This is a genomic window from Litchfieldia stipae, from assembly GCF_014837155.1.
In the GTDB taxonomy this organism is placed as follows: Bacteria; Bacillota; Bacilli; order Bacillales; family Bacillaceae_L; genus Litchfieldia.
Genome location: NZ_JACYHA010000008.1, coordinates 1 through 115,343, shown reverse-complemented (window position 1 = coordinate 115,343; position 115,343 = coordinate 1). Strand labels below are relative to the sequence as shown.

At 36.5% G+C, this 115,343-nt stretch carries 106 protein-coding genes and 3 riboswitches (1 of these 109 running past the window's edge); of the genes, 70 read left to right on the top strand and 36 right to left on the bottom strand.

Annotation, left to right across the window (positions count from 1 at the left end):
• Window positions 1-897: the 3' portion of a diacylglycerol kinase gene (locus F7888_RS11590; protein ID WP_191779645.1), read on the top strand. The gene continues 27 nt to the left of window position 1, outside the view; the window shows 897 of its 924 coding nt (coding positions 28-924); its start codon lies off the left edge, out of view; it ends in the stop codon at window positions 895-897.
• Between the two features lie 357 nt (window positions 898-1,254).
• Complete coding sequence (gene rlmD, locus F7888_RS11585) at window positions 1,255-2,631, top strand: 23S rRNA (uracil(1939)-C(5))-methyltransferase RlmD (RefSeq protein ID WP_412095997.1); 1,377 nt, start codon at window positions 1,255-1,257, stop codon at window positions 2,629-2,631.
• A 281-nt stretch (window positions 2,632-2,912) separates the two neighbouring features.
• On the opposite strand, the gene F7888_RS11580 is transcribed toward rlmD, so the two are convergent.
• Window positions 2,913-3,611, bottom strand: coding sequence for a MerR family DNA-binding transcriptional regulator (locus F7888_RS11580; RefSeq protein ID WP_191779643.1), 699 nt, complete (start codon window positions 3,609-3,611; stop codon window positions 2,913-2,915).
• 184 nt (window positions 3,612-3,795) lie between these two features.
• On the opposite strand from F7888_RS11580, the gene F7888_RS11575 reads away from it, so the two are divergent.
• The 5 genes from F7888_RS11575 to F7888_RS11555 all read left to right on the top strand — a co-directional run bounded on the left by F7888_RS11575 (window position 3,796) and on the right by F7888_RS11555 (window position 7,668).
• Window positions 3,796-4,209, top strand: a complete 414-nt coding sequence (locus tag F7888_RS11575; RefSeq protein WP_191779641.1) for a VOC family protein — start codon at window positions 3,796-3,798, stop codon at window positions 4,207-4,209.
• Window positions 4,210-4,453: 244 nt separating this feature from the next.
• Entirely contained in the window at window positions 4,454-5,302 is an 849-nt protein-coding gene (locus tag F7888_RS11570) for an AraC family transcriptional regulator (protein WP_191779639.1), read from the top strand.
• Between the two features lie 198 nt (window positions 5,303-5,500).
• Window positions 5,501-6,040 carry a hypothetical protein gene (locus F7888_RS11565; protein WP_191779637.1) on the top strand — a complete coding sequence of 180 codons (540 nt, stop codon included), beginning with the start codon at window positions 5,501-5,503 and terminating at the stop codon, window positions 6,038-6,040.
• A gap of 187 nt (window positions 6,041-6,227) precedes the next feature.
• A complete protein-coding gene (locus F7888_RS11560; RefSeq protein WP_191779635.1) occupies window positions 6,228-6,734 on the top strand; it encodes an RNA polymerase sigma factor in 507 nt (168 codons plus the stop codon).
• Complete coding sequence (locus tag F7888_RS11555; RefSeq protein ID WP_191779633.1) at window positions 6,727-7,668, top strand: anti sigma factor C-terminal domain-containing protein; 942 nt, start codon at window positions 6,727-6,729, stop codon at window positions 7,666-7,668. The genes F7888_RS11560 and F7888_RS11555 overlap by 8 nt, the downstream gene beginning before the upstream one ends.
• Before the next feature lie 922 nt (window positions 7,669-8,590).
• Here the strand turns inward: F7888_RS11555 and F7888_RS11550 are convergent.
• The 5 genes from F7888_RS11550 to F7888_RS11525 all read right to left on the bottom strand — a co-directional run bounded on the left by F7888_RS11550 (window position 8,591) and on the right by F7888_RS11525 (window position 12,494).
• Window positions 8,591-8,851, bottom strand: a complete 261-nt coding sequence (locus tag F7888_RS11550; RefSeq protein ID WP_191779631.1) for a hypothetical protein — start codon at window positions 8,849-8,851, stop codon at window positions 8,591-8,593.
• Window positions 8,852-9,133: 282 nt separating this feature from the next.
• Window positions 9,134-9,664, bottom strand: a complete 531-nt coding sequence (locus F7888_RS11540) for a VanZ family protein (RefSeq protein ID WP_191779629.1) — start codon at window positions 9,662-9,664, stop codon at window positions 9,134-9,136.
• A gap of 39 nt (window positions 9,665-9,703) precedes the next feature.
• Window positions 9,704-10,582: a VanY-A/VanY-F/VanY-M family D-Ala-D-Ala carboxypeptidase gene (gene vanY, locus F7888_RS11535; protein WP_191779627.1), complete on the bottom strand. Its 879-nt coding sequence runs from the start codon at window positions 10,580-10,582 to the stop codon at window positions 9,704-9,706.
• Between the two features lie 105 nt (window positions 10,583-10,687).
• On the bottom strand, window positions 10,688-11,800 hold the full coding sequence (locus F7888_RS11530) for a sensor histidine kinase (protein ID WP_191779625.1): 1,113 nt from the start codon (window positions 11,798-11,800) through the stop codon (window positions 10,688-10,690).
• A complete protein-coding gene (locus tag F7888_RS11525) occupies window positions 11,793-12,494 on the bottom strand; it encodes a response regulator transcription factor (RefSeq protein WP_191779623.1) in 702 nt (233 codons plus the stop codon). Before F7888_RS11525 ends, F7888_RS11530 begins: the two co-directional genes overlap by 8 nt.
• A 119-nt stretch (window positions 12,495-12,613) precedes the next feature.
• On the opposite strand from F7888_RS11525, the gene F7888_RS11520 reads away from it, so the two are divergent.
• Window positions 12,614-13,105, top strand: a complete 492-nt coding sequence (locus F7888_RS11520) for an MBL fold metallo-hydrolase (protein WP_191779722.1) — start codon at window positions 12,614-12,616, stop codon at window positions 13,103-13,105.
• A 77-nt stretch (window positions 13,106-13,182) separates the two neighbouring features.
• Here F7888_RS11520 and F7888_RS11515 read toward each other — a convergent pair whose 3' ends face one another.
• The 3 genes from F7888_RS11515 to F7888_RS11505 all read right to left on the bottom strand — a co-directional run bounded on the left by F7888_RS11515 (window position 13,183) and on the right by F7888_RS11505 (window position 14,916).
• On the bottom strand, window positions 13,183-13,524 hold the full coding sequence (locus tag F7888_RS11515; RefSeq protein ID WP_191779621.1) for a DUF2178 domain-containing protein: 342 nt from the start codon (window positions 13,522-13,524) through the stop codon (window positions 13,183-13,185).
• A complete protein-coding gene (locus F7888_RS11510; protein ID WP_191779619.1) occupies window positions 13,514-13,753 on the bottom strand; it encodes a helix-turn-helix transcriptional regulator in 240 nt (79 codons plus the stop codon). The genes F7888_RS11515 and F7888_RS11510 overlap by 11 nt, the downstream gene beginning before the upstream one ends.
• Window positions 13,754-13,932: 179 nt before the next feature.
• Window positions 13,933-14,916, bottom strand: a complete 984-nt coding sequence (locus F7888_RS11505) for an alpha/beta fold hydrolase (protein ID WP_225228750.1) — start codon at window positions 14,914-14,916, stop codon at window positions 13,933-13,935.
• A 285-nt stretch (window positions 14,917-15,201) separates the two neighbouring features.
• On the opposite strand from F7888_RS11505, the gene F7888_RS11500 reads away from it, so the two are divergent.
• Window positions 15,202-16,158 (top strand): tRNA dihydrouridine synthase, encoded by a 957-nt coding sequence (locus F7888_RS11500; RefSeq protein WP_191779617.1) that lies wholly within the window; start codon window positions 15,202-15,204, stop codon window positions 16,156-16,158.
• A 93-nt stretch (window positions 16,159-16,251) separates the two neighbouring features.
• Here F7888_RS11500 and F7888_RS11495 read toward each other — a convergent pair whose 3' ends face one another.
• Complete coding sequence (locus F7888_RS11495) at window positions 16,252-17,283, bottom strand: LacI family DNA-binding transcriptional regulator (protein ID WP_191779615.1); 1,032 nt, start codon at window positions 17,281-17,283, stop codon at window positions 16,252-16,254.
• A gap of 369 nt (window positions 17,284-17,652) precedes the next feature.
• Between F7888_RS11495 and F7888_RS11490 the strand changes: the two genes are divergently transcribed.
• From F7888_RS11490 to gtfA, 7 genes are all read left to right on the top strand, one after another.
• The gene (locus F7888_RS11490; RefSeq protein WP_191779613.1) at window positions 17,653-18,948 is read left to right on the top strand and encodes an ABC transporter substrate-binding protein; all 1,296 of its coding nucleotides are present in this window, start codon (window positions 17,653-17,655) and stop codon (window positions 18,946-18,948) included.
• 109 nt (window positions 18,949-19,057) lie between these two features.
• Entirely contained in the window at window positions 19,058-19,918 is an 861-nt protein-coding gene (locus F7888_RS11485) for a carbohydrate ABC transporter permease (RefSeq protein ID WP_191779611.1), read from the top strand.
• The gene (locus F7888_RS11480) at window positions 19,918-20,736 is read left to right on the top strand and encodes a carbohydrate ABC transporter permease (protein ID WP_191779609.1); all 819 of its coding nucleotides are present in this window, start codon (window positions 19,918-19,920) and stop codon (window positions 20,734-20,736) included. The genes F7888_RS11485 and F7888_RS11480 overlap by 1 nt, the downstream gene beginning before the upstream one ends.
• 39 nt (window positions 20,737-20,775) lie before the next feature.
• Window positions 20,776-21,477 (top strand): YesL family protein, encoded by a 702-nt coding sequence (locus F7888_RS11475; RefSeq protein WP_191779607.1) that lies wholly within the window; start codon window positions 20,776-20,778, stop codon window positions 21,475-21,477.
• Window positions 21,478-21,517: 40 nt separating this feature from the next.
• Window positions 21,518-23,191, top strand: coding sequence for a glycoside hydrolase family 13 protein (locus F7888_RS11470; protein WP_191779605.1), 1,674 nt, complete (start codon window positions 21,518-21,520; stop codon window positions 23,189-23,191).
• Window positions 23,192-23,253: 62 nt separating this feature from the next.
• Window positions 23,254-24,219, top strand: coding sequence for a carbohydrate kinase family protein (locus F7888_RS11465; protein WP_191779603.1), 966 nt, complete (start codon window positions 23,254-23,256; stop codon window positions 24,217-24,219).
• Between the two features lie 3 nt (window positions 24,220-24,222).
• A complete protein-coding gene (gene gtfA / locus F7888_RS11460; protein WP_191779601.1) occupies window positions 24,223-25,692 on the top strand; it encodes a sucrose phosphorylase in 1,470 nt (489 codons plus the stop codon).
• Between the two features lie 170 nt (window positions 25,693-25,862).
• Here the strand turns inward: gtfA and F7888_RS11455 are convergent, their stop codons facing one another.
• The 8 genes from F7888_RS11455 to F7888_RS11420 all read right to left on the bottom strand — a co-directional run bounded on the left by F7888_RS11455 (window position 25,863) and on the right by F7888_RS11420 (window position 34,255).
• Window positions 25,863-26,960 carry a Gfo/Idh/MocA family protein gene (locus F7888_RS11455; protein ID WP_191779599.1) on the bottom strand — a complete coding sequence of 366 codons (1,098 nt, stop codon included), beginning with the start codon at window positions 26,958-26,960 and terminating at the stop codon, window positions 25,863-25,865.
• 33 nt (window positions 26,961-26,993) lie between these two features.
• A complete protein-coding gene (locus tag F7888_RS11450) occupies window positions 26,994-28,148 on the bottom strand; it encodes a Gfo/Idh/MocA family protein (RefSeq protein WP_191779597.1) in 1,155 nt (384 codons plus the stop codon).
• Window positions 28,149-28,336: 188 nt separating this feature from the next.
• Window positions 28,337-29,170 carry an AraC family transcriptional regulator gene (locus F7888_RS11445; RefSeq protein ID WP_191779595.1) on the bottom strand — a complete coding sequence of 278 codons (834 nt, stop codon included), beginning with the start codon at window positions 29,168-29,170 and terminating at the stop codon, window positions 28,337-28,339.
• 160 nt (window positions 29,171-29,330) lie between these two features.
• Entirely contained in the window at window positions 29,331-29,996 is a 666-nt protein-coding gene (locus tag F7888_RS11440) for a YesK family protein (protein WP_191779593.1), read from the bottom strand.
• Between the two features lie 18 nt (window positions 29,997-30,014).
• Window positions 30,015-30,503: a hypothetical protein gene (locus F7888_RS11435; protein ID WP_191779591.1), complete on the bottom strand. Its 489-nt coding sequence runs from the start codon at window positions 30,501-30,503 to the stop codon at window positions 30,015-30,017.
• 4 nt (window positions 30,504-30,507) lie between these two features.
• Window positions 30,508-30,999, bottom strand: coding sequence for an RNA polymerase sigma factor (locus tag F7888_RS11430; protein WP_191779589.1), 492 nt, complete (start codon window positions 30,997-30,999; stop codon window positions 30,508-30,510).
• A gap of 250 nt (window positions 31,000-31,249) precedes the next feature.
• Complete coding sequence (locus F7888_RS11425; protein WP_191779587.1) at window positions 31,250-32,713, bottom strand: diguanylate cyclase domain-containing protein; 1,464 nt, start codon at window positions 32,711-32,713, stop codon at window positions 31,250-31,252.
• Window positions 32,714-33,004: 291 nt separating this feature from the next.
• Window positions 33,005-34,255: a cytochrome P450 gene (locus F7888_RS11420; protein WP_191779585.1), complete on the bottom strand. Its 1,251-nt coding sequence runs from the start codon at window positions 34,253-34,255 to the stop codon at window positions 33,005-33,007.
• A 143-nt stretch (window positions 34,256-34,398) separates the two neighbouring features.
• On the opposite strand from F7888_RS11420, the gene F7888_RS11415 reads away from it, so the two are divergent.
• The 18 genes from F7888_RS11415 (at window position 34,399) to F7888_RS11330 (ending at window position 53,946) form a co-directional block, all read left to right on the top strand.
• Window positions 34,399-35,100: a response regulator transcription factor gene (locus F7888_RS11415; RefSeq protein ID WP_191779583.1), complete on the top strand. Its 702-nt coding sequence runs from the start codon at window positions 34,399-34,401 to the stop codon at window positions 35,098-35,100.
• Window positions 35,100-36,101: a sensor histidine kinase gene (locus F7888_RS11410; RefSeq protein ID WP_191779581.1), complete on the top strand. Its 1,002-nt coding sequence runs from the start codon at window positions 35,100-35,102 to the stop codon at window positions 36,099-36,101. Before F7888_RS11415 ends, F7888_RS11410 begins: the two co-directional genes overlap by 1 nt.
• A gap of 85 nt (window positions 36,102-36,186) precedes the next feature.
• On the top strand, window positions 36,187-36,951 hold the full coding sequence (locus tag F7888_RS11405) for an ABC transporter ATP-binding protein (RefSeq protein ID WP_191779579.1): 765 nt from the start codon (window positions 36,187-36,189) through the stop codon (window positions 36,949-36,951).
• The gene (locus tag F7888_RS11400; RefSeq protein ID WP_191779577.1) at window positions 36,926-38,788 is read left to right on the top strand and encodes an ABC transporter permease; all 1,863 of its coding nucleotides are present in this window, start codon (window positions 36,926-36,928) and stop codon (window positions 38,786-38,788) included. Before F7888_RS11405 ends, F7888_RS11400 begins: the two co-directional genes overlap by 26 nt.
• Window positions 38,789-38,925: 137 nt before the next feature.
• Window positions 38,926-39,008, top strand: a riboswitch (cyclic di-GMP riboswitch).
• 318 nt (window positions 39,009-39,326) lie between these two features.
• Window positions 39,327-41,303 carry a methyl-accepting chemotaxis protein gene (locus F7888_RS11395; RefSeq protein ID WP_191779575.1) on the top strand — a complete coding sequence of 659 codons (1,977 nt, stop codon included), beginning with the start codon at window positions 39,327-39,329 and terminating at the stop codon, window positions 41,301-41,303.
• Between the two features lie 202 nt (window positions 41,304-41,505).
• Window positions 41,506-42,462 (top strand): metal ABC transporter solute-binding protein, Zn/Mn family, encoded by a 957-nt coding sequence (locus F7888_RS11390; RefSeq protein WP_191779573.1) that lies wholly within the window; start codon window positions 41,506-41,508, stop codon window positions 42,460-42,462.
• Window position 42,463: 1 nt separating this feature from the next.
• Window positions 42,464-43,228 (top strand): metal ABC transporter ATP-binding protein, encoded by a 765-nt coding sequence (locus F7888_RS11385; RefSeq protein ID WP_191779570.1) that lies wholly within the window; start codon window positions 42,464-42,466, stop codon window positions 43,226-43,228.
• Window positions 43,203-44,129 (top strand): metal ABC transporter permease, encoded by a 927-nt coding sequence (locus tag F7888_RS11380; RefSeq protein WP_191779568.1) that lies wholly within the window; start codon window positions 43,203-43,205, stop codon window positions 44,127-44,129. The genes F7888_RS11385 and F7888_RS11380 overlap by 26 nt, the downstream gene beginning before the upstream one ends.
• Window positions 44,130-45,011 carry a metal ABC transporter permease gene (locus tag F7888_RS11375; RefSeq protein WP_191779566.1) on the top strand — a complete coding sequence of 294 codons (882 nt, stop codon included), beginning with the start codon at window positions 44,130-44,132 and terminating at the stop codon, window positions 45,009-45,011.
• A 193-nt stretch (window positions 45,012-45,204) separates the two neighbouring features.
• A riboswitch (cobalamin riboswitch) is annotated at window positions 45,205-45,405 on the top strand.
• 141 nt (window positions 45,406-45,546) lie between these two features.
• Window positions 45,547-47,835 carry a ribonucleoside-diphosphate reductase subunit alpha gene (locus F7888_RS11370; protein ID WP_191779564.1) on the top strand — a complete coding sequence of 763 codons (2,289 nt, stop codon included), beginning with the start codon at window positions 45,547-45,549 and terminating at the stop codon, window positions 47,833-47,835.
• A gap of 25 nt (window positions 47,836-47,860) precedes the next feature.
• A complete protein-coding gene (locus F7888_RS11365; RefSeq protein ID WP_412096000.1) occupies window positions 47,861-48,901 on the top strand; it encodes a ribonucleotide-diphosphate reductase subunit beta in 1,041 nt (346 codons plus the stop codon).
• A gap of 1 nt (window position 48,902) precedes the next feature.
• Window positions 48,903-49,367, top strand: coding sequence for a flavodoxin domain-containing protein (locus F7888_RS11360; RefSeq protein ID WP_191779560.1), 465 nt, complete (start codon window positions 48,903-48,905; stop codon window positions 49,365-49,367).
• A 39-nt stretch (window positions 49,368-49,406) separates the two neighbouring features.
• Entirely contained in the window at window positions 49,407-49,850 is a 444-nt protein-coding gene (locus F7888_RS11355) for a hypothetical protein (RefSeq protein ID WP_191779558.1), read from the top strand.
• A gap of 531 nt (window positions 49,851-50,381) precedes the next feature.
• Complete coding sequence (locus tag F7888_RS11350) at window positions 50,382-51,299, top strand: ATP-binding cassette domain-containing protein (RefSeq protein ID WP_191779556.1); 918 nt, start codon at window positions 50,382-50,384, stop codon at window positions 51,297-51,299.
• On the top strand, window positions 51,292-52,071 hold the full coding sequence (locus tag F7888_RS11345; protein WP_191779554.1) for an ABC transporter permease: 780 nt from the start codon (window positions 51,292-51,294) through the stop codon (window positions 52,069-52,071). The genes F7888_RS11350 and F7888_RS11345 overlap by 8 nt, the downstream gene beginning before the upstream one ends.
• 11 nt (window positions 52,072-52,082) lie before the next feature.
• Window positions 52,083-52,754 (top strand): response regulator transcription factor, encoded by a 672-nt coding sequence (locus F7888_RS11340; RefSeq protein ID WP_191779552.1) that lies wholly within the window; start codon window positions 52,083-52,085, stop codon window positions 52,752-52,754.
• Window positions 52,755-52,772: 18 nt separating this feature from the next.
• Window positions 52,773-53,675 (top strand): sensor histidine kinase, encoded by a 903-nt coding sequence (locus F7888_RS11335; protein WP_191779550.1) that lies wholly within the window; start codon window positions 52,773-52,775, stop codon window positions 53,673-53,675.
• A 79-nt stretch (window positions 53,676-53,754) separates the two neighbouring features.
• Window positions 53,755-53,946, top strand: a complete 192-nt coding sequence (locus tag F7888_RS11330; protein WP_191779548.1) for a hypothetical protein — start codon at window positions 53,755-53,757, stop codon at window positions 53,944-53,946.
• A 35-nt stretch (window positions 53,947-53,981) separates the two neighbouring features.
• On the opposite strand, the gene F7888_RS11325 is transcribed toward F7888_RS11330, so the two are convergent.
• Window positions 53,982-54,194, bottom strand: a complete 213-nt coding sequence (locus F7888_RS11325) for a hypothetical protein (protein WP_191779546.1) — start codon at window positions 54,192-54,194, stop codon at window positions 53,982-53,984.
• Between the two features lie 206 nt (window positions 54,195-54,400).
• Between F7888_RS11325 and F7888_RS11320 the strand changes: the two genes are divergently transcribed.
• A complete protein-coding gene (locus F7888_RS11320; RefSeq protein WP_191779544.1) occupies window positions 54,401-54,904 on the top strand; it encodes a VanZ family protein in 504 nt (167 codons plus the stop codon).
• 49 nt (window positions 54,905-54,953) lie between these two features.
• Here the strand turns inward: F7888_RS11320 and F7888_RS11315 are convergent, their stop codons facing one another.
• The 5 genes from F7888_RS11315 to F7888_RS11295 form a co-directional block, all read right to left on the bottom strand.
• Entirely contained in the window at window positions 54,954-55,814 is an 861-nt protein-coding gene (locus F7888_RS11315; RefSeq protein ID WP_191779542.1) for a DUF4097 family beta strand repeat-containing protein, read from the bottom strand.
• The gene (locus tag F7888_RS11310; protein WP_191779540.1) at window positions 55,804-56,367 is read right to left on the bottom strand and encodes a DUF1700 domain-containing protein; all 564 of its coding nucleotides are present in this window, start codon (window positions 56,365-56,367) and stop codon (window positions 55,804-55,806) included. Before F7888_RS11310 ends, F7888_RS11315 begins: the two co-directional genes overlap by 11 nt.
• Complete coding sequence (locus F7888_RS11305) at window positions 56,360-56,683, bottom strand: PadR family transcriptional regulator (protein WP_191779538.1); 324 nt, start codon at window positions 56,681-56,683, stop codon at window positions 56,360-56,362. Before F7888_RS11305 ends, F7888_RS11310 begins: the two co-directional genes overlap by 8 nt.
• Window positions 56,684-56,851: 168 nt before the next feature.
• Window positions 56,852-58,048: a DUF4085 family protein gene (locus tag F7888_RS11300; protein WP_191779536.1), complete on the bottom strand. Its 1,197-nt coding sequence runs from the start codon at window positions 58,046-58,048 to the stop codon at window positions 56,852-56,854.
• A gap of 28 nt (window positions 58,049-58,076) precedes the next feature.
• Complete coding sequence (locus F7888_RS11295) at window positions 58,077-58,559, bottom strand: TetR/AcrR family transcriptional regulator (protein ID WP_318246269.1); 483 nt, start codon at window positions 58,557-58,559, stop codon at window positions 58,077-58,079.
• A 244-nt stretch (window positions 58,560-58,803) separates the two neighbouring features.
• Between F7888_RS11295 and F7888_RS11290 the strand changes: the two genes are divergently transcribed.
• From F7888_RS11290 to F7888_RS11280, 3 genes are all read left to right on the top strand, one after another.
• Entirely contained in the window at window positions 58,804-60,861 is a 2,058-nt protein-coding gene (locus F7888_RS11290; protein WP_191779532.1) for an efflux RND transporter permease subunit, read from the top strand.
• 2 nt (window positions 60,862-60,863) lie between these two features.
• Entirely contained in the window at window positions 60,864-62,657 is a 1,794-nt protein-coding gene (locus tag F7888_RS11285) for a YhgE/Pip domain-containing protein (protein WP_318246267.1), read from the top strand.
• Between the two features lie 291 nt (window positions 62,658-62,948).
• Complete coding sequence (locus F7888_RS11280) at window positions 62,949-63,662, top strand: YwaF family protein (protein ID WP_191779527.1); 714 nt, start codon at window positions 62,949-62,951, stop codon at window positions 63,660-63,662.
• A gap of 52 nt (window positions 63,663-63,714) precedes the next feature.
• Here the strand turns inward: F7888_RS11280 and F7888_RS11275 are convergent, their stop codons facing one another.
• Window positions 63,715-65,709 carry a S9 family peptidase gene (locus F7888_RS11275; protein WP_191779525.1) on the bottom strand — a complete coding sequence of 665 codons (1,995 nt, stop codon included), beginning with the start codon at window positions 65,707-65,709 and terminating at the stop codon, window positions 63,715-63,717.
• 99 nt (window positions 65,710-65,808) lie between these two features.
• Window positions 65,809-66,423, bottom strand: coding sequence for a PH domain-containing protein (locus F7888_RS11270; RefSeq protein ID WP_191779522.1), 615 nt, complete (start codon window positions 66,421-66,423; stop codon window positions 65,809-65,811).
• 206 nt (window positions 66,424-66,629) lie between these two features.
• Here F7888_RS11270 and F7888_RS11265 point away from each other — a divergent pair, with 206 nt between their 5' ends.
• From F7888_RS11265 to F7888_RS11250, 4 genes are all read left to right on the top strand, one after another.
• Window positions 66,630-67,808 carry an MFS transporter gene (locus tag F7888_RS11265; RefSeq protein WP_191779520.1) on the top strand — a complete coding sequence of 393 codons (1,179 nt, stop codon included), beginning with the start codon at window positions 66,630-66,632 and terminating at the stop codon, window positions 67,806-67,808.
• 33 nt (window positions 67,809-67,841) lie between these two features.
• A complete protein-coding gene (locus F7888_RS11260) occupies window positions 67,842-68,636 on the top strand; it encodes an AAC(3) family N-acetyltransferase (RefSeq protein WP_191779518.1) in 795 nt (264 codons plus the stop codon).
• 196 nt (window positions 68,637-68,832) lie between these two features.
• Window positions 68,833-69,354, top strand: coding sequence for a YehS family protein (locus F7888_RS11255; protein ID WP_191779516.1), 522 nt, complete (start codon window positions 68,833-68,835; stop codon window positions 69,352-69,354).
• Between the two features lie 27 nt (window positions 69,355-69,381).
• Window positions 69,382-70,089, top strand: a complete 708-nt coding sequence (locus F7888_RS11250; protein WP_191779514.1) for a M48 family metallopeptidase — start codon at window positions 69,382-69,384, stop codon at window positions 70,087-70,089.
• A 220-nt stretch (window positions 70,090-70,309) separates the two neighbouring features.
• On the opposite strand, the gene F7888_RS11245 is transcribed toward F7888_RS11250, so the two are convergent.
• Window positions 70,310-70,744 (bottom strand): hypothetical protein, encoded by a 435-nt coding sequence (locus F7888_RS11245; RefSeq protein ID WP_191779512.1) that lies wholly within the window; start codon window positions 70,742-70,744, stop codon window positions 70,310-70,312.
• 569 nt (window positions 70,745-71,313) lie between these two features.
• On the opposite strand from F7888_RS11245, the gene sstT reads away from it, so the two are divergent.
• Window positions 71,314-72,558: a serine/threonine transporter SstT gene (sstT, locus tag F7888_RS11240; RefSeq protein WP_191779510.1), complete on the top strand. Its 1,245-nt coding sequence runs from the start codon at window positions 71,314-71,316 to the stop codon at window positions 72,556-72,558.
• A 31-nt stretch (window positions 72,559-72,589) separates the two neighbouring features.
• Here the strand turns inward: sstT and F7888_RS11235 are convergent, their stop codons facing one another.
• Window positions 72,590-73,507: a phosphatidate cytidylyltransferase gene (locus F7888_RS11235; protein WP_191779507.1), complete on the bottom strand. Its 918-nt coding sequence runs from the start codon at window positions 73,505-73,507 to the stop codon at window positions 72,590-72,592.
• Between the two features lie 90 nt (window positions 73,508-73,597).
• Between F7888_RS11235 and F7888_RS11230 the strand changes: the two genes are divergently transcribed.
• Window positions 73,598-74,143, top strand: coding sequence for a hypothetical protein (locus F7888_RS11230; protein ID WP_191779505.1), 546 nt, complete (start codon window positions 73,598-73,600; stop codon window positions 74,141-74,143).
• 112 nt (window positions 74,144-74,255) lie between these two features.
• Here the strand turns inward: F7888_RS11230 and F7888_RS11225 are convergent, their stop codons facing one another.
• Window positions 74,256-74,681: a hypothetical protein gene (locus F7888_RS11225; protein WP_191779503.1), complete on the bottom strand. Its 426-nt coding sequence runs from the start codon at window positions 74,679-74,681 to the stop codon at window positions 74,256-74,258.
• Between the two features lie 289 nt (window positions 74,682-74,970).
• Between F7888_RS11225 and F7888_RS11220 the strand changes: the two genes are divergently transcribed.
• The 7 genes from F7888_RS11220 (at window position 74,971) to truA (ending at window position 84,933) form a co-directional block, all read left to right on the top strand.
• Entirely contained in the window at window positions 74,971-76,431 is a 1,461-nt protein-coding gene (locus F7888_RS11220) for a protein adenylyltransferase SelO (RefSeq protein ID WP_191779501.1), read from the top strand.
• Between the two features lie 203 nt (window positions 76,432-76,634).
• A complete protein-coding gene (locus tag F7888_RS11215) occupies window positions 76,635-79,004 on the top strand; it encodes a polyprenyl synthetase family protein (protein ID WP_191779499.1) in 2,370 nt (789 codons plus the stop codon).
• Between the two features lie 51 nt (window positions 79,005-79,055).
• A riboswitch (ZMP/ZTP riboswitch) is annotated at window positions 79,056-79,133 on the top strand.
• Window positions 79,134-79,260: 127 nt separating this feature from the next.
• A complete protein-coding gene (locus F7888_RS11210) occupies window positions 79,261-80,457 on the top strand; it encodes a phosphoglycerate dehydrogenase (protein ID WP_191779497.1) in 1,197 nt (398 codons plus the stop codon).
• A gap of 144 nt (window positions 80,458-80,601) precedes the next feature.
• On the top strand, window positions 80,602-82,269 hold the full coding sequence (locus F7888_RS11205) for an ATP-binding protein (protein ID WP_191779495.1): 1,668 nt from the start codon (window positions 80,602-80,604) through the stop codon (window positions 82,267-82,269).
• Window positions 82,270-82,317: 48 nt separating this feature from the next.
• On the top strand, window positions 82,318-82,851 hold the full coding sequence (locus F7888_RS11200; RefSeq protein ID WP_191779493.1) for a hypothetical protein: 534 nt from the start codon (window positions 82,318-82,320) through the stop codon (window positions 82,849-82,851).
• Between the two features lie 60 nt (window positions 82,852-82,911).
• Entirely contained in the window at window positions 82,912-84,144 is a 1,233-nt protein-coding gene (locus tag F7888_RS11195; protein WP_191779491.1) for an LTA synthase family protein, read from the top strand.
• A gap of 51 nt (window positions 84,145-84,195) precedes the next feature.
• Window positions 84,196-84,933, top strand: a complete 738-nt coding sequence (gene truA, locus F7888_RS11190; RefSeq protein ID WP_191779489.1) for a tRNA pseudouridine(38-40) synthase TruA — start codon at window positions 84,196-84,198, stop codon at window positions 84,931-84,933.
• A gap of 39 nt (window positions 84,934-84,972) precedes the next feature.
• On the opposite strand, the gene F7888_RS11185 is transcribed toward truA, so the two are convergent.
• Entirely contained in the window at window positions 84,973-86,214 is a 1,242-nt protein-coding gene (locus tag F7888_RS11185; protein ID WP_191779487.1) for an ATP-binding protein, read from the bottom strand.
• A 213-nt stretch (window positions 86,215-86,427) separates the two neighbouring features.
• On the opposite strand from F7888_RS11185, the gene F7888_RS11180 reads away from it, so the two are divergent.
• The 12 genes from F7888_RS11180 (at window position 86,428) to F7888_RS11125 (ending at window position 102,821) form a co-directional block, all read left to right on the top strand.
• The gene (locus tag F7888_RS11180) at window positions 86,428-87,822 is read left to right on the top strand and encodes a protoporphyrinogen oxidase (RefSeq protein ID WP_191779485.1); all 1,395 of its coding nucleotides are present in this window, start codon (window positions 86,428-86,430) and stop codon (window positions 87,820-87,822) included.
• Window positions 87,823-87,906: 84 nt separating this feature from the next.
• Window positions 87,907-88,053, top strand: coding sequence for a hypothetical protein (locus tag F7888_RS11175; protein ID WP_191779483.1), 147 nt, complete (start codon window positions 87,907-87,909; stop codon window positions 88,051-88,053).
• 214 nt (window positions 88,054-88,267) lie between these two features.
• A complete protein-coding gene (locus F7888_RS11170; protein WP_191779718.1) occupies window positions 88,268-89,236 on the top strand; it encodes a TAXI family TRAP transporter solute-binding subunit in 969 nt (322 codons plus the stop codon).
• A 25-nt stretch (window positions 89,237-89,261) separates the two neighbouring features.
• Complete coding sequence (locus F7888_RS11165) at window positions 89,262-89,699, top strand: DUF1850 domain-containing protein (protein WP_225228749.1); 438 nt, start codon at window positions 89,262-89,264, stop codon at window positions 89,697-89,699.
• Window positions 89,693-91,693 carry a TRAP transporter permease gene (locus F7888_RS11160; RefSeq protein WP_191779480.1) on the top strand — a complete coding sequence of 667 codons (2,001 nt, stop codon included), beginning with the start codon at window positions 89,693-89,695 and terminating at the stop codon, window positions 91,691-91,693. Before F7888_RS11165 ends, F7888_RS11160 begins: the two co-directional genes overlap by 7 nt.
• A 430-nt stretch (window positions 91,694-92,123) precedes the next feature.
• Window positions 92,124-93,449: a sugar ABC transporter substrate-binding protein gene (locus tag F7888_RS11155; protein ID WP_191779477.1), complete on the top strand. Its 1,326-nt coding sequence runs from the start codon at window positions 92,124-92,126 to the stop codon at window positions 93,447-93,449.
• Between the two features lie 64 nt (window positions 93,450-93,513).
• A complete protein-coding gene (locus F7888_RS11150) occupies window positions 93,514-94,920 on the top strand; it encodes a sugar ABC transporter permease (RefSeq protein ID WP_412095996.1) in 1,407 nt (468 codons plus the stop codon).
• The gene (locus tag F7888_RS11145; protein ID WP_191779475.1) at window positions 94,917-95,756 is read left to right on the top strand and encodes a sugar ABC transporter permease; all 840 of its coding nucleotides are present in this window, start codon (window positions 94,917-94,919) and stop codon (window positions 95,754-95,756) included. The genes F7888_RS11150 and F7888_RS11145 overlap by 4 nt, the downstream gene beginning before the upstream one ends.
• Before the next feature lie 78 nt (window positions 95,757-95,834).
• Entirely contained in the window at window positions 95,835-98,207 is a 2,373-nt protein-coding gene (locus tag F7888_RS11140) for a glycoside hydrolase family 31 protein (RefSeq protein WP_191779473.1), read from the top strand.
• A gap of 79 nt (window positions 98,208-98,286) precedes the next feature.
• Entirely contained in the window at window positions 98,287-99,828 is a 1,542-nt protein-coding gene (locus F7888_RS11135; RefSeq protein ID WP_191779472.1) for an alpha-amylase family glycosyl hydrolase, read from the top strand.
• A 106-nt stretch (window positions 99,829-99,934) separates the two neighbouring features.
• Window positions 99,935-100,990 carry a LacI family DNA-binding transcriptional regulator gene (locus F7888_RS11130; RefSeq protein ID WP_191779470.1) on the top strand — a complete coding sequence of 352 codons (1,056 nt, stop codon included), beginning with the start codon at window positions 99,935-99,937 and terminating at the stop codon, window positions 100,988-100,990.
• A 76-nt stretch (window positions 100,991-101,066) separates the two neighbouring features.
• Entirely contained in the window at window positions 101,067-102,821 is a 1,755-nt protein-coding gene (locus F7888_RS11125) for an alpha-glycosidase (RefSeq protein WP_191779467.1), read from the top strand.
• Window positions 102,822-102,861: 40 nt separating this feature from the next.
• Here the strand turns inward: F7888_RS11125 and F7888_RS11120 are convergent, their stop codons facing one another.
• From F7888_RS11120 to F7888_RS11110, 3 genes are all read right to left on the bottom strand, one after another.
• Window positions 102,862-104,307, bottom strand: coding sequence for a DEAD/DEAH box helicase (locus F7888_RS11120; RefSeq protein ID WP_191779465.1), 1,446 nt, complete (start codon window positions 104,305-104,307; stop codon window positions 102,862-102,864).
• A 231-nt stretch (window positions 104,308-104,538) separates the two neighbouring features.
• Window positions 104,539-104,739 carry a cold-shock protein gene (locus F7888_RS11115; RefSeq protein ID WP_078550080.1) on the bottom strand — a complete coding sequence of 67 codons (201 nt, stop codon included), beginning with the start codon at window positions 104,737-104,739 and terminating at the stop codon, window positions 104,539-104,541.
• Window positions 104,740-104,935: 196 nt separating this feature from the next.
• Window positions 104,936-105,307 (bottom strand): hypothetical protein, encoded by a 372-nt coding sequence (locus F7888_RS11110; RefSeq protein ID WP_191779463.1) that lies wholly within the window; start codon window positions 105,305-105,307, stop codon window positions 104,936-104,938.
• A 295-nt stretch (window positions 105,308-105,602) separates the two neighbouring features.
• Between F7888_RS11110 and F7888_RS11105 the strand changes: the two genes are divergently transcribed.
• From F7888_RS11105 to F7888_RS11090, 4 genes are all read left to right on the top strand, one after another.
• Window positions 105,603-107,165 carry an ATP-binding protein gene (locus F7888_RS11105; RefSeq protein ID WP_191779461.1) on the top strand — a complete coding sequence of 521 codons (1,563 nt, stop codon included), beginning with the start codon at window positions 105,603-105,605 and terminating at the stop codon, window positions 107,163-107,165.
• Between the two features lie 125 nt (window positions 107,166-107,290).
• Entirely contained in the window at window positions 107,291-107,437 is a 147-nt protein-coding gene (locus tag F7888_RS11100) for a hypothetical protein (protein ID WP_191779459.1), read from the top strand.
• A gap of 116 nt (window positions 107,438-107,553) precedes the next feature.
• Complete coding sequence (locus F7888_RS11095; RefSeq protein WP_191779456.1) at window positions 107,554-108,021, top strand: RNA polymerase sigma factor; 468 nt, start codon at window positions 107,554-107,556, stop codon at window positions 108,019-108,021.
• The gene (locus F7888_RS11090; RefSeq protein ID WP_191779454.1) at window positions 108,018-109,217 is read left to right on the top strand and encodes a hypothetical protein; all 1,200 of its coding nucleotides are present in this window, start codon (window positions 108,018-108,020) and stop codon (window positions 109,215-109,217) included. Before F7888_RS11095 ends, F7888_RS11090 begins: the two co-directional genes overlap by 4 nt.
• Before the next feature lie 40 nt (window positions 109,218-109,257).
• On the opposite strand, the gene F7888_RS11085 is transcribed toward F7888_RS11090, so the two are convergent.
• Both F7888_RS11085 and F7888_RS11080 read right to left on the bottom strand, forming a co-directional pair.
• Entirely contained in the window at window positions 109,258-110,043 is a 786-nt protein-coding gene (locus F7888_RS11085; protein WP_191779452.1) for a Cof-type HAD-IIB family hydrolase, read from the bottom strand.
• A 136-nt stretch (window positions 110,044-110,179) separates the two neighbouring features.
• The gene (locus F7888_RS11080) at window positions 110,180-110,704 is read right to left on the bottom strand and encodes a DoxX family protein (protein ID WP_191779450.1); all 525 of its coding nucleotides are present in this window, start codon (window positions 110,702-110,704) and stop codon (window positions 110,180-110,182) included.
• A 245-nt stretch (window positions 110,705-110,949) separates the two neighbouring features.
• Here F7888_RS11080 and F7888_RS11075 point away from each other — a divergent pair, with 245 nt between their 5' ends.
• The 3 genes from F7888_RS11075 (at window position 110,950) to pepF (ending at window position 115,119) form a co-directional block, all read left to right on the top strand.
• Window positions 110,950-111,906 (top strand): TRM11 family SAM-dependent methyltransferase, encoded by a 957-nt coding sequence (locus F7888_RS11075; RefSeq protein ID WP_225228748.1) that lies wholly within the window; start codon window positions 110,950-110,952, stop codon window positions 111,904-111,906.
• Window positions 111,907-111,955: 49 nt separating this feature from the next.
• Window positions 111,956-113,152: a class I SAM-dependent rRNA methyltransferase gene (locus F7888_RS11070; RefSeq protein ID WP_191779448.1), complete on the top strand. Its 1,197-nt coding sequence runs from the start codon at window positions 111,956-111,958 to the stop codon at window positions 113,150-113,152.
• A gap of 158 nt (window positions 113,153-113,310) precedes the next feature.
• A complete protein-coding gene (gene pepF / locus F7888_RS11065; RefSeq protein ID WP_191779446.1) occupies window positions 113,311-115,119 on the top strand; it encodes an oligoendopeptidase F in 1,809 nt (602 codons plus the stop codon).
• Window positions 115,120-115,141: 22 nt separating this feature from the next.
• On the opposite strand, the gene F7888_RS22570 is transcribed toward pepF, so the two are convergent.
• Window positions 115,142-115,343, bottom strand: a 202-nt coding sequence (locus F7888_RS22570) for a hypothetical protein (RefSeq protein ID WP_225228747.1), incomplete at its 5' end; no start/stop codon positions are given.

The window sequence follows — 115,343 nt, the reverse complement described above, 5'->3', positions numbered from 1 at the left end:
CCGACTTCGGGGAGAGAATTATTTAAAAAACATTTACCAGAGGTTCTTGTACGTCTTGAGAATGCAGGATATGAGACTTCTTGCCATGCAACAACGAGAGCTGGAGATGCGATTCATGCGGCGCGAGCGGCGGTGGAGCGTAGATTCGATCTTGTGATTGCAGCTGGTGGCGATGGGACGATTAATGAAGTGGTCAATGGAATTGCAGAGATGCCATATCGACCAAAGCTCGGCATTATTCCAGTGGGGACAACGAATGATTTTGCACGTGCGATAGGTGTGCCAAGGTCTTCGATTGATGCAGCATGTGATGTGATCGTTGATGGAGTGTCTGTTCCGATTGATATTGGACGAGTGAACGATCAATATTTCATCAATATCGCAGGAGGCGGACGTCTAACAGAATTAACATATGAGGTTCCAAGTAAGCTTAAAACCGTGATCGGTCAATTAGCTTACTATTTAAAAGGGATTGAAATGCTACCATCGATTAAACCAACACATGTTGAAATTGAGTATGACGGGAAGCTGTTTGAAGGCGAGATTATGTTATTTCTTGTTTCACTGACGAACTCGGTCGGTGGATTTGAAAAGCTAGCTCCAGATTCTTCATTGAATGATGGGCTGTTTGATCTGATCATTTTGAAGAAGGCAAACCTTGCTGACTTTATCAAAATTGCTTCACTCGCTGTCAGAGGAGAGCATGTCCATGATCCACATATCTTGTATACGAAGGCGAATCGAATCAAAGTGAAAACGGACGAGAAGATGCAGCTGAATTTAGATGGTGAATATGGCGGATTATTGCCAGGCGAGTTTGTGAATTTGTTTGAGCATATTGAAGTATTTGTATCAAGAGAGAAAGCGGAGAAGATGAGCGGGAATGCTGGTCAGTAAACTTCGTGTTATATGAGAGACTTTAAAAACTTGGTCTTTGTGCCAAGTTTTTTGTTTTGGCTGATTACATTCCCTTCGCTTCTAAATAGCGAAGGGAATGTAAGAAGAGTGGTACAGAAGAAGGCGATGAAAGCCCGAACGGTGCTCAAGCTCCCACGTAAAGTCGTTCAAGAAGCGAATGGACACTAAACAAAGTCCTTGTCCCCACGCAAGGTCACTTATAGCTGATTGTCTTCATAGAAAAATTAAACTTCCAACTGTCATGAGTGAATTCAAGTTTTAAGATGACTGTTGGCTTATGATAGAACAACTGTGATACAATCAGTTTTAGCAACTTGAACGTAAAGGAAGTATACTATGGAAAAAATGATGATACCGATAGAGAAAAATGAATATTATGATGTGACTTTTGAGGACCTGACGCATGATGGTGCGGGTGTGGCAAAGGTTGAAGGGTTTCCAATCTTCGTTCCCAACGGTCTCCCTGAGGAAAAAGCAAAAATTAAAATTACGAAGGTGAAAAAGGGCTATGCCTTTGGACGCCTCGTTGAATTATATGAACAAAGTCCATTCAGAGTGGATGCTCCTTGCCCGATTTATAAGCAGTGTGGTGGGTGTCAGCTGCAGCACTTGAGTTATGAAGGTCAGCTAGTAGCGAAACGTAAACAAGTTGAGGAAGTATTAACTAGAATTGGTCATTTAAAGGGTGTACCAGTGAACCCGGTGCTTGGTATGGAGAATCCTTGGCGCTATCGAAACAAAGCCCAGGTTCCTGTTGCTGACCGTGAAGGTGGACTTATTGCAGGATTTTACCAGCAACGTAGCCATGAAATTATTGATATGGAAGCATGTATGATTCAGCAGGAGAAAAATGATGAAGTTGTACAAGCCGTCAAACGAATTTGTGAGAAATATGGATTTCGCGCTTACGATGAGAAGAACCACCGTGGAACCATACGTCATATTATGGCTCGATATGGCGTCGTGACTGGTGAAGTTATGGTTGTACTAATCACTAGGACTGGTGAATTACCTCATAAGAATAAAATCATTGAAGAGATCGTTGCAACGATTCCTGATGTGAAATCAGTTGTACAGAATATTAATCCAAAACGCACGAATGTCATATTTGGTGATGAAACCAATGTGCTTTGGGGAGAAGAATACATTTACGATTCCATTGGTGAGATCAAATTTGCTATTTCGGCTAGATCATTTTATCAAGTAAATCCTGAACAAACAAAGGTTCTTTATGATAAGGCGTTAGAGTATGCAGGATTAACTGGAGAAGAATCTGTCATTGACGCTTATTGTGGGATTGGAACGATTTCCTTGTTCTTAGCTCAAAAAGCGAAAAAGGTATTTGGTGTAGAAATTGTGCCAGAAGCGATTGAAGATGCAAAGCGAAATGCTGAATTGAACAATATCAAGAATGCAGAATTTGCGGTAGGTGAAGCAGAGGTCGTCATTCCTCAATGGAAAAAAGAAGGGAACACTGCCGACGTAATTGTAGTTGACCCACCAAGAAAAGGCTGTGACGATGCACTCCTACAAACCATTATTGAAATGAAGCCAAAACGAGTGGTCTATGTATCATGTAACCCAGCGACATTAGCAAGAGACCTACGCGTACTTGAAGATGGTGGTTTTAAAACGGTGGAAGTGCAGCCGGTGGATATGTTTCCTCATACGACGCATTGTGAGGCTGTAGCGAAGATTGAATTGAAATTGTAAAACAATAAAAGACTCTTCCGAACCATATTAGTCATTTCAGATATACAATTCTGATTCAAGATCATCCCGGTTTTCCTTATTAGGAACCGGGATTTTTTTCTGGCATAATTCAATAGGGAGTCAATAAATTTCAATAGTTTATCCTAGTTCCAACCTGCTTAATCACTTGCCAATTCAGGCAAATCAGTATTTTTTCAGGGAGTGAAAAATCCGGAAAGAATTTATCCCCATCCTATTTCGCCATAAAAAAAGTTGCTTCCTTAGACATATAGCTCTTTCTGCTAATTCTTTTTAGACACAACATCCAATAGATTTTGTAAAGCTGCTATCCCTTTTATTTGCTCTGTTAGTGCAAAATCAATGTATTCTAATGATGTTAAAGCCATTTTCTTAGCCTGAGCAACGTTGTTGTTTTCAAGGTCTGATATTATTTCACGAACAATATCCAAGGAGTAAACGACTCTTTGTACAGTTCGGATAATCAGCACCGTACGTATATCGGATGGACTATATATACGAAACCCACTCTCTTTGTTCCTTTCAGGGGTGATTAGCCCTTCCTTTTCCCAATGTCTAATAGCAGATGCGGATACATTCGCTTCTTTAGCAACTTCTCCAATTGTAAAAAAGGTTTTCTTACTGTAATTAGGAATTTCCGTTAAATCTTTTAAATCAAGTATTTCAATCGTTTTTTGTACGGTTGCCTTTTCAGTATAAAGATTTACTTGTGCTTTATTAATCAGCCATAATCCCTCCATCATTTGTCCGTTTTTGATAAGTGGCATGATTTCTTTAACTAAATCCATACCAAAACCGGGTAATAATGCTCGAATACATTGAAAATAGGCTTCATGAACAGAGGTATAAATTCTATAACCATTTGCTGCTCTATCGACGAAAGGAATCAGTCCCCATGATTCGTAATGTCTTAATGTACTTGTGCTTATATTCAACTTCTTAGCAATTTCAATTCCTTTCATAGAAATATCCTCTCTGTACCTTATAAATTAAAGTTCAAGTTGATGACGGGTTTTTATAATAGAATACAACAATATAAAAGAAAAAAACACTAAACATTAGCATTTGCATTAATGTTGTACTCTAGAAATATAAGGTCAAATAATGAATGCCTTATGGAAATCTATTTAAAGGGAGCGAATACCTATGCAAAATCGAAAAATGAATCAAACAATCGTACCTTATTTTATGGTGCTTAGTGCTTCACAATTTATTGAATTTACTAAGGATGTTTTTCAATCGGAAGTAATTAACGTAAATAAATTAGGGGACACAGAGGGTGTTATTCATGCAGAAATGAAAATCGGAGAAAGCATCATCTATTTCGCTGATACATCACATGATGGAAGTTGTGGGCCAGGAGTATGTGGAGATTTAAAGAATGATGGTTTAGTCCCTATCCAAATGTACATTTATGTTGAAAATGCAACAGATACTTATAAAAAGGCCATTAAAGCAGGAGCAACATCAATTATGGAAGTCATGGAAGATGGAGAAGGTGGTTCTATGGCTGGGTTTGTAGATCCTTTTAGTAATTTATGGTGGGTTCAATCAAAATAAAAATCATTCCGAAGGTTTTTCCGGAATCAGTCCGGGTAGACCTTCTATTTTTATACTGGATATTCTTGTACTACAATGATTGCTTGTCAGTTCATGCCCGATGTGTTGTCATTAGAAAAAATAGTTTTCGACAGTATGTATAAACCCTGTTTAAAAAGATGTAAGTAAACCGATAGATATAAGCATGGAAAGTCGGGTATAAGGTGATTTCTCTTGTTATGTTATAAGTGAAAGGAGTTGTTTAATGGATATGTTAAAAGGGATGAACGAAGCATTAACCTATATTGAGGATCATTTAGATGGTTGTATTGATTTAAAAGAAGTGGCGAAAAGAGCGTACTGCTCTGAGTTCCATTTCAAACGATTATTTTCTCTTCTATCAGGTATCACGATATCAGAGTATATTCGTAGACGGCGATTAACAGTAGCAGCTTTGGATTTGAAAGATCAGCATGTAAAAGTAATTGATATTGCCATCAAATATGGATACCAATCTCCAGATGCCTTCTCCAGAGCTTTTCAAAGTTTTCATGGGGTCATTCCAACTTTAGCTAGAAATCCAGAGCAGAACTTGAAAGCATATCCAAGAATGTCCTTTCAATTAACCATTCAAGGAGGAACTGTGATGAAATATCGTATTGTTGAAAAAGGACCATTTAAAGTTGTTGGGGTTAAGTATGCAGTTGAGATGGTGGATCAAATACTCACACCTACCTACGAAGATATGATAGAGGGCATTAGTGACAACAAAATGACAGAATTGGAGTCCCTCTCCAATATGGAGCCCAATGGTATTGTTCATGTATCAGTCAATTACTCAGAAACGATGGAAGGAAAGGCAACCTTCGATCAGTATATAGGAGCGGTCACTGCGAAAGAAGTATCGGATGAGTATGCAACGTTAGAAATCTCTCCTTTATTATGGGCTATTTTTGAAGTAGACGGAGAATGGACGGAAGTTGAAGAACAGTGGCAACGTATTTATTCTGAGTGGCTACCATCGTCTTCTTATGAGTTGGCAGAAGGTCCAGAAATACTAGCTAGTAAGGATCAAAAAAGTGAAATTTGGATATCAATTAAGAAAAAAGATTAAATCTTATAGGTATGATCTAAAATAAATTCATTTCAGGGCTGGGTCAAATAGTGACCCGGTTTTTTGTCTTCTTCACTGTATAAATCCGGGACTTCCAACATTACTATTTTTGTAGAATGTCTTGAGAGAAAATTCCGACGTTTTTACATATCACTAGTGATATAATAAATTAAAAGTAAGGACGAACCGGAGGCACTTATGAATAGAAAAATAGGGATTAACTATTTATCATTTCTTTTACTACTTCTTACATTCTCACTAACAGCCTGTACTCAGAGTCCTGTTTTCGAATTGTATGAAGGTAGACCTTTAGAAATAGCGGTGATTGGAGAGCCTCCAGAGGTAAATGAGGAGCAAGTGGTTTTTAGAGAGATCTCATTTGATCAAATCGCAAGTGAAGAACTGGATTCCTACGACGCAGTAATTATCAGGGAAAATAATCTTTCAGAGGCTGCTGAGGGTAAATATGCAGACATTTACCTAAATTCAACTATTCCATTCTTTTTTATATCAGCGAATAATCATATCCCTTTTACAGTGAAAGAAACAGGATATAATGAGTCTTGGCACTGGACTACAGGTAAAGGTGAAAGCTACGCTGTAGGGGTTCTTCTTATAAAAGAATCTGAGTCGTTAAAAAGTTGGGGATTTAGTATAGGTGACGATTACAATGAAGATGAACACATAAAAGATATATATTCTAGTATATTTAAGGAAATTGATGAGCTTGATCATTGAAATGTAAAAGGAGCATAACTAATTTGCTCCTTTTTGTTGTGGAAAATAATATGAATATAGCTTCAAGTTCTTCTATTTCTCCAGAAAAGTAGAAAACAACATCAATTTCAAATTTTTATAGTTGTACTGTAAACTTTTCCAGGGCATATGACTCTTTATTATTGTAGGAGATTGGAAAGGAGGAGTTATGGATTCACAGTTTTTGTTGGAAATATACAATAAACAGGCAAAAATGATTTATTTTTATTTAAAAAAGAACGGTTGTAGCCATGAGGATGCAGAAGATATTGTTCAAGAGAGTTATATGAAATATATCGCTTATAGTAGTGGTGTTCCTTCGGATAAGGCTCTTTCATATATTTTCACTATTTCCATGAATGAATTTAAAAAAATGTTGAAGAAAAAAGGGAAAGAACAAGCAATTTCGATTGATGATCAACGCTTCTGGCATAATTTTGCGAATGACGAAAGTACTGAAAATACAGTATTAACTATCGAAAGAAATCATGAGATTGCCATAACTTTAGAAAGCATTCAAGAAGTCTATAAACAGCTGCTCCTATTAAAATATGAATTTGAGCTAAGTTACAAAGAGATTTCATTATTACTAGGAATGAAGGAAGAAACGATTAGGACATATTTATTTCGGGCAAGAAAGGAATTTCAAAAGAAGTGGAGGGATCTACATGAGTGAATACTCAGAAGATATGTTTGATGAGAAGAAGATAAAAAAAGCGATAAAAAAAGGGAAAATGAAAAATTTGATGACGATTATAGTCGTTTCACTCATTGTATTCGTTATTTTGTACATTGCTAATTTCGCTATCTCAGCTTATTTTAGCCAGAAGGCATTTAAGCAATGGGATGCTTATGTACGACTTAGTACACCGAATGGTTATATTAGTGAAACGGTGGATTCGCGAGGTATTCTAGGCGGAATGAGTCAATATAAAATTTCAAAGGACATGAAAATTAAGTCAATCGTTCTTGAACAAAAACAATATCATTTTGGACTTAATCCATCTGTATTGGTTTCAAGAGGATCAGGTGGTGGCATCGGAGTCACAGGAGAAGACTGGCAATTTTCTTATAAAGAAAATGGTTGGAGAGAAATGTTGTTCTTTCATCCAATGGTTGATTATAAAAAATATAAAAATGATGAAGAACTGATTGAAAATATGGAGGGGAATCGAATATATGAGGTAGCTCTTTCCTTTGATAAGCCGTACAAGCAAAGCGAACTGCCTCTCATGTTGCTCCCTAAAATGACGTGGTTTTGGGTGAATTCTTATAGTGACAGTCAATTAGACACTTTTCAACAAGAGGCGAAGGAATACGATTGGTCTGCAACATTTATTAATGAGAACGAAGCATTAGGTTTTTCTCTTAGAGACTCATATACTTCAATGGCAGATATGAGCTATGAATATGATGAGTTCCTTAAGCTACTGAAAACAAGTATGTTCACTGAACACAAGAAAGCCTACGACACAATGAAAGAAATCAAAGTGGAAGATGTGGAACTGCTAGGGGTAGTCGTTTATGGCACAAAGGATGAAATCATGGATATTATGAAAAATCCGATCATTAAGGCTTCTTCATTAGGAGGCGTTATTGAAAATTATTAATGAAGAAGGAAAATAAGGTGTTTTTGCTGAATTATTGAGCCATAATCCGCCGAAAGAGCGGCATGATTCAACGGAAGGTTCCTTCCTGTCTGAAGCATATCAATTAATTCAACGAAATCGGGATGGAATCCCCCGAACTTGAGCCATAATCCGACGAAAGAACGGCATGATTCAACGGAAGGTTCCTTCCTGGCTGAAATACATCAATAAATTCAACGAAATCGGGGCAGAATCCCCCGAACTTGAGCCATAATCCGACGAAAGAGCGGCATGATTCAACGGAAGGGTCCCTCTTGACTGAAGCATATCAATTAATTCAACGAAATCGGGGTGGAATCCCCCGAACTTGAGCCATAATCCGCCGAAAGAGCGGCATGATTCAACGAAAGGTCCTTTCTGTCTGAAGCATATCAAGTAATTCAACGAAAGCGGGGTGGGATCCCCCGAACTTGAGCCATAATCCGCCGAAAGAGCGGCATGATTCAACGAAAGGTCCTTTCTGTCTGAAGCATATCAATTAATTCAACGAAAGCGGGGCGGAATCCCCTGAACTTGAGCCATAATCCGCCGAAAGAGCGGCATGATTCAACGAAAGGTCCTTTCTGTCTGAAGCATATCAAGTAATTCAACGAAATCGGGGCGGAATCCGTCGAACTAGATTTGAAAGGCGACAAATTTTAAAAAAACAAGGTTGCAACCACGAGTTGCGGTTGTTCAATGTACAGTTGGTAGAGTGCAACCGAATATGTATCTATACTAAAGTTATAGAATTGAAGGAGGTTTTCTGTGGTTGTAGGTAATAAAGTTACTGTGGTACGTATTAGTGAAGTATGGATAGCTATGAAGAACTTCTTGATACGATGATACATATTTCATCCTATTGAAAAAGCAGGGGACATAATTCCCCTGCCCGAATGAAATATTAAACTTCCTTATCATTATTATATTCGTATAATTGGCTGTTTAAGCTTTCCAATTGTGCGTTTTGTGAATGTGGAAATCCATCCTTGTTCGTCTTTTGTGAACACATCCAGCACGAACAATGGATTTTTCCTTTTGCGAAATACCCAGTTAAGACTGGTTGCCATCCTAATTGCTTTACAATCTTGCTTTTGCGCTGAATGACTCTCTTTCGATGATGTCGATAATAGGCGCGACTTCGATTTTTAATATGTGGCTTCATGACCATCACTCCTTGGGATAAGGCTCAGCCTATAAAAGTCCCCCAAAGAACTATTAGACCATTACAGGCTGAGTATGATGGCAATACATGTAGTGTAACTCTCCAAACGAATCACCTCTTGTAGAAATTGTTCCTTGCATTTTACAGTAATGGATTATTTAAATAGACTATCAATCTGTTCTCGGTCATGTTCTAAAATCCAATCATTTAGTTCTTCATAAATTAAATAGGAATCGTCTTTATTTATGCTTTGGTGCGGTTTCCTTGATTGATATTGAATTCCTAGTTTTCAACAATCTCTCTATCTTGGAAAATGCTTGATGTATTTCCTTTTACCTTATCATAAATCTTGAAAGCAAAATAGCCTAGCAATCCCCCAAAGGTATTTAGTATTAGGTCATCTACATCGAAAATTCCAACAGAAAAAACGACCTGTAAGCATTCCAAACATAAACTAAAACTCAAAGTTCCAACTAATACTCTAATGAATGACATTCTTTTGTTTTTTGACAATAATACAAGAAACATGCCAAATGGGACAAACGCTGCGATATTCCCAACAAAATTACTAAAATCATGCCATCCTGATATACTACGAATATTGATGAGTATTGTTTCAAACGGGAGGAAATTGCCACGTTGTAATTGGTACATGAGATGATCAGGGTTTCCAAGACTCTGCTGAAGTTGAAACATGAGAAAGTCAATATCTCTCCAGCGAAACTTAAATAGAATGATTTTAAATACTGCATATATATAAACGACAAATAGTGCTGGTACAATAATATTGTTCTTTACGATCGTTTTTTTCATTCCGCTATCCTTACCTCCTTAATGGTTAGTATGAGCTGATTAGGGAAACACTGTCACGATGATGCCATCCATATTGTTGCCTGATATTTCCCAATGAAGATTGGACGGGACATCAATGGTCGTTTCTTTGGTTATAGGGTAATATGAGATGTCATATTTTTTACCACGTAGTGTTGTTGAAATGCTCTTTTGTTCTTTTAGGAAATCGAGATATTCCTCTAAAGCAAAATTCTTCTCCTGCATAATCGCACTGTGAGGCAAACCTACATAGCGAATATGCCAAGGCTCATATTGAATTCCAGTTATATCTGTTTTATCCTCAGGATAACGTAGAATGAACCCGTATTTCCATGCGTTTTCTTCTATCCATTTTCCTTCTGGTGCATCCGCCATCTTCATTTGCGTAGATCCTACATCAAGAGATAAGCCAAGATTGTGTTCGCTATAGCCTGGTGGTAAGGCAAAGGCAGATCCCATATCTTGATAGAGTATACTTTGCTCTTGAAAGTCTCGAAAGCCACTTGTAATGGCGAAATATTGAAGGCCATCTTTCCTTGCAGCAGCAACCAGCTCTGAGAATTTATGAGCAATATCCTCTGACAAAGAAATATCATTTCCTAACAACACGTAACCTTGTACCAAATCATGGTTATCAGATAAATTAACAATATCCAATTTAATCCCCTCTTTGTGAACTGGATATTCACTATTGACCAATAAGAGATCTCCATGATAGATTTGCTCTTCTGTCATTTTTATTTTTTGGGTATTCCCAGAGATTTTTCCACCCTCTACTATCTTAGTTGTAGATTGATTATTGTTTTGTATTATGTCATTTGGTTCCGAAAAAGGGTCTACCTTTACGAAAGTTAACCCTAGACATATAATTAATGCTAATAAAAAGCCCCATTTCTTCATTTATCAGTTTCCTCCATCATCTTATTTGCTTATAAGTGTAAGGAAAACTATTTAAAAAAAGAGTGGGGTAAATTTTAAATTTTTCTTAAACTCTTATCTAGAATGTTAAACATGATCTTGTATTTGACTATCCAGCGGTAAGCGCACTTCAAAAATGGTGCGAATTATACTACTTTCGGCAGTAATGGCTCCATTATGCTGTTCGACAATATTCTTGGCAATGAACAAGCCAATCCCGGTGCCGCCTCCCTGATGAGTTCGGGCTTTGTCCCCTGTATAAAACATATCAAAGAGATGGGGCAACTCATTCTGAGGAATGGGATCTCCATAATTCACAATCTGAACAACTACTGTATCAGAATCAATAAAGCCATTAATATCAACAAACTGTCCATCGTTACCATAGCGATTCGAGTTGGTCAGAAGATTTTCAAACACACGTGCTAATAGTTCTCCATCACCCCAAATAGGTAGCTGTGGGTTCACATTTATTCTAGCGGTCAAATCATTCTTTTCGAAAACTGGATACAATTCTTCCTTTAATTGATTAAGGAGGTCACTTAAATTGATATGATTTTTTTTAATTGGCAATATGCCATAGTTCATTCGAGTGATTTCGAATAGTTCATCAATCAGTCTTTCTAAACGCTGAGATTTAGTAAAGGCAATTGTTAAAAAATGTCTAACCTGTTCTTGAGTCAAATTCTCATCCTTCAGGATTAAATCTAAATAACCTAAAACAGAGGTGAGAGGTGTACGGAGATCATGCGCTAAATTTACGACTAGCTGATCTTTGCTACTTTCCGAGAAATCTCCTCTTTCGATGGCTTGTTGCAATTGTTCACTTGCTAGATTAATATCTTGAGCAATATGTTCAAATTCATCATTTGATTTCAGTTGAACTCGATAGGAGAAATCCCCTTGGGCAAGATAACGAATACCAGTGGAAATCTCCTTGAAATAGGTCGAATAACGCTTAGTAAGTAAATAAAAAAACAAAAAAGAAAGTGGAATAAATAGTAGTAAAAAGAATCTAGTATCGCCCATATCTTTCAAGATTTGACGATAGAAAAACAGTGTTTCACCGAATTGGACAAATGTATGATAATAAAACTGTAGTCCTTTAAAGATTAAGTAAGTGATCATACCAGCCATAAGCATACTTAAACCAAATAATACAATGATTTTGGAGCGAAAACTGCGGATAAGTTTATTCATTGAACGCGTACCCCACACCCCATACGGTTTTTATAAATTTATGTTTCCTTTTATCTTCTTCAAGTTTTTTTCTTAATGTACGAATATGGACCATTACAGTATTAGCACCTTCAAAATAGGCATCACCCCACACTTGCTGAAAAATTGTTTCCACATTAAAAACTTTTCCAGGGTGACTGGCTAGTAAGTACAAAATATCAAATTCTTTAGGTGTTATTTTGATCTCTTCGCCATAGAGAGTCACTTTACGTTGATCGGGAGAGATAACCAATCCACCAGTTTCCAGAGAGGTTTTATTACCTAAATCTGATTTTGGTTGGTTCAACTTCATATAACGTCGGAGATGAGCATTTACACGAGCAACTAATTCGATTGGGGTGAATGGTTTTGTCATATAATCATCTGCCCCAATGACTAGGCCCTGTACTTTATCGAAATCCGATGTTTTTGCGCTCAAAAATATGATTGGCATATTATACTGTTCACGAATACGGCGGGTGACCTCATAACCATCCATTTTCGGCATCATAATATCCAGTATTAGCAAATCAATGACCTGAGTCTCGACAATACGAAAAGCCTCTTGTCCGTCCGAGGCTTTAATCACATGGTACCCTTCTTTTTCTAAATGGATGCCGATCAGATCAGCAATTTCCTCCTCATCATCAGCTATTAAAATTGATAAGCGTTTCATTTATTTCACTCCTATGTAAGTGATATTCTCTCAATATCCATCTATTGCAAACAAACTTAACCCTTCAAGTGAGATAGATTAAATGAATTTTCTTAAAAAAATGGTGGGAGAATTCTTAAATTTTTCTTAAGATTCTTTTCCTCTACCATATTATAGCCGTATATGGCCCTCATGATAAACAAGTTGATGAAGTACCATACTCAACATTTATAAGCTACACTGAAGACAGTGAGTTTAACCTAGGACCATTTCACATTTCATTTTTAAGAAATGTACACCCAGTCGAAGCTTATAGCATAAAAATAACGTGTGAAGGCAAAGAGGTAGTATATACAGCTGATACTAGTTTTACAGAAGAATTAGTCCAATTTGCCAAAGATTGTGATTTACTTATAACAGAATGTAGTTTATATACAGGTATGGATGGTACGAAAAGTGGTCATATGACGGCAGAAGAAGCTGGAATTCTGGCGAAAAATTCAAATGCGAAACAAGTTCTCTTAACCCATCTACCTCACTATGGTAATTTACAAGATTTGCTCAACAGTGCAAAAGAACAGGGGAACGAAAACATTCGATTAGCAGAAAAAGCGATGCTAATAGACATTTAGAAGAGGGATTCCTGAGAATCGGTAAAGGTTTCTCAGACATCCCTCTTTTTATCTATTATCATACAGGACCTAATTAGTTAAAAAAAATCCTTTTTATATTGTATAGCAAGATATATACCAGAAGCGATGAATGCAAGGGAATATTTAAATAAGAAGAAAATTTGCCACATATATTCTTTTGGGAAAATCACGTCGCACAAAATGACTCCACACAGCATAATGAGCAAACTCTTTAAAGTTATTTGATTTGTTCTTTCATCAGCCTTACCCATTTTTTTATAAAATACGTATATCAGAATTACTCCGACTAAAAGTGATATCATACCGATACCAATAAGCATATTCCAATTACCATTTGATTTTTCTGCCCATGTTTTTAATGGATAAAAGATGGTATTTGATAGTTCCTCAATTCTCATTTTGATCCCTTCCTTTCACATAAGTAAAGATTTCGTTAACATCTACGTTAAAGAAATCAGCTATTCGATAAGCTAAAACGAGAGAAGGAGAGTAATTATTCTTCTCCATTACATAAATAGTTTGTTTCGATACTCCTACAGCGTCAGCCAATTCCTTTTGGGACAATCTTTTTAACACTCGGTGCTCATACACTTTATTGACAACATAGTCCTCAATTTCTTCCTTCAAGGTCAACACCTTCCTTTTTTTACTATACACTCACAATACACTATACTTATACAAAAGTAAAGTAAACTTATACAAAAGATAAAAATTATTATACAAATCAAGAAAATAAAAAAGGTTAGACTCCTATTGTAGAATCTAATCCTTTCTCCATTTTTTTCAATAAAGATAGACGGCAAGGCTTAATCAGTACCCACTGTTTCTATGAATTCAGTTGTTTCTTTACTTATTTCCTTATACCGATTCCAATGAAGATAATGGTGTCCCTCTAATGTAACAATTTTACTAGCAGGGGAATGAGTTAACTGTGTCTTGTAAAAGGTCACATTGTTTTTCCCATCAGCTGTTACCTTCTCATCTTTCGTAGTGAAGAATAATACTGGCATGTTATCAGGGAATGTCATCGTAACTGTTTGGTTAATATTATATTTTAACGCATTAGCTTCAGTAACTATGTTTTTGTTATAGCCCTTCCAAGCAGAAATCGCCTTGGTTATTTTTAAATTTTCTTCGGAATATGTGTCAGATTCAGCAATAGGTAAGAAACTTTCAGAATCCATATATAATGCTAATCTTGCTATTCCAGTTGGTGCCAAATAACTTAAATACTTAGGCATTGTAGGCGGATTTTCACCAAAATACTCTAATGCCTGTGGTAAGGTGGGGTCTATTCCAATGATTGCTTTCACTTCTTCTGGATATGTGTTCGCAAAGTACATACAGTAAATTCCAGATATTGAATGAGGCATCAATATGTAGGGTCCTTGTATGTTAGATTCTTTCAGAGCCATTCTTATTTCGTCTATGATGTTTTCTACTGTTCGTTCCTTGTTGGTGATATCACTCCATCCGTATCCAAATGGCTCTACCACGACAACCTTGTTACTCTTTGACAGTTCATTTATCAATGGTTCAAAATCGAGTGTTGGTGCTGCAGTTCCAAGGCCACTTAGTAAAAGGATTGTGTTATCTCCATCACCTTTTGTATAAATGTGCATATTCTTCCCATCAACCTCAACTAAATTGCCTATTGGCGTGTGTCTTTTTTGTTCAAATGCTGTCATTGCATTACTGAAAATGATCCAAATAACAAATACTGATAATATAGATAATAAAAAATTTCTTAACACGATCCAATGTTTACTTTTCTGTTTCGTTTTTTTCATATCTTGATAGGACCTGCTTTCTTTTTTTTCCATTTTACCCTTTGGATAAAAGTGCAGAAATGAACCGTAGAAGTATTTTAAGCTAGGCCTTGAGGCTTATTGGGATAGACTTCCAATTAATGAGTACATATTTTTTTCTGAAATTATTAATGTTTAAAGTGCACTGATGTTGATAAGAAGTGATTAAGCATGATATAAGTGTAAAGGAAGTTATAACATTATTTATTTGATGAATTACATTGACAGATAGACACGTATTCACAATGAGAGGATTTGAGTTCGATTATGATAGATAATTTCTGGCGTGATTTACCACGACCATTTTTTGTACTTGCACCAATGGAAGATGTAACAGATGTAGTGTTTCGTCATGTAGTAAGTGAAGCAGGAAGACCTGATGTGTTTTTTACAGAGTTTACAAATACGGAGAGTTATTGTCATCCAGAAGGAAACCGTAGTGTGCGTGGGCGTTTGCTTTTTACCGAAGATGAACAACCCATGGTTGCGCATATTTGGGGAGATAAGCCCGAATATTTCAGGCAAATGAGCATTGGTATGGCGGAGCTTGGATTTAAAGGGATTGATCTTAATATGGGTTGTCCTGTGCCTAATGTGGCGTCTAAAGGGAAGGGCAGTGGACTTATCCTACGTCCAGAGGTTGCGGCAGAACTCATTCAAGCAGCAAAAGCGGGAGGATTGCCTGTCAGTGTGAAGACAAGACTTGGCTACACCGAAGTAGATGAGTGGCAGGAGTGGTTAACGCATATATTGAAACAAGATATTGCTAATCTTTCCATTCATCTGCGCACAAGGAAGGAAATGAGTGAAGTAGATGCTCATTGGGAGCTGATTCCAGAAATTAAGAAGCTTCGTGATGAGATCGCACCAGATACACTTTTGACAATCAATGGTGATATTGCTGACCGTCAAGTTGGCTTGGAGCTTGTTGAAAAATATGGTGTTGATGGGGTAATGATTGGACGCGGAATTTTCAAGAATCCATTTGCCTTTGAAACAGAACAGAAAGAACATAGCAGTGAAGAACTTCTTGATCTGTTAAGGCTGCATCTTGATCTCCATGATAAGTATTCAAACGAACTAGAGCCACGTCCATTCAGAGCTCTTCATCGCTTTTTTAAGATTTATGTCAAAGGATTTCGAGGGGCAAGTGAACTTAGAAATCAATTGATGAGCACTAAGACAACAGATGAAGTTCGTGCCATGCTTGATAACTTTGGGTAAGAATGATGTAACCTTCAAAAGGTGAGAATGATAAATAGGCTGGACTGAAGACGGAATAGAACCGAATTCAGTCCAGCCTATATTTGTGAATAATTATATTTGAAGAGAAGTCAAATGTTGCGAATTATTAGTATCTATCGTAGTGTCACCTTTAATTAATTCTACATCAACAACGATATTATTTACCGAATCTTTATCCTTTGTTTCTATCATACTAATAATTGTATTACTTAATATTTTTCCTAATCGACTGATAGGTTGTGAAATGGTAGTGAGTTTCGGTGTTTGTAGCATTCTTGTGAAACTATGATAATCATAACCGATAATTTTTAGTTGTTCAGGAACCTTAATATTATTTTCGATTGCATGTAGATATAAAGCATAGGCTAAAATATCATTACTACAAAATACTCCATCAAAATGAGAAAGGGTATCTGCAATTTCGGTTCTTATGAAATCCCTAAAATATTGAAAAGTTAGGTTATCCTGTGTTGCCTCAACGACTTCAAATTCAATATTATGTTTCATACAAGTCAGCCTAAAGGCATCAGATCTCCTATTTGGTAAAAGGTCTAGTTTGAGTGGACCGGATAAGTGTAATAACTTCTTACAACCAGATGCAATTAAGTGTTCAGTGGCAATTTCTCCACCTTTAAAATTATCAGAAGACACATAAGGGAATTGATTAGCGATAATACGATCAAATGTTACTATAGGAAAGTTAATTTGTGTGTATTCTCCAACGTCTAATGTATGACTACACATAATAATGCCATCAACTCGATTTTCTTTAAGCATTCTGATATATTTTGCTTCTTTTTCTGATTGATCAAGAGAATTACAAACTAGAAGTTTATAGTTGTTAGCGTTTGCATTAATTTCAACATGTTTTACTAATTCTGAGAAGAACGGATTATTAGAATCTGGGACAATGATACCTAAAATATATGATTGACTTTTTTGGAGTGCACGAGCGATTTGGTTTGGGAAGTAATTGATTTCAGCCATCGCTTTTTCTACTTTTTCCCTTGTTTCTTTTCCAATATAGCCACGGTTGTTCAATACCCGTGATACCGTGGTCACGGAAACACCAGCACGAATCGCAACATCCTTTATATTCACCATAGGATCAACTCCTTTTTATAAACACAATATAAGAATCAAATTTACTAGTATATACATCGTATTATAACTGAAATACAATGAATCACTTAACAGAATTAAAGAACGTTCGCCAATGTGTGGTAACCTTACCACATGATTTTTTGAGGGATTTTATTGATATTTTATGGAAAATGGTTAATAACAACCTCTAAACGTCTATTTTACACCCTGTTGTTACACAAAATTTTTAATTATTTTATTAAAAAAAAGAAAAAATGAATAATTTATGAAAACGTTTGACATATATATCATAGCATAGTAACATTCGTAATGTAAGCATTTACTAAAGCGTTTACTTAACATTTTTACTTAAAGGGAGGATTTACAATAATGAAAAAGATCTTTTCAATATTAACGACAGGAATCATTGCATCAAGTGTTCTTTTAGCAGGCTGTGGTTCAAGTTCTGATGGTAGTTCAGATTCGGGCGCTTCAAACGGAGATAAAATTACACTTGAAGTATACCAAGGGAAAGTTGAAATAAAATCTCAATTTGAAGAAATGGTTAAAGAATATGAAAAAGAAAATCCAAACATAGATATTAAATTTACGGCTGTAGGTGGAGGAACAGATTACTTAGGGTCTCTAAAAACAAAATTTGCATCTGGTGACGAGCCAGAAATCTTCAGTATTTCAGGACCGTCTGAAGCTGAGCAATTCAAAGATTATTTAGCAGATCTTTCTGATACAGAATCTGCAAAACTTGCTTTTGATGGTACTCTTGATGCTGTAACTGAAGGAGAGCAAATCCTGGGATTACCGTATAATCAAGAAGGATATGGGCTCATCTATAATAAAGCAATGTTTGAAGAGGCAGGTATTGATCCAACAACAATCAAGTCTTTTGATGATCTTCAGAAAGCTGTAGAAACGTTAGATAGTAAGAAAGCTGATTTAGGAATTGAAGCTGTTTTTGCTCTAGCAGCAAAAGAGAAATGGGTTATTGGTAATCACTTAGCGAATGTATATTTAGCACCAGAATTTAATGATAATGTGTTAGAAGCTTATAATGCTAAAACAGTTGAATTTCAAAGAGGTGATGAACTGAAGAGAATGCTAGATCTTCAAGTTGAATATTCAGTTCAACCGACATTAAATATTGATTATTCACAACAAGTTGAGCAATATTTCTCATTAGAGCAGGTGGCAATGATTCAACAAGGGAACTGGGTATTTCCATCAATTGAGCAAATGGATCCTGAATTAGCGCAAAATATTGGTGTATTAACAATCCCTGTTGAAGGTTTTGAAGGAAGTATTCCTGTTGGAGTTCCAAACTATTGGGCTGTAAATAAGAATAAAGATGAAGAAACAATTCAAGCTGCGAAAGACTTCCTTGATTGGATGAATACATCAGAAGTTGGTAAGGATACTGTTGTGTCAGAATTTAATTTCATTCCTGCATATGAAGGATATGATGTAAGTAAAATCGCTGACCCTCTATCAAAGGATATTTATGAGTATTCATCAAATGGAAATACTGTAGGATGGGTATTTGCAGGTTATCCAAGTAATGCTTGGGGAGACATTTTAGGTGCAAACATGCAGAAGTACATTGCTAATGAAATGTCATGGGAAGAAGTAATAAGCGATTCTATTAAGAAATGGGAAGAGCCAAGGAATTAATTAGTTAAAGACAAGCTAACAAAGATTTAGTGTCTTTGTTAGCTTGATTACTTTAAACGAAAGCTTCCTCAATAATGAGGATGCAAGAATCGATATGGGAGGCGTTATTGTGAAGAATCGAGACCTGACATTTTGGTTATTCCTAACACCAGTGTTCTTGGCTTTAGGTATTGTCATTATCGGCCCTTTATTATTAGGTACTTACTATTCTTTTACAGATTGGAATGGTTTAAGTGTCACGAAATTCGTTGGTTTAGACCATTATATGAAACTATTTAATGATACAGGCTTTTTAAATTCTATCTGGTTTACAGTGAAATTTTCAGTAGTAACTGTTATTTTGTTAAATGCCTTAGGATTGGGTTTAGCTGTTCTTGTCACTCGAAAGTTGAAATCTAGTAACTTCTTAAGAACGATCTTTTTTATGCCGAATTTAATTGGCGGTCTTATCCTAGGTTTTATCTGGCAGTTTATTTTTGTAAATGTGTTTGGAAATATTGGACAAATATTAGGAATACCAGCACTTCAAGGTTGGTTAGCAACAACAACTACAGGTTTTTGGGGAATGGTTATCTTAACATGCTGGCAAATGGCTGGATATATTATGATAATTTATATCGCATATTTACAAAATATCCCTAATGAGCTTATTGAGGCAGCAGATATGGATGGAGCTAATAGTTTCCAACGTTTTAAAAATATTATTTTTCCTCTAGTAGCACCAGCTTTCACTGTAAGTATGTTTTTAACATTGTCATCATCATTTAAAATCTACGATCAAAACCTATCTCTAACAAATGGTGGCCCTTTTGATTCCACTCAAATGGTGGCTATGGAAATCGTAAGAACAGCATATTCACAAAATCAGTTGGCGTATGGTCAGGCGAAAGCAATTATATTCTTTGTTATTATTGCAATCATTGCATTAACTCAAGTTTATTACAATAAAAAGAGAGAGGTGGACATGTAATGAAGAAGCAGAAACGTAATATGTACATTATAGAAATATTAGCGATATTGCTTGGATTAATATGGCTATCTCCTTTTTATCTAATGATTGTTAATGCTTTTAAATCAAAAAAAGAAATTTTTATGGGTGTTTTAGGTTTACCAGAAGCGTTGGATTTCTCAAACTTTGTGGAAGCCTTCCATGAACTGGATTTTTTAAACTCCCTTTTTTACTCCTTACTTATTACAGTAATTAGTATTTCAATTATTATTTTCTTTTCGTCTATGGCTGGTTATGCTCTGGCGCGAAATAAAAGTAAGTTAAGTGGATTCATCTTATTGATCTTTGTTGCTGCAATGTTGATCCCGTTCCAATCAGTTATGATACCGCTTGTTTCAATGTTTGGAAAAGTGGATATGTTAAATCCAGTAGGACTAATGTTTATGTATTTAGGATTTGGATGTAGCTTATCTATCTTCTTATATCATGGTGCGATGACTGGGATATCTAATTCTCTTGATGAAGCGGCAACAATTGATGGTGCGAATAAATTTCAAGTGTTTACACTTATTATCTTCCCGTTATTGAAACCAATTTCTGTAACGGTAGCTATCCTCAATACGATTTGGATTTGGAATGATTATCTATTGCCATCTCTCGTTTTAGGGCAAGATACTGCAACTATTCCTTTGAAGATGTTCTTTTTCTTTGGACAATATACTAAACAATGGCATTTAGCATTAGCAGGTCTAACACTTGCCATCATTCCTGTTATTGTAGGTTACTTCTTTGCTCAAAAGCAAATAATCGAAGGTGTTTCTGAAGGTGCTGTGAAATAGGTGAAAGATTGGTAAAAAAGCAAAGTAAGGAGGGATTATATGGGGAATACAGGAATTATAGGCGGTTTTCACCGGTTAAGTGAATGGATTATGCGTTTTTCGGTTTCAAATATACTGTGGATCCTATGTAACCTTCCGATTGTTCTACTTATTGTTGTGATAAAATACGGTCTACAATCTACTAGCTTGTTACATTTGATCATCCCTATTGGTATTTTAGCACCATTTGTATTTTTCCCTGCTACTACGGCGTTATTTGCTTCTGTAAGAGATTGGATGATTAAAGATAAAGATCGTCCTCTTGTGAAACAATATTTACTCTATTACCGTGAAAATTATCGAAATAGTGTATTGGTTGGTTTGATTCTAACTGTGATATGGTGCGTTTGGTTAAGCAATCTTTTATATTATCAAACGGAAAATACAATATTATTTTTTGCTTTTTGTGTATTTGGTATATTGCTCTATGTAGTGACGATTAACGTTTTTTCGATTATGAGCCATTTTCAACTAAAACTAGTTAGATTATTGCGTATGGCTTTCGTGACTACGATTGGAAAACCGCTGTTAACATTAATGATTTTTGTCATTAATGTGTTGTTTATTTATGGAAGTTTAGTAGCTCCGCTATTTGTTACACTGTTTTTTTCTATCTCCTTACTTGCTTTTCTTTCATTTTCAATCTTTTACAAATTGTATTTGCGTGTCATTTCGGGAGAATTGAATGGGGATGTAGGTTAAGAGTTAACAAAATTTATAGCACAAGATAAGGAGAGTAATTATGAATAAAGTATGGTGGAAAGAAGCTGTAGCATATCAAATCTATCCACGTAGTTTCATGGATTCAAATGGAGATGGAATAGGTGATATTCAAGGGATTATCTCTAAATTGGATTATATTAAAGATTTGGGGATTGATGTAATTTGGATTTGTCCTGTTTATAGCTCTCCCAATGATGATAATGGATATGATATTAGTGACTACCAAGATATTATGGCAGAGTTTGGAACAATGGCTGACTTTGACCAATTATTAAAGGAAGTTCATGACAGAGGAATGAAGTTAATTATCGACCTTGTCATAAATCATACAAGTGATGAGCATCAATGGTTTATTGAATCTCGATCTTCAAAAGACAATCCTAAGCGTGATTGGTATATCTGGCGTGACGGTAAGGATGGAAAAGAGCCTAATAACTGGGAGAGTATTTTTAGTGGATCAGCTTGGCAATATGATGAAAATACTGATCAGTATTATATGCATATCTTTTCGACAAAGCAACCTGATCTTAACTGGAGAAATCAAGAAGTTCGTTCTGCCCTGTATGAAATGATTAATTGGTGGCTGGATAAAGGAATTGATGGATTCCGTGTTGATGCAATAAGTCATATAAACAAAGAAGAAGGCTTAGAGGATATGCCAAATCCTAAAGGATTATCATATGTCCCTTCCTTTGATAAACATATGAATGTAAAGGGAATTCATGAATATCTTCAGGAACTAAAAGAGCAAACCTTTGCAAAATACGACATTATGACTGTCGGTGAAGCAAATGGTGTGAAGGTTGAGAATAAAGAGGATCTTGAAGAGTGGATTGGTGAAGAAAAAGGTAAGTTTAATATGGTGTTCCAATTTGAACATTTAAACTTATGGAACGCTGAAGATGATGAGTCACTTGATATTATTGGCTTAAAGTCAACGTTAACCAAATGGCAAAAGGCATTGGAGAATAACGGTTGGAATGCTCTTTTTATAGAGAATCATGACCAACCCCGTAGAGTTTCAACATGGGGTGATGATAAGACATTTTGGTATGAAAGTTCAACAGCATTAGCAGCGATGTATTTTCTGATGCAGGGTACTCCGTTTATTTATCAAGGGCAAGAAATAGGAATGACGAATGTTAAATTTAATTCGATTGACGATTACAATGATGTAGCAGATAAGAATATGTATCGTTTTAAACGTAATGAAGGTGTTTCACATGAGGAAATCATGAAGGTGATTTGGGCATCAAGCCGTGACAATTCTAGAACGCCAATGCAATGGTCTTCAGAAAAAAATGCTGGCTTTACAAATGGTTCTCCATGGTTAGGGATTAATAACAATTACAAGACAATTAATGTAGAGGCACAACTTAAAGATACAGATTCTATTCTTAATTTCTATAAAAAAATGATAAAAATCAAAAAAGAAAATAATGTATTTACTTATGGAAGTTACGATCTCATCTTGGATGATCACCCACAAGTATATGCTTATACTCGTACATTAGATCATGAAAAAATGGTGATTTTCTCAAATCTAACAGATGAGGACGCTACATGGAATGAGGCTTTACCATTCTTCGTTGAAAGCAAAGGCTTACTCTTATCTAATTATCATGTTTCAAATCATGAACCAACAAATAAGTTAGAATTAAAGCCATTTGAAACAAGAGTCTATCGTATTTAATAGCGAAATCATAATCAAGGGATAGGGGCTTTATTCTATCCCTTTTTTTGGGGGAAAGCACTATGTTTCACTTTGACAACAAATTAGAATTCCAGAATAAAGAGAATGATATCTTAACCATAGGCGAACTTCTCATTGATATGATATCAGACGACTATAATGATGAACATGAAACTAGTTCATATAAAAAGTATTTTGGTGGTTCCCCGTCTAATATTGCAATGAATGTAAAAAAATTAGGAATTAACTCTCTAGTGGCTTCATCTGTTGGAAGAGATACTTTAGGCTCGTTTCTTATAAATGAATTAAAAGTAGCTAGAATAGACACGAAATGTGTACAGACAGTAGAATATGCTACTAGTATGGTGTTAGTAAATAAGAGTAAGGGATCTCCAGTTCCGATTTTTTATCGAGAAGCAGATTACCATTTATCTTATACAACAGAAATTGAACAGGCATTAATCAACTCTAAAGTCGTCCATTTCTCTTGCTGGCCAATTTCAAGAACACCAGTACGAGACACGATAGAAAAAGTATTGGAAAGTGCAGAAAAAAACAACTTACTTGTAGGCTTTGATCCAAACTATCACCCAATGATATGGCAAAAGGGTGAGAATGGTATTGATTATGTGAAAGAAATCATTAGCAGGGTCGATATTGTCAAACCTTCGGAGGATGACGCAGAGAGATTGTTTGGTAAAGACACCGTTGAAAATCAAGTACGTAAATTTCTAGAGCTGGGAGCAAAACTTGTCATTATGACATTAGGTAAAGATGGTGCTATTGTGTCAAATGGTCAAGAGGTACATCGTTTCAAGACGTTTGCAACTAATGTAGTTGATACAACTGGTGCAGGAGATGCGTTTTGGTCTGGATTTTATGCTGCTTTAATTAAAGGACATACCATAAAAGAGGCGTTAAAATTGGGCTTTGCCGTTAGTGCCTTTAAATTACAATACACAGGTGCTGTAGTAGAATTACCGTCACTTGAAGAAATAAAAAATCTATATCAATGGTCGGAGGTATAATCGATGGCTGTAAAAAACCAAGTACAACTTATTACCTATCCAGATTCAATGGGAGGGAATTTAAAAACCCTTCATCAGGTACTAGCAAATCACTTTTCTGATGTATTTAAGGGTGGGATACATATCTTACCTCCTTTTCCTTCGTCTGGGGATAGAGGATTTGCACCGTTAACTTATTTAGACATTGATCCAAGCTTTGGTACGTGGGAAGAAGTCAGACGTATAGGTGAAGACTTTGATGTATTAGTAGATTTAATGGTGAATCATATTTCCAAACAGTCCCCTTATTTTCAAGACTTTCTAAAAAAGGGAAGGAAATCGGAGTATGCAGATTTATTTATAACCTTAGACAAAATCTGGGAAGATGGAAACCCTGTTCAAGAAGATATAGATAAAATGTTTTTACGAAGAGAGGTTCCTTATTCAACGTTTACAATTGAAGAAACGGGAGAAGAAGAAAAGGTTTGGACAACCTTTGGGAAAACGAATCCTTCGGAACAAATCGATTTTGATGTTCACTCAGACAAGGTAAAAGAGCTATTTACTGAGTTCTTTATGAATTTCAAAAGACAAAATATTAAAATTGTGAGATTAGATGCAGTTGGATATGTTATTAAAAAGTTGGGTACTAGCTGTTTCTTTGTAGAACCAGATATCTATAAGTTCTTAGATTGGGTCATGGAGCTTGCTAATTCCTTAGATATAGAATTACTACCAGAAGTTCATTCGCATTATTCAATTCAGTATAAGTTAGCTGAATATGGATGCTGGATTTATGACTTCATTTTACCTTATCGAGTTCTAGATACATTAACAAACAAATCGAGTGAAGCCTTGTTAGCATACTTAAAAGATCGACCAGAAAAGCAGTTTACAATGTTAGATTGTCATGACGGGGTCCCAGTCAAACCTGATTTAGATGGACTTATAAATACTAAAGAAGCTAGAAAATTAGTGGATATATGTGTTGAAAGAGGGTCTAATCTAAGTCTTATTTTATCTGATGAACATAAAGCAGAGGATGGGTTTGATGTACACCAAATTAGGGGGACATACTACTCCATGCTTGATTGTAATGATGATGCTTACCTTGCAGCAAGGGCTATCCAGTTCTTTGCACCTGGAGTTCCACAAGTCTATTATGTTGGACTACTAGCGGGTGAAAATGATGAAGAAAAAATAAGAGAAACTGGTGATGGGCGTGAAATAAATCGCCATAACTTCAGCGTTGAAGAAATTGAAGAGTCGCTAGATAAGGAAATCGTTCAAAGGCTATTAAAGTTGATCAGATTCAGAAATGAATATGCTGCATTTAATGGAGTGTTTAGTGTATTAGATTCAGATAAAGAAGAAGTGAAGCTATCTTGGACGAAAGACGAAAAGAAATGTACATTGTATATTAATCTTAACACGAATAAAACTGTGATTGATTATATTGATGAGAATGGAAATGAGGCTCAATATTTGGTCTAAGCCATAATATTTGGTTAGGATAGCAGTGGAAAGGTTCTACATGATTAAATTTATGTAGAACCTTGTTTTATGTCTAGATAAATCTACTTATAGCTAGAGATGAAAAGGAAACATTTCCAATTGTTCATGATTACAACAATTGGTGTTCCGTAATCGTAATCAGTGAGTTCTCACCGATTTAAAGAACTTGTTGCAGCTTCTATAATAATGGCTTGTTCCTGTGCCTCAATACATAACTCGGCAGCCTTGAACGCATGCTCTTGTGTCATTGCATGCTCGGTTTGATTTAGACAATCTAATATGAATTGCCCGAAGAATGGAAAGCCTACTTGACCTGATACTTCAAAATGCTTCTCACCATCTTTGTTTACTAAGTAAAGGTGGTCGCCAGTGTTACTGCGTGCAATATCAATATACTTTCTTACCTCAATATATCCCTCTGTGCCAAGAATTAATGCGCGACCGTCGCCCCAAGTACCGAGTCCGTCAGGTGTAAACCAGTCGACACGAAAATAGAATGTAGCCCCATTATCAGCAACTAATGTAGCATCACCGTAATCTTCAAATGCTGGAAATTGTTTGTGGTTGTAGTTAGCCACCTTACTATGTAGAACTTTGGCATCCTTCGCTCCAGAGTAGTGTAGAAATTGTTCAATTTGATGACTGCCAATATCACAAAGAATTCCTCCATAGGCTTCTGGATCAAAAAACCAATCAGGTCTACTCTCGATATTCGCTCGGTGTGGTCCCGTACCAATCACTTGAATTACACGTCCAATCGCTCCTTGATCAATTAGCTGTCCTGCGAAAATGGCACTTTCCACATGAAGTCTTTCTCCATAATAAATTCCCCATTTGAGTCCTGTTTCTTTTACTTTTCTTCTAGCAAGCTCAATTTGTTCCTTTTTAGTGAATGCAGGCTTATCGGTAAAATAGTGCTTGCCGTGATCCAGTACTCTTAATCCTAGCTCATGACGATAAACAGGAATATTTGCACTAGCAATTAGACTGATTGAAGGGTCCTCTAGAATTTCTGCTTCTGAGATTGAAGCAGTCACACCTGGATACTTCTCACAGAAGTTTCTCACCTTCTCATGGTCAGGATCATAGACAGTAACTAATTCCGCACCAGCTTCAATCAGACCGTTGCACATTCCATAAATATGACCATGGTCTAATCCAATTGCAGCAAATCGAAACTCACCTTCTCCGACAACTTTGTCTACTTTACCTACAGGTGCGTAGTTCATTCCATCTTGCTTATTCATCTTAAATGCTCCTCTCCAACATTATCTCATCGATTATTCGTATTTTCCGCCTGTCGTGATATCATTTGTTGCAAAGTTCTCGATGATCTTCGTTTTTTCATAAAAGTACTTCACGTTATCCAACATTCCTTCTCTAGTATAGAAGGAGTCAGTCTTCTCTAGAGGGAGAGAGACCTTTTCACCAAGACTTGAAGATTTGTAGATGGCTGTAATTAATTCAAGTGTTTGACGCGCTTGAACGCCGTCTACGAGAACATCTGTCTCCCCCTTAATGGCCTGGATTACATCATGGATTTGTCCAGTATGCCCTTCATAAGGAATGGATTCTTGCAAGTCATACACTCGTTGAATTTCCCGTTCTAGTTCGTGATCGATTTCTGGGAAGCCATTTTCTAACGACTTGGAGGCTTTCACTTTCCAGGGAACGGATACTCGGGCATTTCTCCCTTGGAATATGAGCTGCTGCTCTTCTCCATGATGAACGACAGAGCTTGTAATTTGAGCCAAGGCACCATCATTATACTGACAAATAGCAATGGATAGATCTTCAACTTCTGCATTATCATGTGATGTATTGCTTGTAATGGCTGTTACCTCAGATGGCATTCCGTTCATCCACTTAAAGATGTCTATATGATGAACGGCATGATTCAATGTGCAACCACCACCTTCTTTTTCCCATGTCCCTCTCCACCATAAATCATAATAGCTATGTCCTCTCCACCAGTATGAATCCACCTGTGTGTGAACAATTGGTCCAATAAGTTTGGTATCAAGAACCCTCTTTAATTTCATCATTGGGTTTGTAAAACGATTCTGGGAAATGACTGATAGAATCCTATGATTACGCTCGGCAGCTTCAATCATGGCATCACATTCTTGTAGAGATGCAGCCATCGGTTTTTCTACTAACACATGCTTGCTGTGATTTAGTGAATCTATGGCAATTTCAGCATGGGTATAGGGGGGCGTGCATATCGAAATTAAGTCAATGTCAGGAATATTTAGAATATGTTTGTAATCATCATAAATATCAGCGTTTAAATTGAATTTCTCCACCATAGCCTTTGCTTTTTCATGATAAATGTCACACACTGCAACAATCTTACAATCCATACCGAATTCTAAATAGCCTTTAATATGACTCATTGCAATAGCTCCAGAGCCTATAATTGCAACATTAATCAAAAACAATCACTCCTTGTAAGAACAGTTATTTTAACACGGCCTATTGAAAATGCTTACAATTAGTATTCTATTTTACTTTTTAGGAAAAAACATTGGATAAATTGTTAGAATGATTGCAAATATTGCTTAATACAAGCTTCGGTGATAAAGAAAGCAGGAACCTGTAAAGTTCCTGCGCTCTGCAATGATTAATGCTTGTAATATTGTTTTGGGGAATAACCAGTGATGTTTTTAAATGCCTTAAAGAATGTTGAATAGTCTCCGAATCCAACGGTATGGGCGACATCAAGTGCACTCATCCCAGACGAAAGTAATTCCATTGACCATATGATTCGTTTATATGTCACATATTCTATCACAGTGAATCCTGTGCTTCTTTTGAAGCTATGACATAGGTAGTATTTATTAACAAAAAAAGCATGTTGTAATAGATCAAGAGTAATCTTTTGATCCAAGTTTTTATTAAGGAAATCTAAGATTCTCACAATTTTCTCATCATATTTATGCTGTACTGTAAGAGGATGATTGTATGTCTCAAAAATGTTATTAATTCGAATCATCATCTGGATAAAATAAATCTTCATTAGAATCTGATTTTCAGCAGTAGGGTGAACAGTAGCTTCTTCAATCTTTCCCCATAGTTGATCAATCTCTCTTTCGCGAATGTCTTGAGCGGAAATTCTATTAAAATGACCTAATTTCCTATTCTCTAGATAGTTAACAATATTATAGTCATCAGTTTGAAAAGAAGAGAGATATTCAGGCTTGAAATGAATGTACTTTCTTTCGTATACCACATCTGAATGAAAAACAATCCGATGTAGCTCTCTAGAGTTCGTCATAATTAAGTCATATGGGGAGAGCTTGTATGCTTGACCTTCGATGTAGTAAGTGAGATCCCCTGATATAAAGAGGAAGAGCTCATAGCAATCGTGAATATGAGTAACAATGTCAAAAGGTGAATCTATCATTGTATGGTCCACTGTAAACGCTTGACTTTTATATTGTAAAAGGTGTCGCATTACATCATCGCCTCTTCTACTGGTCTATGTGTATATAATTCTGAATTAATTCCACATGAATTGCAATGGTTTAAAAAGTATCGTAGCTTCATATCGTTTTTCATTATATAGAATCTGTGGAATAAAAAAAGCAACTCCCTACTGAGAAGTTGCATATTTCTTATTTATCTTCTTCGTTAACTGATTTGAATTTAATTCCATCTGATGTCTGAACGATTAAAGGTTCGTGTATTTCATATAAACCTATTTTAATATAAGGTGTTTTATTCTTGTTGTTACCATCAACAATGTTTACCATGATTTCAGTTGGTCCACGTTTGCTAACTTTTTCAACTTCAATTTCTTTTCCTGCATATTCTTCATCTAAAACCAAAGTAACTTGTTTACTCCCCTCAGAAATAGTTGATATTTCATAATAGCTTTCTTTTTGTTGCCATTCCTCATAGTTATGTCCACCTTGATCTATAATCCAATAGACCTGCTCATAATAAATAGACAACCCAATCGTTGCAAAGAAGATAACTGGTAAAATCACAAGAATAGCTTTATCTTTTTTTCTAAATGGCTGTGAATCTTTATTACGAATGAACAAAGGTAAGAGAAGTGTACCAACGATACTTACAATAAGAAAACCTGCACCTAACATTCCATATCCCATCCCTTCAAAACCACGAATGACGAGAAGGCCATATGCAGTAATTGCGATAGAGGTAAGAAATGTAATAGTTGGAGCCATATAATATCTTCCATTTCTTTTCGATGCAACAAAAGTAAATAAGAATACAATAGAACCTAAAAATAAACCGCTCAAAATGATATTATTCATGTTAACGCCTCCGTGAGTTTATAAGAATAATTGCACAATATTATCCAAGAATAGAATAATGATGAGGTCTAAAGCTAAGGAAATCCATAACCACCTTTTATTGAAAAAAGTAAAGGTGAATACAAGTAAAAAGACGGCAGCGGGAAAGTAGAATAGGAAAATCGTTCCTTGGAATGCTGCTAGAAACATCTCGGTAGAATCTAAATCATTGTATCTAAAACTAGAATAAAAGATGTAAAACAAAATAATAGCTCTTGTTGCAATCAATAATAGTCTTAGACCAATATTAACCTGTGCTAACTTTTTTAGAGGTTTTATCTCTACATCTTTTGAGAATTCATGTTCGGGAAAGTTTTTGTCAAAATCCGCTACTTTGGAAAGTAAATCTCTACATTCTTCACAGTACTGTGCATGATCAATTATTATTTGTTTAGGCTCAGGGTCTAACTCATTGATAAATGGTATTAGCTCCTGAGATAATACGTGGATTTTCTTGTCTTTATCCATATGATCACCTTTGTTTAATCATTTGTTTTCTCAACCTAAAAACTCTTGTCTTCAACGTTGACAGGGGTAAATTCAATAGTTCACTAATTTCTTGATAATTATATCCATAGTACTCCTTGGCAAGAATGATTGCCTTATCGGTAGTAGATAACTGGCCTAGAATGGTTTCTAATTGATTATTAATCAACATTTTTACTTCTGGGGTATGGTTATCAATTAATAGTGATTCGATAATTTTTTCATCTTTAAATAACTCAGGCTTCTTTTTTTTGTAATGATCTAGAAGTGTGTTTTTTGCACCTTGGACTAACCAACTTTTCATATATTTAACTTTAAACACACTTGTGGGATTAACCAATATTTTTGAGAACAGCTCCTGAATAATATCATCAGCTATTGCATCATCTTTTGTTAATCCGATTAAAAAATTTCTTAAATACGAATAATGTTCATTGTAGATTTCCTCTATCGCTTCTAATGGATTCAATTTTGACATATTTCAAACTCCCCATATCTTCTCCCGCATAAAAGAGACGATTGACATCGATTAAAGTTACATTTATTTTTTCTTCTTTCATAAATTTTCTAGAAAGTGTTTTTTCAGTGAGTTATTAGAGGTGAAGGATATATATGAGGTATTAAGAAGAATAAATCAATGTATAAGAGAATAGCATATTAAGCCCATTCATATGGAAGGTTTGAGCTTAATATGCTATTGCTTTAATTTAGAATAGAGGAATTTCGGTTCATAAAAATCCAAAGCCATTTTTTCCATTCTTCTTTATGTGATACATTGCTTTGTCAGCTCGATGAATCATGGATAACATAGAATCTGTTTCTTCTAAAGAACTAATTCCAATGCTTGAAGAAATAGTTATGTGCTGAGAGTCAATAGAATAAGATTCAGATAAAGTATCAACAAGAGCTGTGGCTAATTTCTCTACACTCTGTTTATCTTTGTTAGTGGATAAAATAATAAATTCATCACCAGCAAAGCGACATAAAAAATCACTTTCAGATACTTGATCTTGTAATCTATTAGCTACTTGCTTTAATAATAGGTCTCCTACATGGTGTCCAAAAGTATCATTAACGGATTTAAATCCGTCTAAATCAATAAATAATAGATAGAAGTTCATGTTTTGATGAGCGTTGTTATTCATTTTTTCAAATAAGAAATGGCGATTTGGTAATTTAGTTAACTCATCATGATAGGCTAAAAATCTTAATGTATCGTTTGCGTCCTTTAACTGCTTATTTTTTTGATTGATTTCCTTATTTAATGCTTCATTCCTATTAATCGAATTAAATAAGCGAGTCATTAATAGGAGTATCGCAATAAAAACACCAATTAATAAAGGATCTTTTATATCATAAAAATTGACGTAAACGACAAATAAAAAAATGATCATAATGGAGTATGGGATAAATAATTGAAAATACTTTTTGAAATAAGTTCTCTGTTTTGTTTTATTTGCTTCAAATTTATCTAGGCCAGAAAATCCTATAAGTAATATAGATAATACCCATAACGGATCAACTAAATAACCTATAAGATTAGTAGTATCAATGCTTTGATAAAAGTAAATACTGTTTGCAATGATATTAATCAAAAAACCTGAAATTATAAAAAGTATTGCTCTAGATAATGATGTGTATAGTAAGATCATTAAACATGCAAATAATACGGTTAAATCAAGGATTGGATAGCCTAAATAAGTGATTAACACGAGCAAGGAATGGTTATCAAAAGCTGGTATTAAAAACGGACGTATAATAAATACCCAGGATAGAGTTGAGGTAATCACTGTGAAAATTAAAATATCAAAAAGGTAGGTTGTTGTTAAGACTACTTTATGAATCTTAAAAAAGTATATGAGCGCCCAAATAAAGAACGAATATGCTAATAACATGATTACGTCATATAAGCCCAAATCAGGTGGTGATGCATGTTCATACTGATAGTAAGCCCAATAGATACTGCCAAAGAAGTACCATAAAGAACCTAAAAGTAATAATAGATTAAAGTGTTTGTTTTGATTATTTGGGTTAATAAATGCTTTGAAAAGAACAATGACAGAAATGAAGTTACCGATAGTGACCAAAACATTACTAATTGTTGAAAGAAAAGTGGAACCCTCTAAAAAAAATAAACAGCTAAAGTGAAATATCGTATATAGTAACAGGAAAATAAAAGGTTTGAATCCCAATGATCTATCTCCTTTTGTTAGTATGAGATTTTTGAAAGTATGTTGGAGCTATGTATCTAACCATTGGATAAAAATGAACCTAAAAATCTAGATTTAACAGTACTTTTTACCTACTTTTGTTTGATAATAATATTATACTAGATTATAAAAAAGTCTCAATTATTTAAATGGAAAAGTATGTGATTTAGAGTCGTCCATTTTTTGGATATTTTATAAGGGAATCAATCAACTATTAGAAAGAGCCTTGCCAACTAGGAAAGGCTCTTTCTAACATGATCTAAGAAAAATATCTCATTTCTTTCGAATATCTGTAATGATGATTCGACTATGTGGAATACTCGGTATACTGGTCATACTGTAGCTTAGGTCTTGTTCTGGAATTGTATAATCTATCTCATTTATTAAAAAATCAAGACTTGTCTTCATGACTTCGATGGTGAGCCATTCACCTGCGCAACGGTGTCCCATCATATAATCTCCACCACCCTGTGGAATGAAGCTAAAAGGACTTTCTTTCCATTCAGCAAACCGCTGAGGGTAAAATAGCTCAGGATATTCCCAAAGTTCAGGGTCGTGATTGTTTCCGTACAGATCTAGCAGTGTTAACGTATTTTCTTCGAATTCATAGTTATTCCACACGAAATCTTTTTTAACTAACGCGACGACGAATGGAAAGAATGGATAGTAGCGTCGCACTTCTTGGATAAACATATGAGCGTATTTATCATTGTTTGAAGTGAGTTTCTCTCTTTCCTCTGGGTAGTGATGCAATGCTAACACTACAAAATTAAGGAAGACAGAGATGGCAACAATGGGTCTTATGATATTAATAACCTCTACAGAAGCAGTTTCTGGGTCTAGCAATTCACCGTCTATATTTTGATGCCATGTAAATTGATATAAAGCAGTATGTTCAGATGGCTGAAGCTTTTTTTCCCTCACTTGTTCCACAAGCTGTTGAATCCACTTTTCGACACGGTTTCGTGCATGTCTTCCTTTCCAATGTTCTGGGCCGATCGCTGATGGAGACATGTACATGGCCTCTAAATCATTTGTTAGATGTTTAATTTCATCTTCAGGTATGGGGACTCCAGCCCAATGACAAGCGGTTCTGCATAAAATTTCCCGAACTTCTTCATAAAAAATAATTTGATCACTCTGTTCCCAATTCTCCACAGCTGCCTGCCATTGCTCTTTTAAGATGTTCTGTAATTTATGGAGATTTTCAGGCGACATAATCTCCATGAACATTCCTTTGCGATGTCTATGTATTTCGCCATCCAACGTTTGAACGGCTGTTTTGCCGAACAAGGTCTGCTTCAAACGATTGGGTGCTGCTCCTTCTCGTTTGAACTTCTCAGGGTCATAAAAGATTTCTGCTGCTTCTATCCCACCCAAACAAATGGTTTTTTTTCCGAGTAAGCGGGTTTCAAAGATATTCGAATTAAAACTACGACGTCTGTTCAAGATGTATTCATATCCTTCTTTTAAAAGGCTTAGCGTGTGGTCCAACCCTTCTTCGCGTGGAACTGAACTAGACATATCATCATCTCCATTCTCAAATTGATTTACATATAGTTGTTTGTAATTATTTCCAACTATATACCTCGGTTGAGAGGATGAGATTGACCAATCTGTTCATTAGAAGTAATAATGAGGGTATCTAAAACAGGGAGAGGTTGAACTTGAATAAAATAATGATTGTTGAGGATGACCCAAAGATTACTGAGCATTTGAAAGCACATCTTGAAAGATACGGCTATGCTGTCACCTGTGTCACTGATTTTGACCAGGTAATGACAACATTTCATGAAGTAAATCCAGAACTTGTGCTTTTAGATATTAATTTGCCAAGCTTTGATGGATATTATTGGTGTAGACAAATTCGAAAAGACTCGTTATGCCCTGTGATTTTTATCTCGGCTCGGATTGGTGAGATGGATCAAGTGATGGCCATAGAGAATGGTGGAGATGATTATATTACGAAGCCATTTAGTGCAGAAATCGTGATGGCGAAAATTCGCAGCCAGCTACGCCGTGCTTATGGGGAATATGCCTCAAAGCAAGAGGAGCGGGTAATAGAGAAATCAGGTCTTACACTCTTTCCAGAGAGGCTGGAGCTGACTTTTGCTACCCAAACGGTTTCCTTATCAAAGAAAGAAGCAGATATTATTGAAAGCTTAATGGAAAGATATCCACGAGTTGCTGGACGTGAAGACTTATTAGAAAAACTGTGGGATCATCAAAGCTATGTCGATGAAAATACATTGAATGTGAATATCACGAGGGTTCGAAAAAAGTTCCAGGAAATTGGTTTGCAAGATGCAATTGAAACAGTAAGAGGGGCAGGATATCGGTTGAATATTACATGGAAGGAAGATGAGTGATGAGGCTATTTATACGGGAACACACCTTATTGATCGTTGTACAGGCTGTTCAAATGCTCATCATCCTTTCGATCTTCTGGCTTGATGGATATCGCGATATCAAGCTGTTTTTTTATGCCTTCTTTCTTAACACTTTATTCCTTGGCTGTTACTTAACCTATTATTATCTTTCACGTCGAAATCTATATAAACGCTTAAGTCAGCCATTAGAATCTTTAGAGGAAAGTATTCAGAGAACCGATGATTCTCCTGTTTCTATCGCTTTTGACCAAGTGTTACATCATCAATTCGCACTATATCAAAGTCAATTAGAAGCAGGAGAAAAAGAGCAACAGGAGCATCGAAGGTTTATGGACCAATGGGTTCACCAGATGAAAACGCCGTTGTCTGTGATCGAGCTTACTGCACAAACGTTGGATGAACCTGAGTCCTCTAATATCCGAGAAGAGACAGAACGGATGAAAACAGGCTTGAACACAATTCTCTATATGGCTCGCCTGAAGACGATTGAACAGGACTTTCATATTAAGCCTGTGAATCTTTCGAATTTGGTGGATGAAGTAAACGGAGAGAATAAACGATTCTATATACGAAACAAAGTCTATCCTAAGTTAGAGGTGGAAAAAGAAGGGGTAACAGTCGAGACCGATGAAAAGTGGTTGTATTTTATCATTTTCCAGTTGATCAATAATGCTGTTAAATATTCATCAAACATCAGTAATCGGATCGTTATTTCTATTTATGAAAGTGGGAAAGAGGCTGTTCTCGAAATAAAAGATTTTGGAATTGGGATTCCAAAAGCAGATAAGCGGCGGGTATTTGACCCCTTTTTTACTGGAGAAAATGGTAGGAAGTATCGAGAATCTACAGGGATGGGACTGTATTTGGCGAAGGAAACCTTAGATAAGCTAGGACATCAGATTGAAATGCAGTCAGAAGTAGGGAAAGGGACCACCTTCCGCATCTTTTTTTCTGAAACGCAAAACCTTACAAGGTTGTAAGGAAAGTGAAAGAAGAATCGATAGGTAAGGTTGTGTTAAGAAAGGTATACTAATCACAGATCAGAATGAGGAAGGGGATCTTGTGATGCTAGAAGTGAAACAGGCAAGTAAAATCTATGAAGGTAAAATAGTCTATAAAGCATTAAATAATATTAACTTATCAATTGAAGAGGGCGAATTTGTTGGAATTATGGGCCCATCTGGTAGTGGGAAAACAACGCTTTTGAATATGATTGCAACCATCGATGAACCAACAACAGGAGAAATCTTGATTAATGGAAAGAATCCACATCGTCTAAAGAAGGAGGAGTTAGCTAAATTCCGTAGGCGTGAGCTTGGATTTGTTTTTCAGGATTTTAACCTGTTACACACTTTAACAGTGGAGGAGAATATTGTCCTTCCGTTAACGCTTGATGGCAAAAAGGTAAAAGAGATGAAGCAGAAGGCACAGGAAATTGCAGAGAAATTGGGGATCTCCTCTATTATGAATAAACGCACCTACGAAATTTCTGGTGGTCAAGCGCAAAGAGCTGCTGTAGCAAGAGCGATGATTCATGTGCCGAAAATGCTGCTAGCTGATGAACCAACAGGGAATCTAGATTCAAAGTCGTCCAAGGATGTCATGGAAATGTTAGAGACGATCAACAAGAATGAGCGTACAACAATGTTGTTGGTCACCCATGATCCACAAGCGGCAAGTTATTGTAATCGAGTGGTTTTCATCCGAGACGGAGAATTCTATTCGGAAATCCATCGTGGAGAGAATCGCCAGGCTTTTTTCCAAAAAATCATTGATACTCTTTCTCTGCTAGGAGGGGATGGTCATGACCTTTCGCAGATTCGCGTTTAATAATGTCATTCGCAACAAACGCTTGTATGTGGCTTACTTCCTTAGCAGTATGTTCACAGTGATGGTGTTTTTTACGTTTGCGATTTTTGCTTTCCATCCGCTACTTTCTGGAGATGAGTTGAATTCAAATGTTCAACAGGGGATGAATATTGCAGCAGGAATCATCTATGTCTTTTCCTTTTTCTTTGTACTCTATTCGATGAGTTCGTTTTTGAATACACGGAAAAAAGAGTTTGGGTTACTAATGATACAAGGTATGTCAGTCAGACAAATACGTCTCATGGTCTTTATGGAAAACATGTTGATTGGTTTTTTCGCAACAATAGGAGGAATATTGTTGGGATTGATTTTTTCAAAAGTGATTCTATTGATCGCCGAGAATGTGCTTGCTATGAATGAGAGCTTAGATTTCTATCTTCCGATTCAAGCGGTTCTTATAACCTTTGTTTCCTTTGTTTTGTTATTTTTCGTCATTTCGTTATTTGTATCCTATGTGTTACGTAGTCGAAAGCTAATCGACTTAATTAAAGGGAATAAGAAGACAAAAGGTGAACCAAAGGCAAATCTCTTTTTAACGCTCTTAGCGATTCTCCTTATTGGAGGAGGATATGCGGTATCATTGATTGTTGAGGGACTTATCGTAATAGCTGTGATGCTTCCAGTGATTATCGTTGTGATTATCGGCACATATCTATTATTCACTCAGTTAAGTGTTTATTTAATTCGCAGATTTAAAAAGAATGACAGCTTCTTTTGGAGAAAAACAAATATGATTTTGTTATCTGACCTTTCATTCCGAATGAAGGATAATGCACGTACCTTTTTTATGGTTGCCATTATTTCTACGGTAGCATTTAGTGCGATTGGCACGTTATTTGGATTTCAAAGCTTTCTAGCAGCGGGATATAAAAATAACTATCCTTATTCTTTTGAATATAGAATAGATGCTGATGAAGAGGACCAGAGTGTAGCAGTAATTGAAGAAGTTTTAAAGGAAGAAGCTGTGGAAACAAACTATGAACATGTTGTTTTTCATTATTATGAGATTGGTGAGGATTCGTCTCTTATTGCGAAGGAATCAGATTATAATCGATTTGCGCAATTACTTGGAGAAGAGACTATTGATATTGCAAATGGTGAGGTAAAAGTCGTTGAATTTACTGGAACAAACTTCGGGCAAACTGAAGAGCTGTTGGAGCAATCGATTGAGTTAAGTTCTGGTGTTACGTTATTACCAGAAGAAGTGATTTATTCTAGAGCTCTACCAGAAACGGATTCTTATTATGTTGTGTCTGATCAAGAATTTGAGCAGCTGGGAGCACCAGTCAGGGAAACGAATTACCATGCTTGGCAGGTAACTGATGGGGAAGAAAATGTCATAGCTGCTTCAAAAAAAATCGAGAAGTTATTCCCTTCTTATCATTTCATGGCTAGGGAGTACGCGATATATCAATTAAATATGCAGTACGGTTTGGTCCTATTTGTAGGATTATTTATAGGAATTGTCTTTTTTGTATCAGCTGGAAGCTTCTTATATTTCCGACTGTATGCAGACCTAGATGAAGACAAGCAGAAGTTTCATTCGATTGCAAAAATAGGCTTAACAGAGAAAGAATTGAAGAAGGTTCTTACAAGACAAACAGCAATTCTTTTCTTCACACCAATTGTAGTCGCACTGATTCATGGGGCAGTTGCTTTAACTGCATTATCACGCCTTTTCTATCATGACTTAACAAAGGTATCTCTATCAGTATTAGGTGTCTTTTTACTCATCCAGATTGTGTACTTTTATATTGTTCGCTTTTTCTACACGAAGCAGGTTAAAGCGGTTCTGTGATATAGTGAAGATTTTTGGAAGCTCCTTACTTTGTGTAAGGGGCTTTTTTGGTAAATAATTTCATAGGCAATCTCTACTAGAACATAATACCTGCTATGTGCTAGAATAAATGAGTTCAAAAATTAATCATTACTTAACTTACGAAATGGCAAACTTATCGAAAGGTAAGGACGCAAAGCCACAGGCCTACGACAATTGTTATGGCAGCTGGGTTACCGAACAAGCTGGTTTTATTTGATAAATCCACTTATTTCGGGTGGGTTTTTTTCTTTGTCTAAAAGTTAGGCTGTTTTCGTATATATTGTGCTTTTAATACCGCAGCCTGAATACACTCCGCGTCCTGTGGGGTGACTGGTGAGCCTCCTCGTCACTAAGTTCCTGCGGGGTCTCACTTTGGCCACTAATCCCACGGGAGTCTACGTGTATTCAGTCTGCTAGAAATCTTATTCTCAATAATTAATTTCAAAACAACAACAAACTTTGAGAAAACAGCTAAAAGTTAAAAGAAATGGTAAAAACACAAGGAGAGTGTCAGGCAGTGAAGTTAGTAGTTAAGAATACTTTAATAATAAGCTTATTAATTTCAATCTCAATGATCAGTATTTCTGCATTCGGTTATTTGAAAGCTAAATCATTTCTTTATGAGAGATTTGAAAGTCAAGCCTATGATCAACTAGAGTCTGTAAAGGCGAATATTGATATATGGATAAAAGGAAAAGAAGAAACATTGTCGTATATGGCTGAAGCCGATGAGTTAAAAGAAAGTGATGTAGAAAAAGCAGATGCATTGGGTGGGAGAATTGCACAAAGATTGGATAACCCCGATGGATTTGCTTTTATTGACGCAAAAGGGACTTTATACCTAGGGGGAGCTCAAATTCCAGCGATTGATTTTCCCCATTATATAGGAGGTATGAATGAGCTGACCCAAGCCTATAACCCAGTTCCTTCAGAAACACCAAGCTTAAATGGGGCTCCGATTGTCTTAACATCTGCTCCAGTCTATGGCCATAACGGGGAACTTGTAGGGGTAGCTTCAGGAGGATCTCCAATTGAAAGTCTTTTAAATATTATCTCGAATATGAAGTTGGGGAAAAGTGGTTACGTCACGGTCTTTACAAGCGATGGGACAATCGTTGCCGGAAAAAATAAAGAAGATACCATTAACAAAAATATTGCTGACTATGAAAATAGTGATTTAGATAAATTAGTAAGTAATAGCATGAATGGTGAAACGGATGTTATTGAAACAACCTTTAATGGTGAAAATAGTTTAATCTTTTACAGCAAAGCGAGCGAAATGGATTGGGGGATTATGGCTTCAGTTCCTACAAAAGAGGCTTTTGCGGATGCAAATTCGTTGTTGAACTACTTCATCATCATTACCATTGTCTTCATCGTATTAGGTGCAATCATTAGTTATGTCATCAATCGTCGTCTAATTAAACCAATAAATGTAATAAATAACAGAATTGAAGAACTAGCATCAAACAAGGGCGATCTGACCCAGAGATTAACGATTAATAGAAAAGATGAAGTAGGAGATTTAGCAAACAACTTCAATTCCTTACTTGATAGTCTACAGGATTTAATCGGTGGGATACTCCAAAAAGGAGAGGTCGTTTCAGAGAGCACGGCTGCATTATCAGAAGGTGCAGAGGAAATGGCACAGTTATCTGGTATGGTTACTAGAAATGTTCAGAAATCAGCTGAAATATCAGCCGAACAAGAACAGGGGAATACAGAAAATCTGGAATCAATGAACGTTATTACTCAAAGTGTATCAGAAATCAAAGATCATTCGTTATTGGTTTCTGAGATCACAAAAAATGCTTATAAAGAAGTCGATGGTGCGAATACAGAAATTAAATCTCTCATTAAGCAGATGTCTGAGATCCAAGATTCGGTTCGACGTTCATCTGAAATTGTTCGCAGATTAGGTAATCGTTCTTCGGAGATTGGTAATATTGTTGAAATGATTTCTGGTATTACAAAGCAAACGAATTTACTAGCATTAAATGCTTCAATTGAGGCAGCAAGAGCTGGAGAACATGGAAAAGGCTTCGCGGTCGTTGCAAATGAGGTTAGGAAGCTTGCTGAGCAATCTGCGGGTTCAGCGGAACAAATTTCAGAGCTTGTCAATGAAATTCAATCTGAAACAGCAAGTGCAGTGGTGGAAATTGAATCTGGAACATCGCAATTTGGAACTGGCATGGAGAGATTAAAAGAAGTTAATGAAAGTCTACAGAATGTCTACCACTCTACAGAAGAATCTACGAATGAAGTGGATAAAATCTTTGTAGAAATTGAAAACCTATTATCAAAGGTAAAAGAAGTTGAATATGTCATTAACGATAATTTAGGAAAATCAACCGAATCCTCTAAATATATTCATGAAGTTGCTGCATCTTCTGAAGAGCAATTATCATCAATTCAAGAAATTACGGCTTCAATTGAAGAAGCAGCTCATGTAGCTGAAGAACTTAGAGACTTATTGAATCGATTTAAAATATAAGTGAATAATAATTTGTTTCCCTCAGACTATTTAGTTTGGGGGATTTTTTTGCGTCTTTTTGGAAAATGAAATTTAAATTGTCAGAAAAAACAGTTGACATTCTTTCGTTAGTGACATATTCTTTCCTTGAGGAAACTTTTATTCCTTTGGTTAATATAGTTGTCCGAAGGAAAGAGTTAAAATGATACGGAGGGGATATACCATGTTAAGGAAAAGAAAATGGATGTATGGGCTAGTTATTACAATCGGAATGCTGATAGGAGTTGGTTGTACGGATAGTAATAGCCTCACAACAAATCGTGAGAACGGAGAAGTGGATAAGATTAACGTCGTGACAACAATTGCACAGATTGGAGAACCCTTATCTGTAATTGGAGGAGATTTGATTGAGGTTGAGAGTTTAATGGGACCTTCAGTCGATCCCCATCTCTATAATCCAACTCAAAGTGATATTTCAACAATTGATCAGGCAGATCTTATTTTCTATAACGGGCTTGATTTAGAGGTGAATATGGTTAAGATTTTTGAAAGTATTGGCAATGAAAAGCCAGTGCTTGCGATTGGAGATACAGTTCGTTCGGATCAATTATTGGAAGAAGAGCCAGGTGTGATTGATCCGCATATTTGGTTCGATATTGAGCTTTGGAAGCAAGCATTAGATGCGGCGGTTGAGGAGCTGAAAGAATATGCACCCGCACACAGTGAGCAATTGGAAGCAAATAAACAGGACTATTTCTCACAATTAGATGCCTTACAAGATGAGGCAGCTGAGAAGTTAGCTGCAATTCCTGAAAACAATAGAATGCTCGTTACTGCCCATGATGCTTTCGGTTATTTCGGAAACAAGTTCGCGATGGAGGTCATTGGTCTTCAAGGGTTGAGCACGGAGGATGAAATTGGTGTTTCTGATATCAATGACACGATTGCCATCCTAAAGGAACATCAGATTCCAGCGATTTTTGTTGAATCGAGTATTGATTCTCGGAGCATTCAATCTGTCATCGAGGGTGCTGCAAGTGAGGGTGTAAAGGTAGAGCTTGGTGGAGAACTCTTCTCAGATGCAATGGGAGCAGCTGGGACAGAGGAAGGGACGTATATTGGAATGTATCGACATAATGTAGAAACCATCTATAATGCTTTAAAAAAAGGAGAGGAATAATGTGTCAGATACAGTACTTACAGTTCATCATTTAGCAGCGGCATATCGGAAGAATACTGTACTCAATGATGTAAATTTGGAGATTGAGGCCGGCTCCCTTACTGGGATAGTCGGGCCTAATGGAGCGGGAAAATCAACTTTAATAAAAACAATGCTAAATCTTCACCCTGCATTGTCAGGAACAGTCTCCTTTTTTGGATCGCCATTAAATAAGGTGAAGAGTAGAATTGGCTATGTTCCACAACGTGGTTCGGTAGATTGGGATTTTCCAACCGATGCTCTAGATGTTGTGACTATGGGGTTATACAAAGAAATCGGATGGCTGAAATGGCCATCCCGTTCACATAAGAGAAAAGCACATGATGCTCTTGAGAAAATGGGGATGTCTGCTTATGCTAACCGCCAAATTAGTCAATTGTCTGGAGGACAGCAGCAACGTGTTTTTTTGGCCCGAGCGTTAGTTCAAAACGCGGACCTTTACTTCATGGATGAACCTCTTGCAGGAGTTGATGCATCAACTGAACGAGCCATCATGGCCACCTTAAAAGAACTAAAAGATAATGGGAAAACAGTCCTGGTCGTTCATCATGACCTACAGACAGTTGAGTCCTATTATGACCATGTTCTTTTGTTGAATAAGACAGTGATTGATTATGGAATAACAGAAGAAACGTTCACTAAAGAAAACATTTCTAAAACGTATGGTGGTAATATGCGCTTACTGTGGGAGGAGAAAAAATATGTGGTCCATACTCTTGAGCAGTAATACACAATGGGTTCTACTTAGTACAATGATCCTTGGAATTGCTGCTGGAATAATGGGATGCATCTCCTATTGGCGCAAGCAAAGCTTAATGAGTGATGCATTGTCTCACGCTGCTTTACCTGGAGTCGTCATTGCATTTCTACTTACAGGACAGAAAAATTTGTTTATTTTGATCATAGGTGCTGCCATTAGTGCTTTAGTTGGTGCTTTCTTGATCCAATGGATTCAATCCTCTTCAAGAGTAACAGAGGATACAGCAATGGGGATGATCCTGTCAGTTTTCTTCGGACTGGGGATTATGCTAATGACAATTACCAACCGGACAGCTGCTGGAAATCAAAGTGGGCTTGATGGATTTATCTTCGGTCAGGCAGCAGCGATGGTTCGAGCAGATGTAAACACAATGATGTTTCTAGCTATATTTGTCATTTTAGTTGTCTTTCTTGGATTTAAAGAGTGGAAGCTGTTCCTTTTTGATCCGGACTTTGCAAAAGGTATGGGCTTGTCACTTACTTGGATGAACATTCTATACACGACCGTTCTTGTCACCACAATTGTGATTGGTATTCAAGCTGTTGGAGTCATTTTAATTGCTGCGTTACTTATCATTCCTTCGGTAAGTGCTCGTTACTGGACAGAATCCTTTAAAACAATGCTTCTGATCTCGGCTATTTTTGGAGGGGGAGCAGGAGCTGTTGGAACTGCGATTAGTGCATTGGGTAGTGGTTGGCCAACTGGTCCCTTTATTGTCGTAGTTGCAGCAAGCTTTTTTGTTGTCTCCCTTATTTTTGGAAAAGAAAAGGGTGTTCTACTTCAATATTTGAGGTATAGAAAGCAGAAAAAGCAAGTGAAGCAAGATCACCAGCTTAACACTTTGGCTCTTGAAAAGGGGGTGGAATAAGTGACATATACGGGATGGATTATTTTAACGGCTTCCCTAGTAGGGCTATCATGCGGGCTCATAGGAGTGTTTTTAATTCTTCGGAAATTAGCAATGATGTCAGATGCAATTAGTCATACAGTTCTACTAGGTATTGTCATTGCATTCCTCATCACACGAGAGTTAAGTGGGTCTCACATGCTGATTGGAGCCATTATTGCGGGTATCCTAACGTCATTTCTTGTTCAATGGATGAACTCTCTCGATATTGAACTTCATGCCTCAATGGGAATAGTGTTCACGACCTTGTTTGCTATTGGAGTGATATTGATTGCAACGTCTGTAGGGAATGCTCATTTAGATGTGAAGCATGCATTAATGGGTGAAATCACGTTTGTTCCTTTTCATACCATTTCTTTACCCGTTATTGGAGATGTACCTGCCACCACAGCCCTGCTAGCGCTAGTATTACTCATTGTCATTGTTTTCATTGTTGCATTTTATAAAGAGTGGAAGATTACTTCGTTTGACCCAGCATTAGCTGCTAGTTTGGGTCTTCCAGTCGCATTTATGCATTATGCCTTTATGAGTCTCGTATCCATTACAACTGTTGCTTCGTTTGACGCAGTGGGTTCCATCATGGTTGTCGCTATGCTAATTACACCTGCCGCTTCAGCCTATTTATGGACAGATAAGCTGAGCGTAATGCTGATTCTAAGTAGTTTGTTTGGAGTCGTTTCAGCAATTGTTGGCTATTATATAGCCGCTTGGATCGATACGTCTATTTCTGGCTCAATGGCGTTTGCAACAGGAATCGTTTTCTTCATAAGCTTTGTCTTTTCTCCTAAGCATGGGATCATTTCAAAGTATATTAAACCAGGGGGAGATTTAGTGCAGCATTAATAACAATGTTAATTTGTCTATTTCTGGATTTAAATGGATTAAATGATGCCTTTTACTTTTTTGAAAATTCTTCTTAATCATTTTGTTTTTATATGTGGGAGGGATAAGATAAATAATCATTGCAAAATAAAATCTTTCCATTTATGATATAAACAATATATAGTATTAATTAATAGATTTTACAACTAAATATTGATGATGTGGAAGCGAAGGTGTCTAGAGTTAGTAGACTTAAAAGGGAATCTGGTGAAAATCCAGAACTGTCCCCGCAACTGTAAGTGTGGATGAAATGAGATTGACCACTGTGTAAGTTATGATTTGTGACTTATATGGGAAGGGCTCAGAGTAAGACGAAGCACAAGTCAGGAGACCTGCCTATCAATTCCAAAAGTTTCAGTTCTTCGGGGGGTGAGAAGTTGAAACGGTACAGGGGAAATCCGTGTTTTTTTTACATACGTACCGTTTTATTTCAACTCTTCCGTAACTGGGAGAGTTTTTTATTTGTCCAAAAAACATTGTAAAAGGAGTTTTATCCATGAGTATTCATACTGAACCAATACATTCTACCATTCTAGCGGCAATAGAAGAGGCCTCTAAAAGATATGGAATTAATACTACCGAGCTAATTGAGCGAGTACAGAAATTGGATGATTCATCAGCTGATGTACATCAGGAAGCTTTATTTTATGCTTTAAATCGAATCTCAATTGATCAACCGAATTGGACGTTTGTTGCAGCAAAGCTATATTTAGAAGAGCTATACAAGAAGGTAGCGGTGATAAGAGGCTATCACCCGTCAGATAAATATGGTGATTTCTATCATTTAATTCAGACTCTGACTGAAAAAGGCATCTATTCTCCAGATTTATTAAGTCACTACAGTCCTGAAGAAATTAATGAATTAATGCACGTAATCGAGCCAACAAGGGACAATCTCTTTAACTTTATCGGGCTCTTCCTATTAGCCGATCGTTACTTAGCAAGAGACCATGATAAGAATATATATGAACTGCCGCAGGAACGGTTGATGATCATTGCCATGACCATTATGCAACAGGAAAAGAAAGAAAATCGCATATCATTAGTAAAAGAGGCTTATTGGGCATTAAGTCATTTGTATATGACCGTTGCGACCCCAACCCTCGCTAATGCAGGCAAGAGCTTCGGGCAATTATCATCCTGTTTCATTGATACGGTTGATGACTCATTAGATGGTATTTACTTAAATAATTGGGATATTGCGAGATTAAGTAAAGATGGTGGTGGCATAGGTGTCTACTATGGAAAAGTCCGTGCGTTAGGCTCTGATATTAAGAAGTTTAAAGAAAATTCTTCGGGAGTTGTCCCATGGATTCGATTACTTAACGATACCGCGGTTAGTGTTGATCAACTTGGCCAAAGACAAGGCGCAATTGCCATCTATCTTGATCTATTCCACAAGGATATTATGAATGGATTCCTAGATTTGAAAACAAATAACGGAGATGAAAGAAGGAAAGCTCATGATATATTCACGGGAGTTTCGATTCCAGATTTATTTATGGAAAAACTACAAGAAGTAGATGGTCATGGCAAAAGTATAGGTGAATGGCACACATTTTGCCCCCATCAAGTGAAGCAAATCATGGGATGGAAGGATGCAAACGGGAATCCATTAGGGTTAGAGGACTTCTATGATGAATCGGACAAAAGATATTTCACGGAAAAGTATGAGGAAGCAGTAAAGCATCCATTCCTCCCTCGAAAAACGTATCGAGCGATGGACGTGATGAAGCGAATCATGGTTGCGCAATTAGAGACGGGGACACCATTTATGTTTTACAGAGATGAGGTCAATCGCCAAAATCCAAATAAACACTTATTAGAAGAAGGGCGTACAGCCATTTATTGTAGTAATCTATGTACTGAAATTGCTCAGAACATGTCAGCGACACAAATTGTGAATGAATACGTTGATGAGGAAGGAAACATCATTATTGTTAGAAAACCAGGTGATTTTGTTGTTTGTAATCTATCTTCTATTCATTTACCAAATGCAGTAAAAGCGGGTGTGTTAGAACGTTTAATCCGAATTCAAGTCAGAATGCTAGATAATGTGATTGATTTAAACACGATTTCAGTGGGGCAAGCACAAATGACGAATAAAAAATTCCGTGCAATTGGTCTAGGAACTTTTGGATGGCATCACTTATTAGCTGTTAAAGGGATTCACTGGGAATCAGAAGAAGCGGTATCCTATGCAGATGAGCTCTATGAACAGATTGCCTATTATACCATTCAAGCATCGATGGAGTTAGCAAAAGAAAAAGGGGCGTACAGTAAATTTAATGGCTCTGAATGGCAAACAGGGGATTATTTTCATAGAAAAAAATATGAGTCTACTTCATGGAACCAACTAAAAGAGGAAGTACAAACATACGGTGTCCGGAACGGGTGGATGATGGCCGTGGCTCCTAATTCTTCAACAGCAAAAATCGGTGGTTCAACCGATGGAATCGACCCGTTGTATGCGGTTGAGTATGCTGAGGAAAAGAAGAATTTTAAATTTATAGTTACTGCTCCAGAGTTAACCCATGTTACATATCCTTACTATAAAAAGGCAAGACATGAACTAAATCAACTTTGGAGTATCAAGCAGAATGCAGCAAGACAGCGTCATATTGATCAATCAATTAGCTTTAATTTGTATGTAAGTCATGATGTAAAGGCTGTTGAACTATTAAATCTTCATATTGAAGCATGGAAGCATAAATTAAAGTCTACTTATTATGTTCGCAGCACATCACAAGCTGAAATAAAAGAATGTACGGCATGTCATAGTTAAGATATTAGGAGGATGAGCAATAATGATGCAATCGAAATTAACGAAGATAAAATTACTGAACCCTGACTTTCCGAATCGATCAACAGGGATTGTGAACGGACAAGCGTCAGGTATTTTGAACTGGAATGATATCGCCTATCCACAAATGTACGATCTATATCAGGTGTTATTATCGAACTTCTGGAAGGCTCAAGAGATCAATATGCAGGATGATATTAAGCAATGGGATCAGCTGACAGCGATGGAAAAAGAAATTTTCCTAAGAATTAACACTCAACTAGCTTCTCTTGATAGTCTGCAAACTCCAACAATGACACATGTGATGGATTATGTAACAGACCCGAGCTTCAAAGCAATTTTTGCGGTTATTGCTCAGCAGGAAGCGGTTCATAATGAATCTTATTCATATATATTAAGCTCACTCATTCCTTTAGATGAACAAATCAAACGGTTTGACCAGGCGAAGGATGACCCAATTGTAAGGAAAAGAAATGAACTGATTCTAGAAGCTTATGAAGCATTTCGAACCGAACCGACATTACAAAACTTATTTTATTTAAGTGTGAATTCAATTGATTTAGAGGGGATTTATTTTTATGCGGGCTTTGCCTTTTTCTATAATCTCGCTCGTCAGCAAAAAATGTTACGAACAAGCACGATGATTAGCTATATTCAGCGAGATGAGATGCAACATGCTTATTTTATTTCTCAGTTTGTGAGAATTCTATTATCAGAGAATCCAGAAATGAATAATGAAGAAAATATCCAATATATCTATCAAACCGTAGCAAAAGCAGTTGAATTAGAGAAGGAATGGGCTCACATTATTTTAAAGGATATAAAGGGTATTGATTTAGCTGAATACGATGGCTATGTTGAATACTTAGCAAATAAACGATTCAGACAGTTGGGATTAGAGAATTATTATCCAGATCGGGAGAACCCAATGCCATGGATTCACGTATTTAGTGATGAGATGATGAATGATACGAAATCCGACTTTTTTGAACAGAAATCTAGAACCTATACAAAAGTAAGCCAGTCCAATGGCTTTGATGAATTGTAACATGAAGGTCGCAATCGTATATTCATCAATTACGGGTAATACGTTAGAACTGAGTGCTAGGATTTATAATCTATTGCAAGAGAAGCTCATAGACGTCGTTTTGTATGAGGTAAAAGACTTCGAACTTTCGTTTCTAGATCAATTAGATGGTCTTATTATTGCTACGTATACGTGGGGAGATGGAATGATTCCAAAGGAAATGGAACCACTGTATGAGGCGTTTGAGAAGAAGAATTTGAAACATGTTATAACCGGTGTAACTGGAACCGGTGATCGTTTTTATCCGCATTTTTGCGGAGCAGTGGATCAATTTCGTGATATGTTGTTTGTTCATTCCAACCTGGCTGTAACCTTGAAGGTAGAATTGAAACCACAAATTAGCGATGAAGTGCGATGTGGACAATTTGTTGATTTATTGTTGCAACGATATCATTCAAATGTATGTGCACAATTGGCTAAAACGTGAGATATTATAGTTAAAATCGTGCGCTGAGTGGGGAGAAGAATGAAACAATTTCAACTGTTGAATTGGGTAGTAGAAGTTGATGTAGAGAAGACAAGGGAATTCTATAGGAATGAAATGGAGCAATGTGATTGTTTATATTGTGAGAACTATAGAATAGCGTGTAAATCTATAGATTCTTCGATTAATGATGTATTTACTTCACTAGGCATTCAACCAGCTATGCCTAGTCATTTATCTGAATTTGGTGATACGGAGGGGCTGCACTTATATATAGGGCATTATCATATTGTTGGTCACTTAATAGAGGGCAGGTATTGTACTGATTCCGAAACAGATGAAATGAATGTAGCTACCATTGGAAACTTTACAATTTGGCTTGAAAAAGAGTTAACGTTTGTACATGATGAGTTGCCACGGCCCGTGTTGCAACTAGCGTTTGAAGTCGGGCTTCCATGGGTTTTAAGTGAAAAGCCGGAGGATTAATAGTAGCAGGGAAAAAGTACAGTATATAATGAAAGAAAATGATACAATGCGTGTGTTAATAGTATGGATAAGGAAGAAGTAAGATTTCTCCCAAAACCTCCCAATAGAATTCGCCATGAAATAGAGGTAGAATTTTCGGTTAATGTATATTATGGAGGCTGAAGGAGGTGATATAAGGGGAGAATTTCCTGTTAACTGCTAAAATTAAGTCGAAATTTACTCATTTTAGTGATATAGACGGAAAAACTTCCTTTATTTTAAGGGGAATATCGGTATTTCCGGATTTAAGCGGAAATTTTCCTTTTATTTTTCGACCACAGTCCATCTATTTGCAAGTGGTACTGTTCATTTGTAAAAAAATATATGAAAAGGGTGATGAAATCACGGAGATTTCACACCCTATTTGTATTGAGAAATAATGATGTAATGACAAAGGTATAAATCTTTATACTTTCTTTATATTTATCTAGTCAATTTATTTATACCTGTCCCTTATTCTTAGGTACATCAACATCGAAAGGATGATTTGTTATGACGGAAACGATCCTAAAAGCGACGAATGTTTCAAAGATATATGGAAAACACAAAGCACTTGATAAAGTATCAATCGAAATAAAACGAGGGATGATCTACGGTTTAATCGGAGAAAATGGCGCAGGAAAATCGACATTTATGCGTACGGTTATGGGATTAATTTCAATAGATGAGGGTGACATCGAGCTGTTTGGGGAAAGTGGCATGAAAGGATTACAGCATGCAAGAAGAAAAATGGGGCAATCGATTGAAACACCATCCCTTTATCCGGAGTTAACTGCACGAGACAATCTCAAAGTCCAAGCTGCAAACGGCGGGGTGAGTGAGAGAGAAATTAATGATTTACTTCAGTTAATGAAGCTTAGTGAGACGGGGAAGAAGAAGGTGAAGAATTTCTCTTTAGGAATGCGCCAACGGTTAGCAATAGCCTCCACTCTTATTACAAACCCTGAATTCTTAATTTTAGATGAGCCAACAAATGGTCTAGATCCGTCTGGAATCGTAGAGATGCGTGAAATTATCCTACGTTTAGTAACAGAACGTGGAATCACTGTTTTACTTTCAAGTCATTTATTAGATGAACTTTCTCAGATTGCGACTCATTACGGGATTTTACATGATGGACAACTCATCAAAGAGCTGTCAAAGGAAGAGCTAGCACGTGAAACTCGTCAATACATGGAAGTAGAAACAACAGAGGTCGAAAAAGCGGTTGTCGTACTAGACGAATTAGGGATAAAGGATTATGAAGTGATTAATGGAACGGAATTGAACATTTATGAACGCTTAGATGATGTTGCTACAATCAATCGCTCATTAGTTTTAGCGAATGTCAATGTCTCAAGAATTGGTACAACGAGACAAAAGCTAGAAGATTATTTCTTACAATTAACAGGAGGGACGACCCATGCTTAATCTATTAACAGCTGAAAGAATCAAATTAATGCGAAGTAAAAAGTTATGGATCGTGCTAGCAATTTTGGCCATTCTTCCGATCTATCAAGTATTGAATAGTAAATTAACTGTGTATTATGGAGGAGAACTTGAGCAAGTTATAGATACAGTTATCAATGGGGCAAGTGGTGTTCTAATGATAAAGAAAAATGGATTAACGATTTTACTTGTCATCAGTGCTTTTATCAGTTTCTTTATTGGGGAAGAATTTCAACATGGAACGATTCGAAATGCGCTGTCATTAGGTCGTAGTCGCACTCATTATTATTTGTCAAAACTTGTTGTTGCTTCCATCCTTACTCTTGTTGGAGTCCTCATCATGACTGGACTGGGCATAATAGGCTATTCGATCGTATTTGGATTTGGAGAAGTTGCAGAGATAAATAATTATCTTGGCTATGCTATCAAGTCATTTTGTACCCTTTATTTACTCATTTTAGCCAATGTATCGGTCTTTGTGATGATTAGTTTTCTCACTAAAAGTAGCAGCATTTCTTTGATTTGGAGTTTTCTTTATACCATGGTGACAGGGTTTGCTCCTGGTATTTTCCAACAAACAGAGCATTTTAAATTTGTTACCTACTGGTTTACAGAGTCATTCTTGTTCTATTTCGACTTCGCTAGACTAGAGACGGTATCTAGATATCCGGAGATGGCGTTAGTCAGTCTTGTCACAATTGTGTTATCATCAGCAGTAGGAATTCTGTTGTTTAAACGAACAGACATAAAGTAGGTCGATGAGATATGGCAACGGTTTTAATTATTGAAGATGACATGGCGATTCATTCACTTATGAAAGAAGCGTTAGAATTGCAGGGCTTCAACACATTGAGTGGATTTTCCGGCACGGAAGGGAAGTTGCTGTTTGAACTGAATCAAGTAGATTTAATTCTTTTGGATTTAATGCTTCCAGGGATGAATGGTGAAGAATTTCTTCAAGAAATAAGAGCGCACTCCAAGATCCCTGTCATGGTGATTTCTGCGAAAACGGACCAGGAGTCTAAATTAGAGCTTTTAACAAATGGTGCGGATGATTACATCACCAAACCTTTTGATATAAAGGAACTGCTTGCACGAATTCAGATTCAATTACGTCACGTAACAAAGGCCGCAGTCAGTGAGAGGAAAGAAATAAGATACAAGGATATAGTCGTGAACATGGAAACGCGTGAAGTGAAGATCAATGATCAAGCCATTCATCTGACAGGGCGCGAATACGCAATCCTTTTACTATTAGTAGAACATCCTCAAAAGGTATTTAGTCGGGCCAATATCTACGAAAGTGTGTGGAATGAGCCATTTTTCGATAGTGATAAAACGGTAAACATGCATATCAGTAATTTGCGAAATAAACTCAACCGAGAAGACACTAACTATATAAAAACAGTATGGGGCATAGGTTTCAAATTTGATTAATGAAAGGAGCGGGATGTTATGTGGGGATGGGTATTTGTTTTCCTAGCATTTGCGCTTCTTTTTTATATTTACTTTTTAAAAAGAGAGTTACGAAAATTGAAAGAAGAAGTTAAAGAGCTTCCGACTCGTGCTAGTTTTGGTAGTAGGCTTTCTCTAGATTTTCGTGAGAAGACTTTACTGGAGTTAGTCGATGGATTAAACCTAATGGTTGATGCATTTGAAGAGAAGAATCGTCAATCAAAACAAATGGAAGAGAATGTGAAGCTATCAATTGCTGGCCTTTCGCATGATTTGCGAACACCACTTACATCTATCTATGGCTATGTTCAACTCTTACATACGACGACCGATGATGCGAAAAGGGCACACTATCTCTTGATTATCGAACAGTCTGTGAATAGACTAATTGAAATGACTGACCACTTTTATGACTTAGCACGAATCGAAATGAATCAAAAAGAGATCGTATTCACTTCTTTATTTTTACCGAACCTAGTTGAAGAAATCTTCTTGTCCTTTTATGAACAATTCGAGGAAAAGAAGATCGACATTCAATTTTCTGAGCAAGTTATTGGACGAAAAGTGATCGCTGACAAATTAATGATTACACGAGTGGTTCAAAATATCATCCAAAATGTCCTTCGATACACTAGAAGTAAGGCTATAATCAGTTATCAGATTGAAAATAACTTTGAAGTTCTTGTGATCAAAAATGACATTAAGCAAGATAGCAAAGTTGCGATTGAAAAAGTCTTTATGCGTTTCTATACAGAAGTCAGCAGTAGAACAAACACGGAAGCAAGCGGGTTAGGTCTCTATCTATCTAAAAAGTTAGTTGAAAAGATGAACGGGAAGATGGAAGCAGAACTAGAGGATCATTGGTTTGTATTGAAAATTTATCTTCCGGGTAGTAGTGGATAAACTGTAGGTAAATACATATAAATTAAATAGGTAGATGAAATGAGGATTTTATAATACTTCAGAAATCAGGAGGTATAAAATGAGGTTGATAGTGGCACTTTTAGTGATCCTCTTAGTAGTAGTTACTGATTATTTTTGGTTTGATGTAGATAAAAAAAGGTGGGGCTGGATGAAAAAATGGTCTAGATTCAGTAAAGCCCTATTCGCTGGGGGATTTGTGATTGTTTCGGTGTTAATCTATGTCGGGCTAAGTGCTGGTAATGTTTTATAAACTATAAATTTATTAGGGGTAAGACACTAATAAAATTAAATCAATGTCCCTACTACCCCTAGAATGCCCCCTATTACAAACAAGGTGATCCCCTTCTTTAACTTCTTCTGTAATTCATTTGATAATTCATTTGTCAATGAATCTCCTTCCTTAAGTCTTTTAAACTGGCTTAGTAATCGATAAAATATCAAAGCAGCAATCACCATAAAAATGAGAGCTAAAGCTGATAAGGGTTTAGACCATTCCAATAAATTCTCCTTCTTTCTCCTTATTTTGTTAAAAATCAAGGTATAAAATAGGATAAGATGCTGCAAGAGTTCTATATTTATTGTAACATAAAGGAATATAATTCCAACAATGAGAGTGTTGAAAGCTCCTATTGATATTAAACTAGAAGGATATATTTTAATTCTGATAGGCTTTATAAATTATGATAATCAGGGAGATAGCCTTTATGAAAATAATAATTAAAGTCTTTTTATCAATTGCGTTAAGCTTATATTTGATAATTCTTACAAAATTAGTTCTGATAAAATATATCCCATTGTCAGCAGTTATAAATCATCTGACTTTTAGCTTTGACTTTGATGATTATTATTGGAATAGCCATAACTTTATACCATTTAAGACCATTACTTACTATTTGTTTTTGGCAAATGATATTAATTTCAACATACGTGTTGAGAATTTAACTGGTAATGTTATTGGATTTGTTCCTTTTGGGTTTCTGCTTCCATTATTGTTCCGAAATTTTCGTAGTTTAAAAAATGTTACCTTTGCAACGTTTTGTTTAAGTTTGCTTTTTGAGGTGCTCCAACTGATTTTTAGATTTGGTAGCTTTGACATTGACGATTTGATACTTAATACATTAGGAGGAATGTTAGGGTATATTCCAATTTCCTTCTTTTTAAAGTGTAACAGTCGAAGAAAAGTAGAACAAAAGAGTGTTATGTATTAAAAAAAACTCGGATTTGATCGCAAATCCGAGTTTAATCCATATCTATATTTCAATCAACCGTAATACTCCCATTATGAGTAGTCAGTTCAATCAAATGATCCCCATTCCCAATGGTCGTACTTCCTTGATATTTATCTAGAATATTTACTCTCCCATTATGAACACTGACATTAAATTGAACATTTGTGGGTTCTATTTCCGAGGTTATTGATATCTTTCCGTTATTCGATTTAAAACGAATATCGCGATCAAGCTCTTTTGTCACCAGCGTGATACCGCCGTTATTCGTTTCCGCTATCAATTTTCCATCAACGTGATCAAGAGTTACTCTGCCATTATCTGATTTCACGTTCACATTCTGAGCACTTACATTAGTCAATGCTATCCGTCCGTTATTTGATTCTACATTTATTCCTTGTGCGTCAAGATCTTCAAATTCAACACGCCCATTATCTGTATCCAATTCCACCTGTTGTGCATTTAATTCAGTAGCAACAATTGCCCCATTATTACTAGATAATTTGAGCATTTCATATTGCTTTTCAGGTAAATAAACATTTAATGTTAACGGCTGTAGCACGTTAAAAAGATCGAAGTTAAACCAACTGCGTAGTTTCTCATCATACGTAATAAATAGTGTTGATTCTCGTACATCAGTGTTAAAAGATTTCGTTACATTTCTAGATGTCTCGCCTTTAAGAATAACTTTGATTGATTCTTCAGTTGTTGGATAGACATTCACTCCGACATTATCAGTGTCGACATCAATAATCGCTATTTCTTGCGCTTCAAAAATCTTTTCTTCTGATATTGATTTTGGATCAACAATCCGATAGGTAAATAGACTACCAATAACCCCAATTCCGATTAATATACATGCAATAAGAGTGAGCTTCTTTTTATTCATCACGCTTTAATCCACCTTTCACGAGTGACGCATTGAAGTTTAAATAGCGTACAAATCCTTTTACAGCAAGCTTTGTTACATAGAGCATTCCTAGTGAGATAAAATAGCCGAGCCCACAAAATACAAAAGAGATAAACAAATTAAAGAGTACAAATCCGCTTGGATGTAAAATGACTTCAAGAAGGACGAGTAGTGGGGAAGCAAGTAGTGATATTCCCACAACCCAACCGGAAAAAATAAGTGCAGCTAATCCGATTGCTGGCCCCAGTACAATGACTAAGTTGAAAAATCCTAATCCAATGACAGCCCAAAGTGCTCGGAAAATGTTTCCGGTTGTAGCGCTTGTTGTTACTTTTTCGAGATGATAATCTGCCAAAATCTCTTTTGCAATTTGAGAGGGAGAACCTAGTGATGCTGCGATTTCCGCTTCCGATTTGCCTTCTTCTAATCCGAAAGTAAAGTATTCCTCATAATCCTGAACAATATCAGTTAACTCAGCATCAGGTAATCTTTTTAAAGAGGCTCTTAGCTGTTGTAAAAAATGATCTTTATTCATGTTTAACACCTTCTTTTATTAATTGATTTACTCCAGTAGAAAACTCGTTCCATTCATCAATGAGCTGATACAAATAGTCTCTGCCTTTTTGTGTTAGTTTGTAGTATTTCCTTGAAGGTCCTTCAGTCGATTCCTGTAAATAGGTAGTGAAATATTCCTCCTTCGTTAATCTCCTCAGCAGTGGATAGACAGACCCTTCTGAAATTTCGATTTGATCAGAGATTCTCTGTACGAGCTCGTAACCATATCGATCCTTTTTATCCAATAGTACGAGCACACATAGCTCTAACACACCTTTTTTAAATTGAACGTTCAATGATCAATCACCCTATCTTTCTATATTTGCTACTGTTTATTATACAGTACCGGTTTATAATTTATACTTCCTGAATATAATATATCATCCACTACTGTTCATTGCAAGCTACTAAATAATATTTTTTGAAAAAGGGCTCAGAAGAATTATCTTCTAAGCCCAGTACCATTAGTCAATAAATTCACGATACTTTCTAATGACGTCATCCGACAAAATCTCATTCTTATAAAAATGACTTACGTACACACTTAACATCATTTCAATGTCTTCTGTTACTTCAATTTTCATTAATACTCGATTAATAATACCTGCTAGCTCAATTGGATTAGAATACATTGTATTCCAGGCACGGACTTGCCATTCTAAATCTTCATTTAAAGCAGCTTCTTCCAGTTCATTAATTGGAACTGGTTCATTCATATGCTCATATGGATCTTCATAATTATCAGTGTAAATAAATTTGATAGGATTATACTCTTTCAGATTATAGGAATAACATTCAGTCCCGGAAATGACATTTATTTCATTGTTCACAATTTCTATTGAGCCATTTTCTAACACTAGATTTCCTGTTAACGAATGAAAGGCAAACTCTACGTCAGGGGTAATAAACCAGTAGTTTCTTTCTGGATCTAATGTAGAAATGTACTCAGTCAATGATGTCCGATCAAGCTCCTCTGAATCTTGCAAACTTGTATATTTCTTTGGCCGATAAAAATAGCGAGCATCCAAATCCTTCATCATTATGGTCCACTGACTTTCAGGACATTCAAATAGCACTCGAAATGCAAACCCTTCATCGTTTTTTTGTAGCTCATCATAAATAAACCATTGTCCAACCTGGAGTGGTACATCAGTCTCTTCAGAAGATATCCCATTGAATGTTAAATGAATAAGTGATTTCGGTGAAAATCCACCATCTGTATTTATATAAATATGTAGTGTTTCTGCCTCTCTCTCAATTCGTTCAATCGTTGAATCGTGTAGACTATCAGCAAATACTTCCTGTACAGCATTCGATAAAAAAGGAACAGCTTGATTTTTCTGTTCAAGAGCTGCATCTAAGATTTGTTCAAATTCTTGGTCAGCAGCTCTCATCCATTGCAAGTAGTCTTCACGTACTGATTTCGGTAAGGATGGCTGATTTAAGGTGCCATCTTCTACATATGGGATGAAACGATCAGGCAAGCTTACTCGTAATTCAGCTCTAACTTCTTCAAGATCGGTTTTTAAGCGACCAATGAGGTCCTCGCCTTCTTCTTTTGCTTCACGCAAAGTGATTTCCCACTCTTCATCAGATTCTGGGATAGGAAGGAGGTTACATTTTAAAAACTTTTCTTTTGCTTCTTTTGATACATTCCACATAATATCACCTCAAGGTTGGAAATACTTACTAATGTAATTTTATGAACATATTTATGATCTCAGCCATCTCTTTCGGTGTTTTGTTCTGGCCATTTTCTAACCAATTCTTCACGACATAAATACAGCCGCTCACTAGAAACATGTTGATGTATTCATACGTTTCTGGATCATCTTCTGTGTTGGAAATTTTGTTTTTGAAGATGTATTCCTGTGTGATCATCATTCCTTTTTTGTGAAAGTGGATATCACTATTCTCGCTGAGGAGGATTTGGCAAATATCGCTTTTTTCTGCGAGATATTCAAATAGTTTCTCAGTCATCTGGAGAGCTTCATCTTCCTTGGAAAAATTATATTTACTGAGAGTAACAACTAAATCCTTTGTGAACTCCTCTTCGATGGCAACGAGTAGGTCATGCTGATTCGCATAGTGTGCATAAAAGGTGGAGCGGTTGATATCAGCTAAATCACAGATTTCTTTGATGGTAATGTTTGAGATTTGTTTAGTTTGCATTAATTTCAACAAACTTTCCTTCAATACCCTTTGCGTATATTGTTTGCGTCGGTCCATTTTGGCACTCAAAGAGCCACAGTCCCTTCCTTGATTTTCCTTTTAAAATAAATTACTAGTAATCCAACAAATATTGTAAGTTTGTTGTGTAATCAACGTTATGTATACAACTGTTTGTTGAATACCCAACATAGTGTTTATTATAATGATAAGATGAAAATCTGAAAGACACAAGAGAGGATGAACAATGATAAATATTGCATCACGCATTATAAAACATAAGAAAGCTGTTCTGATTGCATTTGCATTGGCAACCGTAATCTCAATAGTTGCGCAGTTTTTTGTGTCGGTCAATTATAATATGGTCGATTATTTACCTGATGATGCTCAATCGACACAAGCGATTGAAATCATGGAACAGGAATTTTCAGGGGCAGTACCTAATACGCGAGTGATGGTCACTGATGTAACTCTACAAGAAGCACTCGTGTTCAAAGAAAAGCTATTAGCCATTGATGGAGTTTCAGATGTGATGTGGCTAGATGATGTGGTGGATTTGAAGACTCCCTTAGAGGTAGCTGATAATGAAACCGTTGAAGGCTATTACAAGGATGGGAATGCACTTTTTCTGATTAGTGTACGCACTGGTGATGAGGTTCCAATTACTGATGCAATTTATGATTTGATTGGTGAAGACGGGGCAATTGCTGGTGAGGCGATCAATACGGCCAGTTCACAGAAAATGGCTGGAACAGAGTCCATGTATGCAGCGATTTTGTTAGTGCCAATAATCATTTTTATTCTAGTCATTTCCACCACTTCGTGGGTAGAACCATTGTTTTTCCTAACAGCAATTGGTGTTTCAGTATTGATTAATTTAGGAACGAATATCTTTATGGGTGAGGTTTCCTTTGTAACACAATCAGTTGCACCAATCCTGCAGCTAGCTGTTTCATTGGATTATGCTGTATTCTTGCTTCATAGTTTTTCTGATTATCGAAAGAAGACGAATAATCCTGAAGAAGCCATGCAGCTTGCGATGAGAAAATCGTTCCCAGCAATTACAGCAAGTGCAGCGACAACGTTTTTTGGATTCATCGCACTTACATTCATGAACTTTGAGATTGGTTCTGACCTTGGTGTGAATTTAGTTAAGGGAATTGTCTTGAGTTTCATTAGTGTCATGGTGTTCTTACCTGCATTAACTCTTTATTTCTATAAATGGATGGATAAAACCCAGCATAAAAGCTTTATTCCAAGCTTCGAGGGGATTGGAAATAAAGTATTAAAATTTAAGATTCCGAGTCTACTACTTATTGCAGCTATTATCGTGCCTGCTTTTTTAGCACAAAACAATACTGAATTTACGTATGGACTTGGGGAACAGCCAGAGAGTACGCGTGCTGGAAGTGATTTTAAGCTGATAGAAGCAGCATTTGGTGAAACGACACCAATTGTTGTTTTAGTTCCTAAAGGAGATGTTGCAAAAGAATCGGGGCTTGTGGCTGAATTAGAGGAGCTCGATTATGTAACAAGTGTTGTTGCGTATGTGAACACCGTGGATGCGGTTATTCCTCCTGAGTATTTAGATGAATCGATTTCAAGTGAATTTTACTCTGAAAATTACAGTCGAATTGTCATCAATACAAATCAAGGGACTGAAGGGGATATTCCTTTTAAGATAGTAGAAAATGTTGAAAATATAACAGCTGATTACTACGGGAATCAGGCACTTAGTTTAGGGGAAAGTGTCACTTTATATGATATTAAAAATACCGTTACTAAGGATAACATCGTCGTAAATGTGTTAACCGTTGTGACAATTGCGATTGTACTGTTAGTCAGCTTTAAATCAATTTCGATTCCGTTGCTCTTACTAGTTACAATTCAATCAGCTGTTTGGATTAATCTATCGATTCCATATTTTACGAATACACCGCTTGTATTTGTAGGGTATTTAATCATTAGTACTGTACAGCTTGCAGCGACCGTCGATTATGCGATTTTATTAACGGAGTCTTATAACCATCATCGCCAGGAAATGTCTGCAAGAAAGGCAATTGCGAAGACATTGGATGAGAAGACATTCTCTATTTCTATATCTGCAGCAATTTTGTCTAGTGTCGGTTTTATTTTGTGGATCACTTCTTCAAATCCAATTGTTGCATCGATTGGTTTGTTACTAGGAAGAGGGGCTTTGCTTGCTTTTGTGATGGTTGTGATTTTGTTACCAGCTATGTTAGTGGTATTTGATAAATTCATTAAAAAGACAACCTATAAATCTAATTTTTATGAGGAGAAATGATGATGAGAATGAAACAATTATTCTATAGTGCGCTCGCGTTGATGCTATTCTTACCTTCATTTCTTAGTTACCCTGCCCATGCAGCAGCAGCGGAAGGGAAGATTACTTCAAAGGATGAAGTGGTATATGCAACATTAAATGCATCAGGAAGCCTTGAGAATGTCTACGTTGTAAATACACTTGAAGTGGCTAGAGCTGGTGAAATCTTTGATTTCGGAGCATATTCTAGTGTCAAAAATTTAACGGATTTAACGGAAATTAGTCAAGAAGACCAGACTGTTCGTATGACTGCTCCAGAAGGAAAGTTCTACTATCAAGGGAATCTTGAGGATAATACGGAATTGCCATGGGCGGTATCGATTTCTTACTCACTCGATGGTCAAGAGGTTGAAGCTGCTGAACTTGCAGGCAAATCAGGACATGTTGAGATTAGCATTGACATTACCGGGAATGACCAAGTTGACACCGTATTTTATGAAAACTACTTGTTACAGGTTTCCTTGCTGCTTTCTAACGTCTATCAAAACATTGAAACCTCAGGTGGAATGGTTGCAAATGCGGGAAAGAATAAGCAAATTACGTTTACAGTCATGCCAGGGAAAGAAGAAGGACTAAGTGTCTCGGCTGATGTAGAAGACTTTGAATTTCAAGGAGTCGATATTGCTGCTATTCCTTCAACTCTACCGATTGATACATCAGAAATGGATAATATGACTGATGATATGTCTGAGCTTACAGATGCGATTGGCAAATTAAATGATGGTGTTGCGGAGTTGAAAGATGGTGTGTCCCAATTAAATAATGGGGCAGCAAGCCTTCAGGATGGATCCGCAAAATATAAGAATGGGATAAATCAGCTAGATACCTCGTCCTCAGAGCTTGTGAATGGCTCGCAATCTATACTTGAGGCATTAAGGACGATTAATCAATCTCTTACAGGTCAATCCAATGAAATGGATTTATCGAGCTTGACTGCATTACCTTCTGGTCTTACTCAATTAGGAAATGGGTTAAAGGAAGTAACCGAGGGATTAACAAGCTTACAGGAAAATTACGCCCTTGCATATGATGCGTTAGATGGGGCCATTCAGGAAATTCCTGCTGAACAATTGTCAGAGGGAGAAATTGCAAGCTTGTATGGGAGTGGGGCAAATGCTGAGGTGCTTGATCGATTGATGGCATCCTATGCTGCCTCTCAAAAAGTGAAAATCACTTATGAACAGGTAAAGGAAGCCTTTGCTGCAATTGAACCAACGCTTACTCAAATCAGTGGATCAGTCCAAGGAATGAGCGGGCAACTCATTTCTATAGCTGATAATCTAACTACGGCACTTGATGAAATGGATATGAGCGGCTTGGACCAATTACAAGCAGGTCTAGCAGCACTTTCTACTAACTATAATGAGTTCCATTCAGGATTAACAAGCTATACTAAGGGAGTTAGTGAGTTATCTTCTTCTTATAGTCAGCTTCATTCAGGGATTAGTGAATTAACTGGTGGAACAAGTGAACTGAATAGTGGAGTTGTCGAGCTGCACGATGGAACTGAACAATTATATGAAGAAACCGAAGACCTACCAGAGAAGATGCAAGAGGAAATTAATCAGATGATTCAGGAATATGATAAATCTGATTTTGAACCTGTATCATTTGTTTCTCCTCAGAATGAAAAAGTAACATCAGTTCAATTTGTGATCACGACTGAAAGTATTAAAAAAGAGGAAAAAGAAACAAAAACAACAGCACCAGAGAAAGAAAAAGGATTCTGGGAATTATTGTTGGATTTGTTTAGATAAGAGATTTTAGGGACGGTTATATAACCGTCCTTTTTTGGCAAGGTAAGAAAGTATAAAATTCTGTACTTAGTTTGGTGTCTAGCTCCAGGCGCCATCGGCTCGAGGTCATAAGTCAATCCGTCCAGAAGGTTAAAGGGCAACCTTCCAGCCGGCCCGCCTTATGCTTGTCGCCGATAGGCGGGCGCCTTGCGCTTTTCTTATGAACGAAAAGATAAAAATAATGTTGAGAATAGTTTTAATCACCGTCCAAGTTGAATAGATTATTTGTAATTATAGGGTGGAGGTGGCATCATGTTTTCGGTTACCGAAATGCGTACATTTGAGATGTTCTCTATGCCTCATATTGTTTTCTTAGTATTGTTTGTTATAATCAGTTCTTTTTTAATTCTTTTTAGAGAAAGGTTAAAGCCATTACAATCTCTTATCAAGTGGTCATTATTCAGTATTCTAGTCTTAAGTGAGATTTCCATGCAAATTTGGTTAGTTGTCACAGACCAATGGGAAATTGGGACTCTACCATTACATCTATGCTCTGTTAGTACCATTATTTTAATTTATTTGTTTTTGAAGCCTAGTAAATACGCCTTTTACTTTGTGTTCTTTACAGGGTTTATTCCTCCGATATTAAGTATGGTTACACCGGATCTATTCTATCAATTTCCTCATTATCGCTTTCTTAAATATTTCCTACATCATGCAGCAATCTCTTGGTCTGTCATCTACTTTATTGTATTTGAGGGGTATCGTGTTCCGAGAAAAGCAATATGGACGACCTTTTTAGCCCTAAATGTGATTGCGCTTCCAATGTTTTTTATTAATCTGCTTCTTGATACCAACTTCTTCTACTTAGCGAATCCAACAGAAACAAAAACAATTTTATCCTTTTTTGGAACAGGGGTGATGTATTATCTCAATCTTGAACTGGCCGCACTTAGTGTCCTGCTGATTACGTATATTCCGATGGGTTTGTTGTTAAGAAAAGAGAGGGGAAGAGTGTATTATTAAACATAAAAAGGACGATTGTTCTTCCAATTTGGAAGAAATCGTCCTTATCTTATTAATTCAAGCGATCATCAAACCATTCAAGGAGATGTTGTAAACGTTCTAAGCGGTGCTTTGGTTTGCCAGAGCGTGATAAGTCATGGTTTTCATCTGGGAAACGAACGAGCTTCGTTTCTACACCTAAACGCTTAAGTGCGATGTACCATTGCTCTGCTTGCTCCATTGGACAGCGTAAATCTTGTTCGCTGTGCAGAATAAGTGTTGGTGTTTTCACGTCTCGAGCGTAAGTTAATGGTGAAACCTTGAGTAGCTTTTCAACATCATCCCACAGGTCTGCATGGCCATGCTGCCATTCTGTGAAGAAGAAACCAATATCACTTGTACCGTAGAAGCTAATCCAGTTACAAATACTACGTTGAGTAACCGCTGCTTTGAAGCGCTCTGTACGAGTCACAATTACATTGGTCATATACCCACCATAGCTTCCTCCAGTAACAAATAATTGATCCTGATCAATATAGTTATAGGTTGCTAGGGCGTAATCAACACCAGCCATAATATCCTCATAATCCATGCCACCGTAATCACCAATAACAGCATTTACAAAGTCATGTCCATATCCTTGGCTTCCTCTTGGGTTCGTATATAGTACCACATAACCTTTAGCCGCCATTAACTGCATTTCATGGTGTAATCCATTTCCATAAGCTGTTGCAGGACCACCATGAATTTCAAGAATCATTGGATACTTCTTACCTTCTTCATATCCATAAGGCTTAAGAATCCAGCCTTCAATATCCCAGCCATCTGTGCTCTTGTAGTGGAAGTTCTCAGGTGTGCTCAAATGAACCTCGCTAAATAGCTCTTGGTTCCAATCAGTAATCTTATCGACATTATTCACATTTGTTAAGTCTTGAAGGACGATATCTCCAGTTGAATGTGGAGTCGCAAGCACAAGAACCGCTTGATCATCATTAATTAGATCATAAGAAGTCACAGTTGCTACTGAAGGAGAAAGGGCAGAAGAAACTTGCCCTTCTAAATCTACCTTGAATAATTGGCAGTCTCCACCAACAGTTGCATTAAAGTAGATGTTAGAACTTGTAGTGTCCCAAATTAATCTTGATTCAGCTGTATCATACTTTGCATCGACACCAACAAGATTTCCAACAGTGAAATCAAAGCTTTCTGTTAGATTTGTTAATGCACCAGTTTCTAACGAAAGAAGGAGAACATTCGTATTTCCTTGACTTCTTTCACCGCGAGTATGACCAGCAACGGCTAGCCATTTACCATCTGGTGAAACAGAAGGTGCCATAATATAGCCGTTTCCTTGGTAGAACAGAACTTCTTCTTTCGAGGTGATATCATATTTCCAAATGGCAGGAAGGTAACCCCACTCTTTATCTTCAGCTTTTGTAGCAATGTAGATAAGGCTTTTTCCATCTGGTGTGAAGCGTGGTTGAGAGAAATCATGCTCTCCATCAGTTATCTTTGTATAAGACTTCGAATCAATATCAAACAAATATACATGTTTACGATCCTCGTTATAAATACCAACTCCGTCACCTTTGTAACGAAGTCTAGTTATTACTTTAACATCGCTTTTTTCTTCTTTTTTCTCTTCTTTATCGGAGTTAAGCTTCAATTCTCCACTAATTGTAAGTACTAGCTGCTTTCCATCTGGAGACCATCCAAATTCACCAATTCCTTGCTTTACATCAGTTAATTGTACAGCTTCCCCACCATTAGTATGTAACAGCCAAACTTGATTTTTTCCAGTGCGGTTTGAACGGAAGGCAAGTGTAGTTCCATCAGGTGACCACTTTGGATCAGCATCCTTCACTAGGCTGTCCTTAGAATAATGAGAAGTGAACTGTCTACCTTCACCTTTTAAATCAGTTACATAGATGTAAGAATAGTAGCCATCTTTTTCTTTATCAACATGAGTTAAAACATATGCCGCTTTGTCTTTAGTAGGAGAGACTTGTGGATCTCCAACAAATTTAAATTTACATAAATCATCGGCTGTGATAGGTCGTTTCGTCATTTGAATTCCCTCCATATTTGGCAAATCTTTAACTCTATCATAACATTTCGGGATTCGAAGTAAAATATAATTTTTTGGATTTTCTAAATTAATAGATTATTAATGGTTGATATATTTCTCAAAGACATCACCAAAATCTTTTTGGTGGTACTTTTTACGAACAGAGGTCAACCAGTCGAAACCAGCCTCTGTTAACAGTTTATATTGGTCTGCCATTTGGTTTTCATGGGTTCTGGAGTTTTGTAACACTGTTACTGCATGATTAAGACTTTGATTTGCTAGCTCTAGCATTACATCGTTTTCTTGCATGAGTTCAGAAATGTAGACAAGTGCTTTGTATAAATCATTGAGCTTGTCAATTTGCTTTTTATCAACATCAATACTAAATGCTTCATTTCCTAGCTTGAATTTAATTTCTATGTCCAGGTCGATTTTTCCAGCAGTTTCTAGCTCTACATTTGATATGATATTTTTTGAGTAGGAATAACGTTTAAGTGTTCGTTTAGAAGAGACAGCTGTTTGCCCATCTACATGAATGAGTCCTAGATTTGTAAAGCAATACTCATCAGCTTTTGTCTTAATTAAAAAATATATCTTTTCTTTGTCTTCGTATCGAACGTAATCATCTGCATCGGTTTTGTCAAAATCCTGTGGTTCAATAATCTTTCCAATGTCTGATAAACCTAATGCATCAGAAGCAAATTTCTTTAACATGATTCGTCTCTCCTTTTTTTCAATAAATTCAAACAACTTTATTTTATCACAGTGATTTGTTTTTTATGCTGAAAAAGTCATTCGCTTTTTTTCTTGAATTTCATGAAGTTTAATTATAACCTTGAAATGGTAGATTATTGTTTTCCCATTTTTGGTGGAAAAAAACACATCTAAGAAGATCATTTGATCATGATAGGAGGACTTTTTTGAATTCAGAAGCTGGTATATCACTACATAAAGAGAAGATTTGGACACGTGATTTTGTACTAATTTGTTTATCGAATTTCTTTATTTTTCTTGGATTTCAAATGACCTTACCAACGATTCCTCTCTTTATTGAGAAATTAGGTGGAAATGATCAGCTGATAGGAGCAGTTGTGGGGATTTTTACATTTTCTGCTTTGTTAGTTCGCTCATATGCCGGTCACGCCCTTGAAACAAAGGGTAGAAAGTTTGTGTATTTAACCGGATTATTTATTTTTGTTATAGCAGTAGGGTCTTATGGTTTTCTCCCTACCATTGCTTTTTTATTTTTCATGAGAGTGATTCAAGGTGTAGGCTGGGGGTTTTCAACAACCGCATCTGGAACGATTGCAAGTGACCTTATTCCTGCTAAGAGACGTGGGGAAGGAATGGGGTATTATGGATTATCAGGGAATATTGCGTTAGCTTTTGGACCATCACTAGGTCTTACATTAGCTGGCATTATTTCATTTGAACAGTTGTTTTTGATTTGTGCCGTTTTAGGTCTAGCTGCTTTGATTCTTTCTTCTAAAATCAAGTACAAGCAGGTTGAACAAATCAAACAACCGGAGGTCAAGAAGAAATGGGATGTGTATGAAAAAAGTGCATTAGTTCCTTCAATGTTATTATTTTTCATCACGGTTACATTTGGTGGAATTGCGACTTTTTTACCGTTATTTACAGCCCAAAAGAATATTACTGGCATCCAGCTGTATTTTCTTGTTTTTGCCTTAGCCTTAATGGCTTCAAGAACATTTGCTGGTAGAATCTATGACAAAAAAGGACATGTTGCTGTCTTTCTTCCAGGAGCAGTTCTAATTATGTCTGCAATGTTTTTGCTTTCGTGGCTACCGAATACAACGGTTTTATTAATTGCTGCCGTTTTATACGGAATCGGATTTGGTTCGGTTCAGCCAGCGCTTCAAGCCTGGGCGATTGAAAAATCACCGAAGCATCGAAGAGGAATGGCGAATGCCACCTTTTTCTCATCATTTGACTTAGGTGTAGGGATTGGTGCCATGCTGTTCGGGCAGATTGGGCACTTATTTGGATACCACACAATTTATCAAACAGCTGCTATTTCTGTTAGTATTTCAATTGTTCTTTATCTTATTTTATTAGTTAAGCAAAGACAAAAGTAAATGAGTGATTCTAAATTAAACGAGGTGGGGAAAATGAGTGAAAGTAAGACAATTGAGCTGTTGAAAGCTCCGAATACATCGTCAAGTCTAGTTCGTGATTTTAAACAGTTAGGATTGGAGGAAGGAATGGTCGTAATTGTCCATTCTTCTTTAAGTTCTTTAGGCTGGGTTTGTGGTGGACCAGTTGCAGTGATTGAAGCATTAATGGAGGTCGTTGGAGAAGACGGTACAATTGTGATGCCTACTCAGACTGGGGATAACTCAGATCCATCAGTGTGGCAAAACCCTCCTGTACCAGAGGAATGGTGGCCGATTATTAGAAATGAGATGCCTGCATTTGATCCGGATGTAACACCAACTAGAGGGATGGGAAAGATTGTTGAGACCTTTCGAACATATCCTCATGTGAAAAGGAGCATTCATCCAGCCTACTCCTTTGCGGCATGGGGGAAATATGCAGACTATATTATCTCGGAGCAACCACTAGAAGCGGGATTTGGTCCAGAATCACCATTAGCAAAAATATATAAACTTGGTGGACATGTTTTATTAATTGGGGTGAGCCATGATAGCAATACGTCCCTTCATTTTGCAGAACACTCCATTGAAAATCGAAAGCTCGTTACAAAAGGGGCAGCATTGATTGAAAACAATGAACGTGTTTGGAAAAGCTTCGAGGAAATTGAGTATGATGCAGATGTGTTTGAGGAGTTGGGAACTGATTTTGAGAAAGAATACCCAATTAAAACGTTGAAAATAGGTAATGCTAATTGTAAGCTTATGAGTCAACGAGAATTAATTGACTTTGCACGGAAATGGTTAAATTAATAGATTGATAGCGTGGTGCTTTTACTTCGATAAAAGCACCTTTTTTGTTGCCTATAAATCAATCTAATACTATAAAATCAGTGGTTTAAATGGTACACTTTAAATCGTTGTACACAGTTGAGTATTTAACGCTATTGTTGGAGATAAAATACTAAGGACATTTTGACTGTGCTGCATGAATTTAGGAGGGCAAAACATGAATATGACAAATAACGATATCTTGATTCGATTAAGATATGCATTAGATATAAAAAACAATGATATGGTAGAGATTTTTCAGCTTGGTGGCATTGAAGTGACAAAGGACGAGGTGCTTAAGATTCTCACTAAACCAAAGGACTACTATGAGGATGACGTAGACTTTGATGAAATTGAGGAAGACGATGACCATATTGAATGTGATAATAGAATGTATGAGTCATTTTTAAATGGCTTTATTACATTTAAAAGAGGGAAACAGGAGCCAAAACCAGGACAACCAGAGTTCCCTGCTATCACAAATGAGCATGCGAATAACTTGCTCTTAAAAAAGGTGAAAATCGCTCTATCATTAACAAGTGAGGACATGCTTGATATATTAGAAGAAGCAGGTGTTACTGTTACCAAGGGTGAAATGAGTGCGATTTTAAGAAAAAAAGGACACAAGAACTATAAAGTGTGTGGTGACCGATACGCGCGAAACTTCTTAAAAGGCTTAGCGCTAAAACATAGAGGATAGTGTTAGAAAGAACATTAGGTGATTGAAATGATGCATACCTATTTAGGTGAAACCATAAATGTTGAGATACAATATAAGAAGCGTGGAACGGTTGGCATGTCCATTGATATGTATGGGAATTTAATCGTTCAGGTGTCAAAGGGAACAACGGATGAGCAGGTGATTCATTTAGTCGAGCGGAATTGGGAGCTTATACTGGATAAGATAAAAGAAATGAAAGCCAGAATGCAGGGTTCTCAGGACAAAGTCTACGAACATGGTGAAAATTTCCTCTATTTAGGGGAATCTTACCCTATTAAAATTCATCTTGATCCACAGATTAGTCAAGATCACGTCGTTTTCGAAAAGAGCGTTTTGCATATTTATGTGAAGCAGCATGAAGATGATAAAATAAAACAGGCTCTCAAGCGATTCTATTATAAGCAGTGTAAGGCTTTGGTTGAAAAAAGTATTCGCTCATATCAAAGTTATTTCAAAATAAAGCCCCGTTCGATAAGAATAACTGATAATAACAGTAATTGGGGAACCTGTGATTCGAAATTACAGCTAACCTTTAACTGGAAACTCGCGATGGCCCCTCAACAGGTGATTGATTACGTTGTTGTACATGAAATGTGTCATATGGTCCATCTAAATCATGATCGCTCCTTCTGGCGTTTAGTGGGAAAAATCATGCCAGATTACAAGGAACAGGAGAATTGGTTGGCCGTTTCTAGTTGGAAAATGACGGTTTAGAAAAAAGAGGATCTTAGTGAAACAAAAAAAGACAGTATATGTAGTGTAAAGGGTTCCGTTTTGAGGTGCATATCGTATAATTGGTAATTAAAATGGCGTGCTAACTGACATCAGTTTTGGCACGCCATTTCATGTTATTTACGTCTAAATTGACGCTTGAACTATCTTCAACTAAAGAATCCGTTAGCTGAATATGAACATTTATAACTGCAAACATAAGCTATTTGCTTGTTAATATTAACTTTCGTGTATTAGCATCATATATTTTATAACTAACTCCAAACTTATGGTCTTTTGTAACTGTCACTTTACAATAATAAGGAATTGACTTTCCATAAGCATCAAGTGCAGGAATATCTCTGAAACTAAACACTTCATCTGTATTAAGCATGTTAAAGTCCGCTTCAGAAGTACGACCTGATGTATCTATTTCGATAACACATTTCCCACTGACGACATCATATTCCTTTAGCACAACATATTTAAGGCTTGGGAGAGTAAGCACTAAACATAAAACACCAAGTGATAAGGCTCCAAGGATTTTACCTACATTTAATATTGTGTAATCTTTACCGCTATACATAGCAATAAATGTAAATACCGCCACTATTACTAACAAAACTCCAATAATTAGTATCGCATAATACATTAACATTTTTTCACTTCCTTTAACAATTAAATGGAATATTAAATTATATCTTCTTCCACTAAACTGTTTCGTTAGTTCAATGAATCCTTATGTATTTTTCTAGTAACATAATCAAAATGGCAGTCGATTGATAACTCAACTGACACTTTAATTGACAACAGATTTCAAGATTACAACAACCATTGTCCTTTAAATTTATTATGTCATTTCTGCTGTCAATTCTCTATAAAAAGTTCCCATAACATTGATGTAAAAAGGAATCGACTGCTGCCAATTGCAGTGTCAATGTCTTTGTCATATAAACAAGATGAATCTCAAAACAGAACCCTTTAAGACGTAGTGACTGCCTTTTTTGTTATTCATTTTAACGGAATGAATATTCGGAATAAATAATAATTTTGAAAGACTTCATTTTGATATTATAATAGTTTTTATACGAAGGACATTTGTTCTTTTAGGGTGGAATTTTGGTAGGTGTTTTACAAGATGTACTTGTGGGAAAATACGTGAGATTAAGAAAAATTATATTGATATAATTTTAAAGGAAGATATTTTAAATAAATGGGGTCTTGTCAATGAATAGAATGCTGAAAAAGTGGAATCGAATAAGCTTAGTAAAACAAATTATGATAGGGCTAATCATTGGTATAATCCTAGCTTTGACAATCCCAGAAACGGCAGGGTTTGTTGTCATATTCGGCTCGTTATTTGTAGGTGCATTAAAGGCAATAGCACCTGTGTTAGTTCTGTTCTTAGTGATGTCTGCGATCGCTCAACACAAAAAAGGTCAGCAAACAAATATGAAATCAGTAATTCTTCTATACCTTCTCGGAACGTTTTTAGCTAGTTTGATTGCCGTGATTGGAAGCTTTTTGTTTCCGGTGAAAATCACACTTGTAAATGGTGCGGAGGGTTTGGCAGCTCCGGGTGGAGTGATCGAGGTCCTTCAAACTTTGCTATTGAATGTTGTGGATAACCCATTTAAAGCACTTTACAATGCAAACTTTATTAGTATTTTAGCTTGGGCCATTCTTTTTGGACTAGCATTGAAAAATGCAAATGATACGACAAAAACAATGATTGCTAATTTCGCGGAGGCTATCTCTCAAATCGTTCGTTGGGTGATCAAGTTTGCTCCACTAGGAATTATGGGGTTGGTGTTTGAATCGATCAGTACGAATGGGCTCGGATCACTTCTTGGATATGGAATGCTCCTTGGGGTATTGATTGGATGTATGTTATTTGTGGCATTCGTTGTAAATCCGCTGATTGTGTTTGGGATGATTAGACAAAATCCATATCCATTAGTATTTAAGTGCATAAAGGAGAGTGGGATAACCGCATTTTTCACGCGGAGCTCGGCTTCGAATATCCCAGTCAATATGAGACTGTGTGAGAATCTGGGATTGAATAGGGATCAATATTCCGTTTCGATTCCATTAGGAGCGACGATCAATATGGCTGGAGCAGCAGTTACGATTACGGTTCTAACTCTTGCGGCCGTTCATACGCTTGAGATTCAAGTAGACCTGCCAACCGCAGTCATCTTAAGTATACTCGCTGCAGTCAGTGCTTGTGGGGCTTCTGGGGTTGCTGGTGGTTCGTTGTTACTCATTCCACTTGCTTGTAATCTATTTGGCATTCCAGCTGACATTGCCATGCAGGTGGTTGGTGTAGGATTTATTATCGGTGTATTACAGGACTCATTTGAAACAGCACTGAACTCATCTACAGATGTATTATTCACAGCTGCTACTGAATTTAAAGAATGGCGTAAAGAAGGGAAGATGTGGAATGAAGGGGCAGGGGAATCGTCTTGATCAAAGGTGATGTCCCTGCCCTTTGTGCTAATTACATAAAATCAAAAAAGTATCTAATGACATGAAAAAAGATGGGGGCAGTATAAGTTAGGCTATCAATGCGACTAAGATAGCTCTCTCTTAAAGTGGTAGTTTTCTCGTCGTCCCCAATGAGCAAGTCTCTTTTTAAAACAGAGATGGTAAGTGCTCCGAAAAATCCTCCACTTGAAATGAGCAATCCAGATATGAGCCCAAAGGTTGTGTCAAAAGGTGTTAAATATGGGAAGACAAAATAGGCAGTCGTTGTCGTAATGATAGCTGCTCCAACAAAGCCTTCCCACGTAATTGTAGGGTTTGCTGTTGGTACGACTTTTCTTTTTCCAAAATATAAGGAAATTAAGAAATGTACAGCATCGTTTAGCTGTGTCAGTAAAACCAAGAATAAGACTAAATTTGCACCATATTCTGGGGTAGCAAATTGGAAGTAGGCTAAATGGCTTAATCCAAAGACCATTAGCATCAACCCCCATTGGGTAGAGCTTACTGAACGTAAGAATCCAACTGTCCCTTTTTTTCCAAGGATTCGAGGTAATGGTAAGAATAAAAAGACATAAATCGGAATAAAGACAATAAACATTCCATACCATTCGATGTAGATCCAGTAAAATTGGATAGGGATTGATAAGTAGGCCCATAAAAACGCTCTACGATCAACTTTTCTAGTTTTTATCATAGAATAATATTCTTTCAGTGCAAAAAAACAAAGAATCATTAACGATAGTAATGATACGATAGGATTAAAAAGAGTTGCAAATACAAAAATCACAAACATGCCCCACCATGTTTTAATGCGTAAAGATAGTGTAGAGAAATCCTTACTAGGTTGAATTTTTTTAATGATACCAAATACTAAACTGACAGCTAGTAAGCTTGAAAAAATGACGAACTGTGTCCAGAGTGCACTATCCAACATTACACCAACTTTTTGTTTATAATTTTGATTATGCTTATGTATAATTAATATAGGATAAAAATGTCATTTTTAAAAGAGGGAATACTTATGGTTCAGAACAAAAGTGTGTATATAATGCTTACAGATACAGGTACTTTATTTACGAAATCAATCAAAAAATATACGAAAGCTCCATATAATCATGCCTCGATCTCTTTTGATCCAGAGTTAAATGAGTTATATAGTTTTGGACGTAAAAACCCGAGTAATCCTATTAATGGGGGGTTTGTTAAGGAAGATATTACTAAGGGGACCTATAGTAAATATCCAGAAACAACCTGTGTGATTTATAGATTAGAAGTAACAGATAGAGATATTATAAAAATGAAACGTGTGTTAAATGTTTTCCAAAGAAGCCAACAAAAATTCTTATATAACTTACTTGGAGTGATTGGTGTTTCGTTAAATGAGCCAATTGAATTCAGTAATTCCTATTTTTGTTCGCAATTTGTCGCTGAAATCCTCAACCGGTCTGGTATCCGGCTGTGGGATAAGCCTCCTGCACTTGTAACCCCAGATGACTTTCGAAATAATGAAAGATTACATCGAGAATATGAAGGTAAATTATTTGAATATGGGCCAATTAAGAAATGAATATGATATGATCGCAATCTAAGGTAAAGGGCTGTTACATTGTTTTAATTAGTGAAAATGTGGCTCCCTTTTGGACGGTCGATTCGTAATTATTTCCATTCGTCTTTTGATATTACTTTGAATTGATTTCTTTTTCAATCGCTACTATCCATTGATAATCCAGTGGAGCATTCACTACATCATACACGTGTGTTGATACAACAACATCTCGTTCTATCGTATATCTTCCTAGTTCACCATCTTTGTATTCAAGGTAAAGTTCAAAGCGTTCATTCTCATAAGTGGATACCCATCCATGTTTATTTGTTAACTTTACTTGATAGTGATTAAAAAAGCGTACAAGCTTATTCATTGTTTCCTCATCAATTTTAGTGAGCTCAAACTCAATGTTGTCTGTATTTTCAGCGATAAGGTGAAATTTATCAACATTACTAATATTTAATACATCACCCAAACTTTGCTCGCGATACTTATAAAAGGTAAATGAAATCACGGTAATTATTAATAAAAACAGAGAAACGATTACATATTTCTTCAAAAAAGAGCCCACCTAACTAAAGTTATAGTAAACACATATTAGATAAAGAAATTTTATCAAGATTAAATAAGAAAACGTTATGATAACTATACTATGGATAGTAAGATTTTTCCTTTATTATTTTATCTCTCATTTTAAGCAACAAGATTTATTGCAAAAGCATTTATCATTAAAGCTGATGTTTACTAGCAGTGGAATTGAAGGGATATAATAAAATGTACAATAATAATGTTTTATTAAGCGGACAAGGGGCTTGAATGTCTCTATGTCCAAAAGAAAAGAGGTTATCATGACAAAAGAAGAAACAGCTATTGGTTGGAATTTAGATAATAGCTATACAAATTTGCCAAAAACTTTTTACAGCACTGATCATCCGACTCCAGTCTCCTCACCTAGATTAATCATTCTTAATGAAAAGCTTGCACAGTCTCTAGGGTTAAATCCGAACGCTTTAAAAAGTGAAGAGAGTGTAGCTGTATTTGCTGGAAATCGTATTCCTGAGGGGGCGAATCCGCTTGCACAAGCATACGCAGGTCATCAGTTTGGTCACTTTACCATGTTAGGTGACGGAAGAGCTGTGTTAATAAGTGAGCATGTCACACCAGCGGGAGAGCGAGTTGATATTCAGCTTAAGGGATCAGGTAGAACCTCCTACTCACGTGGTGGAGATGGTCGAGCAGCATTAGGGCCAATGTTACGTGAATACATAATAAGTGAGGCCATGCATGGGCTGGGCATCCCGACAACTAGGAGTCTAGCAGTTGTAACGACTGGAGAGTTAGTGGCTCGTGAGACGAATCTCCCTGGTGCGATTTTGACTCGTGTTGCATCAAGTCACCTTCGGGTTGGAACTTTTCAATATGCGAGACAATTTGCTACCGTGGATGAACTTCGGGAATTGGCGGACTATGCAATCAGTCGTCATTATCCAGAAATTGAAGCGGGTGATGGGAGATATCTGATGTTCCTACAGGAAGTGATTAAGCTTCAAGCAGAGTTAATTGCTAAGTGGCAGTTAGTTGGGTTTATTCACGGGGTAATGAATACAGATAATATGACGATTAGTGGCGAAACAATTGATTATGGGCCATGTGCTTTTATGGATACATACGATCCAGAGACAGTGTTTAGTTCGATTGATACTCAGGGTAGGTACGCATATGGAAACCAACCTTATATTGGTGGGTGGAATCTAGCGAGGTTGGCAGAATCTCTATTACCTCTATTACATGAAGATCAAGATCAGGCAGTAGAAATCGCACAGAATGAAATTGCTGCATGTATGAAATTGTCTCATACAAACTGGTTAAATGGGATGCGTGCAAAGTTAGGCTTATTTAATGAAGAGGAGCAGGATGAATCTCTTGTTAATGAATTGCTTAGTTTAATGAAAAAGCATCAGGCGGACTTTACGAATACATTCCGCTCACTGAGGTATGACGAGGAAATGGAGTTGAGCGGGACGACTGAATTTGCTGATTGGCATGTGAAGTGGGAGGAACGATTAGCTAAACAGAAGGAATCAAAAGAAGCATCACAGGATTTAATGAGAAAAAGTAATCCAGTAGTCATTCCTCGAAACCACCTGGTAGAAGAAGCGATAGAGGCTGCGGAAAATGGAGACTTTGATGTGATGGAAAAGCTACTTCTGGCACTTTCAGACCCTTATGAGCACACACCAGAAAAGGTGGAGTACTGCAAACTCCCACCACAAACTAATATTCCGTACCGTACCTTTTGCGGAACGTAAGCTCAGGGAGCATCAACTGCTTCCTGAGTATTAATTTTTCGCATTCTGGTTATAAAGATGTTATTTTGAGACTATAGTTAACTATGTTTTGTAAGTACATGTTAACTGGTGGGGAAGTACAATAGAAGCGTGAGACCGTCCCGGCACTGCCAGGAGGAAACGTGAGAACCCCAATCTTCTAGATAAAATGAGGTAATACCAGTATGAATGAGACGTTGATTAATGCCGATGAGTGCTATCGGTTGGCAGAGCAGAGGTCTGCTCATTATTTTAACTTATTATATTCTCAGGTGAAGGAGAAAGCTTATGCTCCATCCCTGACAAAAGATATACAGTCTTGGAAACAAAAACACGTTAGACAGCCATCCATTTTTTCATTCTTTTCGCGTGTGAAAAAGAATTCGAGTCAAAAGGATTACCACAATTATATTCAATGGTTGAATTATACAGGAAAGCTCGATAATTACTTGGACCGAAGCATTTCTTATATTTATTTGCGAGATCTTGGAAAAACATTGGATACAACAGATACACAACAGAAGATAGAGCGTGCGGTTGAAAGCTGGAAAACTCACCTTACAAATTCTAATTCCGCAGAGTTACCGACGTTTAGTATGGCGGGATTATATAGAATCGCCCAGAAGGAAGGCGTTGAATCAACGATGATCTGGGTGCTCGATAAATTAAAGACAGTATCCACCTATATTCCGGCTGGAATGGACGCTGACCAAGCCCAGAGAAAACTAATAAAAATCATTGCTGGTGTCTTAATGCATGAAATTGATTTGATGGATGACAATATCACGCCACAAGAACGGGTCAAGAAACTTGATAAAGCGATTAGAATAGGCTATTCCTATGGATTAACCTATCCTTTCATTGACGATCTTCTCGATGCAAATGTCTTATCCTCTGAAGAGAAACAACGCTATTCCAATTTAATTCGCACGACCTTATTGACAGGGAATGTTCCTAGATTAGGTGTGTGGATAGGGAATAATTCCGAATTAATCACCTATATTCATTCAGAACTGAAAGAGGCTTTTATCTATATAAAAGCTCATCAAGATTCAAAGGTGTTACATGCCTTTTTTGAGCAATCCTATGTATTTTTTCATTCGCAGGAAGTGGACCGGACGAAGGACCTTACTCATTCGAATTATACAAATGAAGAACTGTATCTTCCAGTTATTTTAAAATCAGCTTACTCAAGACTGATTGCTCGCTCCGTCTTAGGTGCTCCAGCAGACGAGGGCTTTGATGATCGGACCTTTTTATATGGAATTTATAATCAATTGGCTGATGATTTTGCAGATATGTTTGATGATATGAATGATGGGGCAGTCACACCCTATACCTACTATTTGAAATACCATAAAAGTAGGAAGGATCTGATTAATCCATTTGAATTATATTGGACGGTTATATCTAACCTAATCCATCAAGTTTACAATTCAGACGAAAAGACCTGTGAGATTATCCTAAATAGGGCGATAAATGGGTTGAAACGATATAAAGAAAGAATGGGATCAAAGAAGTACAAAGAAGTGATGGATCTGTTTGCGACTCGAGATAGTAAATTTAATCAACTCATTCAACAGATGGTTCAAAAAGCAGATGATGTGGATTTCTTTGATAAGCTGCTACGCGATCATATGCTAACGAATTTGCGGCATGAACGACAGGAGAGAGAGGACTTCAGAGAAAAAGTAGAAACGATTCGTCAACAAATTAATGATAGTCTACCACTCTCTAAATTGGAGGATACTCCATTATTAAAAGATTCAATCATTGAAGCCGCAAATTATAGTTTAAAAGGTGATGGCAAACGATTGAGACCCATCATGACATGGGTCATGGCAGTCGATGAATATAGATTAAATCAATCATCGATCGTGCCTCTTCTTAAATCGTTAGAGTATATGCATACGGCTTCTCTAATTTTTGATGATCTACCATCTCAGGATAATGCATCATTCAGAAGAGGGCGTCCAACCTTACATGAAATGTTCAATAGTGCAACAGCAGAGTTAACTGGCCTCTTTTTAACTCAAAAAGCGATCCATGAACAAACTACACTTGATGAGTTTGATTCTACAACCGTGCTCAGATTGATTCAATACTCAGCACGGGTAACGGAGGATATGTGTAAAGGTCAGGCAATGGATTTAGAATCCAAGGGGACACCATTGACCTTGGAGCAATTAAATAGGATGTGCTTTTATAAAACGGGGCTCGCTTTCGAGGCGTCCTTGATTATGCCAGCCATTCTAGCAAAGGCAGAGGAACAGGAAATCAAGTCATTGAAGAAATTTGCCTATCATGCTGGCATTGCTTTTCAGGTGAAGGATGACATACTTGATGCTGAAGGGAATCAGAGTCTACTAGGAAAGCCTACTGAAATGGATTCGGTAAATAACAATTCCACATTTGTGACTATTCTAGGGAAAGAAAATGCAAGAAAGGAAATGTGGGACCATTATTGTCTAGCGATGGAAGTATTACAAGAATTCCCTCGTAAGACACCTTTTCTTAAACACTTGTTGAATTATATTGTAAACCGAGATCATTAATTAATTTTAGTTGAATGTTTGCAGAAAATTTGCTAAAATAAACTAAATTAAAAGACTATGTGTGACTGGCGAATGCGGATAACCGTGAGGGAGCACATAGTATCGTAGCCGTTCGCCTGGGCAGAGGTAAGGGATAATTACTCCCCTTACCTCTTTCTGTTTATTTGGAGGGGATAGATGTCCGACCTGTAACAGTCAAAGGAATCCGTTTGTTTTGTGTAAAAGAATATTACCTACAAAAGAGGAGATTACAAGGATGAATACAAAAACTTTAGAAACTGTAAAAACGATTAAAACGTTAAATAGTATTGCTGAAAGTGGATTAAAGGTATTCAATGAGAACTATATTCTTGACGATAACAGTGAGAACCCAGATGCGATAGTTGTTCGAAGTTTCAATATGCATTCATTAGAATTTGGAACTAAATTAAAAGCAATCGCTCGTGCAGGAGCTGGAGTAAATAATATTCCAATAGAAAAATGTACTGAGCAAGGAATTGTTGTATTCAATACACCTGGTGCAAACGCCAATGCAGTAAAGGAAATTGTCTTAACTACTTTAATGGCGTCTTCTCGTAATCTATTTGCTGGTGTGGAATGGGCAAAGTCGTTAGATGGAAAGGGTGCAGAAATTCCAAAACTCGTAGAAGCAGGAAAGAAGCAATTCGTTGGAAAAGAAATAAAAGGTAAAACATTGGGTGTCATTGGATTAGGAGCAATCGGCGCACTTGTTGCAAATGATGCACTTGATTTAGATATGGACGTTATCGGATTTGATCCATTTATTTCGGTTGATACAGCTTGGAATCTGTCAAGAAATGTACAACGAGCTGCTACACTAGAAGAATTGTTTGCTAACTCTGACTATATTACTGTTCATGTTCCATTTACAGACAGTACAGGTGGCATGTTTAATAAAGAAACCTTCAGTATCATGAAGCCAGGTGTTCATATTTTGAATTTCTCAAGAGGAGAGCTTGTGAATGAACAGGATATAGCTGCTGCGCTTGAAAGTGGTAGAGTGGGAAAATATATCACAGATTTCCCGAATGAAAATGTATTGAAGATGAAAAATGTTGTGCCAATCCCACATCTTGGTGCTTCTACAAATGAGTCTGAGGAGAACTGCGCGATTATGGCTGCTCGTCAGCTAAAGGAATTCTTGGAAACTGGAAACATTAAGAACTCAGTGAATTTCCCAAATACATCTCTTCCTTATACAGGAAAGCGCCGTGTTGCTGTATTCCATAAAAATGTTCCGAATATGGTGGGGCAAATCACATCTGCGATTTCAAGCTTCAACTTGAATATTGCTGATATGGTGAATAGAAGCCGTGGGGAATATGCTTATACGATGATTGATATTGAAAATAAGATTAATGGAGATGTTACTCCTAAATTAGAAGAAAAAATCAAACAGATTAACGATATTGTTATTACTCGAATCATTTAATCTATTAAAAGTAGAGAAACGGGCCTGGGAATCATATCTCAGGCCCGTTACTTATGTTGAGAATAAAAATTATATATAACATATGGAAATAGTTATATCTCTGGTTTATGATAAATGAAAACAACTAAATGGGTGGGGTGCACATTGATTATTTTAGACTATATTATGAATCTATCAATTTTCTCGCTAATGGTCATTATACCTTTAGTCATCCAATCCTTACTCACAGGTAGATTACCTAAGAACCTTCGACTATGGATCAGTCTTTATGCTGGGATTGTGTCGATTATTCTTGTCATATTTTCTATTCATCAACAAGGATATACGTTTGATATTAGGTATGCACCAGTCATTTTAATGTTTTCGTATCTTGGACCAATACCGGGAATTATCACAGGGTTATTTTCCCTCCTTTCAAGACTATATACTGGTGGTAATTGGGTCCCAGCAATTACGACATGGTTGATTATTATGTTTAGTTTTTCAGTGATTCACTATTATATAAGCCGTCTTTCATCAATGAAGAAATCTATTATTTTTTCATTATCATATATCGCAATTTATGTGACATTTGTCCCTAATATCTTTGATGTTTTGAACGATAGTCCATTGTTTCACTTTCAATATCTATTATTTGTCATCCTAGGAGTAATTGTTGGAGGATTACTCATTGAATCATACTTGAAGTTATTTCGAATTATTTCCGAGAATAAAAGAATGGAAAGCACCATTGAAGCAAGTGAGTCGAAATATAGATTAATTGCTGAAAATACATCAGATCTGATTATGATTATGAATAAAGAATATGCAATAAGTTATTTTTCTCCATCACATGAACAGATTCTTGGATATCATGTATCTGAGCTTGAAGGAATTGAATTATGTGAGTTCCTTCATCCCGATGATGTAGAAATGTTTAGATTAAATAGCAAAAAGATGTTTGAAAACCGAACATCCTATTCGATGGAATTTCGTCTAAAACACAAAGAAGGCGGCTGGAGGGAATTTGAGTCAAGGTGTATGCCTGTAAAGGGTGAAGAGGAAGACGTGGAGCAAATCGTTCTCGTTAGTCGTGATATTTCTGAACGAAAGAAAGCAGAAGTATTTTTATTACAATCTGAGAAGCTGTCGATTGTTGGTGAACTAGCAGCTGGTGTGGCACATGAAATCAGGAATCCGCTTACAACAATTAAAGGCTTTATTCAGCTATATAAAAAAGAAAATATGCTCAATGAATACAATGACTTACTCTTAGTTGAACTTGAACGGATTGAAACAATTACAAGTGAATTGCTTACTTTAGGGAAGCCACAAGCGACCCAGCTCAACGCAGAAAATTTACTGTTTATTATTGAAAATACGCTAGAACTACTTACTCCACAGGCACATATGAATAATATTCAGTTCAAGCTAAGGTTTAAAGAATCTGCTTATTTTGTTACATGTGAAAAGAATCAAATAAAGCAAGTCTTTCTTAATGTTTTAAAGAATGCGATGGAAGCGATGGAGAAAGGTGGAGACATTGACATTACTCTTCGCAAAACGCAAGAGGGTGAATGTGTAATTTCTTTCCAAGATCATGGCTATGGGATACCAGAAGAACTACTTCCACGACTAGGAGAGCCCTTTTATAGTCTAAAAGAAAAAGGCACAGGGCTGGGGTTAATGATTTGTAACAAAATCATTAAGCAGCATTATGGCTCAATTCATTATACAAGTAAGGTGAATGAAGGAACACTAGTTGAAATCCACTTACCATTGGCAAGTGCAGATTCTCTTCCAATTAGTTTGAAGGAAGAAGTATTTAGCTGAAAAATATAGGGAATAAAAGAGATAGAATGGAGGTGTGAGTTTTTCATTGTGGAGAACAATCATACTTTTGAGCCAGATAAAAAAGGTTGGGTACATAGAATCCAATCTATCTCTTTTACCTTTTTCATGCTTTGCTTGATGGGAGTTTGTCTTGGTGTTATAAGTATGTACTTTGGTGCAGCTTATTTTATCATGCCGATGTTTCAATCATACTTTAAAGTGGCCTATTTGCCATTTTTGAATATTTTTCCTGTGGTTTTGTGTATATTGTTGTTATATTTCATCTTCAATAGAGTTTGGATTAGTTTTCTTCTCACATCATTTTTGACTCTAACACTTACTTGGATTAATTACTTTAAGCTCATGATCCGAAATGACCCACTATTAGCCATGGATATCAGCTTGTTTTTTGAATCGATGGATATGGCAGGAAAGTATGAGATCGATTTCAATTGGAAAATGATCTTAGTGATTATTTCTTGTATATTAGGAACCTTATTTGCTTTCTTTTTTGTGAAAAGGAAGATTTCTTCAATGAAGATTCGGATGGTTGGTATTATTGTTATCATCTTAATCGGATAGACTTCATTTCAACAATTGTATATGAATAAAGAGTTGTATACAGCGACGGAGAATCTAGGGTTGATTAATCGCTGGTCTGCGACTCAGGTGTATATTTCAAAAGGATTTATTTATCCGTTCATTCATAGCTTTGAATCATCCATTGATCAACCACCTGAGAATTATCTTGAGGTGGAAGCAAAGGATAGATTGTACGCTTATGATTATTCTGAGATCCCAGAGGAAAAGAAGGTTCATGTGATTTCAATCATGCTTGAAGCATATAATGACTTCACTAAGTTTGAGCAGGTTGAGTTTAGTGAAGATGTCTATGGCTATTTTCATCAGTTGAAGAATGAAGGTTATTCAGGTGAATTGGTCACTAATATCTTTGCGGGTGGTACGGTAGATACTGAACGGAGCTTTTTGACAGGCTATACAAAGTTAGATAACTTCAGGTCAAACGTGAATTCCTATGTCCATTATTTTGACGAGCAAGGGTATACAGTGGAAGGAAGTCACCCGAGTTATGAGTGGTTTTATAATAGGAAGAATATTAATGAGTATCTCGGGTTTGATGAGTACTATTTCTTTGAAAATCGATATTCAGAACTGACAGATGGTACAATTGCTAAGGATGAGATATTATTTCCTGAAATGATAAAGTTATTTGAGGACAACAAGAATACAGGAAGGTCTTATTTTAGCTTTAATGTTACTTACCAAAACCATGGGCCATATTCTAGTGAGCGTTTGACTGATGTGGAGTATGTGAAAAATAAGGGGTATACGGAGGAAGAATTCAATATATTAAACAATTATTTTGCAGGTATTTATGATACGAATCAGCAGCTTTACAAGTTTGTAGACCATTTTAGAGAAGAAGAGGAACCCGTTGTTATCATTCTTTTTGGGGACCATAATCCTTGGTTAGGGGATAATAATAGTGTCTATGAAACAGTAGGGATTCAATTGGATTTAAGTACAGAAGAAGGCTTTTATAACTACTATAATACGCCTTATGTGATATGGGGAAATGAACAGGCAAAGGAAATCTTACAGAATGACCTACAAGGTGAGGGTCCTACGATCGGTCCGAATTTTTTAATGAATGAATTTTTTGATTTAGCAGGATATCATGGGAATGAATTTATGAAGGCCTCAAATGATTTAAGAGATTCAATTGATGTTGTGCATTCAAAGAATCGATATAAAGAATCAGATGAGTTAACTTCAGAATTGTCACCAGAAGCGCAACAGAAATTAGCTGATTTTTTGCAGATACAATATTACTGGAAGAAGAACTTCAGGTGACAAGCAGAAATGAAGTAAGTTGGTAAATATGAGATAGCTAAGGGAGTAAATATGAATAATTATAAATTGAACATTCAATATGACGGTGGAAGGTACAAAGGATGGCAGCGGCAAGGAACTGGTGATCAATCGATTCAAGGGAAAATAGAAAATGTCCTAACAGAGCTAGTAGGAGAAAAGGTTGAAATCATTGGCTGTAGTAGAACTGATGCAGGTGTACATGCATTCGATCAAATAGCTAATTTCAAAACGAGTAAGACATTCACTGAAGTTGAGGTTATGAACTATTTAAATCATTATTTACCTAACGATATTTGTATAGTTGATGTTAGGCTTGTGCCAGATCGTTTTCATGCACGTTATAATGCTAAGGATAAAACGTATTTATATAAGATTTGGAATAAAGGATATAGTCATCCTTTTATGAGAAAGTATAGTATGCACATTGTTGAGGAATTAAATCTTGATAAAATGAGATCAGCAAGCAACTATTTTATTGGAAAACATGATTTTACTAGTTACTCCAATGCGAAATCGAAGAAAAAATCAATGGTGCGAGAAATATATTCAATTGAAATCGATCAAGAGGATGGATTTATTAACATACGAGTACGTGGTGATGGGTTCCTCTATAATATGGTAAGAAAGATTGTTGGGACGTTAATTGAAGTTGGACTTGGAGAGATGAATCCTGATCGAATTCCAAGTGTTATCGAGTCAAAAGAGCGCGTTCAAACAGGGAGAATGGCCGATGCAGAAGGACTTTATTTGGAAAAAGTAGAGTTTTAAAAAAGTTCGACAGGTGCAAATCACTTGTCGAACTTTTCTTTATGTGGAAGGAATAGAGATAATAAAGGTTGTCCCTTTGCCTTTTTCGCTTTCTACATCGATTGTACCTCTCACTTTATTGATGCTGCTGTAAACCATCAGCATCCCTAGACCCGTGCCTTCTTCTTTTGTTGAGAAGTACGGTTTTCCTAAACGTGTAATTTCTTCTTTTGTCATACCTACACCAGTGTCGCTGATTTTTATGATGATATGTTGTTTCTGTTCTCCAATATCGATGGATAAAGTTCCGCCGTGATGCTCCTTCATCGCTTCAATTCCATTTTTATAAAGGTTAATTAAGCACTGCTGTATTTGGTTTCTGTCATATGTTGTATTTAATGAATTCTTGAAATTAAAGGTAACATCCACTTGGTACATGGTCGCATAAGGAATAATCAAGTTCTTTGTATATTCAGTTTCTGTTAAGAAATTAGAGTACACCATGTTTTCAGATTGTGGTTTAGCAAAAGAAAGATAATCACTTACAATTTGTTCAGCTCGCTTTAATTCCTGGAGTGATAACTCAACATATCTCTTCTCTTCAGGAGAAATGGTTGTTGACTTATTTAATAATTGTAGGAATCCGCTAGTGACTGTAAGTGGATTCCTTATTTCGTGAGAGACACTTGCAGATAATTCACTGACCACATTTAAACGTTCTGATTGTAAGAATCGTTCCCGGTTTTTATAATTGGCAATGATTTGTTCAATTAATAGCATGATAATAAAAATCATTACTACATGAGTTATTAATGCATGTAATGCTAAATACCAAAATTCACTCGTCAATGTTTTGAAATATGTACTAAGTAAGACTATGTATGTAATCATATTAATAAGTGTGACACTGACTGCACAGATAATCCGTTTTTTAGAGTTATATTTATGAAATTTCTTTGTTAACAATGGAACCAACAGAAAAACAGCTGTGGAAGTAACGAAGGAATTAAATGTTCCTTCACCTCCTATATAAAATCGATACAAGTTTAAGACGATATATAGAGGAAATACTCCTTTATACCCCCCGTATAGAGCTACGATGATAAAGGGGATGTATCGTAGGTCAAACTGAAATCCAAGGTTCATTTTAATTGGTGTTGCAAGGCATAAGACCATGGCCACAGCAGAAAGAATAATGAGCAAAGCTTTATTATACGAATGCGAGCGATTTTCGAAAAATATAAGAAATATTAATACTGGAATCAGTAAAAATAAGAAATTCAATAGTAATGTCTCAAACACAAAGGTAACTTCCTTCCAGGCTGCTATAATCAGTTCAATACTCCTTTATTTTAGCAGATATAAATAACAACGTTAAACAAAGTTTTCATTATTAATAACGATCTTATACCGAAATAAAGTTAAAATGGAAATTAAATTCTATATTAGTTATAGTGAAGGCAGGTGATTGTAATAAACATGCTTGTGTATTGAGAGTTGAAGGAGGTAAAAAGCATGAAGAAAGTAGTTGTTGTAGGTGGAGGGATTACTGGTTTATCCACACTATATTATTTACAACAATTAAAAAAGAAAGAGAATCTAGATATAGAATTAGTGCTTGTCGAAAAAAATGAATATTTGGGTGGAAAAATACATTCTGTGAAACAGCACGATTTCATTATGGAAACAGGGGCTGACTCCATCGTTGTTAGGCATGAAAGTGTCCTACCATTAATAAAGGATTTAGAGATTGAGGATCAAGTTACATATAATGCTACTGGGATTTCTTATATCTATACAGACCATGAGCTTCACCCGATTCCAAAAGATACAGTGTTTGGGATTCCAACAAGTAAAGAGTCTTTGTTTAGCAGCACATTGATCTCTGAAGAAGGCAAATTAGATGCATTAAAGGATTTCAGTACAGAAAACACACATTTTACCAAAGAAAGCTCAGTGGGTGAATTTCTTGAATACTTCTTAGGGAAAGAATTAGTGGAAAAGCAAATTAGCCCTGTATTATCTGGGGTATATTCTGGGAAATTAAGTGAACTAACTCTTGCATCAACGTTACCTTACCTATTAGATTATAAAAATCAATATGGGAGCATTATTGAAGGATTATCTCAGAATAAGGAGAAATTCCAAGCTGTGTCGGAGAAAAAATTTGTCTCTTTCCATGACGGATTATCCACTGTTATTAACGCACTTGAATCTAAGTTATCTGATGCTTCTATCCTAAAAGGGATTGAAACGAAAAACATTATCCAGACGAATAATTCGTACGAATTGTCTTTGTCAAATGGTGTAACGATGCAAGCTGATTACATTGTTTTAGCAACTCCTCATCAAGTAGCACAGGAACTATTAAAGACAGGGAAGTTAGAGCAAGATTTCAAAAAGCTAAGTAACTCGTCATTAATTAGTATTTATCTTGGATTCGATCTTCCTGATGAACAGCTGCCTGCTGATGGGACAGGGTTTATTGTCTCAGGGAACGGTGATGTTCTTTGTAATGCAAGTACATGGACAAGTAGAAAGTGGGCTCATACCTCAAAAAACCGAAACTTACTGGTTCGTCTATTCTATAAAAGTACAAATCCAGTCTATCCTAAACTCATGGAAATGGATGAAGAAGGACTGGTGAATGTTGCTTTAAGTGATATTGAAAAGAGTATTGGAATCCAAGCGAAGCCTTCTGCTGTTGAAGTGACTAACTGGAATCAATTAATGCCCAATTATAGCTTGAATCACAGTCAGGCCATTGAATCACTTAATCAGAAGATATCTGTCGCTTATCCAAATATCATACTTGCTGGCTGCTCCTATTATGGAGTTGGTATTGGGGCTTGTATTCAAAATGGAAAGGAAACCGCAAAAGAAATTGTTGATCGACTGAGTCAACGTTAAATCGTTTTGGAGCGATCTTCTGAATGCATAAGTGCAGCTAGATTTGAAAATACTGAGTTTGTACAATATGAAGGAGGTTCCATTATGTCACGTGGAAAAAGCTTTGAACGTAAGAAAAAAGGTCATCCAGGTGTTCTACCAAAAGGCAGTGAAATGAAAGAGTCAAAACATGTTCCTGAGGAAGAAGAGTACTTAGTGACAAAAGAAGCGTTTAAGAATCGTACGGAATAATGAATGTATAGGAGTTATGTATTTTTTTATTGTCTACTGACAATAAAAAAATACATAACTCCTTTTTGGTTCAGTCACGATTCATAGCATCGAATTCTGCAATCTTTGTAGACTTTTGTCTAATTATCAGAATAAAATAACAATTCGTTGATATTTTAACCATATTTTGCTAAAATGTGAATGAATCAAGGACAAGGGGGAGAGGTATGTGAAGATGAAGAATTATAAAAAGCTGTTTGTAAGCGTTTTATTTAGTGGGTTAGTGCTTGCAGGGTGTGGGGGAAATGAAAGTACTGGTAGTGAAGCTGGGGATGGCTTATCTACAAACATTGTGACAATTGCAACTGGAGGTTCCTCAGGTCCATATAATATTATCGGCACAACTCTTGCGAATGAGTATTCAGAAGTGTACGGAGTAAATTCAAAACCTCAAGCAACTGGAGCATCTGTTGAAAATATTAACTTGATCAAAGAAGGTAAAGCGGAAATGGCTTTCGTGATGAGTGATGTGTTGACTGAAGCTGTGAACGGGGAAGGAAGCTTTAGTGAGTCTGTCACTCAAGTTCAACAAGTGGCAACTCTATATCCGAACTTCGTCCAAATCATTACGACTGCTGATTCAGATATTAATACAATCGAAGATTTAGTAGGAAAGAGAGTAGCGGTAGGTGACCAAAACTCTGGAGTAGAAGTAAATGCACGTAATCTTCTAAATGGACACGGAATTACATATGATGATATACAAGTAGATTACTTAGGCTACGCAGAAGCAGCAGATGGATTAAAATCAGGAACAATTGATGCTGCATTCTTAACAAGTGGTCTCCCAAATGCATCAGTGCTAGAGTTGTCTAAGACATTGGATATAAAAATGGTCACAGTTGATCCAAACAATATTGCTGAAATTGCCAAAGCTCAAGCTTACTTTGTCGCAATCGATATTCCAGCAGGAACATATGGCAACGAAGAGCCGGTTCCAACAGCTGCAATCATGAATGCACTTGTGGTAAAAAGCGATTTAAGTGAAGATGATGTCTATAAATTAACAAAGACATTTTTTGAGAGTTTAGAGAAATTAGGGAATTCTCATCAAGCTGCTACTGAGGTTTCATTAGAAGCTGCTCAGCAAGGAATGGTTGCACCAGTTCATCCAGGAGCAAAGAAATATTACGATGAACAATAAAGGCTTTATCATCATGGGAGGCACTATGTTAATAGTGCTTCTTATACTCCTATTTGTTAATGTCTCCAAATTAAAAGTTTCATATAATGATCGTTATTTTTATTTAGACAATGATACATTCGAAATTGGCTGGATTCATTCAGTTGAAAAGGAGCCATGGTATGAAACATATGAAATGAGGAACGATTCTCTTTTTTTAAATGAAACTCGCTTTAAAACTTTTGGAGCTGGCACCCCCTCTGATGGAACGATTATTCCCTCAAATGATGGATTTGTGCATATGTTGATCAATCAAAAAATGGAGGACATTCATCTATTTGTTTCAAACAACGTCAAAACAACCTTATATACAGAAAAATCAACAATACCGTTGTATGAATTGGTGGATGATTATGAAACAGTAACCATTGAAGTGAAAAAAATTCCGTTATGGGAGTTATTAAGAGGTGATGGGAAATGGTAGGAAAGGATAAAGATATCGTTACAGAAGATCAAAAACAAAAGATTTTAGAAAAATATGATAATGAATCAAAGGTTAGACGAATTAGTAATAAGAGAATTGTCATCATTATCTCTGCATTTGCAATAGTTTACTCACTATTTCATTTATACATCACATTTAACCCAATCCCAACATTACAACAAAGAGCCATTCACGTCGCTGCTGGACTAAGTTTGATTTTTTTACTTTATCCAACAACTAAAAATCAAGATCGTAGCAGGATTGCATGGTTTGACTGGATACTATTCCTTTTATCATTAGGAACCGCAGGATATATTATAGTAGAGTACACCGCCATTATGACTACTCGTGGTGGTATTCCTAACACAGTAGATATCGTCTTAGCGATTGTGACCGTTCTTCTTGTATTAGAAGCAGCTAGACGGGTTACTGGGATTATTTTGCCTATTCTTGCGCTTATTTTCTTGGCGTATCCATTTATAAGCCACATGAGCTGGATTCCTAGGAAGCTTATGACACGACCATATGATCTAGGTGATATTTTTGGGCAATTATATCTTAAAACAGAAGGCTTATATTCAACTGCGATTGGAGCCTCAGTGAACTTTATTTTTCTGTTTATTTTATTTGGCGCCTTTTTAGCAAAATCAGGGATGGGGCAATTTTTTAATAATCTAGCTCTTGCTCTTGCAGGACATAAACAAGGTGGACCAGCAAAAGTAGCGGTCATCTCAAGTGGATTTATGGGAAGTATTAATGGTGCTGCTGTTGCCAATGTAGTAGGAACCGGTGCTTTTACTATTCCGTTAATGAAAAGGATTGGTTACTCAAAGAATTTCGCTGGTGCAGTCGAAGCAAGTGCATCGGTTGGAGGGCAAATTTTGCCTCCGATTATGGGAGCGAGTGCCTTCATCATGGCTGAAGCAACGGGAGTATCTTATGGAACGATTGCCTTAGCTGCACTCATTCCAGCTCTTTTATATTTTTTAGCGGTTATCATGCAGGTGCACTATAGAGCTGGAAAAGAGAATCTAAAAGGCATTCCCAAAGCGGACCTTCCAAGATTAAAGTTCATAATGAAAGAACAAGGGCATTTGTTGCTTCCAATCGTCTTTCTAATCATCTTGTTATATCAGAACATTCCAATTGGTCATGCGGCATTCTACACCATTGTCTCAACAGTGGTTGTTGCAGCATTTAGAAAGAATACAAGGATGTCTATAAAGGATATCCTAGAGGCTTTAGATAGCGGAGCAAGACAGTCCTTATCAGTTATGGTCGCTTGCGCAGTTGTAGGGATTATTATAGGGGTCGTCAGTTTAACAGGTTTTGGGAATGTGATGACTTCATCGATTGCAAGCTTAGGTGCAGGATCTCTGTTCTTTACCTTATTCTTTACCATGATTGCTTCGATGATTCTTGGTATGGGGTTGCCTTCCATTCCAGCATATATCATTACAGCTACAATGGCTGCACCGGCATTAGCAGAGTTTGGAATCCCAATTCTTGTTGCTCATATGTTTGTGTTTTACTTCGGAATTTTTGCGAATGTTACACCACCTGTTGCTCTTGCAGCCTTTGCGGGTGCTGGAATCTCTGGTGGTGATCCAATGAGAACTGGTTTCGCTTCTTTAAGATTGTCAGCAGCCGGAATCCTGATTCCATATTTATTTGTCTATAATCCTGCTATGCTAATGATTGATGTAACGGACGCTGCGATTAATACAAAAGTATTTCCGATGGCACCAATTTTTGATATTCTATTAATCACAGTAACAGCAGTGATTGGAATTGTTGCTTTAAGTGCAGCCATTGAAGGATATTTTAAAACAAAATTAAATGTATGGTTTAGACTGATTCTAGGTGTGGGGGCACTTATGATGATCGTCCCTGAAACAATAACAGATATAGTTGGAGTCTTAGTAGTTGCAAGTATTCTAGCAATGAATATGTTTGGAAATGATAAACCAAGAGATATAAATAGTGGAGCATAGAAGTGAAAACCGATCATTTATTGGAGGATATTTGGTCGGTTTATTTTCTTAATTAAAACGTTTATTTTTTTTTGTTGACAAACAAAGTAAATGAAATTAAAATGAAAAATGTAAGAGAAACCGTTTGCAAAGACCTGAACAGAGAATTTAATTAGTAGAGTCATTTTAACGAAGGATTTTAATTAAATGATATGTAAAGGTTTTCACCAAAGGTTCATTTTTTTGGCTAAATGATTAAACGTTATACCAACAATTTTTATCTTATAGAATTATAGAAGGTATAATATGGTAGCAATTAGTCTTATTTGGTTATACCTGGTGATTAAACGTTTTATCAATTCTTATGGTTTCGGTTTCATATGCTAGATTGGTAGTCTCTTTATCAAAATAGCATTAAATAAAAAATATTAAATAAAAGGTGGGCTATTCAATGAAAAAAGGGTTAAGTTTATTCGTAATTGCAATGTTAATCTTAGTTTTAGCCGCATGTGGTAAACCAGGTGGTTCAACAGATAATACTGCACCAGAGCAAAATACTGGTGAAGAAAAGACAGAAAGTCAAGCAGAAGCTACTGAACTTGAGCCAGAAGAAGGCGCTGAACTAATCGTTTGGGGTAATGCTGATCAAGAAGCAGAGTGGACACAATATGTTGCTGAGAAATTTACAGAAGAGTATGGCATTCCTGTAACGTTTGAAGAAGTTGGACACACAGATGCACCTGGTAAGCTTCAAACTGACGGACCTGCTGGTCTAGGTGGAGATATATTTACAGGAGCACATGACCATGTTGGAAATATGGATGCTGCTGGATTAATCTACGAAAACTATTACGCTGAAGAATTGCAAGAGCGTTTCATGGATGGAGCAGTTACTGGTGTATCTGCTAATTCTGAAGGTGAGTACAAAATGTTTGGATATCCTTTAGCGATTGAAACAGTTGCACTTTATTATAATCAAGATTTATTAGATGAAATGGGCTTTGAGCCAGCTGAAACAATGGAAGAATTAATTCAACAATCAAAAGAATTTATGGAAAAGAATAAAGGTTCATATGGATTTATGATTGAGCCAGGTAACTACTATTTAGTTCACGGATTCCTTGGTGGATACGGTGGTTACATCTTCGGTGATAACAACACAAATCCACAAGATATCGGGTTAAATAATGAAGGCGGACTTAAAGCTGCTGAGTTAATGGTACAACTACGCGAAGAAATTCTACCACTTAAAAAAGAAGACATTACTGGTGATGTAATCAGTTCACATTTCAATGAAGGAAAACTTCTATATTATGTATCAGGTCCTTGGGCTGTAAAAGGACATCAAGAAGCTGGTGTAAACTTTGGTGTGAAATTAATGCCTACATTAGAAAATGGAGAAATTCCACAAACTTTCTCAGGTGTTAAAGCGCTATTTGTAAACGCTTATAGTGAGTATCCAAAAGCTGCTACATTATTTGCTAAGTTCTCTACAAGTGATGAAATGTTATTAAAGCGCTATGAAATGACAGGTCAATTACCACCGTCTAACGCATTACTAGACAATGAAACAATCAAAGCAGATGAACTTAATCTTGCATTCTTAGAGCAAGCACAACATTCAGTTTCTATGCCTAATATCCCTGCAATGCAACATGTATGGGCTGGAATGGAAGTAGCATTTACTGCTATCTGGAATGGTGAATCAGATCCAAAAGAAGCTCTTGATAAAGGGGTTCAACAAATTAAAGACGCAATAGCAACACAAACGAAATAATCAAGATTCGTGGGCTAATACCTTCATAGGTATTAGCTCACCACTTTAAAGAGGAGTGAGAAACATGAGTGCATTACCAAGTGAAAAAAATATTGATTCACAAAATACTAAACAAAAAAAAATGCAGGGATCTCCCAATCAATTATCTTCTAAAAAAACATTCTTCACAAAACCTAAAATCGCTGCCTTATTATCCTTATTATTTATGGGTCTTGGTCAGATTTATAACAAACAAATTGTCAAAGGCTTGTCTTTCCTAGCTTTAGAACTTTATCTTCTAATTTTCTGGACAGTACCTTTCCAATGGGCAATGTGGGGACTTACAACTCTTGGAGAAACAACCCAAACGCGTAATGGATTTGAGATCGTACAAGGTGACCACTCAATATTCTTGATGATTGAAGGGATCTTATTCTTAATTTCATTTATTTTATTCCTATGGTTCTACTATATTAATGTTCGTGATGCATATAAGGTCGCAAAGAATAAAGAAGAAAAAGGAATTAAGCCTAATAACGCAAAAGAAATGTTTAAAAACATTTGGGAAAATGGATTTCCTTATATTCTATTAACACCATCTGTCCTTTTTACATCTTTCTTAACGATTTTGCCATTATTATTTGGTATTTTAATTGCTTTTACAAACTATTCTGCACCAAATCACTTGCCACCTAAGCATTTAGTTGACTGGGTTGGATTTGATACTTTTATCCAATTATTCCAAATGAAAACGTGGAGCACAACGTTCTATGGAGTATTCACATGGACAGTTGTCTGGGCAGTTTTAGCAACAATTACAACATTCTTTTTAGGATTAATCTTTGCTGTACTTATTAATCAAAAAGGAATTAAGCTGAAGAAGTTTTGGAGAAGTATTTTTATTTTACCTTGGGCGATTCCACAGTTTGTATCGATCCTAATCTTCCGTAATATCTTTAACGGTCAATTTGGTCCTATTAATAAGTACTTAATGGACTTAGGGATTATCGAATCTGCAATCCCGTGGTTATCTGATCCAACTTTAGCGAAGCTAACACTTGTTGTAGTAAATATGTGGTTTGGATTTCCTTTCTGGATGGTCCTTATGAGTGGAGTTATGACAAGTATTGATAAAGAAGTGTATGAAGCTGCCGAAGTAGATGGTGCCTCTTCTGTTCAAAAGTTCTGGAAGATTACACTACCATTAATTATGTTCTCAACTGCACCACTTGCAATCATGTCATTAGCTAATAATTTCAATAACTTTAACATTATTTACTTAATGACTGAAGGTGGTCCTGTAAATATGGATTACACATATGCTGGTTCAACAGATATTCTGATCAGTTGGATTTACAAATTAACTCTTGATAATAGTCAATTTGCTGTTGCATCTGTTGTATCGATATTAATATTCATAGTTATTGCAACCTTCTCCATCTATAACTTTAGAAAAACGAGAGCCTTTAAAGAGGAGGATATGATGTCATGATCGGTTTATCCTTGAAAAATAAAATCAATCACATAATTATCTATACGATCCTAATTATTACGACAATTTTTGTACTTTATCCTGTTGTGTGGATCATCACTGGTTCAATGAACCCTGGGGACTCGTTGTTCTCAACAAAATTAATCCCTGATTCATTGTCATTTAAACATTATGTCTATTTGTTCCAAGAAACAAACTATCTTACGTGGTATAAAAATACCTTGAAAATTGCATTTTGGAATATGATTTTCTCAACATTTTTAGTTGTGACAGCCGCTTATGCATTTTCAAGATTCCGCTTCCCAGGTAGAAAACAAGGGTTAATGGCGATGCTTGTCTTACAGATGTTCCCAGGGTTTATGGGGATGATTGCAATCTATATCCTATTACTACAATTGAATTTACTAGATAACCATTGGGGACTTATTCTAGTCTATGCGGGTGGATCGATTCCATTTAATGCATGGTTAGTAAAAGGGTACTTCGATGGAATGCCAAGAAGCCTAGAGGAAGCAGCAAAAATTGATGGTGCGAGTCATTTGACGATTTTCGCAAGAATTATGATGCCACTATCAAAACCAATTCTAGTATTTATTGCAGTAACAAACTTCATCGGACCATGGATGGACTTTATCTTTGCAAGACTTGTCCTTCGTTCAGGTGAGAAGAAAACATTAGCTATCGGATTATTTGAAATGGTAACTGGCCGTGGAAATAGTGAATTTACAACATTCGCAGCAGGAGCCGTATTAGTAGCTGTTCCAATCACAATTCTTTTCTTCATCTTCCAGGATCAACTAGTTGATGGATTAAAGGCTGGAGCCAATAAAGGATAAAAGAATAAGTCATGTGAGAAAGAGAGAGCAAAAACCTCTCTTTTTCTTCAATCGGATTTTTGTTTAGGAGGAAGTCTAATGCAAGATACAAGCTTTGCAATACATCCAGGAAATAAAAAGTCTATAGATGGGGTTCCATATCATGATATCGGAGACTTGAAGCACTTTACACAAATCAACAATACTTATTCGTTTGTTTGTGAACAAGGGTATGTCAATATTGTCTTTTATCGAGATGAAATTGCTCGAATTGTAATGAATCCATTTTCAGCACCGACGATGGAAAGTAGCTTTGCACTCGTAACTGAGCCAGAAGAAATCGATGTCGTGGTGATAGAATCAGAACAAGCAGTAACACTAAATTCTTCAAAGCTATCAATCAAGATTTCGCGTAGCCCTTTCCGTCTTGCGGTTTATGATGAAAACAACCGTCTTCTAGTAGAAGAAACAGCACGTGGGATGGGGTATAACGAGAAAAAAGAAGTGATTTGCTATAAAGATATGAAAAAGGACGATCATTTCTACGGCTTTGGAGAAAAAACAAGCTTTTTAGATAAGCGCGGCGAAAAAATGACAATGTGGAATAGTGATGTGTATGCACCACATAATCCAGAAATTGACGCATTATATGAGTCCATTCCGTTCTTTATCACTGTGAGAGGCGGTAAAGCACATGGTATTTTCTTTGATAATACATTTAAATCTGTATTTGATATGAAGACAGAAACAGATGTATACTCATTTTCAGCCGAAGGTGGAGAACTAGATTACTATGTGATGGCCGGACCTACTCCGAAAGATGTATTAACACAATATACGACATTAACAGGTAGAATGCAGATTCCACCAAAATGGGCATTAGGTTATCATCAATCTAGATATAGCTATGAAACGGAAGCAGAGGTACGTGAACTAGTTCAACATTTCCTAGATAAAGAGATTCCAGTGGATGCAATCTATTTAGATATTCATTATATGGATGGTTACCGAGTATTTACATTTGATCGTGATCGTTTCCCTAATCCAGAGAAATTAATGAAGGATTTAAAGGAAGCTGGTATTCATGTTGTCCCAATTGTCGATCCAGGCGTGAAAGAGGATCCAGAATATCCGATTTATCAAGAAGGAATCAATGAGGATCGATTCTGTAAATATATCGATGGCAAAATCTATCATGGCGATGTTTGGCCAGGGAACAGTGCGTTTCCTGATTTTATGAATAGTGAAGTAAGAGAATGGTGGGGCCAAAAGCATAAGTTTTATACGGATTTAGGGATTGAAGGAATCTGGAATGATATGAATGAGCCAGCCGTCTTTAATGAAACGAAAACAATGGATGTTAAGGTGATGCATAACCAGGATGGAACGTTAAAAACACATCGTGAAATGCACAATGTTTATGGATTCTATATGGGAGAAGCAACCTATAATGGAATGAAAAATCTTTTGAATGGCAATCGCCCATTTTTATTAACAAGGGCTGGTTATGCAGGGATACAGCGCTATGGCGCGGTATGGACTGGTGATAACAGAAGCTTCTGGGAGCACTTGCAGATGGCGATACCAATGTGTATGAACCTTGGAATCTCCGGAGTCCCTTTAACTGGTCCAGATGTAGGCGGATTTGCACATGATACAACTGGTGAATTACTTGCTCGTTGGACACAATTTGGCACATTCACTCCTTACTTCAGAAACCATAGTGCGATTAACACTGTTCGTCAAGAGCCATGGTCCTTTGGTGAAGAGATTGAATCGACTGTGAAAAAGTATATTCAGCTTCGATATGTTTGGTTACCACATCTCTATACTTTGTTTAATGAAGCAAGTAAAACAGGTGTGCCAGTGATGCGTCCATTATTAATGGAGTATCCAGATGATCAGCATACAGTTAATTTATCAGATCAATTCCTGATTGGAAGTAATGTCATTGTTGCTCCAATTACAGCACCTTCAACCTTCCATCGAGTTGTCTATCTTCCAGAAGGCAACTGGATCAATTACTGGACAAGTGAAAGAATAGCAGGAAGTCAGCACATCCTAGTTGAAGCTGATATCAATACACTGCCAATCTTCGTTAAAGAAGGATCAATTCTAGCACATGGTTCAGTAAAACAATCAACTGAAAAGGCGGAAGAGAATCTACAAATACATGTCTACCCTTCTTCATCAGGTCAAGCAAGTTATGTCTTATATGAGGATGATGGAAAAACATTCTCATATGAACAGGGTGAATACTTAGAGAAGAGTATCCGCTGCGAATTTAACGAGGATCGACTTGAATTTGAGGTTAAGAATCAAGGGAACTATCAACCAGAATGGAAAGAGTGGACTCTAGTTATTCATGACGTAGAGAAAGATAAGCAAATCTTCATTAATGGTGAATTAGCAACCTCAGAATACCTAGTGGACACTGAAGAACGTACTTTAATTATTAAGCTAGATTTATAGAAACAAAAAAATTAGCGGAATCTAACGTAAGATTTCGCTCATTTTTATAATCATAGCCCTATAGAGGGAGGGAATTACAATGAAAAAATGGATACAAGGGTTAGTTTTAGCAAGTGTCCTCCTAACAGGTTGTTCAAATTCAACAACAACAGAATATGAACGCCTAAGTTCCGAGCCACATGGTGTCTATTATGAAATATTTGTAAGGGCTTTTGCCGACAGTGATGGTGATGGAATTGGAGATATCAACGGAATTATCGACAAATTAGATTACTTAGAAGATCTCGGGATTGAAGGAATCTGGTTAATGCCAATCAATCCTTCACCAAGCTATCATGGATATGATGTCACTGATTACCTCGGAGTAGATGAAGAGTACGGTACGATTGATGACATGAAGCGTTTAGTAGAAGAGGCAAACAAAAAAGGCATCAAGATTGTCATGGATTTTGTCATAAATCATTCTTCTAAGGACCATCCTTGGTTTCAAAAGGCATTAACTGGGGATGAAGAATATCGAGATTACTATGTTTGGGCAGATGAAGAGACAAATACAAATCAAACAGGTGATTGGGCTCAAACCGTATGGTATGGGAGTGGAAATAACATCTATGAAGGTGTTTTCTGGGATGGGATGCCAGATTTGAATTTTGATTCACCAAAGCTACGTCAGGAAATCATTGATGCAGGAACGTTTTGGTTAAAAGAAATTGGTGTGGATGGTTTCCGCTTAGATGCTGCAAAGTACTTATATAGCAGTTATCAATACAGTGATCATCATGATCGAAATGTCGCTTTTTGGAAAGAGTTCAAAAGCGAAATGGAAGCGATTAATCCAGACGTGATGATGGTCGGTGAGGTTTGGGATAGTGCTTCGGTCGTTGGTCCATATTTAGAAGGACTTCATTCGGGATTCAACTTTGACTTATCAGAAAAAATACTAAGCACTGTCAAACAAGAAAGTGATGCTGGAATTGTATCGAATTTAACTAGAACCATAGGCTTTTTTGAGCAAGTGAATAAGGATTATATTGATTCTACGTTTATAACAAATCATGATATGAACCGAGTGATGACTGAGGTGCAAGGTGATCATAATAAAGCGAAAATGGCTGCTTCTCTTTTACTAACTTTACCTGGTAATCCATATATTTATTATGGAGAAGAGACAGGGCTAGAAGGATCTAAACCTGATGAATATATTAGAGAGCCATTTATTTGGAATTCTGGAGAAGCTGCAAAAGAACAAACGTCATGGATTACATCTAAGCATAATCAAGATAAAGAAGTGAAATCTTTAGAAGCACAACTAGATGATGAGAACTCCATGTATACTCATTATAGAGATTTAATTAACGCTAGACGAGGGAATTTAGCATTAATTGAGGGAGCATTGAAGTCAACATCATATCGTGAAAATGGACTAGTGACCTTTAAGCGTCAAACGGACAAGGAAGAAGTTCTCGTTCTTCACAATGTTTCGAAGAAAGCTATTACGATTGCATTAGATGATGCAGATAAAGAATTTAATCAAGTTTATTTTGCTTCTTTTGATCAATCAAAAGTAACTGAATCAATCGACTTACCACCATATTCAACACTGATTCTATTAAAAAAATAACTGTAAAAAAGAGTAGGTAATCTTATAGCTTCTTCACTTTACATGATAAAATGGAGTAAGAGAATTTTCTATAATAGACAGATTTAAGTGAGAGGATTGGCTGAAGATGGAGAGACCTACGATCAAAGATATAGCGAGGATGGCCAATGTTTCAATTGGAACAGTGTCAAATGTGATTAATGGAAAAGGGCGTTATTCTGAAGAGACACGTAAAAAAATTGAGAAAATCATCAAAGAGTCCAATTATATGCCAAATGTAGCTGCAAGAAGCTTGAAGGATAAAATGAATCCATTAATCGCTTTAGTTGTCCCTTTTGCACCTAGAGGTGAGATTGCGATGAATCCGTTCTTCTCGCAATTAATTGCAGGTGTTGAGAGCGGTGCAAGAGATCGAAGGTTCCATGTTATCGTCACAGGTGTAAAGGATGAGCCAGATCTATCCTTCTTATTAGAAAAACAAATTACCGGATTAATTGTATTTGGTGCTAACGATAACCCGGATTTATTAGAAGATATTAGGAGATTGCATCTACCAACTGTCTACATGGATAGTTATTTATCTGACCCGGATTTGTATCAGGTCGGGTTAAATGATGAAATGGGAGGATATTTGGGGACAAAGTACTTAATTAGCCAGGGGCACCGATCGATTATGGTTATTTCAGGACAGGTTGGTGAATCTGTTAATTATAATTCTATTGGACATTATCGATTAGCAGGTTATCGCAAAGCGTTAGAGGAAGCAGGGATAGAATATAATCCTGATTTCATTATCCCAAATAATTTCTCATTAGAGGAAGGATATCATTCTGCGCAGCAAATTATGCAATATCGAGGTCAAGTCACGGCAGTATTTGCTTTTTCAGATTTGGCAGCCATGGGGTTGATCAAAGGTTTTTATGATTTAAATATTTCAGTCCCTGATGATTTTTCTGTGATGGGCTTTGATGACCTCTACTTTTCAGAATATGTCACACCTGGCTTGACTACTGTGCGTCAAGATATTTATGGTAGAGGACAAGCGGCGGTAAAGCTAGTCATAGATCAAATTGAAAACAATGGGCATCCTCAAAATCGAAATATCATTCTACCAGTGAGCTTAAAAGTGAGACAAAGCACTGCGGTTGTAACTAATCAAAGCACGAGCACTAATTTGAATTGAGAATTAGTTGCTCGTGTTGATTGATAAAACGTTTAATCATACTTACTAATTTCCTAATCTGAAAGGAGTCTTTTCAATGTTAAAAGAAGCTATTTATCACAGACCAAAAAATAATTATGCCTATGCATATGACAAGGAAACACTTCATATTCGTCTTCGTACGAAAAAAGGTGATCTTACGAAGGTGTATCTGATTTCTGGAGATCCCTATCAATGGACGAAGGAAGGCTGGGTTAATTCAACGAAACCAATGACATTAGAAGGATCAGATGAGTTATTTGATTATTGGTTTGTAGAAGTAAAGCCAGAGTTTCGTAGATTACGATATGGGTTTGAATTATATGATGGAAATGAGTCAATCGTTTATGGAGAACGAGGCTTTATAGAGAAAGACCCTAAAAATTCTAGCTTCTACTTTTGCTTCCCATTCTTAAATGAAGCAGATGTTTTTAAATCGCCTGAGTGGGTAAAGGATACAGTGTGGTATCAGATTTTCCCTGAGAGATTTGCTAATGGGAATTCAGAATTAGACCCTGAAGGTACATTGCCATGGGGAAGTGAGGATCCAAAGCCAGATAGCTTCTTTGGTGGAGATTTTGAAGGAATCATCAATCATATTGACTATCTTGTTGAGCTTGGGATTACAGGTATTTATTTCACACCGATCTTTAAAGCGCCTTCAAATCATAAATATGATACGATAAATTATTTGGAAATTGATCCACAATTCGGGGATAAAGAGACATTTAAGAAATTAGTAGACCTTTGTCATGAAAAGGGAATTCGTGTGATGTTGGATGCTGTGTTTAATCATAGTGGTTTCTACTTTGATGCGTTTCAGGATGTTCTGGAAAATCAGGAGGAATCCAAATACAAGGATTGGTTCCATTTAAGAGAGTATCCAGTCGTAGGCTTACCAGAACCAAATTATGATACGTTTGCCTTTACACATATGATGCCGAAATTGAATACTGAGAATCCAGAGGTCAAGGAGTATCTTCTGAATGTTGGACGCTACTGGATTGAAGAGTTCGATATTGATGGTTGGAGACTAGATGTAGCGAACGAAGTGGATCATCAATTTTGGCGAGAATTTAGAACTGCGGTTAAATCTGTGAAGTCTGATGTATATATTCTTGGTGAAATTTGGCATGACTCAATGCCATGGCTTCAAGGTGATCAATTTGATGCGGTCATGAATTATCCATTCACAGAAGCAACTTTAGGTTATATTGCTAAGGATGAGATTCATGCAGAACAATTTTCTCAGGCACTAACGCAAGTATTAACCTCATACCCTAAAGGTGTAAATGAAGCAGCATTTAACCTGCTAGGAAGTCATGACACAGCAAGAGTATTAACAATTAGTAAAGACAGCAAGGAAAAGCTAAGACTCTTATTTTTATTCCAACTTTCCTTTATTGGTTCACCTTGTATTTATTATGGAGATGAAGTGGGGATAAATGGGGAGAATGATCCTGGTTGTCGTAAGTGTATGGTGTGGGATGAAGCGGACCAAGATAAGGACTTGTTACAGTTTGTGAAGAAAGTGATCTCATTACGAAAAGAGTATCCTGCATTTGGTAATCATGGGGAATTTAAAATGCTAGAAACGAATCGTGAGACAAATCATATTATCTATTCTAAGCGGTCTAAGGATGAAGAGATTTTCATTGCAATAAATAACTCAGCTGAAGATATCACTGTGAATATTCCATATGACTTCACTGGGAAAAATCCAGTGGACTTATGGAACGATACACAGCTTAAGGAAAATTCAAATCTTGAATTAGCTCCATATGGTTTTTCCATTATTCAAGTGAAATTGTAAATAGTAGGATAGGCACATGAGTGAATGTGCCTATTTTTTATTATTTAATCGCAGGACTTACTTTAAGCTTCTTTCCTTTGATTGTTGTATTTTCCATTGCTTGTAGGACGAGTGCCCCTTTTCCATTAAGGATATCGACATAGGAAAGACTGTCTTTAATTGTGATGATTCCGATATCATCAGCTGTGACGCCAGGGATTTTTGCGATGGTTCCAACAAAATCAACGGCTCTGATCTTTTTGTTTTTTCCACCATTAAAATGGAGTTTTAAAATATCTTTATTAATTCGTGCTGTTTTATTATTTCTAACGACACGGCGACCGCTGATTTTTTCTTCAAAAGCAGCTTTTCCTCTTTCTACTTCATACTGTTTAGGAGCTTCCATTGTTGGAATCTCAAAACCAATATATCTTTCGATAGCACGGCGGTATTTTTCTTCATTAGGAGTTTCGAACGTAATCGCTTTTCCTTGATTCCCAGCTCGACCTGTTCGTCCAGTACGATGGACATAGCTTTCTTTTTCCATTGGAACATCAAAATTAATAACAAGAGTCACATTATCAACATCAATTCCTCTAGCAGCCACATCTGTAGCAACAAGATAACGGAAATTCCCCATTTTGAATCCTTCCATCACGGCGAATCGATCTACTTGCTCCATCCCACCGTGTAGTCGTTCACAAGAATAATCAGCGTTGTCCAACTCAGTATAAACTTGGTCAACATGCTCCTTTGTTCGGCAAAAAATAATGCAACTATCTGGATTTTCAACAACGGTTACATCCTTAAGTAAAGTAAGCTTATCTTCCTGCTTCACCTTAATTAGCTGGTGTTCAATGGTGTCAGTGGTAATCCCAGTAGCAGCAATTTCAATATGAATAGGGGTGTTCATATATTTATGACAGAGGACCTCTACGTCCTTTGGTAAGGTAGCTGAAAAGACCATAGTCGTTCGATTTGGTGATAGTTCTTGAATAATGGATTCGACCGTGTCAATGAAGCCCATATTTAGCATTTCATCAGCTTCATCAATAATAAGATAGTTAATATTGTCTAAAACTAGTGTGCCTCTTTCAATATGATCCATGACTCGTCCTGGAGTACCAACAACGATATGCGTTTTTTGCTTCAACTCTTCTCGTTGTTTTGAGAATGGTTCCTTTCCATAAACAGCTAATGCTTTGATTCGCTTAAACCTCCCAATATTGGTTAAATCATCTCGTACCTGAGCGGCAAGCTCACGAGTAGGTGTAAGGATTAGTACTTGTGGATGTCGTTCTTCCCAAATCACCATTTCACAAATAGGAATTCCAAATGACGCTGTCTTCCCACTGCCTGTTTGCGATTTTACAACTAGGTCTTGGTTATCCAACACTCTTGGAATCACTTCCTGCTGTACCTCTGTTGGGGTATCATATTTCAATACATTTAATGCTCTTTTGATTTCATCACTTAATTGATAATCTTCAAACGTATGTTTATTCATATAGACCTCTTTTTAAAATTAGACTTTTTAATAGGATTCGACAATTTTTTCAAAAATATTTAGGAATATGACTAATAATGTGTTATGCTTTATCTACCATTTTATTACCTATGACATTTTGCCTAGAGGAGGCTGTCTATTGTTAAGTGCCAAGCACTTATGAGACAGCCCCTTTTTTATTTTTTGCAAAACAAAAAGGACTCTAACCATGATTAGAGTCCTTTTCATTAATTATGCTTTGTTTACGTTTGTAGCTTGAAGTCCACGTTGACCTTGTTCAGTGTCAAACGTTACTTTTTGGCCTTCGTCTAAAGATTTAAATCCTTCGCCTTGGATAGCTGAGAAATGTACGAATACGTCTTCTCCACCTTCAACTTCGATGAAACCGAAACCTTTTTCTGCGTTAAACCATTTTACTGTACCTTGTTGCATGTGTGTTTCCTCCTGTGTGGACCATATCCACGGTTTATTACTAAAATTGCTCAATTAGTTATCAAAGGCGAAAAGTTCAAATACTTATTCAATCCCTACATACCGAACAATAATGCTTCTTAAGAGTAACAGATTATCTTCGGAAAAGCAAATAAGTATCTAAACCAATACATCTTGCCCTCATGTTTATGCTAAGTTAAGCATAGAGCTTAGTAACCTTCGTAATGACTTTTTTATCCTTTGCTGTTACCTTTTTAGGTTTAATCGGTTTGACAACGGCATATTCCTCTTGAAACTCTACAGAGATGATTTGCAGGTAAAAGGCGATTGATTCTCTATCCCCACCTAGGTAGCCCTTCAATATTTTCATTTTTTCAGAGGAACCTGTCATCTTCCATTTGTAATCCCATTCAATTTCGTTTTTGTAAGTGGTATCCATCTTTTCCTTCAGAGCAAGTGCTTCTGAAACAGCTTCTTCAGGAGTATTAAAAAAAGAGTTCGGTCTTTTCAGACGCTTTTTCCTAACCCCATCTCCTGCTTGTGCTTGGTATACTGTACTTATTGTCATAAATTTGGTCATTCCTTCCTTTGGTCCAGCCTTCTACTAATGAGAACTGAGGACTCGAAGACCAGGAAATTTCCTCTATCAATAAGTATACCCTTTAGTGCCAGTTTATACCAATTAATATTCGAACTAGCATTTATATTTTCATAAAAAAATGGTATAGATCATCAGTTTAGCCTGTATTCCTGATAGATTTTGTCGAACGAGATGAATTTTAGTCAATTTTGTTTACGTGATAGTGGAAATAAAATACAATGTGAATGGTTGTACTATTTTCACTAAAGGAGCAGTGCTTTGAATGGAGAACATTGATGGAAAAAAGACAGACAATGGAAGCGAAAGCCATCTTAGCCAACTAGCATCAGTTGGGCAAATTGCTGCAGGTATTGCTCATGAAGTAAGGAACCCATTAACAGCAGTAAAAGGATTTTTGCAGTTGCTTCAACAGGAAGAAAATAACCGTTACATAGATATTGCTCAAACAGAACTAGATAATGCCCTTATTACTTTAAATAATCTTCTTCAAGTATCTAAGCCAGATTTAGAAGATGAAGATTACCAGACTTTTAATTTAACCGTTGAACTAGAATCAATCTTAAATCTTTTTCAAGACAAGATGTATGATATTACCGTTCAAACAGAATTTAAATCGCCTAACGCTTTGATTGTTGGGAAGAAAAATCAGTATAAAAAGGCGTTCTTTAACCTGATAAAAAATGCGTTTGAATCAATTGAAGGAGAAGGGACAATCTCAATTTCTCTTATTTCAAGAAATGAAGAAGTGATTGTCACAATCACAGATTCTGGAATTGGAATCCCAGAGGATAAGTTAAGTTTACTAGGAACCCCATTCTTAAGTACGAAGGATCAGGGGACTGGTATGGGATTAACGCAAGTCTTTTCAGTTATTTACCAGCATGGAGGGAAAATTAATGTTGAGAGTAAGTCAAATGAAGGGACGACGTTTAGAATCCATATTCCCGAACAGAAAATATCTAATAAACGAGGGGTGCGAAAGTTGAATTTGAATTATATAGAGAATTTAACGATTAAAGAGTTCTTTATCGAAAATCGCAACGGATTTGAGGAACGTTTGCTTTCAGAAGCGATAAATGTGAAGGGGAAAATTGAAGAAATACATAAAATTGGGAATATTAATCTTGTAAATAATGCACATAAGTTAGTGTTGTATGTTGTGGAAGAAAGGGAACATGAATTAATATCATTCGCAAAGCGGGAAGGTGTTGCATGGGCAAAGTATTCCTTAACCGTTGCATTTAAGCTTGAATGGGTCCAAGCTATTCGACGAACCCTATGGGATTTCTTATATAACTATGAAGATTTACGTGAAGCACAACCAAACCGAACTGAATTCTTTGCGTTAGAGAAAAAAATCAATGAACTGATTGATCTCTTTCTATCACACTTTTTTATTAGTTATTCAAAGTTCAAGGATGAATTACTAGAAAATCAGCGAAAGCTTGTTGAAAATTTATCAGTACCGATTATTCCAATCAATAAGCATATCTGTATCCTACCAGTTATAGGTATGCTTGATACGATGAGACTCAATACCATTAAAGACAAAGTCTTTGATGAAATAGAAAGTCAACATATACAAACATTAATACTTGATCTGTCAGGTATTACTCCAATGACACATGAGACGACTCAAAATTTACTTGGAATCATTAAAGGAATCTCAATGATGGGTTGTCGAACAATCATAACAGGATTAAGGGCTGAAATTGTAAAAGGAATAATTACATCAGATGTTGGGCTTCTAAATCACGCAGAATTTAAGGGTACCCTACAAGTTGCTTTGAATGATGTGGTTTTTAATCATGAGAACTCATATTAAATAATAGTAGTCATTCAAAATCAAGAGATGGTATTTAGCCATCTCTTATTTTTTTCTCTCCAACAGATTCCCCTTCTGTTTCGTTATCTAATTGAAACCAATTTAATAAGAATGGGGGATGTCAAATGAATCCAGTAAATGAGAGTTGGGCAAGACAACATATTTCCCATCTGCTTGAGGAATCTAAGCAATATCAGGCTGCTCGTCAAAGCTTAAATAAACAAGGGAAACACAAGACACATTGGCTACTGTTCATGCTATTCTTAGGCTAGAAAAATAGATGACTAAAATTCTTTTCAAAAAAATCCAACAGTTTGTCACGTTGAATCGTTATCTAAATGTAATATAAAACAAATGAGTTACTATCAGAAAAAAGTGAGTTGGTCCCATGGAAGTGAGTGAACTATATACGAGGTTAAAAGACGATCTTCATCGATTTGCGGGTTCAATCGCAAGACATGAACAAGAAGCAAATGATCTAGTCCAGGATGCCTTGGTGAAGTCGTTAAAGGAGGAACAGCTTTTAGACTTACCTGTGTATAAGCAGCGTGCGTGGTTTTATCGGGTAATGAAGAACCGACTCATCGATGACAGAAGAAAAGAAAAACGCCTGTTGGAGTGGGAGGACGACTTAGATTTCCCGGTACAGGGATTTGCTACAAATCATCTTGAGATAGCTGAACTATTATCTCATGTATCAGATGAATTAAGTGATCTTATCTTCAAACGTTATTGGTTAGGCCTATCTAGTCAAGAAATCGGGTCTCAGCTTGGGGTACCAGCTTCTACGATTCGATATAAGCTTCATCTAGGGATAAAGAAATTAAGAAAAGTACTTGAGGAGGAGAACGAATGAGTCAACGAATTGGAAATGTAGGATTATTGAATATTGTCAATGCAACACCTGAAAGCATTAAAGGAATCGAAAGTATTGGGAATGTTGGAATGGTTCTATACAGTAAAGATACAGCTCCGTTACTATCCCAATTAAATATCGGTAATATCGGAGGAAGCGCTGAAATCCCAGAAGGTTACTCTCTATTAAACAGTAATATAACGATTGACCACTCATATCTAGAGTCAATTTCTGAACCAACTTTTCTATTTATAAGTGGGGATGTTACCTTTGAGAAAAACCTTCAAGGTACAGCACTAAATAAAGAACTCCAACTTATCATCAGTGGAAATGTTTTTGTTCCTGCACATCTCTCTGGTGCAGTAAATATTGTTATTAAAAACTGCTTAGGAAATATCATTACTTATGAGAATTCTCTTCCACGATATGAGAATGGTGCCTTTACACTAACTAATTCATTTCTTTTCTCTTTAAATGAGCCTCAATGGTTAGTTGTCAATGGCCTTTTAAAAGTTGAAGACAGCTTAGATTTAGAGTTGTTTGAAGTCAAAATAACGAAATTAGAAGTAAACGGTAAGATCTCACTTTATCAACATCAAGAAGCTTCCTTACACAAAAAAATCACATCATTGACAGCTTGTAAGCTGGAAATTATTCCAAATGGGTACGTGGTATTAAATAAATCAATCCGATTAAATGCAAGATCTATTCGTCGTTTCAAAAATAAAAAACTATATACAAAGAAACCAATCATGATTGAAAAAGATGTCACGAGAGAATTGCTAAGTACAACGATTGCTTCAATCCATTCAACATCTGTCATTATATGTCAGGAGCAGCTTGAAGATCTTATCTTTGAAGTTTCTAGTTTATTAGAAACCGAAGTGTTAGCCTATGATCAACAAGTAATTATGATAGAAGGGGATGAAGTCTGGTCGAATGAACAATTTTTGGCGTTAACACAGCCGACCAATTTCATCATCAACGGTCAAATGAGGTTAGATGAAGATGTGGAAGAAACGGTTTTATTAGAAAGTATCGCAACAATCGATATTTTGGGAGAAGTCATTGTTCCTCATAAAAAAATCAAGGGTAGCCTACAAAATTTAATTCGAGTATGTACAGGTAGCATCAATGAAGCAACAAGAACAGACGGCGGGTCATCATTAAAAAATATTGGAGAACTATGCTTATAACAAATAAATAGAGGGGCCATCACTGGCTCCCTCTATTTATTTAGCGCTCTAACAACCCAACCATTTGCAGGCCATGTAAAATCCCATCATCTTCAACAGATTTCGTTACAAACTTAGCTGCAGCCTTCACTATATCTTCAGCATTACCCATCGCAACACTGTTCTTCACACTTGAGAGCATTTCTAAATCATTTAGCCCATCTCCAAATGCAAATTGGCGATCTTCTGGAAATCCAAGCTTTTCTATGATTTTTTCAATCCCTTTGGCTTTTGACCCTCCTCTTGGAAGGATATCGACAGAAACAGGGTGCCATCTTATAAAATCAAAGTCTTGGAATTCTTGCTCATATTGCTTTTCTTCTCCTTCTGGGCAGAAGAGGAGTGTTTGATACAAATCACGTCCATTGTAATAATGTGGGTCATGTGTTGGGAATCGATCAATTTTTAAAGTCTCAATGCTTTCCTTAATATATGAGTGCTCAGGCACATTCGCTTTCATGTCTTCATGATCCATAAAGACAACAGGATGTTCATTAGCTAACGCAGTTGATGTCAACTTTTCAAGTGCATCGATGTTTAGTGGATTTGTGTGTAATACCTCACCATTTAATACGACATACTGACCGTTATAGCTAACATATGTATGGATGTCTAATTCTTCCCTTAAGTCCGCAAACATAAATGGAGCTCTTCCAGTTGCAATTGCCACTTCATGGCCAAGCTCCTTTAATTTGGAAATTGCCTCTTTAGTAGAAGCAGGTAACTTTTTATCATGGTTCAATAACGTTCCGTCTATATCAAAGAAAATAACACTACGTTCAGTCATAAGTATTCCAACTTTCTTTTTTAAATTTAATCAATTGAAGTTTTTATAAATAATAGAATAACATATTTGAAATCAGTGGCTCAAATCTCAAAAGAAAAAGACGACTATGAATTTCATAATCGTCTAAGTTTATCTATTAAGCTACATTCGTATGGGCTTTTTTGTTTGCCCCAAATTTAGCAACTTTGGTTCTTAAATATGGAAGGACATAGTAGTCAGCTCCGAATTTACCTGCATTTGCACCAGCTGCTAATATAATTACCCCTAGTAAAATCATTAATGGGTTTGTGCTGACAGTCCCAGCGAACATGAACATAAAGTTCATTAATAATCCGAAGAACATGGCTGCTGTTGTTAAGCATCCTAATAATAAACCAACACCTACTAAGAATTCGCCCCAAGGAATTAAGAAGTTAATCATTCCTACATTTGGAAGTGCTACACCTTCGATAAATGCATTATAAGTTGGATAAAGGGCTGCGCCTGTTGCTTTGTCTGCGACTGGGTTTGTTACAGCTGCATTTAGGAATCCACTTGCATCAAATCCACCTGCTGTTATCTTGCCCCAACCACCTGTCATCCAGCTCCATCCTAAGTACAATCTAATCACTGTTAAAATACCTGCTGCGATACGATTTTCTCTAATAAATTTGTTGATCATCTTGATCCTCTCCTTGCGTGTTTTTGTTTTTTTTATTTATCTCTATGTCTGTATCTTACTCCCTTGTGAACATATTCACAATGGTTATGTGAGAAACTTCACAATTCGTTCATAAAGATGTGAACTTTTTATTACAGCCATAGTGTTAATAGGCATAACTTATGGGTTTTCGACAAAGTTCGGGTGGTGTCAGGCACCACATGGTATACTAAGTCTTAAATGATGTAGTGATAGAAGGGGATTGAATGAACGAAATGAATAGAGAGCACGTGACTTATATATATTATTATGCATGCACCAAGGATGAAATCGACTTGTGTGCATTAGAGATGCGCTCTCTTTTTGGGAAAGATACTCAAAATAGCATCCTAGAAAGCTCAGTGAAAATTGACCCGAGTCGTAGTCCTTTTATACGAAACCGAATCGATATTATTTTTGAGGCTGAACAACTAAATGATCTCAAAGAACAAGTCAAAGAGCTGCAGTTAGCAACTTTAACTTTCAAAGTCATATATGTGAATAATAATGATCCTCTTGAACCTGAGAAAGTAGGGTTTAAAAATCGTCGTAAAATTGAACGTGAAGTAGGCTTACTCATAAATGGTGAACCGGATTTAATTAATCCTGATCGTCTCTTTGCTGTAATGGAGGTAAATGGTCGCTGGGTGTTTGGAGATTTTCATAAAAGTGAAGCGATATGGCTACAGCATCAAAAGAAACCAAATGATTATTCAACAGCACTTAGCACTCGAGTGGCAAGAGCAGTTGCCAATATTGCAGTTCCTAACCCAGATGGAATAAAAGCGATTGATCCATGCTGTGGAATTGGAACTGTTCTGGTGGAAGCTCTATCAATGGGAATTGACATTGTTGGTAGTGATATTAATCATTTAATTTTACCTGGAGTGCGCGAGAATATTGCACATTTTGGATTAGCAGGAGAAGTCACCTTGAGGGATGTTAGAGAAGCAACTGGGAATTATGATGTCGCTATTATTGATATGCCTTATAACTTGTGCTCGGTCATTACTGAAGAGGAACAGTTAGAAATGCTACAAAGTACAAGAGAGTTTTCAAAAAAGGTAGTCATTGTCACAATTGAACCAATCGATCATCTTATTACAAGCTCAGGCTTTGAAATCGTTGATCGTTGTATCGTAAAAAAAGGGACGTTCGCACGAGAGGTTATTGTTGGTGTATAATCGGAAGACAAGAAAACAGTGAAAATTACTCAAATGATAGGATGAAATTATGAATAAGATCGTTTCCTTAAAAGTGAAGCCAGCCCATATCAAGAGTTTGAAAGCAGGTTCTCCTCTTATTAAGAAAGAGGCCGTCGTTAATATGGGAGATGTGAAAGTAGAAGGAACCATTATAAATTTAGTTGATGAGAAGAATCAATTTATAGCAAAAGGATATTATGGGAAGCAAAACAAAGGAATTGGTTGGGTTTTAAGTAGAGAGCAAAAAGAAGAGATTGACCAACCATTCTTTGAAAAGAAGCTTAAAGCAGCACTTGCGTATCGAGATTCATATTTTACTGACAATGATACGACTGCCTTTAGAGTGTTCAACGGAGAAGGAGATGGTATAGGCGGATTTACCATTGATTACTTTGATGGATACTATTTAATCAGCTGGTATAGTGAGGGCATTTATTATTTCAAAGACCATGTTATCCAGTCTCTATCAAACTTAGTGGACTTCAAAGGGATTTATGAAAAGAAACGCTTTGCTGAAAAAGGGACTTATATTGAAGATGATGATTTTATCGGTGGAGAAAGAGCAGAATTCCCACTGATTGTGAAAGAAAATGGAATCAACTTCGCGGTCTATTTAAATGAAAGTGCGATGGTTGGCGTGTTTTTGGATCAAAAAGATGTAAGAAAAACAATTAGAGATAAATATGCCAAAGGAAAACGAGTGTTAAATACATTTTCTTATACTGGTGCTTTCTCAGTAGCTGCTGCACTCGGAGGAGCGTCAAAGACAACGAGTGTCGATCTAGCAAATCGCAGTAAAAGTAAAACCATTGAGCAATTTAGTGTGAATGGGATTGATTACGAATCACAGGATATCATTGTGGAAGATGTATTTAACTATTTTAAATATGCAGTTCGAAGAAAAGCGATGTTTGACATGGTTATCTTGGACCCACCTAGTTTTGCTCGATCAAAGAAGAACACATTTAGTGCCGGAAAAGACTATCCAGACTTACTGGAAAAGGCTATTGCTATTACTGAGAAGAATGGAATCATCGTTGCTTCCTCCAATTGTAGTACCTTTGATATGGACAGGTTCAAGAGTTTTATTGAAAAAGCCTTTCGTCAAACAGGGCAAAAATATAAACTTTTAGAAGAATTTAGTCTTCCAAGCGATTTTAAGACGATCAAAGAATTTAAAGAAGGCAACTATCTTAAGGTTGTATTTATAAAGAAAATTTCATGAGCATCATTCATGTAGAGGCTGTCCTAAAAGCGGAGTAATAAGTGCATTTTGGAGACAGCCTCTATCTTTTTCTATACAGGAACGACTAAGTAGTTATATAATAGTTTCGAGAGACGAAATATTTCTAATTTATTTTATATTCAGAAAGGAGATTTCTAATGAACGAAGTAAAGCAAAAAACATTCATCCGTTCGGAGGTACCTACTGAACAAACGTGGAATCTATCAGACTTATTTGAAACGGAGGCGGCTTGGGAGAGTGAATTAGAGGCAATCTCAAATGATCTTTCTACAGTCACTCAATATAAAGGGCGAATCGGGGAAAGTGCAAAGACATTGCTAGATTGTCTGATTGCTAGAGATAAATTTAGTGAAAGAGTAACACGTGTCATGACATACGCTTCTTTGCGCCAATCTGCGGATGGAACAGACCCAGCAAACCAAGCGAATTCAGCACGCGTGGCTTCACTATTATCAACGATTGGTGCTAGTACATCCTTCATTTGCTCAGAGATTCTTGAGTTATCAAATGAAACAATGGAAGCCTATATACAAGAAGAACCCGTTCTAGAGGAATTTTCAAAAACACTAAATGACCTACTTGAAACCAAGCCATATCGACTTTCTCCTGAAGCTGAGGAAGTATTAGCTGCATTTGGTGAAGTTCTTAATGCTCCTTATATGACATATCAAAGAAGCATCACATCTGATATGCAGTTTTCTTCTTTTTTGACAGATGATGGTGTGGAGCATCCATTAACGTTCAATTCGTTCCCAACATATGAAGCTTCAGAAAATACAGAGCTCCGTCGTAAAGCTTATGATGCGTTTGTGGATGGCTTGAGTAAATATAAAAATACGTATGCGGCAACTTATGCAACTGAAGTGAAAAAGCAAGTGACTGAATCTCGTTTACGTAAGTTTGAGTCTGTTACAGATATGCTTTTACATGATCAACAAGTTACGAAAGAAATGTATCATAATCAGCTAGACACGATTCAAAAGGAATTAGCACCACATATGCGTCGCTATGCGAATTTAAAGCAACGTGTACTTTGTCTTGAGAAAATGTATTACTGTGATTTAAAAGCACCACTTGATACAGAATTCAATCCGGAAATTACGTATGAAGAATCTGCAAAGCTCATCCTTGAATCATTACAGGTAATGGGACCAGAATACTTAGAAATTATGGAGCAAGGGTTAAGCAATCGTTGGGTTGATTTAGCTGACAATGTTGGAAAGCAATCTGGTGCATTCTGTTCAAGTCCATATGGGGTTCATCCATATATCTTAATGACTTGGAGCGATTCAATGAGAAATACCTTCACATTAGCTCATGAGTTAGGGCATGCGGGTCATTTCAGTTTAGCCGGACGTTACCAACGAATTTCTAACACTCGTCCATCTAGATATTTCATTGAAGCACCTTCAACGATGAATGAAATGCTGTTAAGTCAGCATATTATTGCAAAGTCGGATAATGACCGTATGCGAAGATGGGTGATTCTTCAATCATTAGGCACGTACTATCATAATTTTGTCACTCATGTCCTTGAGGGGGAGCTTCAACGTCGAGTGTATGACTTAGCGGAAAAAGGAACACCTATCACAGCGAAGCTTTTATGTGAACAAAAGATAGAATTGCTCTCTAATTTCTGGGGGGATGCGGTTGAGATTGATGAAGGGGCAGGATTAACGTGGATGCGTCAGCCACATTATTATATGGGATTATATCCATATACGTACTCAGCGGGTCTAACTGCATCAACAGCTGCTGCTCAAACGATTCAAGCTGAGGGTCAACCGGCAGTCGAGCGTTGGTTATCTGCTCTAAAAGCTGGAGGTACATTGAAGCCACTTGAATTAATGAAGTTAGCTAATGTTGATATGACAACTCCTGAACCGATTCAAAAAGCAGTTGCTTATGTTGGTTCATTAGTGGATGAGCTTGAGAAGAGCTTCTAAATTGTAAGAAAAAAGTCCTTCATCAAAAGTATAAGTAGTTCAGTTTTTGTGGAGAAACATTGAAAATAGCATATGGATTAGCATCCATTTTAGCACAGTTAATAGCATCTATATTTCGTTGGTAGTACAATGATTTTAAAGGAAATAAACGCAAAACATTATAGCAAATAGCACCCTTACTGGCATCTTGACAATAGCTATTGTCATCAGTGCAATTAGGGTGC

What these genes read in the sequence shown, in the direction of transcription:
- rlmD (WP_412095997.1), top strand. Translation starts at nt 1,255, where the DNA reads ATGGAAAAAATGATGATACCGATAGAGAAAAATGAATATTATGATGTG.
- F7888_RS11580 (WP_191779643.1), bottom strand. Translation starts at nt 3,611, where the DNA reads ATGAAAGGAATTGAAATTGCTAAGAAGTTGAATATAAGCACAAGTACA.
- F7888_RS11575 (WP_191779641.1), top strand. Translation starts at nt 3,796, where the DNA reads ATGCAAAATCGAAAAATGAATCAAACAATCGTACCTTATTTTATGGTG.
- F7888_RS11570 (WP_191779639.1), top strand. Translation starts at nt 4,454, where the DNA reads ATGGATATGTTAAAAGGGATGAACGAAGCATTAACCTATATTGAGGAT.
- F7888_RS11565 (WP_191779637.1), top strand. Translation starts at nt 5,501, where the DNA reads ATGAATAGAAAAATAGGGATTAACTATTTATCATTTCTTTTACTACTT.
- F7888_RS11560 (WP_191779635.1), top strand. Translation starts at nt 6,228, where the DNA reads ATGGATTCACAGTTTTTGTTGGAAATATACAATAAACAGGCAAAAATG.
- F7888_RS11555 (WP_191779633.1), top strand. Translation starts at nt 6,727, where the DNA reads ATGAGTGAATACTCAGAAGATATGTTTGATGAGAAGAAGATAAAAAAA.
- F7888_RS11550 (WP_191779631.1), bottom strand. Translation starts at nt 8,851, where the DNA reads ATGAAGCCACATATTAAAAATCGAAGTCGCGCCTATTATCGACATCAT.
- F7888_RS11540 (WP_191779629.1), bottom strand. Translation starts at nt 9,664, where the DNA reads ATGAAAAAAACGATCGTAAAGAACAATATTATTGTACCAGCACTATTT.
- vanY (WP_191779627.1), bottom strand. Translation starts at nt 10,582, where the DNA reads ATGAAGAAATGGGGCTTTTTATTAGCATTAATTATATGTCTAGGGTTA.
- F7888_RS11530 (WP_191779625.1), bottom strand. Translation starts at nt 11,800, where the DNA reads ATGAATAAACTTATCCGCAGTTTTCGCTCCAAAATCATTGTATTATTT.
- F7888_RS11525 (WP_191779623.1), bottom strand. Translation starts at nt 12,494, where the DNA reads ATGAAACGCTTATCAATTTTAATAGCTGATGATGAGGAGGAAATTGCT.
- F7888_RS11515 (WP_191779621.1), bottom strand. Translation starts at nt 13,524, where the DNA reads ATGAGAATTGAGGAACTATCAAATACCATCTTTTATCCATTAAAAACA.
- F7888_RS11505 (WP_225228750.1), bottom strand. Translation starts at nt 14,916, where the DNA reads ATGAAAAAAACGAAACAGAAAAGTAAACATTGGATCGTGTTAAGAAAT.
- F7888_RS11500 (WP_191779617.1), top strand. Translation starts at nt 15,202, where the DNA reads ATGATAGATAATTTCTGGCGTGATTTACCACGACCATTTTTTGTACTT.
- F7888_RS11495 (WP_191779615.1), bottom strand. Translation starts at nt 17,283, where the DNA reads ATGGTGAATATAAAGGATGTTGCGATTCGTGCTGGTGTTTCCGTGACC.
- F7888_RS11490 (WP_191779613.1), top strand. Translation starts at nt 17,653, where the DNA reads ATGAAAAAGATCTTTTCAATATTAACGACAGGAATCATTGCATCAAGT.
- F7888_RS11480 (WP_191779609.1), top strand. Translation starts at nt 19,918, where the DNA reads ATGAAGAAGCAGAAACGTAATATGTACATTATAGAAATATTAGCGATA.
- F7888_RS11475 (WP_191779607.1), top strand. Translation starts at nt 20,776, where the DNA reads ATGGGGAATACAGGAATTATAGGCGGTTTTCACCGGTTAAGTGAATGG.
- F7888_RS11470 (WP_191779605.1), top strand. Translation starts at nt 21,518, where the DNA reads ATGAATAAAGTATGGTGGAAAGAAGCTGTAGCATATCAAATCTATCCA.
- F7888_RS11465 (WP_191779603.1), top strand. Translation starts at nt 23,254, where the DNA reads ATGTTTCACTTTGACAACAAATTAGAATTCCAGAATAAAGAGAATGAT.
- gtfA (WP_191779601.1), top strand. Translation starts at nt 24,223, where the DNA reads ATGGCTGTAAAAAACCAAGTACAACTTATTACCTATCCAGATTCAATG.
- F7888_RS11455 (WP_191779599.1), bottom strand. Translation starts at nt 26,960, where the DNA reads ATGAATAAGCAAGATGGAATGAACTACGCACCTGTAGGTAAAGTAGAC.
- F7888_RS11445 (WP_191779595.1), bottom strand. Translation starts at nt 29,170, where the DNA reads ATGCGACACCTTTTACAATATAAAAGTCAAGCGTTTACAGTGGACCAT.
- F7888_RS11440 (WP_191779593.1), bottom strand. Translation starts at nt 29,996, where the DNA reads ATGAATAATATCATTTTGAGCGGTTTATTTTTAGGTTCTATTGTATTC.
- F7888_RS11435 (WP_191779591.1), bottom strand. Translation starts at nt 30,503, where the DNA reads ATGGATAAAGACAAGAAAATCCACGTATTATCTCAGGAGCTAATACCA.
- F7888_RS11430 (WP_191779589.1), bottom strand. Translation starts at nt 30,999, where the DNA reads ATGTCAAAATTGAATCCATTAGAAGCGATAGAGGAAATCTACAATGAA.
- F7888_RS11420 (WP_191779585.1), bottom strand. Translation starts at nt 34,255, where the DNA reads ATGTCTAGTTCAGTTCCACGCGAAGAAGGGTTGGACCACACGCTAAGC.
- F7888_RS11410 (WP_191779581.1), top strand. Translation starts at nt 35,100, where the DNA reads ATGAGGCTATTTATACGGGAACACACCTTATTGATCGTTGTACAGGCT.
- F7888_RS11405 (WP_191779579.1), top strand. Translation starts at nt 36,187, where the DNA reads ATGCTAGAAGTGAAACAGGCAAGTAAAATCTATGAAGGTAAAATAGTC.
- F7888_RS11400 (WP_191779577.1), top strand. Translation starts at nt 36,926, where the DNA reads ATGACCTTTCGCAGATTCGCGTTTAATAATGTCATTCGCAACAAACGC.
- F7888_RS11390 (WP_191779573.1), top strand. Translation starts at nt 41,506, where the DNA reads ATGTTAAGGAAAAGAAAATGGATGTATGGGCTAGTTATTACAATCGGA.
- F7888_RS11380 (WP_191779568.1), top strand. Translation starts at nt 43,203, where the DNA reads ATGTGGTCCATACTCTTGAGCAGTAATACACAATGGGTTCTACTTAGT.
- F7888_RS11370 (WP_191779564.1), top strand. Translation starts at nt 45,547, where the DNA reads ATGAGTATTCATACTGAACCAATACATTCTACCATTCTAGCGGCAATA.
- F7888_RS11365 (WP_412096000.1), top strand. Translation starts at nt 47,861, where the DNA reads ATGCAATCGAAATTAACGAAGATAAAATTACTGAACCCTGACTTTCCG.
- F7888_RS11360 (WP_191779560.1), top strand. Translation starts at nt 48,903, where the DNA reads ATGAAGGTCGCAATCGTATATTCATCAATTACGGGTAATACGTTAGAA.
- F7888_RS11355 (WP_191779558.1), top strand. Translation starts at nt 49,407, where the DNA reads ATGAAACAATTTCAACTGTTGAATTGGGTAGTAGAAGTTGATGTAGAG.
- F7888_RS11350 (WP_191779556.1), top strand. Translation starts at nt 50,382, where the DNA reads ATGACGGAAACGATCCTAAAAGCGACGAATGTTTCAAAGATATATGGA.
- F7888_RS11345 (WP_191779554.1), top strand. Translation starts at nt 51,292, where the DNA reads ATGCTTAATCTATTAACAGCTGAAAGAATCAAATTAATGCGAAGTAAA.
- F7888_RS11340 (WP_191779552.1), top strand. Translation starts at nt 52,083, where the DNA reads ATGGCAACGGTTTTAATTATTGAAGATGACATGGCGATTCATTCACTT.
- F7888_RS11335 (WP_191779550.1), top strand. Translation starts at nt 52,773, where the DNA reads ATGTGGGGATGGGTATTTGTTTTCCTAGCATTTGCGCTTCTTTTTTAT.
- F7888_RS11330 (WP_191779548.1), top strand. Translation starts at nt 53,755, where the DNA reads ATGAGGTTGATAGTGGCACTTTTAGTGATCCTCTTAGTAGTAGTTACT.
- F7888_RS11320 (WP_191779544.1), top strand. Translation starts at nt 54,401, where the DNA reads ATGAAAATAATAATTAAAGTCTTTTTATCAATTGCGTTAAGCTTATAT.
- F7888_RS11310 (WP_191779540.1), bottom strand. Translation starts at nt 56,367, where the DNA reads ATGAATAAAGATCATTTTTTACAACAGCTAAGAGCCTCTTTAAAAAGA.
- F7888_RS11300 (WP_191779536.1), bottom strand. Translation starts at nt 58,048, where the DNA reads ATGTGGAATGTATCAAAAGAAGCAAAAGAAAAGTTTTTAAAATGTAAC.
- F7888_RS11295 (WP_318246269.1), bottom strand. Translation starts at nt 58,559, where the DNA reads ATGCAAACTAAACAAATCTCAAACATTACCATCAAAGAAATCTGTGAT.
- F7888_RS11290 (WP_191779532.1), top strand. Translation starts at nt 58,804, where the DNA reads ATGATAAATATTGCATCACGCATTATAAAACATAAGAAAGCTGTTCTG.
- F7888_RS11285 (WP_318246267.1), top strand. Translation starts at nt 60,864, where the DNA reads ATGAGAATGAAACAATTATTCTATAGTGCGCTCGCGTTGATGCTATTC.
- F7888_RS11280 (WP_191779527.1), top strand. Translation starts at nt 62,949, where the DNA reads ATGTTTTCGGTTACCGAAATGCGTACATTTGAGATGTTCTCTATGCCT.
- F7888_RS11275 (WP_191779525.1), bottom strand. Translation starts at nt 65,709, where the DNA reads ATGACGAAACGACCTATCACAGCCGATGATTTATGTAAATTTAAATTT.
- F7888_RS11270 (WP_191779522.1), bottom strand. Translation starts at nt 66,423, where the DNA reads ATGTTAAAGAAATTTGCTTCTGATGCATTAGGTTTATCAGACATTGGA.
- F7888_RS11260 (WP_191779518.1), top strand. Translation starts at nt 67,842, where the DNA reads ATGAGTGAAAGTAAGACAATTGAGCTGTTGAAAGCTCCGAATACATCG.
- F7888_RS11255 (WP_191779516.1), top strand. Translation starts at nt 68,833, where the DNA reads ATGAATATGACAAATAACGATATCTTGATTCGATTAAGATATGCATTA.
- F7888_RS11250 (WP_191779514.1), top strand. Translation starts at nt 69,382, where the DNA reads ATGATGCATACCTATTTAGGTGAAACCATAAATGTTGAGATACAATAT.
- F7888_RS11245 (WP_191779512.1), bottom strand. Translation starts at nt 70,744, where the DNA reads ATGTTAATGTATTATGCGATACTAATTATTGGAGTTTTGTTAGTAATA.
- sstT (WP_191779510.1), top strand. Translation starts at nt 71,314, where the DNA reads ATGAATAGAATGCTGAAAAAGTGGAATCGAATAAGCTTAGTAAAACAA.
- F7888_RS11230 (WP_191779505.1), top strand. Translation starts at nt 73,598, where the DNA reads ATGGTTCAGAACAAAAGTGTGTATATAATGCTTACAGATACAGGTACT.
- F7888_RS11220 (WP_191779501.1), top strand. Translation starts at nt 74,971, where the DNA reads ATGACAAAAGAAGAAACAGCTATTGGTTGGAATTTAGATAATAGCTAT.
- F7888_RS11215 (WP_191779499.1), top strand. Translation starts at nt 76,635, where the DNA reads ATGAATGAGACGTTGATTAATGCCGATGAGTGCTATCGGTTGGCAGAG.
- F7888_RS11210 (WP_191779497.1), top strand. Translation starts at nt 79,261, where the DNA reads ATGAATACAAAAACTTTAGAAACTGTAAAAACGATTAAAACGTTAAAT.
- truA (WP_191779489.1), top strand. Translation starts at nt 84,196, where the DNA reads ATGAATAATTATAAATTGAACATTCAATATGACGGTGGAAGGTACAAA.
- F7888_RS11180 (WP_191779485.1), top strand. Translation starts at nt 86,428, where the DNA reads ATGAAGAAAGTAGTTGTTGTAGGTGGAGGGATTACTGGTTTATCCACA.
- F7888_RS11175 (WP_191779483.1), top strand. Translation starts at nt 87,907, where the DNA reads ATGTCACGTGGAAAAAGCTTTGAACGTAAGAAAAAAGGTCATCCAGGT.
- F7888_RS11170 (WP_191779718.1), top strand. Translation starts at nt 88,268, where the DNA reads ATGAAGAATTATAAAAAGCTGTTTGTAAGCGTTTTATTTAGTGGGTTA.
- F7888_RS11165 (WP_225228749.1), top strand. Translation starts at nt 89,262, where the DNA reads ATGTTAATAGTGCTTCTTATACTCCTATTTGTTAATGTCTCCAAATTA.
- F7888_RS11160 (WP_191779480.1), top strand. Translation starts at nt 89,693, where the DNA reads ATGGTAGGAAAGGATAAAGATATCGTTACAGAAGATCAAAAACAAAAG.
- F7888_RS11155 (WP_191779477.1), top strand. Translation starts at nt 92,124, where the DNA reads ATGAAAAAAGGGTTAAGTTTATTCGTAATTGCAATGTTAATCTTAGTT.
- F7888_RS11150 (WP_412095996.1), top strand. Translation starts at nt 93,514, where the DNA reads ATGAGTGCATTACCAAGTGAAAAAAATATTGATTCACAAAATACTAAA.
- F7888_RS11145 (WP_191779475.1), top strand. Translation starts at nt 94,917, where the DNA reads ATGATCGGTTTATCCTTGAAAAATAAAATCAATCACATAATTATCTAT.
- F7888_RS11140 (WP_191779473.1), top strand. Translation starts at nt 95,835, where the DNA reads ATGCAAGATACAAGCTTTGCAATACATCCAGGAAATAAAAAGTCTATA.
- F7888_RS11135 (WP_191779472.1), top strand. Translation starts at nt 98,287, where the DNA reads ATGAAAAAATGGATACAAGGGTTAGTTTTAGCAAGTGTCCTCCTAACA.
- F7888_RS11130 (WP_191779470.1), top strand. Translation starts at nt 99,935, where the DNA reads ATGGAGAGACCTACGATCAAAGATATAGCGAGGATGGCCAATGTTTCA.
- F7888_RS11125 (WP_191779467.1), top strand. Translation starts at nt 101,067, where the DNA reads ATGTTAAAAGAAGCTATTTATCACAGACCAAAAAATAATTATGCCTAT.
- F7888_RS11120 (WP_191779465.1), bottom strand. Translation starts at nt 104,307, where the DNA reads ATGAATAAACATACGTTTGAAGATTATCAATTAAGTGATGAAATCAAA.
- F7888_RS11115 (WP_078550080.1), bottom strand. Translation starts at nt 104,739, where the DNA reads ATGCAACAAGGTACAGTAAAATGGTTTAACGCAGAAAAAGGTTTCGGT.
- F7888_RS11110 (WP_191779463.1), bottom strand. Translation starts at nt 105,307, where the DNA reads ATGACAATAAGTACAGTATACCAAGCACAAGCAGGAGATGGGGTTAGG.
- F7888_RS11105 (WP_191779461.1), top strand. Translation starts at nt 105,603, where the DNA reads ATGGAGAACATTGATGGAAAAAAGACAGACAATGGAAGCGAAAGCCAT.
- F7888_RS11100 (WP_191779459.1), top strand. Translation starts at nt 107,291, where the DNA reads ATGAATCCAGTAAATGAGAGTTGGGCAAGACAACATATTTCCCATCTG.
- F7888_RS11095 (WP_191779456.1), top strand. Translation starts at nt 107,554, where the DNA reads ATGGAAGTGAGTGAACTATATACGAGGTTAAAAGACGATCTTCATCGA.
- F7888_RS11090 (WP_191779454.1), top strand. Translation starts at nt 108,018, where the DNA reads ATGAGTCAACGAATTGGAAATGTAGGATTATTGAATATTGTCAATGCA.
- F7888_RS11085 (WP_191779452.1), bottom strand. Translation starts at nt 110,043, where the DNA reads ATGACTGAACGTAGTGTTATTTTCTTTGATATAGACGGAACGTTATTG.
- F7888_RS11080 (WP_191779450.1), bottom strand. Translation starts at nt 110,704, where the DNA reads ATGATCAACAAATTTATTAGAGAAAATCGTATCGCAGCAGGTATTTTA.
- F7888_RS11075 (WP_225228748.1), top strand. Translation starts at nt 110,950, where the DNA reads ATGAACGAAATGAATAGAGAGCACGTGACTTATATATATTATTATGCA.
- F7888_RS11070 (WP_191779448.1), top strand. Translation starts at nt 111,956, where the DNA reads ATGAATAAGATCGTTTCCTTAAAAGTGAAGCCAGCCCATATCAAGAGT.
- pepF (WP_191779446.1), top strand. Translation starts at nt 113,311, where the DNA reads ATGAACGAAGTAAAGCAAAAAACATTCATCCGTTCGGAGGTACCTACT.